This window comes from Chryseobacterium sp. Tr-659 (assembly GCF_011752975.1).
Taxonomy (GTDB): Bacteria; Bacteroidota; Bacteroidia; order Flavobacteriales; family Weeksellaceae; genus Chryseobacterium.
Window position 1 is genome coordinate 1 of sequence record NZ_VWWP01000011.1, and the last position, 115343, is coordinate 115343.

At 36.1% G+C, this 115343-nt stretch carries 106 protein-coding genes and 1 tRNA gene (1 of these 107 running past the window's edge); 41 read left to right on the plus strand and 66 right to left on the minus strand.

Annotated features, from left to right (window positions below):
• Positions 1-121: 121 nt before the first annotated feature.
• The 9 genes from F3J23_RS21850 to F3J23_RS19335 form a co-directional block, all read right to left on the minus strand.
• On the minus strand, positions 122-259 hold the full coding sequence (locus F3J23_RS21850; RefSeq protein WP_167032810.1) for a hypothetical protein: 138 nt from the start codon (positions 257-259) through the stop codon (positions 122-124).
• Between the two features lie 412 nt (positions 260-671).
• Positions 672-1082, minus strand: coding sequence for a VanZ family protein (locus tag F3J23_RS19300; protein WP_167032812.1), 411 nt, complete (start codon positions 1080-1082; stop codon positions 672-674).
• Entirely contained in the window at positions 1024-1401 is a 378-nt protein-coding gene (gcvH, locus tag F3J23_RS19305; protein WP_167032814.1) for a glycine cleavage system protein GcvH, read from the minus strand. The genes F3J23_RS19300 and gcvH overlap by 59 nt, the downstream gene beginning before the upstream one ends.
• A gap of 107 nt (positions 1402-1508) precedes the next feature.
• On the minus strand, positions 1509-8591 hold the full coding sequence (gene sprA, locus F3J23_RS19310) for a cell surface protein SprA (protein ID WP_185156485.1): 7083 nt from the start codon (positions 8589-8591) through the stop codon (positions 1509-1511).
• Positions 8592-8648: 57 nt separating this feature from the next.
• Positions 8649-9233, minus strand: a complete 585-nt coding sequence (gene ruvA / locus F3J23_RS19315) for a Holliday junction branch migration protein RuvA (protein ID WP_167032818.1) — start codon at positions 9231-9233, stop codon at positions 8649-8651.
• Positions 9234-9315: 82 nt separating this feature from the next.
• Positions 9316-10113: a GLPGLI family protein gene (locus F3J23_RS19320; protein ID WP_167032820.1), complete on the minus strand. Its 798-nt coding sequence runs from the start codon at positions 10111-10113 to the stop codon at positions 9316-9318.
• A gap of 208 nt (positions 10114-10321) precedes the next feature.
• Complete coding sequence (locus tag F3J23_RS19325) at positions 10322-12607, minus strand: NADP-dependent malic enzyme (RefSeq protein ID WP_167032822.1); 2286 nt, start codon at positions 12605-12607, stop codon at positions 10322-10324.
• Between the two features lie 17 nt (positions 12608-12624).
• Positions 12625-13476, minus strand: a complete 852-nt coding sequence (locus F3J23_RS19330; RefSeq protein WP_167032824.1) for an ATPase — start codon at positions 13474-13476, stop codon at positions 12625-12627.
• An 85-nt stretch (positions 13477-13561) separates the two neighbouring features.
• Positions 13562-13825 (minus strand): hypothetical protein, encoded by a 264-nt coding sequence (locus tag F3J23_RS19335; protein ID WP_167032826.1) that lies wholly within the window; start codon positions 13823-13825, stop codon positions 13562-13564.
• 363 nt (positions 13826-14188) lie between these two features.
• Here F3J23_RS19335 and F3J23_RS19340 point away from each other — a divergent pair, with 363 nt between their 5' ends.
• The 8 genes from F3J23_RS19340 (at position 14189) to F3J23_RS19375 (ending at position 24248) form a co-directional block, all read left to right on the plus strand.
• Positions 14189-14647, plus strand: a complete 459-nt coding sequence (locus F3J23_RS19340) for a GtrA family protein (RefSeq protein ID WP_167032828.1) — start codon at positions 14189-14191, stop codon at positions 14645-14647.
• Positions 14648-14650: 3 nt separating this feature from the next.
• On the plus strand, positions 14651-15379 hold the full coding sequence (locus F3J23_RS19345; protein WP_185156483.1) for a lysophospholipid acyltransferase family protein: 729 nt from the start codon (positions 14651-14653) through the stop codon (positions 15377-15379).
• Positions 15380-15418: 39 nt separating this feature from the next.
• A complete protein-coding gene (locus F3J23_RS19350; RefSeq protein WP_167032830.1) occupies positions 15419-16864 on the plus strand; it encodes an MFS transporter in 1446 nt (481 codons plus the stop codon).
• 64 nt (positions 16865-16928) lie between these two features.
• Complete coding sequence (locus F3J23_RS19355; protein WP_228455390.1) at positions 16929-17915, plus strand: DUF3810 domain-containing protein; 987 nt, start codon at positions 16929-16931, stop codon at positions 17913-17915.
• A gap of 733 nt (positions 17916-18648) precedes the next feature.
• Positions 18649-20160 (plus strand): thioredoxin domain-containing protein, encoded by a 1512-nt coding sequence (locus F3J23_RS19360; RefSeq protein WP_167032834.1) that lies wholly within the window; start codon positions 18649-18651, stop codon positions 20158-20160.
• A gap of 280 nt (positions 20161-20440) precedes the next feature.
• A complete protein-coding gene (locus F3J23_RS19365) occupies positions 20441-22636 on the plus strand; it encodes a peptidase domain-containing ABC transporter (protein WP_167032836.1) in 2196 nt (731 codons plus the stop codon).
• Between the two features lie 73 nt (positions 22637-22709).
• Positions 22710-22904, plus strand: a complete 195-nt coding sequence (locus F3J23_RS19370) for a hypothetical protein (protein ID WP_167032838.1) — start codon at positions 22710-22712, stop codon at positions 22902-22904.
• A 45-nt stretch (positions 22905-22949) separates the two neighbouring features.
• Positions 22950-24248, plus strand: a complete 1299-nt coding sequence (locus F3J23_RS19375) for an HlyD family secretion protein (RefSeq protein WP_167032840.1) — start codon at positions 22950-22952, stop codon at positions 24246-24248.
• Positions 24249-24641: 393 nt separating this feature from the next.
• Here the strand turns inward: F3J23_RS19375 and F3J23_RS19380 are convergent.
• From F3J23_RS19380 to greA, 7 genes are all read right to left on the minus strand, one after another.
• Positions 24642-24715 (minus strand) — tRNA-Met (locus F3J23_RS19380).
• Between the two features lie 44 nt (positions 24716-24759).
• Entirely contained in the window at positions 24760-26052 is a 1293-nt protein-coding gene (locus tag F3J23_RS19385; protein ID WP_167032842.1) for a TlpA family protein disulfide reductase, read from the minus strand.
• 61 nt (positions 26053-26113) lie between these two features.
• A complete protein-coding gene (locus F3J23_RS19390) occupies positions 26114-26326 on the minus strand; it encodes a signal peptidase (protein WP_167032844.1) in 213 nt (70 codons plus the stop codon).
• A gap of 5 nt (positions 26327-26331) precedes the next feature.
• Positions 26332-28284, minus strand: a complete 1953-nt coding sequence (locus F3J23_RS19395; RefSeq protein ID WP_167032846.1) for a T9SS type A sorting domain-containing protein — start codon at positions 28282-28284, stop codon at positions 26332-26334.
• 74 nt (positions 28285-28358) lie between these two features.
• Positions 28359-29546 carry an ATP-dependent Clp protease ATP-binding subunit ClpX gene (clpX, locus tag F3J23_RS19400; RefSeq protein WP_167032848.1) on the minus strand — a complete coding sequence of 396 codons (1188 nt, stop codon included), beginning with the start codon at positions 29544-29546 and terminating at the stop codon, positions 28359-28361.
• Positions 29547-29611: 65 nt separating this feature from the next.
• A complete protein-coding gene (locus F3J23_RS19405) occupies positions 29612-30001 on the minus strand; it encodes an HIT family protein (protein WP_089696445.1) in 390 nt (129 codons plus the stop codon).
• Positions 30002-30059: 58 nt separating this feature from the next.
• A complete protein-coding gene (gene greA / locus F3J23_RS19410; RefSeq protein WP_002981731.1) occupies positions 30060-30530 on the minus strand; it encodes a transcription elongation factor GreA in 471 nt (156 codons plus the stop codon).
• Positions 30531-30639: 109 nt separating this feature from the next.
• On the opposite strand from greA, the gene F3J23_RS19415 reads away from it, so the two are divergent.
• From F3J23_RS19415 to F3J23_RS19430, 4 genes are all read left to right on the plus strand, one after another.
• Positions 30640-31095, plus strand: coding sequence for a hypothetical protein (locus F3J23_RS19415; protein WP_167032850.1), 456 nt, complete (start codon positions 30640-30642; stop codon positions 31093-31095).
• Positions 31096-31103: 8 nt separating this feature from the next.
• Complete coding sequence (gene dtd / locus F3J23_RS19420) at positions 31104-31553, plus strand: D-aminoacyl-tRNA deacylase (protein ID WP_167032852.1); 450 nt, start codon at positions 31104-31106, stop codon at positions 31551-31553.
• A gap of 54 nt (positions 31554-31607) precedes the next feature.
• Positions 31608-32735: a serine hydrolase domain-containing protein gene (locus F3J23_RS19425; protein WP_167032854.1), complete on the plus strand. Its 1128-nt coding sequence runs from the start codon at positions 31608-31610 to the stop codon at positions 32733-32735.
• Between the two features lie 214 nt (positions 32736-32949).
• Complete coding sequence (locus F3J23_RS19430; RefSeq protein ID WP_167032855.1) at positions 32950-34605, plus strand: S8/S53 family peptidase; 1656 nt, start codon at positions 32950-32952, stop codon at positions 34603-34605.
• A gap of 68 nt (positions 34606-34673) precedes the next feature.
• On the opposite strand, the gene F3J23_RS19435 is transcribed toward F3J23_RS19430, so the two are convergent.
• The 11 genes from F3J23_RS19435 to F3J23_RS19485 form a co-directional block, all read right to left on the minus strand.
• Positions 34674-35186 carry a hypothetical protein gene (locus F3J23_RS19435; RefSeq protein ID WP_167032856.1) on the minus strand — a complete coding sequence of 171 codons (513 nt, stop codon included), beginning with the start codon at positions 35184-35186 and terminating at the stop codon, positions 34674-34676.
• Between the two features lie 58 nt (positions 35187-35244).
• Complete coding sequence (locus F3J23_RS19440; protein WP_167032857.1) at positions 35245-35784, minus strand: hypothetical protein; 540 nt, start codon at positions 35782-35784, stop codon at positions 35245-35247.
• A gap of 75 nt (positions 35785-35859) precedes the next feature.
• Entirely contained in the window at positions 35860-36546 is a 687-nt protein-coding gene (locus F3J23_RS19445; protein ID WP_167032858.1) for a DUF1361 domain-containing protein, read from the minus strand.
• Between the two features lie 7 nt (positions 36547-36553).
• Positions 36554-37924, minus strand: coding sequence for a DUF4153 domain-containing protein (locus F3J23_RS19450; RefSeq protein WP_167032859.1), 1371 nt, complete (start codon positions 37922-37924; stop codon positions 36554-36556).
• A 113-nt stretch (positions 37925-38037) separates the two neighbouring features.
• Positions 38038-38523, minus strand: a complete 486-nt coding sequence (locus tag F3J23_RS19455) for a Coq4 family protein (RefSeq protein WP_167032860.1) — start codon at positions 38521-38523, stop codon at positions 38038-38040.
• Positions 38524-38534: 11 nt separating this feature from the next.
• Complete coding sequence (locus F3J23_RS19460; RefSeq protein ID WP_167032861.1) at positions 38535-38831, minus strand: hypothetical protein; 297 nt, start codon at positions 38829-38831, stop codon at positions 38535-38537.
• A gap of 83 nt (positions 38832-38914) precedes the next feature.
• Positions 38915-39205, minus strand: a complete 291-nt coding sequence (locus F3J23_RS19465) for a winged helix-turn-helix domain-containing protein (RefSeq protein ID WP_167032862.1) — start codon at positions 39203-39205, stop codon at positions 38915-38917.
• 72 nt (positions 39206-39277) lie between these two features.
• Positions 39278-39895 carry a hypothetical protein gene (locus F3J23_RS19470; RefSeq protein ID WP_167032864.1) on the minus strand — a complete coding sequence of 206 codons (618 nt, stop codon included), beginning with the start codon at positions 39893-39895 and terminating at the stop codon, positions 39278-39280.
• Positions 39896-40056: 161 nt separating this feature from the next.
• On the minus strand, positions 40057-41562 hold the full coding sequence (locus F3J23_RS19475; RefSeq protein WP_167032866.1) for a RagB/SusD family nutrient uptake outer membrane protein: 1506 nt from the start codon (positions 41560-41562) through the stop codon (positions 40057-40059).
• A gap of 10 nt (positions 41563-41572) precedes the next feature.
• On the minus strand, positions 41573-44524 hold the full coding sequence (locus F3J23_RS19480) for a SusC/RagA family TonB-linked outer membrane protein (RefSeq protein WP_228455386.1): 2952 nt from the start codon (positions 44522-44524) through the stop codon (positions 41573-41575).
• A gap of 428 nt (positions 44525-44952) precedes the next feature.
• Positions 44953-45717: an enoyl-CoA hydratase/isomerase family protein gene (locus F3J23_RS19485; RefSeq protein ID WP_167032870.1), complete on the minus strand. Its 765-nt coding sequence runs from the start codon at positions 45715-45717 to the stop codon at positions 44953-44955.
• Positions 45718-45972: 255 nt separating this feature from the next.
• Between F3J23_RS19485 and F3J23_RS19490 the strand changes: the two genes are divergently transcribed.
• Both F3J23_RS19490 and F3J23_RS19495 read left to right on the plus strand, forming a co-directional pair.
• Positions 45973-46521: a phage tail protein gene (locus F3J23_RS19490; RefSeq protein ID WP_167032872.1), complete on the plus strand. Its 549-nt coding sequence runs from the start codon at positions 45973-45975 to the stop codon at positions 46519-46521.
• 38 nt (positions 46522-46559) lie between these two features.
• Complete coding sequence (locus F3J23_RS19495; protein ID WP_167032874.1) at positions 46560-47381, plus strand: T9SS type A sorting domain-containing protein; 822 nt, start codon at positions 46560-46562, stop codon at positions 47379-47381.
• An 87-nt stretch (positions 47382-47468) separates the two neighbouring features.
• On the opposite strand, the gene F3J23_RS19500 is transcribed toward F3J23_RS19495, so the two are convergent.
• From F3J23_RS19500 to F3J23_RS19510, 3 genes are read right to left on the minus strand one after another with little or no spacing between them, the layout of a single operon-like run.
• Positions 47469-48155, minus strand: coding sequence for an SMUG2 DNA glycosylase family protein (locus F3J23_RS19500; RefSeq protein ID WP_167032876.1), 687 nt, complete (start codon positions 48153-48155; stop codon positions 47469-47471).
• Between the two features lie 23 nt (positions 48156-48178).
• Positions 48179-48907, minus strand: coding sequence for a DUF4241 domain-containing protein (locus F3J23_RS19505; RefSeq protein WP_167032878.1), 729 nt, complete (start codon positions 48905-48907; stop codon positions 48179-48181).
• 41 nt (positions 48908-48948) lie between these two features.
• A complete protein-coding gene (locus F3J23_RS19510) occupies positions 48949-49485 on the minus strand; it encodes an SMI1/KNR4 family protein (RefSeq protein WP_167032880.1) in 537 nt (178 codons plus the stop codon).
• Between the two features lie 226 nt (positions 49486-49711).
• On the opposite strand from F3J23_RS19510, the gene F3J23_RS19515 reads away from it, so the two are divergent.
• Positions 49712-50395: a CPBP family intramembrane glutamic endopeptidase gene (locus tag F3J23_RS19515; protein ID WP_167032882.1), complete on the plus strand. Its 684-nt coding sequence runs from the start codon at positions 49712-49714 to the stop codon at positions 50393-50395.
• 59 nt (positions 50396-50454) lie between these two features.
• On the opposite strand, the gene F3J23_RS19520 is transcribed toward F3J23_RS19515, so the two are convergent.
• The 20 genes from F3J23_RS19520 to F3J23_RS19615 all read right to left on the minus strand — a co-directional run bounded on the left by F3J23_RS19520 (position 50455) and on the right by F3J23_RS19615 (position 69749).
• Positions 50455-51069 carry a transposase gene (locus F3J23_RS19520; RefSeq protein ID WP_167032884.1) on the minus strand — a complete coding sequence of 205 codons (615 nt, stop codon included), beginning with the start codon at positions 51067-51069 and terminating at the stop codon, positions 50455-50457.
• A 142-nt stretch (positions 51070-51211) separates the two neighbouring features.
• A complete protein-coding gene (gene paaZ, locus F3J23_RS19525; RefSeq protein WP_167032886.1) occupies positions 51212-53707 on the minus strand; it encodes a phenylacetic acid degradation bifunctional protein PaaZ in 2496 nt (831 codons plus the stop codon).
• Positions 53708-53803: 96 nt separating this feature from the next.
• Entirely contained in the window at positions 53804-54631 is an 828-nt protein-coding gene (locus F3J23_RS19530; protein ID WP_167032888.1) for an alpha/beta hydrolase, read from the minus strand.
• 18 nt (positions 54632-54649) lie between these two features.
• The gene (locus F3J23_RS19535) at positions 54650-55243 is read right to left on the minus strand and encodes a transferase hexapeptide repeat family protein (RefSeq protein WP_167032890.1); all 594 of its coding nucleotides are present in this window, start codon (positions 55241-55243) and stop codon (positions 54650-54652) included.
• A gap of 135 nt (positions 55244-55378) precedes the next feature.
• Complete coding sequence (gene pcaF, locus F3J23_RS19540) at positions 55379-56584, minus strand: 3-oxoadipyl-CoA thiolase (RefSeq protein WP_167032892.1); 1206 nt, start codon at positions 56582-56584, stop codon at positions 55379-55381.
• Positions 56585-56682: 98 nt separating this feature from the next.
• Positions 56683-57378 carry a DUF6624 domain-containing protein gene (locus F3J23_RS19545; protein ID WP_167032894.1) on the minus strand — a complete coding sequence of 232 codons (696 nt, stop codon included), beginning with the start codon at positions 57376-57378 and terminating at the stop codon, positions 56683-56685.
• A 25-nt stretch (positions 57379-57403) separates the two neighbouring features.
• Entirely contained in the window at positions 57404-57817 is a 414-nt protein-coding gene (locus F3J23_RS19550) for a PaaI family thioesterase (RefSeq protein ID WP_167032896.1), read from the minus strand.
• A 5-nt stretch (positions 57818-57822) separates the two neighbouring features.
• A complete protein-coding gene (locus F3J23_RS19555) occupies positions 57823-58131 on the minus strand; it encodes a hypothetical protein (protein ID WP_167032898.1) in 309 nt (102 codons plus the stop codon).
• Between the two features lie 88 nt (positions 58132-58219).
• On the minus strand, positions 58220-59350 hold the full coding sequence (locus tag F3J23_RS19560) for a 3-hydroxyacyl-CoA dehydrogenase NAD-binding domain-containing protein (protein ID WP_167032900.1): 1131 nt from the start codon (positions 59348-59350) through the stop codon (positions 58220-58222).
• Between the two features lie 40 nt (positions 59351-59390).
• A complete protein-coding gene (locus tag F3J23_RS19565) occupies positions 59391-59744 on the minus strand; it encodes a four helix bundle protein (protein WP_167032902.1) in 354 nt (117 codons plus the stop codon).
• A 36-nt stretch (positions 59745-59780) separates the two neighbouring features.
• Entirely contained in the window at positions 59781-60581 is an 801-nt protein-coding gene (locus F3J23_RS19570) for an enoyl-CoA hydratase/isomerase family protein (RefSeq protein ID WP_167032904.1), read from the minus strand.
• 205 nt (positions 60582-60786) lie between these two features.
• Positions 60787-62583 carry a hypothetical protein gene (locus tag F3J23_RS19575; RefSeq protein WP_167032906.1) on the minus strand — a complete coding sequence of 599 codons (1797 nt, stop codon included), beginning with the start codon at positions 62581-62583 and terminating at the stop codon, positions 60787-60789.
• A 145-nt stretch (positions 62584-62728) separates the two neighbouring features.
• Positions 62729-63166 (minus strand): 1,2-phenylacetyl-CoA epoxidase subunit PaaD, encoded by a 438-nt coding sequence (gene paaD / locus F3J23_RS19580; protein ID WP_167033003.1) that lies wholly within the window; start codon positions 63164-63166, stop codon positions 62729-62731.
• A 201-nt stretch (positions 63167-63367) separates the two neighbouring features.
• Entirely contained in the window at positions 63368-64117 is a 750-nt protein-coding gene (gene paaC, locus F3J23_RS19585) for a 1,2-phenylacetyl-CoA epoxidase subunit PaaC (protein WP_167032908.1), read from the minus strand.
• A gap of 90 nt (positions 64118-64207) precedes the next feature.
• Positions 64208-64489, minus strand: a complete 282-nt coding sequence (paaB, locus tag F3J23_RS19590) for a 1,2-phenylacetyl-CoA epoxidase subunit PaaB (RefSeq protein ID WP_167032910.1) — start codon at positions 64487-64489, stop codon at positions 64208-64210.
• A gap of 112 nt (positions 64490-64601) precedes the next feature.
• A complete protein-coding gene (gene paaA, locus F3J23_RS19595; RefSeq protein WP_167032911.1) occupies positions 64602-65540 on the minus strand; it encodes a 1,2-phenylacetyl-CoA epoxidase subunit PaaA in 939 nt (312 codons plus the stop codon).
• Between the two features lie 113 nt (positions 65541-65653).
• Positions 65654-66739, minus strand: a complete 1086-nt coding sequence (locus tag F3J23_RS19600) for a 2Fe-2S iron-sulfur cluster-binding protein (RefSeq protein WP_167032912.1) — start codon at positions 66737-66739, stop codon at positions 65654-65656.
• Entirely contained in the window at positions 66739-68055 is a 1317-nt protein-coding gene (locus tag F3J23_RS19605; RefSeq protein ID WP_167032913.1) for a phenylacetate--CoA ligase family protein, read from the minus strand. Before F3J23_RS19605 ends, F3J23_RS19600 begins: the two co-directional genes overlap by 1 nt.
• A gap of 487 nt (positions 68056-68542) precedes the next feature.
• On the minus strand, positions 68543-68989 hold the full coding sequence (locus F3J23_RS19610; protein ID WP_167032914.1) for a nuclear transport factor 2 family protein: 447 nt from the start codon (positions 68987-68989) through the stop codon (positions 68543-68545).
• Between the two features lie 184 nt (positions 68990-69173).
• A complete protein-coding gene (locus tag F3J23_RS19615) occupies positions 69174-69749 on the minus strand; it encodes a TetR/AcrR family transcriptional regulator (RefSeq protein WP_167032915.1) in 576 nt (191 codons plus the stop codon).
• 361 nt (positions 69750-70110) lie between these two features.
• Between F3J23_RS19615 and clpB the strand changes: the two genes are divergently transcribed.
• From clpB to F3J23_RS19660, 9 genes are all read left to right on the plus strand, one after another.
• Positions 70111-72705: an ATP-dependent chaperone ClpB gene (gene clpB, locus F3J23_RS19620; RefSeq protein ID WP_167032916.1), complete on the plus strand. Its 2595-nt coding sequence runs from the start codon at positions 70111-70113 to the stop codon at positions 72703-72705.
• A gap of 144 nt (positions 72706-72849) precedes the next feature.
• Positions 72850-73002 (plus strand): hypothetical protein, encoded by a 153-nt coding sequence (locus F3J23_RS19625; RefSeq protein WP_167032917.1) that lies wholly within the window; start codon positions 72850-72852, stop codon positions 73000-73002.
• Positions 73003-73196: 194 nt separating this feature from the next.
• Positions 73197-73766: a hypothetical protein gene (locus F3J23_RS19630; protein ID WP_167032918.1), complete on the plus strand. Its 570-nt coding sequence runs from the start codon at positions 73197-73199 to the stop codon at positions 73764-73766.
• 25 nt (positions 73767-73791) lie between these two features.
• Positions 73792-74436, plus strand: coding sequence for a hypothetical protein (locus F3J23_RS19635; RefSeq protein WP_167032920.1), 645 nt, complete (start codon positions 73792-73794; stop codon positions 74434-74436).
• Complete coding sequence (locus tag F3J23_RS19640) at positions 74415-75200, plus strand: sensor histidine kinase (protein ID WP_167032921.1); 786 nt, start codon at positions 74415-74417, stop codon at positions 75198-75200. Before F3J23_RS19635 ends, F3J23_RS19640 begins: the two co-directional genes overlap by 22 nt.
• Complete coding sequence (locus F3J23_RS19645) at positions 75197-75838, plus strand: response regulator transcription factor (RefSeq protein WP_167032923.1); 642 nt, start codon at positions 75197-75199, stop codon at positions 75836-75838. The genes F3J23_RS19640 and F3J23_RS19645 overlap by 4 nt, the downstream gene beginning before the upstream one ends.
• Positions 75839-76083: 245 nt before the next feature.
• Positions 76084-77103, plus strand: a complete 1020-nt coding sequence (locus F3J23_RS19650) for a zinc metalloprotease (RefSeq protein ID WP_167032925.1) — start codon at positions 76084-76086, stop codon at positions 77101-77103.
• A 485-nt stretch (positions 77104-77588) separates the two neighbouring features.
• Complete coding sequence (locus tag F3J23_RS19655) at positions 77589-78608, plus strand: zinc metalloprotease (RefSeq protein ID WP_167032926.1); 1020 nt, start codon at positions 77589-77591, stop codon at positions 78606-78608.
• Positions 78609-78716: 108 nt separating this feature from the next.
• Positions 78717-80105 carry a phosphatase PAP2 family protein gene (locus tag F3J23_RS19660; protein WP_167032928.1) on the plus strand — a complete coding sequence of 463 codons (1389 nt, stop codon included), beginning with the start codon at positions 78717-78719 and terminating at the stop codon, positions 80103-80105.
• Between the two features lie 35 nt (positions 80106-80140).
• Here the strand turns inward: F3J23_RS19660 and F3J23_RS19665 are convergent, their stop codons facing one another.
• Entirely contained in the window at positions 80141-82006 is a 1866-nt protein-coding gene (locus F3J23_RS19665; RefSeq protein ID WP_167032930.1) for a M1 family metallopeptidase, read from the minus strand.
• A 106-nt stretch (positions 82007-82112) separates the two neighbouring features.
• Positions 82113-84485: an outer membrane beta-barrel family protein gene (locus F3J23_RS19670; protein ID WP_228455387.1), complete on the minus strand. Its 2373-nt coding sequence runs from the start codon at positions 84483-84485 to the stop codon at positions 82113-82115.
• Positions 84486-84691: 206 nt separating this feature from the next.
• Between F3J23_RS19670 and F3J23_RS19675 the strand changes: the two genes are divergently transcribed.
• Both F3J23_RS19675 and F3J23_RS19680 read left to right on the plus strand, forming a co-directional pair.
• Complete coding sequence (locus F3J23_RS19675) at positions 84692-86014, plus strand: sensor histidine kinase (RefSeq protein ID WP_167032932.1); 1323 nt, start codon at positions 84692-84694, stop codon at positions 86012-86014.
• Positions 86004-86690 carry a response regulator transcription factor gene (locus tag F3J23_RS19680; RefSeq protein ID WP_167032934.1) on the plus strand — a complete coding sequence of 229 codons (687 nt, stop codon included), beginning with the start codon at positions 86004-86006 and terminating at the stop codon, positions 86688-86690. Before F3J23_RS19675 ends, F3J23_RS19680 begins: the two co-directional genes overlap by 11 nt.
• Positions 86691-86693: 3 nt before the next feature.
• Here F3J23_RS19680 and F3J23_RS19685 read toward each other — a convergent pair whose 3' ends face one another.
• From F3J23_RS19685 to F3J23_RS19720, 8 genes are all read right to left on the minus strand, one after another.
• Complete coding sequence (locus tag F3J23_RS19685; RefSeq protein ID WP_167032936.1) at positions 86694-87521, minus strand: endonuclease/exonuclease/phosphatase family protein; 828 nt, start codon at positions 87519-87521, stop codon at positions 86694-86696.
• Between the two features lie 66 nt (positions 87522-87587).
• The gene (locus F3J23_RS19690; RefSeq protein ID WP_167032938.1) at positions 87588-87791 is read right to left on the minus strand and encodes a hypothetical protein; all 204 of its coding nucleotides are present in this window, start codon (positions 87789-87791) and stop codon (positions 87588-87590) included.
• Positions 87788-89047 (minus strand): S8 family peptidase, encoded by a 1260-nt coding sequence (locus tag F3J23_RS19695; RefSeq protein WP_167032940.1) that lies wholly within the window; start codon positions 89045-89047, stop codon positions 87788-87790. Before F3J23_RS19695 ends, F3J23_RS19690 begins: the two co-directional genes overlap by 4 nt.
• An 11-nt stretch (positions 89048-89058) precedes the next feature.
• Positions 89059-89637, minus strand: coding sequence for a hypothetical protein (locus F3J23_RS19700; protein ID WP_167032942.1), 579 nt, complete (start codon positions 89635-89637; stop codon positions 89059-89061).
• Positions 89637-90335, minus strand: coding sequence for a hypothetical protein (locus F3J23_RS19705; protein ID WP_167032944.1), 699 nt, complete (start codon positions 90333-90335; stop codon positions 89637-89639). Before F3J23_RS19705 ends, F3J23_RS19700 begins: the two co-directional genes overlap by 1 nt.
• A gap of 12 nt (positions 90336-90347) precedes the next feature.
• Positions 90348-91235 (minus strand): DUF2589 domain-containing protein, encoded by an 888-nt coding sequence (locus tag F3J23_RS19710; RefSeq protein ID WP_228455388.1) that lies wholly within the window; start codon positions 91233-91235, stop codon positions 90348-90350.
• Positions 91236-91408: 173 nt separating this feature from the next.
• Entirely contained in the window at positions 91409-93343 is a 1935-nt protein-coding gene (locus F3J23_RS19715) for a M1 family metallopeptidase (RefSeq protein ID WP_167032946.1), read from the minus strand.
• An 83-nt stretch (positions 93344-93426) separates the two neighbouring features.
• Positions 93427-94308, minus strand: a complete 882-nt coding sequence (locus tag F3J23_RS19720) for an SDR family oxidoreductase (RefSeq protein WP_167032948.1) — start codon at positions 94306-94308, stop codon at positions 93427-93429.
• Between the two features lie 125 nt (positions 94309-94433).
• Here F3J23_RS19720 and F3J23_RS19725 point away from each other — a divergent pair, with 125 nt between their 5' ends.
• Complete coding sequence (locus tag F3J23_RS19725; RefSeq protein WP_167032950.1) at positions 94434-96731, plus strand: GH92 family glycosyl hydrolase; 2298 nt, start codon at positions 94434-94436, stop codon at positions 96729-96731.
• 251 nt (positions 96732-96982) lie between these two features.
• Here the strand turns inward: F3J23_RS19725 and F3J23_RS19730 are convergent, their stop codons facing one another.
• Positions 96983-98320 (minus strand): dihydroorotase, encoded by a 1338-nt coding sequence (locus tag F3J23_RS19730; protein WP_167032952.1) that lies wholly within the window; start codon positions 98318-98320, stop codon positions 96983-96985.
• A gap of 162 nt (positions 98321-98482) precedes the next feature.
• Here F3J23_RS19730 and F3J23_RS19735 point away from each other — a divergent pair, with 162 nt between their 5' ends.
• From F3J23_RS19735 to ribA, 8 genes are all read left to right on the plus strand, one after another.
• Entirely contained in the window at positions 98483-99910 is a 1428-nt protein-coding gene (locus F3J23_RS19735) for an oligosaccharide flippase family protein (RefSeq protein WP_167032954.1), read from the plus strand.
• A gap of 145 nt (positions 99911-100055) precedes the next feature.
• On the plus strand, positions 100056-101072 hold the full coding sequence (locus F3J23_RS19740) for a sugar phosphate nucleotidyltransferase (RefSeq protein WP_167032956.1): 1017 nt from the start codon (positions 100056-100058) through the stop codon (positions 101070-101072).
• Positions 101073-101182: 110 nt separating this feature from the next.
• Entirely contained in the window at positions 101183-102028 is an 846-nt protein-coding gene (locus tag F3J23_RS19745; RefSeq protein WP_167032958.1) for a DUF4292 domain-containing protein, read from the plus strand.
• Positions 102025-103587 (plus strand): M23 family metallopeptidase, encoded by a 1563-nt coding sequence (locus F3J23_RS19750; protein ID WP_167032960.1) that lies wholly within the window; start codon positions 102025-102027, stop codon positions 103585-103587. The genes F3J23_RS19745 and F3J23_RS19750 overlap by 4 nt, the downstream gene beginning before the upstream one ends.
• A gap of 31 nt (positions 103588-103618) precedes the next feature.
• Positions 103619-103831, plus strand: a complete 213-nt coding sequence (locus F3J23_RS19755; RefSeq protein WP_167032962.1) for a twin-arginine translocase TatA/TatE family subunit — start codon at positions 103619-103621, stop codon at positions 103829-103831.
• Positions 103832-103846: 15 nt separating this feature from the next.
• A complete protein-coding gene (locus F3J23_RS19760; protein ID WP_167032964.1) occupies positions 103847-104461 on the plus strand; it encodes a DUF4254 domain-containing protein in 615 nt (204 codons plus the stop codon).
• On the plus strand, positions 104458-104916 hold the full coding sequence (locus F3J23_RS19765) for a hypothetical protein (RefSeq protein ID WP_167032966.1): 459 nt from the start codon (positions 104458-104460) through the stop codon (positions 104914-104916). The genes F3J23_RS19760 and F3J23_RS19765 overlap by 4 nt, the downstream gene beginning before the upstream one ends.
• A gap of 18 nt (positions 104917-104934) precedes the next feature.
• Positions 104935-105531 carry a GTP cyclohydrolase II gene (ribA, locus tag F3J23_RS19770; RefSeq protein WP_167032968.1) on the plus strand — a complete coding sequence of 199 codons (597 nt, stop codon included), beginning with the start codon at positions 104935-104937 and terminating at the stop codon, positions 105529-105531.
• Positions 105532-105756: 225 nt separating this feature from the next.
• On the opposite strand, the gene F3J23_RS19775 is transcribed toward ribA, so the two are convergent.
• Entirely contained in the window at positions 105757-106302 is a 546-nt protein-coding gene (locus F3J23_RS19775) for a hypothetical protein (RefSeq protein WP_167032970.1), read from the minus strand.
• A 115-nt stretch (positions 106303-106417) separates the two neighbouring features.
• Here F3J23_RS19775 and F3J23_RS19780 point away from each other — a divergent pair, with 115 nt between their 5' ends.
• Genes F3J23_RS19780 through F3J23_RS19800 form a run of 5 tightly spaced genes read left to right on the plus strand, consistent with a single transcriptional unit; the run spans position 106418 to position 111321 of the window.
• Positions 106418-108118, plus strand: coding sequence for a glycoside hydrolase family 3 protein (locus F3J23_RS19780; RefSeq protein WP_167032972.1), 1701 nt, complete (start codon positions 106418-106420; stop codon positions 108116-108118).
• Positions 108119-108143: 25 nt separating this feature from the next.
• Complete coding sequence (gene bshA, locus F3J23_RS19785; RefSeq protein ID WP_167032974.1) at positions 108144-109292, plus strand: N-acetyl-alpha-D-glucosaminyl L-malate synthase BshA; 1149 nt, start codon at positions 108144-108146, stop codon at positions 109290-109292.
• Positions 109293-109319: 27 nt separating this feature from the next.
• Positions 109320-110582, plus strand: coding sequence for a DUF2851 family protein (locus F3J23_RS19790; RefSeq protein ID WP_167032976.1), 1263 nt, complete (start codon positions 109320-109322; stop codon positions 110580-110582).
• A 1-nt stretch (position 110583) separates the two neighbouring features.
• The gene (locus F3J23_RS19795) at positions 110584-110805 is read left to right on the plus strand and encodes a PspC family transcriptional regulator (protein ID WP_167032978.1); all 222 of its coding nucleotides are present in this window, start codon (positions 110584-110586) and stop codon (positions 110803-110805) included.
• Between the two features lie 3 nt (positions 110806-110808).
• Complete coding sequence (locus F3J23_RS19800) at positions 110809-111321, plus strand: GNAT family N-acetyltransferase (protein ID WP_167032980.1); 513 nt, start codon at positions 110809-110811, stop codon at positions 111319-111321.
• Positions 111322-111394: 73 nt separating this feature from the next.
• Here F3J23_RS19800 and F3J23_RS19805 read toward each other — a convergent pair whose 3' ends face one another.
• The 4 genes from F3J23_RS19805 to F3J23_RS19820 form a co-directional block, all read right to left on the minus strand.
• The gene (locus F3J23_RS19805) at positions 111395-112129 is read right to left on the minus strand and encodes an SIMPL domain-containing protein (RefSeq protein ID WP_167032982.1); all 735 of its coding nucleotides are present in this window, start codon (positions 112127-112129) and stop codon (positions 111395-111397) included.
• A gap of 83 nt (positions 112130-112212) precedes the next feature.
• Positions 112213-112965 (minus strand): carboxypeptidase regulatory-like domain-containing protein, encoded by a 753-nt coding sequence (locus tag F3J23_RS19810; RefSeq protein WP_194303877.1) that lies wholly within the window; start codon positions 112963-112965, stop codon positions 112213-112215.
• A gap of 71 nt (positions 112966-113036) precedes the next feature.
• Positions 113037-113855 (minus strand): hypothetical protein, encoded by an 819-nt coding sequence (locus F3J23_RS19815; RefSeq protein ID WP_167032984.1) that lies wholly within the window; start codon positions 113853-113855, stop codon positions 113037-113039.
• Positions 113856-114602, minus strand: a complete 747-nt coding sequence (locus F3J23_RS19820; protein ID WP_167032986.1) for a hypothetical protein — start codon at positions 114600-114602, stop codon at positions 113856-113858.
• A gap of 182 nt (positions 114603-114784) precedes the next feature.
• Between F3J23_RS19820 and F3J23_RS19825 the strand changes: the two genes are divergently transcribed.
• Positions 114785-115343: the 5' portion of a UvrD-helicase domain-containing protein gene (locus tag F3J23_RS19825; RefSeq protein ID WP_167032988.1), read on the plus strand. The gene runs 2582 nt beyond the window's last position; 559 of the gene's 3141 nt are visible here — the first part of the coding sequence; the start codon lies at positions 114785-114787; its stop codon lies off the right edge, out of view.

Below are 115343 nucleotides of genomic sequence, written 5' to 3' on the forward strand. Positions count from 1 at the left end.
AGTAGACTCATGTTTTTGCTTATTTAAAAGCCTCTTCTGCGCTTACTGATAATCTCTCGTTTTCAGTGGGGCAAAGATAATAACTTATTAACACGCAAAACAAGTTTTGTTAACTTAAATTTCATATGACATCACATTTTAAGCCTAATGCACTGAAATGCAGAAACAAAAATTTTAAACATTTGTTTGGAGGAAGGGCGAGAATGGGCTGGAGCGTGGATGGGGTGGGAAGAGAATAAGAAGAATGGTCGTTAATCATGTATGGCTTACGGCTTATTAACCTCCTCTACCCTAGCCCTGATAGAAATGGTTACCCCGCAGTACGCAAGGAATAGCTCTTGGTCTTGGTGCGGGAACAACGGCGCGAGGAGTAGAAATGGATAGCAGGAAATAGCTCCTGAATAAAGTAAATAGGAAAAGTGAAAAGGAGAATTACAGCAGGAAAGCATACTTATATAGTACAACCCAAATGGTATTATGTCTTTTTACGTTTAAGAAAATGAATGATACTACTGACATCCTTACTGGATCACAAAGATTGCGGATAGTAGAAGTTGGTTGTTCGCTTAATTTATGTAAAGGAGAAAAAGAATACTTGTCAGAATAACCTTCAAGGGTGTGAATAACGCAACTAAGACACCTGCAGTATAGCGAAGATTGTAAATCACTGATCAGAAAAAGCGTTTGATCAAAATTTTATATACATAGTAACCAATGAGACAGCCAATGGTATCGGCTACAACATCCAGGGTTTCCATAGATCTTCCCAATCCCATCTCTTCCTGAAGAATTTCAGTAAGGAATGCATATATAAGAATGATCTGGAAGAAATAGGAAAATTTTATTCTAGGGAATGCGGCCATAAAGAAGAATCCGAGTGCGGCAAATATACTTAGGTGTAAAGCTTTGTCGATACCGTTGAACATGAACCAATACTCACGATTTTCTTCGCCGGGTTTAAGAAGCATATAAGTAAGAAATGCCCAATAAATGGGCAGTATCTTACTAAATATTTTTGAAATCTTATCCAATGATAGCTTTGTACTCGTCTGCAGAAAGTAGTTCTGACTGATCTGCCCCATCAGCAATTTCTAATTTGATGATCCATCCGTCTCCATAAGGATCTGTGTTTAATAATTCAGGCTGATCTTCCAGATCTGTATTGAACTCAATAACCTTTCCTGAAATAGGCAAGAATAGATCTGAAACTGTTTTTACGGCTTCTACACTTCCGAAAACATCTCCTCCATTAAGAGCATCATCTACTGTATCAACATCTACGTATACGATGTCTCCAAGTTCCCCCTGAGCAAAGTCTGTAATACCGATTGTAGCAACATTACCTTCGATCTTGATCCATTCGTGATCTTTCGTGTACTTTAATTCTGATGGTGTGTTCATTTTTTAATTTTTATTTTGTACAAATGTATTCAAAAATATAGTAGCTTCAAATATCGGATATAAAAAAAGTCCTTCAAAACTGAAGGACTTTTATGTTTGTATCGTTTTTAGAATCCACCTCCGGAATCTCCGAATGTAAATGTAGCTGAAATACCAGCTCTGATCGTAGACAGCGGGAATGCTGTGGAGATCTTATACTTCGAGGTCATCTGTTCGTAGAACACTCTCAGGTTCAGATTCTCGGAAACATTATAGTCAGCAGAAAGCTTGATATTCATCAGTCTCTGTCCTCCTGTTACCTGGGAATCATTCAGCAGAATATTCATGATGGAAGTTCTGCTATCTCTCAAGGAAATATCTCCTCTGATATTAAGATCACTTCCCTTTCCTCTTGTTCCTCTTCCTCTGATATTGGCTGTTCCCAATCTGAAGTTTCGGATAATATATCCAAGTCTTACCACATATTCTGAGTTGGCATCTTCGGTAAGGGTTTGATTAACTAATCCCAGGATCAACATTCTTGTTCTGTTATACTGTAATCCGAACTGCATATTATTCCTCATCGTAACATCTACTCCGATAAGTGGTGAGAAAGATTCCACATATCCTACCTGAGCGAATGTATAAGGATTAATTTTATCCCCATCATTTTTAGTTATATTCCCGGCATCATCTACTGTCTGGTAATATCCGTTCGGGTTACTATGATAATCTATATTACTTTGAATTCCTGTTGCCGTATAGGTTGCGGTGTAGCCATGTAAGATATCAAACTTCGTAAACTGTCCGCTGATTATCGGGATATTCTTTAATCCTGAATAGGTAATCCTCCAGTTTGGTAACGGGAATCCTGATTTTTTAGGATTCGTCATCGGCGATACAGATTTCCCTTCCATTGCGGCTCTGAATGCAGGAATCAGTACATATGCATTTCCTATGCTGTAATGCTTGGCAAATCCGTTGTTATCCAATGCACCCGTACCACCTAACTGTTGTGAAAGCGCTCTTGCGTTTTCTCTGATAGCCTGATATACGGCCTGCCCATCTTTAAATGACGAACTAAGCAGCATCGTTGTGTTGGAATAGGTTATCATATCATTAGCAAATGTAAAGTCCGGATTCGGAACGCCTCCATTTGTATAATTAAATCCTGTATGTGAAAAATTACTGTTATAGGTATGCAATACATTAAGGTCTACTCTTAAATCATTGATTGGCATAACCTGTAAGTCTGCCCTTAATTCTTTTGTAGACATTCTCACATATGGATCCGTCATATAGTTGGAGCCACTTACCCATCCGTTTTCCATTACAGTTCTTCTGATATCTGCCTGCGATCCGAGAAGGAATCCAAGTGTAGGGCCTCCTAATGTTTGTCCATAACCATACCAGTTTGGAGCGGATAGCAATCCAGGAAGTACCGTACCGTTATTTTCTGTATAACTTACATTCAACTGTTTGAAAGAAGTCAGGAAGTATGCAGCTCCCTGAAGAACAGAAAGTTTATTCTTGAACTTATGTTTTTTGTATCTGTATCTGTTTTTCTCCCATTGCTTTGTATAAACATTGTTCAGAGAGTCCATCTCCTGTCTTCTTTTCTGAAGTTTAGCATTAATCTTTTTAAAATAATTAAACTGTCCGAAGAACTTAGGAAGGTCTGCTGAAGCTGTTGCCTGAATAACATTGGTATTCTGCCCTATAGATCCTAAACTTGTTACTTTATTAGTATCAGGATCCACAAAACCAAGCAATGAAGTAGATCTTGCATTCCAGTTATAGGTAAATCCATATCCTAATTCTGCATCAATGAAATCCAGATAAGGCAGATACTGGAATGGCAGTTTATAGTTCAATTGTGCTCTGTGATTATACAATACCGGTCTTCCCGATCTGAATACATTTCCGAAAATCGACTTACTATCCATCGTATTTACATCTATGTTATCGTTAAGCGTTCTGGTTGCAGAATTGATTTCAAGCTTTAATGCTTTTGTGAAATTGAATCCTAATCCATACTGCCATCCGAAATAGAAGTTTCTGTTTCTGATTGCATCAAAATCGTTTCCAATATTTCCACTCATAATAGCTTCCACATTTCTAAACTCAAGCTCATTATAATTTCTGTCGATTTCAGTTCTGAAAGAGATTCTTGTAGGAATAGGATTAATATTAAACTCTTTCACCCATCTCAGGTATTTGGCAGATTTTGCCGTATCGCTGATCATTTTATTGAAAGGCTTAATTACCCAAGGTTTGAAAGTGTAGTTATAATCAATGTATCCTCTCAGGTATTGTCTGTAATTTCTCTTCGTATAGATATCTCTGAAGTAATCATCGTTATAAACAGCTGTTACCGAAACGTTCTCAATATCATAAAACTTAGGCTTCTTATTTGGGTTTACCCTTTCTTTATGCATATTAACAACTCCAATACTTCTTTGCTGAGTATATGTTCTTGCTACTTTCTTCAACTGTTCTTTATTCGGAGCCTTGTTAAATTCTACGTCCGTATCCAATGGATTGTATTTCGGATCTTCAATTGTCTGTGAATAAGAATAGTTTAAAGGAATTTTCACACCTGTCTTTTCAGGAAGGAACTTGTCTACATTAATCGCGGTATTGATACTGAATGCCGATTGTGTAGATTGTGTTCTTTCTGCAGGTTTTGAATCTATATTTCCGAAACCTACTGATGTATAAGAAGCGTTCGTATTAACGGTTGCCAGGTCTCCAAGGTTAAAGTTTAAACTTGCATTTCCAGCATAACCTCCGTCATTTTCAATTTCGGAAAGACGGATTTCATTTACCCAAAGAATTCTGTCTATAGAACCTCCTGTTCCTCCGGCTACTTCTCCATTTCTTACCCCAATAACCATTGTAGTAATATTTCCTAAACTTGGACGCCCTTTGATGTAAATCTTTTTATCATTCTCTCCACCTCCAAAAGCATTATCTAGTATTCTTACATTAATTTTAGTTGAATTATTTTTATCCCTTCTAATTTTTGCATCTACAAAATTTTGAATATCAAGATCCACATCATTCTCCATTGGCCAGATTTCCATTGGGGCAGTGGCAGTAGTAGGGGTTAGCTTCAAAGACGCTTCATATTCATAATAGTTGTCCGTAGCATCAGTCCCAAAACGGATAAAAAATTTAGTCTTTTGATCCATCCCGATTACTCTGTTAATCGGATCATGAGCGTGAACAAAAAGTTTAAGCTTCTTATATCTTCTCATATCTAATGATGTATTTTTAAATACACCTTTTGACTCACCGTTTGGAAGCTTATTAATTTTCATATACAACGAAGCTTCATTTTGTCTTTGTGCTCCGGCATTTCCACTTAATACTTGTCTGTCGATACCAGGAGGCAATACATACGGAGGCTGATTGAGAGCATTCTCTTCAATATTTACACTTCCTACATCAAGATCGCTTGTACTCACTTCCGTACTTCCCTCATTTAATGCAGGGTCTACAATTGGAGCACCAGTCACAGGATCTTTTATTTGGTAAAGAGCAATATTTTTAGGATATTTTCTCCAATCTGATCTTACAAGGTCCATTGTTCCGAATCTTAAAGTAGAAGTCTGATCGAATCCTGCCAGCATTAATCTTGCAAATCTTACGTTATTCAGTACTCCGGCCTCATGTGTACCTTCCTGCAAATCATATTTGGAAACAGGAATTCTGAACAGGTACCATTTCACATCTGCAGTTTGTCCGTTCTGAAAAGATGCTTTTACGGTTTTAACATCTACAATATTATTATCTGCACTTAGTGATAAGCTCTGCTGATCAAGTTTTATAACATACTGATTATAGTTTTCAGTCTGATCCAGATTATAATCTTTATTGATATCTTCAACATCCGGAGTTTGTGAAGATACGTTCAGAGAGTTTGCCTCTGAGTTTCCTTCCGGATTTCTGAAATATTTGTATCGTTCTACAATTGAAGCGGCCTGGCTTCCTGTAAATTTATCCGACATGTAAAATACGAAGTCATCCACTGCAGGGTCAGCAATATTGGTCACCGGGTTTACAAATGTATTTCCAAATCTCATTGCTTCCTGATCCGAAGTAAGACCATCATATCCCGCATCCTGTACTCTTCTTTCATCTCCTTCTGTAGAGAAAGCATATAGGATTGGCGGTTGTTTTGGCTGTACTCCCCAGTTTGAGTTTGTTGTGGAAGATGGTGTGCCCGGAGTTGGAAGTCCGTTTTCATATTGCATTTTTCCATCTTTCAGAACATCTTCGGAAACGTTTCCTAAATGCAGTAAAAGTTTTGGATTAGTCCCCAGTGTTTTCCCGTCAGCATAAGGATCCATCATCCAGAATTCAACGTATTCGATGTTTGAAGTCACAAAGTTCGGAACACTGATTGATCTCATAATTCCGGCCCATCTGCTTTGCGCCTGTTCTGTTGCAGGGTTTACGTTGTATGGTCCTTTTTCTTTTGGAAAGTAAGAAATATCGAAAGTATTCGTAAAGGTTTGTTCACCTGCTACGAAATCTCTGTTATTATAAATCTCGGAATATTGTACTCTTCTGGAGGCATGGTTGGATACAGACTGTGGTGTAATTCCTGCAGGAGCTTTTCCTCCTACTCCCCAGAATCTCGGATCGATATTATACCATGTTAATAACCCTCTTCCATATCCACTTGTCAGGTCATTATCTCCTGGTGGAGTATTGAATGGCGGCAATGTATTTTTTTCAGGTTTTGAGGCCAGACTCCATGCTGCAGGTTCTTTTAATGATATTTTTGAAGTGGTCTGTTCAAAATCATCAATATAAGATTGATTGTTAGTTCCTTTATTTAATCCAGGCATCAAATATGCTGCTTCCATTTTGAAGTTTAAGTTGGAAGGCGCTTCCGTTTTTACCATAGGAAGTTTATTGGTCAGCCTTGTCAGGTAAGGAGCCTGATTATTGTACATTAGGTTGATCCCCGCCATGGTATTGTTCACTGCTTCCTGTCCGAAGTTTACCTTCTGGGTAAGCGGAGATTCGGAATAATTAATTACAGTTCCTCCCAAAATAAAATTCTCGCTGAACCTTCTTTCTAAATTCAATCCTAAGAATCGTTTTCTCTGGGTATTGAATGTTAATTGGTTTTCCAGTGAGATATTGATAGCCTGTCCGGATTGTTTTACATTTTCATTAATGATGGTAACGGTTCCAAGCATGTAGTCTACCGTATAGTCTACTCCTTCGGTAAGCTGCACACCATTTGCAGCAACTTTTACAGATCCCTGGGGAACGTTTACAGCTCCCAAAGAAATCCCTTGTCCCTGAACACCTTTATAACGCCCTTCTATGGTATACCATTGAGGTAATGGCGACTGAGGAAGCTTCTGCTTATCATATAAATCATGAAGCACATATTTAGGGTCATTTCCTACCAAACTTTCCATGTATTTACCGAAGGGTTCTACTTTGGTAAATATAATCCTGCCGGTTTCCGGTCTTATGGTGAGCCCGTTCACAAAGTCAAAGATCCCATCTCCCTTACTTCCGTCTTTATTGTTCTGAATATCGCCGTTCATATTAAGACGATCCCAGTTCATTAATTTCAGAAGGTTGATATCTTTTATGGCTGCAGGAGCTTCGGGAAGATAATTTACCTTACCTCCCGTTTTCTGGTCTCTGTAATAAATGTTAAGAATGAAACCATCGGGTGCTACCTGTCCCGCATCCAAAGAATAAATATTCTTCATCATCAGCGGCCACATCGGAGACTGTGTATTTATTCTGTTATTTACCCTAAGAACTTTAGTGATTAGTACAGGGCTTTCTTCAGAGAATTCTCCTACTTTATATACTTTATTGCTTCCGTTAACGGTGTATGAATAGGAAACCGCTAAAAGCTGCTGGTCATTAAGTTTCTGGTTCAATGAAATATATCCAAGCTGTGGCTGAAAGATAAATTCGTTAGCATTCAGCTTTCTTGCTTTTGTAGCAACAATATATTCTTCTCCGTTATCATAAGGAGTTGCGGTTCCCGAGAAAGTCTTTCCCTGAAAAGCAGTAGTATAATTTTTGCCAGCGTCTCTTACTCCTGCAGCGGCTGATATTTCATCATATAAGCCGTTCAGAGAGTTATCCGGTAAAGGGGCCGTTCCCGCCGGACCTTCTCCCAGGTCCCTGATCCCAATAATACTTTTCTGATAGGCCAGATTACTGTTTCCCTGATCCAATACCCAGACTTCCAATCTGGTAATATTGATTGTGGAATTAATCTGTGGATAATTAGCTAAAGCACCATCATATTTATCAAGGAAATAATGTCCTAAAAAGAAGTGCTGATTTTCTTCGTAGTCAATGGCGTTGACCTTAAAATTGTTCATCACACCACCACCCTGTACTACAATATTTCTGGCTTCTCCCTGTTGCTGGGAAAGAACAACGGTTCCAAAGGTTTTTCCTAACTGAAACTCTGTTTTAACCCCGAATAATGATTGTGAACCCCGGATTAAGCTTGTTGAAAGCGGCATATTTACGTTACCGAATTCAACTCTTTTAATAATTTTATCTTCTCCTCCCTCATTAGGTTTATCTACATTACCAAGTCCTTTGCTCTGAAGGTCTTTCCAGCTTCCTTTTGCCTGCCAAACGAGGTTCATTCTGTTTTCGAACGCAAAACCACTCTGGGTGTCATAGTTGGCCTTCAGTTGGAGGTTTTCTCCTACTTTCCCCAATAATCCCAGCTGAATTCTCTGATCGATATCAAAGGTAAAGCTCGTCCTGTTCTGCGGCAGGATCATTGGATTGTCTATTTTCTGGTAAAGTCCGGCAAAGTCGAGGGATGCGTAACCGGAAGGAATGATTTCAATTTTGTTGCCGCCAAAAATGGTTTCGAACAGCTTATTATTAATTTGAAGTGAAGGAATAAGCCCCTTCTTTCTTGCATCTGTTTTATCTCTTCTGAAAAGAAGACTGTATTTATCGGATTTCTCTTTATAATATGCCTGAGTTTGGGTAGCGAGCATATATTCTTTATACTCTTCCGGAGACATCGCCTTAGGAGGTCCTATTATTGTATTTCCGATTTTGGGATATACGTAGTACATCCCGGTTTTTATATCGTAATAGGCTTCATACCTTGTAGGGTCAGCCACTTCATATTGTTTTTTTATGATCGCTGTGTCCTTTTTTACCTGTGCAAAAGCACCGATAGACATGCACAGGAACGAAAGAAACAAAAATATGTTAAAATGCTTATTATTCGCCACCAAATGTTAAATGTTTTTTAAAATTTGTTTAACCAATTCTTCTACCGAGATGTTTGGATTTTGTTTTATAATTCTATCTGCAATTTTCTCGCTCGCTCGTTTAGGAATCCCTAAAACTTCTAATGCAGATAACGATTCTTCCTTAATTTTATTATCTGTGATTACAGAAATATTCGCGGCAGGATCACTGAATTTCTGGACTTTATCTTTAAGGTCTACAATGATTCTTTCGGCTGTTTTTGCACCGATTCCTTTAGCTTTCTGAATCAATGCACTATTACCGGAGAGAATTGCCGATGCAATCTCATCAAGGCTTAAAGTAGAAAGCAGAATAAGTGCTGAAACTGCCCCTACTCCGTTAACGCTTATTAACAGATTAAACATTTCTTTTTCTGAACGAGTGTTAAAGCCAAACAGAAGATGAGCATCTTCACGGATGATCTGCTGAATAAATAAAACAGTTTGCTGATTTAAAGTAAGTGTCTGTGAGGTCATTAAGCTGATCCCCACATAGTAGCCAACGCCTTGTACGTTGATCACGGCATAGGTAGGTGTAAGTTCTTGAACAGTACCTTGTAAAGAAAATATCATTATTAATTTTTGAAACTCCCCAAATATAAAAATTTAACCCCCAAATACAGCATTAAAGGTTAAAATAAATTGTTTTTAACGACTATGGATATTTAATCGCTTCTGACAATTCTATAGGATTGTTGCTTTTTTTGAGGTAAGATTGTACATTTTTTGTCATTTCCCTAAAATTGATTTCTAAATCATTTCCCTTTTCATCCTTAAGCTTTGCTTTCACATTTCCAGAGCTCATCTCACGAAACGGATCATTATAATAATCCAGCATTACCTTTTTAAAATTATTCCTTGAGATTTCCATTGGCTTAGAACTAACCCCCTCAATATTCATTTTATAAAAGCTTTTTTTCAACCCTGAAAAGGAGAATTTATAGGAGCGACTTTTATCTTCCATCTCCACAATCAGACCTGGTAATCCTTTGAAGACATAGGGACCTTCCTGTAAGGGAATATCCTGTGTAAACCAAGCTTCCCAATCCCTTCCCTTATAGCTTAATGTTGCTTTCTGACAGTTATAACCATATTTTTTAGCAACCTCTTTCTCTATTTTCCAGTTCAGCAGTATAGGATCTGTCAGTTTATATACATCGGATAATATATAGTAATATCTTGAACTTCTATTCTGCTTATCCTTCACTGCATCAAAAACATTATCTGGTACGATAAAACCTTTAAAACCAGTACTTCTCAGAGAGTCTACCTCATATTGTTTTTCTGTACAAAATCTGGATTCTCCATCCTGGACGAGGAGCACCATTTTTTTTGATATTGTCTCAGAACTTAATGTATCTTCTTTATAGACAAGATTATAGTCTATTCTCATATCCTGAGAATAAAAATTTTGAGCGAATGAGAAAAGCAGAATTACTATGAATGTTTTCAATGGCATATATCAGGTTATTAGTTTTGTTGTTATGTTCTTTGAATAGGATGATATTAAATAGTAAAAATACATCACTATATATTGTTGCTAAAGATAATAAAAACCTCACTAAGAGAACTGATTGTTCTAAAAGTTAATAAATTTCCGGGTATATAAACAAAAAAAGCACCTTTTATCAAGGTGCTTTTGTATAATAAGGTCAATCAAATTACTTTTTCTCTCTTCTCTGTGCATCAAGAACAGCAATCGTTGCAAGGTTTACGATCTCATCTACGCTTGAACGCATCTGAAGAACGTGTACCGGCTGCTTTAATCCCATAAGAATTGGCCCTATTACCTGCGCCACTTTCATTCCTCTTAAAATTTTATATGAAAGGTTTGCGCTTTCTAAATTCGGGAAGATAAATGTATTTGCCGGTGTTGTTCCTAGTTTTGAGAAAGGATAATCACTCAGGTGGTCTGCATTCATTGCAAAATCCGGCTGAATTTCACCATCTACTATCATTTTAGGATATTTCTCATGAAGGATGCTCACTGCTTTTGCTACTTTTTTGGACGTTTCAGAGATGGCCGCAAAGTTTTCAAATCCAAGCATTGCAATTCTCGGTTCTATAGCGAAAGATTTCACTGTAAATTCTGCCATTTTAGCAATATTTACAAGATCTTCTGCCGTAGGATTCTGATTGATGGAAGTATCTGCGAAGAAAATAGGTTTCTTTTCAGACAAGATCATCATCATAGCTGCAATTTTGTCTACTCCTTTATCTTTTTCAATAACTTCCAGAACAGGGCGTAATACGGAAGTATAGTTTTTAGAGAATCCTACAATAAGTCCGTCTGTGTCTCCGTGTCTCAGCATCAAAGGTCCGAAATAATCTCTCTGGCGAACATATCTCTTAGCTTTGTACTCGTTCATTCCTTTTCTCTGGCGAAGTTTCCAAAGGGTTTCTCTGTATTTCTTTCTGTTTTCTTTCTGATCGTCATCGCTTGGATCAATAATTGGGACATCCAGATTGATTCCGTAACGTTCCATTTGCTCCTTGATGTATTTTTTATCTCCTAAAAGACTTGGGTAGGCAATTCCTTCTTCATAAAGAATCTGTGCTGCTTTCAATACGTTATATTCTTCAGCATTTCCAAGGGTAATTCTTTTCGGATTGGATTTCGCACGGCTCTGCATCATTCTTACGAGTCTCTCGTCTCTTCCCATCCTGTCTAAAAGCTGGTGCTCATACTCTTCGAAATCTGTAATGGTTTTTCTCGCCACACCACTTTCCATAGCTGCTTTCGCAACAGCACTTGACACTCTTGTAATCAATCTGTTATCAAATGGTTTCGGAATGAAATATTCTCTTCCGAATTGCAGATTCTGAACGTTATATGCTAAGATTACAGCTTCTGGTACCGGTTCTTTAGCCAGATCAGCAATAGCGTGTACGGCCGCCAATTTCATCTCTTCGTTAATTCCTGTAGCCTGTACATCCAATGCTCCACGGAAGATATAAGGGAATCCTAATACGTTGTTTACCTGGTTAGGATAATCACTTCTCCCTGTTGCCATGATCACATCTTTACGGGTTTCAAGTGCAAGATCATAAGCGATTTCCGGATCCGGGTTCGCCAAAGCAAACACGATTGGATTTTCGTTCATACTCAATAACATCTCAGGAGTCATTACATTTCCTTTAGACAGCCCAACGAAAACATCAGATCCTTTTACGGCATCTTCCAGGGTTTCAATATCTGTCTGAGCAATGAAATCCAGTTTTTCCGGAGTAAGGTTTTCTCTCTTATGATTAATTACTCCTTTACTGTCACACATCAGGACGTTTTCTTTTTTCAATCCTAATGAAATATAAAGCTTGGTACATGCAATAGCCGCTGCCCCTGCTCCGTTCACTACCATTTTCACCTCATCGATGTTCTTGTTGGCAATCTGCAGAGAGTTAATCAATGCAGCTGCAGAAATAATAGCTGTTCCGTGCTGGTCATCGTGCATTAAAGGAATATTCAATTCCTCTTTTAATCTTTGCTCTATATAAAATGCTTCAGGAGCTTTAATATCTTCAAGGTTAATTCCTCCGAAAGTAGGAGCAATACCCTTTACAATTTCAATAAATTTATCCGGATCTTTCTCATCAATCTCAATATCAAAAACATTGATATCTGCAAAGATCTTGAAAAGAAGACCTTTCCCTTCCATTACCGGTTTTGAAGCTTCGGCTCCAATATCACCAAGTCCAAGTACGGCAGTACCATTAGAAATTACGGCTACCAGGTTTCCTTTTCCTGTGTAATCGTATACAGTTTCCGGCTTGTCATGAATTTCCATACAAGGAACTGCTACTCCGGGAGAGTAAGCCAGTGACAGGTCTCTCTGAGAAGAGTGTGGCTTTGATGGAATTACTTCAATTTTTCCTTTGGGTTCTGCTTTATGATAATCCAGCGCGGCCTGGCTAAAGTTTTTTTCGTCACGATTGTTGTTACTTGACATAAAATTTCGTTTTTTGTTTAAAGGATATATTTAATGTGGTAATCTACTAAGCTTTCAATTGGTTTCTGCACAACATGTCCCACATTTAAATTAAATTCTGCGGCTACAGAACGTAATATATTTTCATAATAATAAGCGATAGAACCAATGAAATTGATCTCGGCATCATTGGCTTCCTGATAAGGGAGAACCTGGTATTCAAAGAAGCTTTTCATTTCTTCAAAAACCATATCCATGAAATAAGGATGATCTTTTCTTTCGATCACAAATTTGGTAAAATTAGCCAAATAGGCATTGGGTCTTGGCGTGTGATACATGTTTTTCAATGCATCTTCTACGGTAAGATTATAATCTGCTTCAAATTCATGGTGAAGATCTGAAGGCAATTTTTTCATGAAGTATCTGCGCACCAGTTGTTTTCCTATTGCACTGCCGCTTCCCTCGTCTCCGATCAGGAAACCGAGTGAAGGTAATTCGATCTTCAGGCTTTCACCATCAAAAAAGCATGAGTTTGATCCTGTGCCCAGAATGCACACGATAGCAGGTTTTCCACTGTATGCCGCATAAGCAGCTGCAGTGAGGTCTTCCTTTACAATGATTTCAGCTTTTCCAAATACTTTCTTAAGTTCTTCTTCTATGATTTCGCAGTTCTTTTTCACACCGCATCCGGAGCCATAAAAAAAGACCTTGGTAATGGAATTCTTTACCGATATCAGATTGCTATTTTTTTGTATTTCAGGAGCGATAAGTTCTCTGTTGATAAAGTTCGGATTGAAGCCTATGGTTTCTGTTTTCAGAAAGACTTTTTTAAAGTCATCCAGTATTACCCAATCCGTTTTAGTAGAACCACTATCTACAATAGCAACCATATTTTAGATTTTAATTTAAGGGTGCTAAATTATGAATTTATCTTCAATTAGCATTTAAAAACAATCTGGAAGCTGTCTAAAATCATTAATGTTTAATCTTTGTTTTTTTTTCATTGAACTGAATAAGCCAATCTTCAATTTCATCTTCAAGATAAGAAGCCTGCAATACCATTGCATTGATAAAATCATCCGGAACGGGTTCTCCGCTCGAGTTCTCAAGATTCCACAATTCATTAGACATATTTTCATACTCTGTGTACACTCTTTTGAAGCGGGAATTTTCTTTCTCAAGAGCCTCAATATTTTTTTGTTGAAGCTGGAATTTTCTGTATTTGTTTTGACGTTTCATACAAATATTGTTATAAATTGGGTCATAAAATGTTGGAGTATATGCTCTTTACAAGGCATTACAAGATAGAAAAAACCATCAACACAAAGAGTTGAAAATGAATTTATTATCAGGTCTTAATTACATCATTCTGAATAATAAATTTAGAAATAATTTTTATTTAAAAAAATATTTTAACAACTTTTTTCAGTGTTTAACATATAGTTATAAATTTGCATATTCATATTGTAAAGTTCTATAATTATTGACAGTTTAAAATCGTTATCAATATATAGAATAGGATAAAGATCTCGTCTGATGAGATATAAATCATTCCTGTACTACATATAATATGGAAAATATTTTAGTTTTTATATTAATTGAATGAAAGAAATACTCTTACGCCAGAAACAGGTTTTGTTCTTCATTATTGCAGGAGGACTGAGTGCTATTGTAGAAATTGGCAGTTTTAAGGTCTTCAGTACCTACCTTCCTCATCTTTTTGCAAGGGAAACCAATTTTTATGGTGTGCATTATCCTTTAAGCAACATTTTTTCTACCAGCTGTGGGATTATCACTAATTATTTTCTGAGCATATGGTTTGTTTTTGAAAGAGGAAAACATTCTAAAAGAAAAGAGTTCGCCTACTTCATGGTAGTTTCTTTCTTTTCTACTTTAGTGAGTTTAGGTTTTTTCCAGGTATTTTACAGTTTTATATTTAAAGATAATATCAATTTAATTTTTTATACCTTGAGCCCGGAAATGATTAGTAAAATTGCAGCTATCTTACTGGTTTCAATTCTGAATTATTCGGTAAAAAAGAAAGTAATTTTTAACGGTTAAGCGGTGACAAAAATTTTAAATTATCTGTGGAGATTTTGGCTGTTGCTATTGGCATTTGTTCTGACAGTCACTATCGGGATTCCTGTTTATATTTTATCTTTTAACAAAAAACATTATAAGTACGCTTATAAACTTATAAGAATCTGGTGTTTCGGGATGTTTTACGGTATGGGCTTCAGATATGATCTCATCCATCTTTCAGAACAGAAAAAAGATAAGAACAAGCCTTATGTGTTCATTTCCAACCACACCTCCATTATGGATATTATGCTTACCTGCATTCTGTTTCCGGATCATCCGGTCTGCTTTGTGGGAAAGAAAGAACTGGTGAAGATTCCTATATTCGGAACTATTTATAAAAGAATATGTGTAATGGTAGACAGAGCCAGTGCAAGAAGCCGTGCCGATGTATACCGACGATGTGCTGAAAAAATGGAAGAAGGCAACAGTATTGCCATTTTCCCTGAAGGCGGTGTGCCGGATGATACATCTATTATTCTTGACGAATTTAAGGACGGGGCATTTATCCTGTCTTCAAAACACCACTCTCCTATTGCTATGTATACTTTTATAGGGCTTAAGGAAATGTTCCCGTTTGAAAGCTCAAAGGGCTATCCGGGACGGGTAAAGGTCTATTTCAACGGAATCCTGGAACCTGCTGATTCTCCAAAAGACTTAAAAGCAGAGGCCTACCAGGAAATAAAAAAAACCTTATTAAAGTATTCCGTTTAAAGGAAATAGTTATATTTGTTTGTGAAATCTATAATAAATATGTCAAATTATTCTAAACAAACCAATTGGGCACAATTCATTCCGTTGGTTACTGTATTCTTCTTTTGGGGATTCGTAGCAGCCAGTAATGATATTCTTATCCCAGTTTTTCAAAAAGCCTTCAATTTATCCCAAACAGAAAGTATGCTGGTTCAGATATGCTTTTATGTGGCTTACACAGTAGGTTCTTTAATTTATATGATCGTATCAAAAGGCCTGAAACAGGATTTGATCAATAAAATCGGGTATAAGAACGGGCTTATTCTGGGGCTCCTTATTTCCGCACTGGGAACGCTGTTATTTTATCCGGCAGCCAATATGCATTCATTTCCTTTAATGATCTCAGGATTATTTATTGTAGGTTTAGGGTTCTCCCTTCAGCAGATTGTTGCCAACCCGCTTGCTATTGAAGTAGGTCCTACAGAAACAGGATCTCAGAGATTAACAATGGCGGGAGGTATTAATAATCTGGGGACTACCATAGGACCGCTTATTGTAGCGTTTGCTATTTTCGGTTCTGCTTCTGCAGCTAATACGGAAGCAAGTATTGAAAGTGTAAAAATACCTTATCTGATATTGGGAGCAGCTTTCGCTCTTGTTGCCTTAATGCTAAAGTTTTCTTCACTTCCAGCTGTAACACCAACCAATACTGCCGATACGGACGATAGCACTCCGGGAGAGCACAGAAGTTCAGCATTCCAGTATCCACAATTAGTAATGGGAATGATCGCTATTTTTGTGTATGTAGGAGTAGAAGTTTCTACAGCCAGTAACCTTCCGGCTTATATGGAAAAAAATCTTGGATTTGAAACAAAAGAAGTGGCTCCTTATATTTCTTTATACTGGGCTTCATTGATGATTGGCCGTTGGACAGGTGCTGTAGAAGCATTTGATGTAAGTGCAGGATTCAAAAAAATATTAAGATTCCTTGCTCCTTATCTTGCATTCGGTGTTTTCTTACTGGTGAATGCAATTGCTAAACACGATCTTACTCATTTCTATGTATATGGGTTTATTATCATTGCAATGATTATCTGCGATATCCTGAGTAAAGGAAATCCGGCAAGAATGCTTCTCATCTTTTCCTTAGCGGGAATCACAGCACTTTTGATCGGAATGTTCACTGCGGGAATGGTTTCTGTATATGCATTTACAAGTGTGGGACTTTTCTGTTCTACATTATGGCCTTGTATATTTGCACTGGCGATTAACGGACTTGGAAAACATACCAATCAGGGTTCAGGATATCTGATCATGATGATTATGGGTGGTGGTATTGTAAGCTTTATACAAGGTTATATTGCCGACATTACAAACATTCACTTCAGTTATATCGTAGGAGTTATCTGTTTTGCTTATCTTGCGTTTTATGCGGTCCGTGTAAGCGGAATCTTAAAGGCTCAGGGTATTGATCTTGATAAAGTATCGAAAGGTAATGGTCATTAATATATCAAAAACAATATATAAGAAGAAGAGATTTTGGGCAGGTTTATTACTTGCCCAATTTCTTTTGTTCTACTGTTTCTCCAAACTGAAGATAACAGTCTCTTTTTTTGAACGTTTTTTCGAACTTCAGAAGAAAGCTCATCAGATGCTTTTCAGCTGGATGCCCTTTTCAATGGGGGATGTTATATATGTTGTACTGGGAGTTTTTATTTTGTATTACCTGATTGGATTATGTAAGAAAAGCAGGAGGAATAATTCAATGATAAAACTCCTTATCATTATTAACATTTTCTATTGTATTTACCAGATGTTCTGGGGGATGCTGTATTTTCAGACGCCTATTATTAAAAAGCTTTCCAGCCAAAAAGAGCCGGACATTGATAAAGCTAAAAAGCTGGCTCTCGTTTATCTTGATAAGTGCAAAACTACCCGGCAGGCCGTCCGTGAAAATGAAAAAGGGATATTCATCATCACTGACCTAAAATCTGTTCAGAAAGAGATCCTCTACCAACAGACGAAAATTCCTTCTTATATTTCGGATAAAAATGTACCGGGAGTTCTTGCCATTAAACCGAGTTTATTTAAGAACATCATGAGCTTTACAGGAATTTTAGGGTATTATAATCCTTTTACTGCGGAAGCCCAGTATAATTCTGAACTGCCTCCTACTTTTATTCCTTTCACTACGGCTCATGAAAGTTCTCATCAGCTTGGTTTTGCGAGAGAACAGGAGGCCAACTTCGTGGGATATCTGATTGGGATCAACTCCACGAATCAGGATTTGAAATACAGCACAGAATATTTTACATTAAAGAGCCTTTTAAGATTCATTGTGGAAGAGGATCCTCAGTTTGTAAAAAAAGCTCTTAACAATTATTCTCCGGGCATGAAAAGAGATCGCGCCTATGAAAAAAGCTTTGTCTTCAGTCACCAGGGATGGCTGGATGATTTCTTCGGATTTACCAACAATCTGTTCCTGAAGACTAACCAACAGGAAGGTTCTGTTACTTATTCTTACTTCATAGACCTCCTTTTAAATTATGAAAAGTAGATAAAAAAAAGAATCGTATCAGGCGATACGATTCTAAAAACACAAATGATGAAAAAAAATTTATTACCTTGACTTGTTCCCTCATTCAAGGCGTTGTAAAAGTACGACATATTTTATAAATACAAAAACATTTCCATTCTTTTTTAAAACTTTATGAAAACTTTATGATTTTTTATGTTTTTTTGAGTTTGTTTGCCCATGAGACCAATCATAGTCAATTCTCCCATATAACTACAAAAAACCAGATAAATTATACTTAATTTGATAATAACACAATAAATCAAACATTTGTTTGAATAAAAATTATTCCAGTTATTATTCATTTCTCACCAGAAGAAAATTGGAGTTATTACCTATAAAATTCAAAATATATCCAAAAAATGTGAATCGCTTTTAATGCATCAATTTAAAGATATATTTACTCTAAAGTTACAATCCTCTTTATATGGAATGTCCATTTGTTTTTCCTTATCATACTTTATTCTATCGAAAAGGATTTTATTTACTTTCTTTTTTATTTTCCGGCTTACATTTTTTTCACGATTGAAGAGTATGGAGGTAAAGTTGTCTTCAGAAATAGGTATCATTCTGAAAAGTATTTCAAAAGGCGACTCCGAAAATAAAATATTGAAACTCAAACCAAATCTACTAACAACCGATTTTATCTCACTAATAAAAGAAAAATATTTTTGTATATTTAAAACATCTGTGTATTTTAGATAAAAATATTAATATGATTTTTGACAAACTAATTAACTATCTAAAACTTGATAAACAGGAATTCACATTCCAGTTCAATTCTCATCCAAATTACCCGTCCGCATTGGCTTTTAGTGATACCCTTAACTTTATGGGAGTAAAAAATGATGCTTATGAACTTGACAAAGAATATTGGGATGAACTTCCGGAAGAATTTATTGCAATTGTTGAAAATTCTTTCTCTTTGGTAAAAAAATCAGGAAACGGTTATGCGGTTTATTCAGAAAAGGCTAAAAATTTTGATAAAGAAGAGCTTTATAATAAATCTACAGACTTTGTACTGCTGTTTGAAAAAACGGAAAGTGCAGAAAGTAAACTGGCCTTTAATTTCAAACCGGTACTCTATGGAATTTTTGCCGTTATTCTAGCTTATTCTTTTATAAGCCAGACTATATATGAAGCGGTCTTCAATCTTCTTTCGCTGGCAGGAGTATATATTTCCCTTGAAATTTTCAATCAGAAATTCGGGAATACCTCTACTGTAATCGGAAGTATATGTGGAGGCGGTGCCGCAGCTACCCAAACTACCAATTCATGTGATAAGATCATCAAACAGGATAAAACCAGTATCTTAGGATTAAAATTTTCAGATTTTTCACTGATCTATTTTGCAGGACTTGCCGTATTGGGACTTTTCTTACCGGCAACGGCTTATATCGTAAAAGGATTTACGTTTGTTTCCGTATTGGCAATTGGATATTCTTTATATATTCAGGCTTTTGTAGAGAAAACGTTTTGTAGAGTATGTCTTTTGATCATCTCCATTCTTGCAGGTCAATTGGTGATCAGTATTCTCTTCTTCCAGGATCTTTCTTTTACAGTGGGGGCACTTTTACTGACTGTTATTCTATGGGCCTTAATCTTTTCTTCTATTATTTATTTCAATACACTTCTTGAGCAAAAAGAAGACCTTCAGAAATCTAATGCAAAGAATCTTAGATTTAAAAGAAATTATGAGCTTTTCAAAAGCCAGATGCAGACCAACGAAAAAATAGAATTTCAGGATAATCAAACTTTTTCAGTGGGAAATAAAGAGGCAAAACTTCGTATTGCCATCGTTTCCAATCCTTATTGCGGTTTTTGTAAGGATGCCCACAAACTGGCAGAAAGTCTTCTGGAAAAATATCCAAATGATATTTCTCTACAGATGAGATTCAACTATACGCCTGAAAGAACACACGATAAATACACACAGCTTATATCAGACCTTACTCATATTTATCATAACAAACCTGAAAAGGAATTCTTACACGCTGTGGAAAAATGGTTTGAAACAAAAGACGAAAGTCAAATCAATGAGCTTTCCGGAGGAACTGTAACCTCAGAAAATCTGAATCCTCTGGTTGAAATGTCCAGAGAAAACAGCAATGCAGGATTAAGCTTTACTCCGATCTTTATTATTAACGGATACCAGTTCCCGGACAAGTATGATCGTGAAGATATTGTGTTCTTTATTGATGAGTTAATTGAAGATGATGAACTTTAGTAAATAAATCTCATCCATTCAAAAATTTCACTATCTTAGGAAAAACAAAAACGACCTCCGGAAAACAGAAAATTATAAAATTATTACCGGAAATAGTTGGGAAATATAAGTTGAGAAACCCCTCTGATACTAAACTTAACTGAGTGTTCTCTTCCTAAAATAACCATAAGACGCATGCAACAAATGGAGCTGTTTTCAGTAGACCATTTTATTGAATTATAATTGAATTAAAGTAAAAATGTCGTCATCCATTGACGGCATTTTATAATGAGTAGTAGTTTTGAAAAAAAAATTTCCTTTTTATAAGCAACCGGACACTAAAGACTGTGGCCCGACCTGCCTTAGGATCGTAAGTAAATATTACGGTAAAAGTATATCCTTGCAGCAAATTCGTAACCTTTCTGAAACTACCCGCGAAGGAAGCAGCCTTCTTGGATTGAGTGATGCCTCAGAAAACCTGGGATTCCGTTCAATGGGTGTACAAATTGACTTTAATACCCTCACAGAAGAAGTTCCTTTTCCTTGTATTGCACACTGGAATAAAAATCATTTTGTAGTTGTTTATAAAATTGATAAAAATAACAAAGTATATATTTCAGATCCCAGCTACGGACTGATTACTTATACACGTGAAGAGTTCATCAAATCATGGATTGGGGAAAATGCCAATGAAAATACAGAAGAAGGTATTGTCCTGATTCTGGAAACAACCCCGGCATTTTTCCAGACTGAATTTGATGCTGAGGAAAGTAAGGCCAGTTTTACCTTTTTATCCAAATATCTTCTTAAGTATAAATCACTTGTTATCCAACTTGCAGTAGGACTTTTGGGCGGAAGTTTACTTTCCCTGATATTTCCCTTCCTTACCCAGAGTATCGTAGATGTCGGGATACAGAATCAGGACATTAATTTTATTTATATGGTTCTGCTTGCACAGATCATGTTATTCCTTGGGAGAATGGGTATTGAAACAATCCGGAGCTGGATTCTTCTTCACCTTTCCGCAAGGATTAATATTTCGATCATTTCAGACTTCTTTATCAAGCTAATGAGGCTGCCTATAAGCTTTTTTGATACAAGAATGACGGGAGATATCATGCAGAGAATTAATGACCATCACAGGATTGAACAACTTCTTACCAGCTCTTCACTGAATACATTATTCTCTTTGGTCAATCTGATTATTTTCAGTATTGTCTTACTTTTTTATGATTACAGGCTTTTTCTTGTATATCTTGTAGGAGCTGTATTATATATCGGATGGATCAGCTTCTTTCTAAAAAAGAGAAAGGAATTGGATTATAAAAGATTTTCCCAGGTTTCCCAGGAACAGAGTAAAGTAATCGAACTGATCAACGGTATGCAGGAGATCAAAATGCATAACGCCGAAAAGCAGAAACGATGGGATTGGGAATTCCTTCAGGTAAAATTATTTAAAATAAGAATAAAATCCCTTTCATTAGAACAATGGCAATCTGTGGGAGGAAATTTCATCAATCAGATGAAAGATATTCTGGTGAGTTTCCTTTCTGCTAAATTAGTTTTAAGCGGTAATCTTACTTTAGGGATGATGCTTTCTGTACAATATATCATCGGACAATTGAACAGTCCTCTCCTACAGCTGATTGACTTTATCAAACAGACTCAGGATGCCAAAATCTCTTTGGAAAGATTGGGCGAAATCCACGATAAAGATGATGAAGAAGATAAGAATGAGCAGTACGCCATGGAAGTTCCGAAAAAAGATATTGTGATTAAAGACATGTCATTCAGATATATTGGTTCTGATGTTCCGGTTTTTGAAAACTTAAATCTTACTATTCCTTACCAGCAAACAACTGCTATCGTAGGGGCAAGCGGAAGTGGAAAAACAACCCTTCTGAAATTGCTGATGAAGTTTTATGACCCTGATCAGGGAGAAATTAAAATCGGAAATACCAATATGAAGAATGTTTCTCCAAGATTCTGGAGGGATCATTGTGGAGTGGTAATGCAGGAAGGTTATGTATTTAACGATACTATCGCCAATAACATTGCTGTGGGTGAAGATCATATTGATAAGCAAAAATTAAGACGTGCCGTAGAAATTGCCAATATCAAAGAATTTATTGAAAGTCTTCCATTAAGCTATAATACAAAGATCGGAAATGAAGGAGTTGGAGTAAGTGGCGGGCAGAAACAGAGGCTTTTCATTGCAAGAGCTGTTTACAAATCTCCGGAATATATTTTATTTGACGAAGCTACATCAGCACTGGATGCCAATAATGAAAAAGTAATTATGGAAAATCTTGAACAGTTCTTCAAAGGAAAAACAGCTGTTGTTATTGCCCACAGACTTTCCACTGTAAGACATGCTGATAAAATCATTGTTCTTGATAAGGGAAAAGTAGTGGAAGAAGGCAGCCACGCGGAACTTGTAGACCTGAGAGGAGAATATTACAGACTGGTAAGAAACCAGCTTGAATTAGGCAGTTAACCATCATGAGAATCAACATAAAGCGGAATCCGAAAAGCTTATAGAGTAGGAAAGATAAAAACAATAATTAATCATGAAAAATCTAAAAAAACTTTCGAGAAAAGATTTGGCTTTTGTAAGTGGAGGAGAAGTCCTTCCTGGTAAAAATTGCTGTGGATCTTGGTGTCTTGGCAGCTGGGTTTCATGCCGTATGCATCATTTTGAATGCCCTCCTGGTGCAGATACTTCACCACCAGAGTGGTATGACGGGACCTGCCCATTTATTTAAAATTATATTCCCTCTGAAACATGGGGGAAATTTTACCTCAGAACAATGAAAGAAGACGTTTTAGACAATATTGAACTTCGCTCAGAAAGCGTACAGGATATTCTTACCCAGCCTCCCCATTGGATGATACGCTGGGGAAACACCATTATATTTATCATACTATTGCTCATTCTGGTTATGAGCTATATTATAAAATATCCGGAATTTGTTCCGGCCCCTATTATTGTAACCTCACAAAACCCTCCGGAGAAGATAGAGGCAAGAACAAATTCTAAGATTGAAAAAATATTCATCAAAGATCATCAGGAAGTTAAAAAGAACGATGTACTGATGGTAATGCAGTCTGCCGCCAGTTATAAGGATATTTTAGAACTCAAAAAATTAGTAGATTCCATTACTCCGGATAGACTATATAGTTTTCCTCTTTCTAAGACTTCAAGGTTTAAGCTTGGAGAACTGCAGGGGGAATATAACAGTTTCGCGAAAGCCTTTCAGGATGAAGAATTGTTTACAAGACTCCAGCCTTATGCTCCTGAAAATCTTGCTGCCAACCAGAGCATTTCTGAATACAGAGTAAGAATTGCGACCATGAAACAACAGAAAAGCCTTGAAAGTGTAAAGTATGACCTTACAAGAAAGAATTTCAACAGATCTCAAGATTTGTTTAACCAGGGAGTTATTTCCGCTATGGAGCTTGAAAATGAAAAGATTAAATATTTACAGGCTCAACAAAATCTGGAAAACCTTAATATTTCCATTTCGCAGATGGAGGAAGGGATATCCAATCTTAATAAAACCAAAAGCGGAACTGCCATTAACACAGAAAAAGACAGAATTACCTATTCTTCACAAACGTTACAGCTTCTTGAGCAGCTGAGAAAATCTTTAAAACAATGGGAACAGAACTATCTTGTTATATCATCTACTGATGGTGTTGCCAGTTTCCAGCAGTTTTTTGGTGAAAATCAGTTTGTAAAAGCGGGAGAACCTATCCTGTCTATCCTTCCCAAAAATAAAGAGAAATTAGTGGGTCGTATGTCCGTTCCTACAGTTAATTCAGGAAAAATCGTTCCGGGTGAAAAGGTACTCATCAAATTGGACAACTACCGTTTTCAGGAATATGGTATTATCGAGGGAAAAGTACAAAACATTTCTCTAATTCCGGATGAAAAAGGGAATTATTACGTGGATGTGATTTTACCGAAAGGATTAAAAACAAGCTATAACCAAAATCTTACTTTTGATAAAGAGCTCAGAGGTAGTGCTGAGATCGTAACTCAGGATCTCAGACTTATTGAAAGATTCTTCTATCAGATCAGAAAGCTGCTTGGATATCAGGCCTGATAAAAGGCCATACAAAACAAGAGCCGTTTTACAAATCGTGAAACGGCTCTTGTTTTATTATATTATAAAAATTCAATACTGTGATTTCCCTTCGGAAAAAAAGGACTATCCTATCAGTCCTTATCTCAATAGGCATACAAAATTGCCGCAAAATTCTAAAAAAACAATAAAAGACGGATATGTGAGGAATACAATCTTAATCTAATGTAGAAAAACAAATATCTCAATAAACGGATTTTATTATGATAGAAATCTAAAACCGATCTCCATTATTCTGATCCGAAAGACAGGAAATTGTAAAAGTGAAAATCTTTTGAAGAAATTGGAAAGTAAAATTATGGCCTTTCTACAATTAAAAACCGCAATCATTAAATCAATGATTGCGGTTTATCGTAGCGAAGACGGGAATTGAACCCGTGACCTCAGGGTTATGAATCCTGCGCTCTAACCAACTGAGCTACCTCGCCGTTTTGGTGGTGCAAATATAGAAAATATTTCTTTACTACCAAAATTATTTTAACTTAAAATATTCCAAAACATCCCCAACATGATCTGGTTTGCTGATTATCTTATTGTTAGCATCTAAAATAAAATACGTCGGAGTTGCATGAATATTATACGTATCTGTGTAACTACTGTTCCATCCTCTCAATTCTGAATCATTCACCCATGGAAATGCAGCAATCTTTTTAGTGTAAGAATTCTTATCTACATCTAAAGACAGACCAACAATCTGAATATTTTTTGCTTTTAAATCATTATATTTTTCCAATAGCTTCGGAAGTTCACTCTCACAATGTGAACATGTGGAAGACCAGAAAACAACTATTTTTTTATCTGCCTTTACATCATATAATGACTTCGCAGTAGTATTAGTCGCTGACTGGAACTTATAATTAGGGAAAGCAGCCCCCATTTCGATGTTGGCATTCGATTTTAATGTAGAAGCAAGCCTGTCGTTAATGGTACACTTTAAATTCTTTGCAAGAGAAAGGTATTTGCTTTTAAACTCATCCATCTGATACACATCAAAAATATCGATAAGCTCTGATAAAACGGTTTGTCCTCTTGGTGTTTCAACCTTTAAGCGGTCTAATAACTTATCAACAGACCCTGCAACATTTGTATTTCCTGCTGAATTCAGATAGGCTACCAATACAGGTCTTAATAAAGATGAGCTTTCCAGCATATCTCCGGATTTGTCCAGAAAGTTAATTATTTCCTCCTGATTTACTTTTTTGGACGAATCGGGTGAATTAGACAAGAACTTGCTGTAATTCGTATTATAATAGACTATAAAAGGATGCTGCGCTGCATCAATAGAACTGGAAGTCCCGGAAAGCCTCCCAATTTCTGCCTTCAGAGCTTTTCCGAATTCCGTATTATCTTTGTAATATTCTTTGATCTGTGCTAAAGCCGGCAGGATAAGCTCTTTTTTCTGAGATCCTTCCTGTTGTTTACTCATCAGGTCATTTGCTTCATCTAAATAGGCAACATCTTTAATTTTATTATTCTGAATATCTAATTTGAAGTTGACATTTTTATTTTCAGAAATAAAGCTTACCGTATTATTAGAGTTTGGGAAATAGACTTTCATCATTCCCATATAATTGTTTGGGTATTTAAACGTCCAGGTATTATTCTTACTTTGTTCTTTAGTAACAATAATATCTTTTGAGCCGTTTAATGTATATAGAATAGCGTCCTGATCTTTAAAGTCTGCTGGTGTCTGAACTGTAACAGTGAACTGAGCCTGTGCAGCAAATGCAGCTAAAACCGCAGATAGCGTATAAATCTTTTTCATAGAGTAAAAATAAAAAAACTCCCTGATTAATCAGAGAGTTTAATATTATTTTAATAAAATTTTATGCTTTTACGTTTTTATACTTTTTAGTAAAGTAAACAATAAAACCGATCGCTACGATTGCCAGTACATATACATAAAGATCAATCGGAGAAGCTTGAGCTCCTGTACCGTTTCCTCCGTTTCCACCACCACCCGGAATAGGGGGGGCTGCGTTTGCTAAAAATACAGCAAAAAAGAAAAGAGCTGATGTTAATTTATTAATAGTTTTCATATTGATTATTTTAAGATTTTAGTGTTAACAGTTTCTCCTTTATCAGAAACAATTTTTACGATGTAAGAATTTCTAACTGAGCCATTAAGCTCGATTACAAAATCTCTGGACGCATCAACTGCTTTTTTAGAGATTACCAGTTTACCACTCATATCATAAACCTCAATATCTGCTTTTTTCCACTTAGGATCAAATCTAACAATATAGTTTGTAATTGAAGGATCATAAACCACCAATGTTTTTGAAGCTGTAGCCTTGTCATCTTTTGTTGTCAATGTTGCATTGCTAGGCTCTCCATAGTAAAGATCAGAATCTGTAGTCGTAGAAGCTACAACATCTCCCTGCTTAGCCTCCATTAATGTACCGTTTTCTGCTTTATAGTAGAAACCAATACCTGAAGACAGCTGATGTGCACCTGCAGGAATTAACTCTGCATTTTCTCTGATCTCAAATTTATAAGACTTAACCTGATCAAGCTTATAGTTTACCAACTTAACATTCTTACCTTTGAAGTTATCTTCATTAGCCTCGTTAATATATAACCAATAATTAGTATAGTTATTATCGTAACCACCATTCAGTGATTCTTCAAAAGTACCGATGATATTTTTACCGGCTGAAGCCTGAACTGTAGTTGCTGTAGAAATCTGATGTCCAGTAGTTGAATTTGGAGAAACTACATAATATGTTCTCGAAAGTTCATTTCCGTTAGCATCAAGACCAATTACTCCTAACTGTTTTACAGTTCCGCTGGTGTTACTAACCCCTTTAGCAGCAGTTACGTCATAAGGAGTTGCAGCTGCTCTTGCAGTTTGCTTGAATCTTCTTAGCGTATTAAAGTTCAAAGTCTGAGCTGTATTATCTCTTAATTTGATCTTGAACGACTGCATTGGTTTCATAACTGCCAAATCTACATCTCCTACAGCTGGAGCTACTCCATCACCAGTAGGTAAGAAAGTAACCACCTTAGAACCTGTAGCGTATGTAGAACCATTTGAAAGTGTAACAATTGTACCTGGATTGTATTCAATACCCCAGATATTTTTTACAGCATTTCCGTCTGATCCTGTAACACTTTCAGTGTATCCGATGTTAGATAAATCAAGATTAGTAAGGAACGGGTTTCCGAATTGATAAAAATTCTTTCCAAATGTTCCGGACCATGGGGTCAATGTAAATTCAAAGGAATCATCAAGGTAAGTATTGTACTGCTCGTTATAAGCATTGACACCATACCCGTTATTTCCAAAACTTACATTCGCTGCTGCATTTTGTAAAGATACATTCGCTGCAAACGGAGCATATGGTTTTCCGTTAATTGTGAAAACGGTTCCTGATGCAGGAGCACTAGGATTCCAGTCATTGTTGGAAACTTTTAGCATATAATACCCTGAACCATCAGTGGTAGTAGTTGCTAAATTTGTAAAGTGGGCGGAAACAGCATTCGTATTATCCCATTTCAGAATAGGGTTGCTATATCTTCCGGTATTAAAGGTTTTACCAAGTTCAGTAGATAATGTACTCAACGTTTTACCAAAGAAAGGTAAAGCAATCTGTTGGAAATAATTACCATTAGTACCCTGGCTTGTTGTTCTGTATTCTTTACTTACAACACCGGTAACATTGGATTGGGATAATCCATCGATGTACAACTGGCCATACGTGGAAGTAGCAAAAGTAGCAGGGGTATTCAATCTTAAAATAATATTCCCACCGTCTGTTTTATCAGCTCCGGTAGCATCAATTGTTTTAAAACTATCTGTACCTGATCCTACAACCATGATATTTCCATGTACGTCCAAAAGGCCATTACCTCTTGTTTGTACACCTCCACCACTATAAACTAGGGTGCCTTCGCTCACATACATATTAGCATTAGTGTCAACATGACAAAGTATCTGCGCCTGAACAGAGTAACTAATTGCTAAAAGACCTATAGCAAATAAACTTTTTCTCATTGTATAAATTATTTGTGTGTTAATACAATCTTCACCCGCAAAGGTATTATTTTTTTCTTAAAAAAAAAATTATTTTATCTATTAATCAAAATATTATCTTCCGTTAAGACAATCTCTTTCTCTTCGCCGATTGAAAACATATAGTCTTCCAAAACTTTTTCTGTGGTACCTCTCAACCCTCTCGCACCTAATCCTTTTTCGATAGTTTCTTCTACTATCCTTTCAATCGCACCGTCTGTTATTACTAAATCTGTGCCATCCATTTTAAATAACTCCACAAATTGATTCACGATCGAATTTTTTGGTTCCTTCATGATTCTTACCAACGTTTCTTTTGTGAGTTTATCGAGGTAAGTAATGATCGGAAATCTTCCTAAAAGTTCGGGAATTAATCCGAAAGAACGAAGGTCAATGGCATTAATATTTGTTAATACATATTCATCTTCGTCTGTTTTATTGATTTTTTCAGAGCTAAAACCGATAGCCTGCTTATTCATCCTTCTTTCGATAATCTCTTTAATTCCATCAAAAGCTCCTCCGGCAATAAACAATATATTCTGAGTATTCACCTGGATATATTTTTGATCCGGGTGCTTTCTTCCCCCCTGAGGCGGAACATTCACGATACTTCCTTCAAGAAGCTTCAATAAACCCTGCTGCACCCCTTCTCCGGAAACGTCTCTCGTAATACTCGGGTTATCTGATTTTCTGGCAATCTTATCAATCTCGTCAATGAAAACAATTCCTTTTTCTGCTTTTTCCACATCATAATCTGCTACCATCAGCAGTCTCGACAGGATACTTTCAACATCTTCTCCTACATAACCGGCTTCTGTTAAAATAGTAGCATCCACAATACAGAAAGGAACATTAAGTTCTCTGGCAATAGTTTTTGCCAACAGGGTTTTTCCGGTTCCGGTTTCCCCTATCATAATGATGTTTGATTTTTCAAGCTCCACTTCTCTGTTTTCGTCCTGAGCGTGGAGTAATCTTTTATAATGATTATAAACCGCAATTGACAACTGTTTTTTTGCCTGATCCTGCCCTATTACATATTGATCAAGAAATTCCTTGATCTCCTTGGGCTTTTTAAGCTCATCCATACTGTCTGCAGGTGAATATCCCTGTTTGGAAGCGCCGTCTTTTACAATAGCGTGCGCCTGCTCAATACAATTTTCACAAATAAAACCATTCTGCCCAGAGATCAGCATCTGTACTTCACTTCTTTTTCTGCCGCAGAAAGAACATTGGTTTGAGTTCATACTATATAATAATGTATATGTTAAAGAAAATCGTAAAAAATTACTTTTTTACGATTTTCTGGTTTTTAAGAATTAATAATGGAGTGTTGAATCTCTGTATATTCTTCGTTCGTTAATTTTAATCTTTCATTTCTGAAATTCATGTCTTCCATCTTATTTAAGGGAATCAGATGGATATGGGCATGAGGAACTTCAAGTCCTACCACGGCTACTCCTACTCTTACACATGGAATTGCAGTTTTGATCTTCTTGGCTACCTCTTGGGCAAATCCCCAAAGGTTTTTGTATTCTTCACTTTCAAGATCAAAAATCAAATCCACTTCTTTTTTTGGAACTACTAAGGTATGTCCCTTCACCAAAGGCATTGCGTCTAAGAATGCGATAAAATTTTCATCTTCCGCAATTTTATACGAGGGAATTTCGCCATTGATGATTTTTGTGAATATAGTGCTCATTTTTTTAGAAGTTAAGGTTAGATAATTAGAAGTCGGAAATAGAAAGTTGGTATCAGACTTATAAAGAAATGTCTAATACTTCAAAAGATAGTTTGTTTCCGTTTGGTAAAGTAATTTCAGCTGTTTCTCCTATCGCTTTTCCTAAAAGACCTTTAGCGATCGGTGTATTCACAGAAATTTTCCCTGTTTTAAGGTCACTTTCGTTATCCGGTACCAATGTAAATACCTGCTCTTGCTTAGTTGCATTATTTTTAAGTTTCACCGTTGTTAAGATGGAAACTTTTGAAGTATCTAATTGGCTTTCGTCTATAATTTTAGAAGTAGAAATAACATCTTTCAGCTTAGAAATTCTCATTTCAAGCATCCCCTGAGCCTCTTTAGCCGCATCGTATTCTGCATTTTCAGACAAATCTCCTTTATCTCTTGCTTCTGCGATCTGCTGAGTAATTTTTGGTCTCTCTACAGTTTCCAACTGTTCCAGCTCAGCTTTCATTTTCTCTAGGCCCTCCTTTGTAACATAGCTTGCCATAATTTTCAAAATTTAGTTTTAGTATAAAAAAATAATCCGACATTTGCCGGACAATGTTTTCTTGTTGTAATCGTTTAATTTCTACAAATATATAAAAATTTAAATTGAAATGAAAAAAACTTTTTCAATCTTAACCATTTTCATTTTATTGATTTTCAGTAATTTAACTATAAACTCTTGCGGAAGCAGAGAAGATACGGTGAACTGTTTCCCGAATAATCCGATCAATGTTACTTTAAATTTAAACCTTCCAGCCTATAATGCTTTGAATTATGATAACGGCTGGGTTTATGTAAATGAACAGCAGTCCGGAACGAGAGGATTGATTGTGGTTCGTACCGGAAATGCATTCAAGGTATACGACCGGAACGCACCGCATATTTGCCCTGATAATAACACAACACTCGAAGTAAAAGATAATATTGCCATTTTATGCCCGCAGGACAACACAAGATGGATTTTAAGAACGGGGCAGCCGGAATCGGGAGCAAAGACCTCTCTTCCCCCTAAAACATACCCATACAACTATGATACAGCAAGTAAAACTTTAAACATTTATTATTAGAATAAACAATGAAGATCGTTATACAAAGAGTTTCCGAAGCCCGTGTAAAAGTAGACGGTAAAACTGCCGGTGAAATCGGAAAAGGCCTGATGCTTTTGGTGGGTGTGGATGAAAATGATGAAAAAACAGATGCCGACTGGCTAGTACAAAAGGTTTTAAATCTAAGAATCTTCGGAGATGAAGATGACAAACTGAACCTTTCGGTAAAGGATATTTCCGGGGAAATTCTTTGTATCAGCCAATTTACATTAATCGCTGATTATAAGAAAGGCAACCGCCCATCTTTTATTAAAGCAGCAAAACCTGATAAAGCAGTTCCTCTTTTTGATTACTTTAAAGAAGAAATGGCAAAATCCGGGCTGAAAACGGAAAGCGGAATCTTTGGTGCAGATATGAAAGTTTCTCTGATCAATGACGGGCCTGTGACTATTGTTATGGATTCTATCACAAAAAGCTGACCACAGAAACAGGAAAAAAACAAAACCGTCTCCTCAACGAATAAAATGATTCATATGCTCAAGAATCTTCAGTTAAAATCCCTGGCTCTCGTCTTATTCAGTACAGGACTTTTCTGTTCTGGCCAAAGTCGGGAAGAATTTTTAAAAATAAAACTGGACTCAGCATTTTCAACAGTTTTCCAGCCCAATAGCCCAGGAGGCAGTATTCTGATCCAGCAGGGAAACAAAACTCTGTATGAAAATTCATTTGGGTTAGCTGACCTTAAGACAAAAGAAAAATTTACCAATAAAACGGTTTCAAATTTAGGTTCCATTTCCAAGACATTTGTTTCTTACGGAATTTTAATACTTCAGAATAGAAAAAAACTTTCTGCGGATGACAATCTTCTTACTTTTTTTCCGGATTTTAAAAACAAGAAAATAGCTTCTGACATTAAGCTTCGCCATCTTCTCACCCACACTTCCGGGCTTCCTGATCTCAGGCACGTTGAAAAAGACAGTATTTTTTATCTTACAGCAAAAGATGAAGAAAATTTTAAGCCTTTGCAACTGACCGACTCATTACACTTTGAGCCGGGGACCCAATATGAATATTCCAATCCCGCCTATAATGGACTGGCATTGATTATTGAAAAGGCAAGTCATATGAAATGGCAGCGCTTTATTTCAGAAAATATATTCAAACCCTCAGGAATGAAAAACAGTACCATAACTGATGGAAGTTTTCCGGACAAAAATGTAGCTCATGGTTACATACTGAAAGACAAAATGTATCAGGAATATGACTACGGTGAATACCCGACATTTACCGCTGCAGGTAATGGAGGGGTGTGGAGCTCTATTGATGATCTTAAAAAATATATCTCCGCCATTCAAACCTGTAAGCTTACAGACTGTGTAAGCATTAAAGAATCCCAAACAGTTCGTAAACCGGTAAACTGGAAGAGTGATAAACCTGCAGACCATACGGGTACCTGGTTTGTTCATCCCGGGTTCTATTCTGGTATAGAAACAGAAGAAAATGTACAGGTGATAGAGCATGCAGGAGACCAGGGAGGTTTTAAATCCCATTTAATAATGATCCCCAAAAAAGAAATTTCTATTATTTGGCTCACCAATAACAATGCATTTATTACCGGACACATCAGAAGAATATTGCTTCAGCTGAAATATATTGACTAAATAAAAGCGTCTTTCAAAAGTATTGAAAAACGCTTTTGGTATAAAATGTACGATAATCAGTCGGACATTCCCATTGCAAAAGCTCTGAGAATGTATTGACAACTTTCGCACTCTATTATTTTAAAATAAATTCACAAAAACGTGATTTGTTTTTATTTTATTATTATTTTTGGGAAACATCAAAACTGATTCACAACCATTTAACAAAAATAATATGAAAACAACATCTAGACTTTTTACGCTTTGTGTATTTTGCAGTACTCTGTATTTCGGGCAAAATTCCTCAGGTAAGGACAATGATTCAAGCAAGAACATCTATGTCTGCTTTTCTAAAGGCATTACTTCAGAAAAGGCTGCGTATGTTAAAAATTCTGATCTGGAAAAGTTTGCCAGAGAAAACGGAATTTCATTTACTTATGATCTGGCATTCACAGATGAAAAACTTGATGAAATGGCCAGAAGCAGCCGGGAAATTGGAAATTCGGGAGAATCTGTTGAAAAACTGAAAAGAATATTTAAAGCCAGCCTGTCTTTTCAAAACGAAGAAACCTCTCAAAAAATAATCCAGACTCTGGAAAGATTTCCTGAGATTGAATATGTGTCTGTAATGAGCAGTACTCCTATTGAACCTCCATTAGTAAATATGTTTGTAGTTACTCCGGATCTGGAAAGCCTGCAGACATATCTTAATGATAATCCTGGTATTAATGCAAAATATGCCTGGTCCAGAGGAATTACCGGACAAAATATCCGTGTTCGTGATGTAGAATATGGTTTTTATAAAACACATGAAATGCTGGCCAATCAGAACTCTATTCAGCTGGAACCGGGTTACTCTCCTAACTCAGGATTATCGGCAAACAATTACAGGGATCACGGTACAGCCGTAGTAAGTATTTTAGGTTCGGTAAAAGATAATATCGGGCTTACCGGTGCTGCGTACAGCGCTTCTGATATAAAAGGTTACATGGAATGGACAACCGTAGGATACAACAGAGCATCTGCGGTAAGCAGATCTATAAATGCATCTCAGGCCGGAGATATTATTTTATATGAAATGCAAACAGGGGGTAAAGACGGACAGTATTGCCCTGCAGAATATGATAAAGTGATCTGGGATATGACCAAAGCAGCAACTGATTCAGGAATTATCATTATTGCTGCTGCAGGAAACGGAAATCAGAATCTGGATGATCCTTTCTACGCATCCTATATGTCCAGAGGAAATAGCGGCGCCATCATTGTAGGAGCCGGATCTCCCAATACGACACATTCAAAATTAAGTTTCAGTACTTACGGAAACAGAGTGGATGTTCAGGGCTGGGGAAGCAATGTTCTTGCTGCCGGTTATGGTTCTTATGCCAAGTATGATAATGATAACAACAGAACATACAATTATTTCAACGGAACAAGCTCCGCTACTCCTACAGTGGCATCAGCAGCTATATTGATTCAGTCTTTCTACCGTCAGACTACAGGACAGAATTTAACTCCGGCTGCCATGAAGAATCTTTTAATTTCTACAGGAATTCCTCAGGGAGGAACAGTTGCCAATCAAAAGATCGGACCACTTCCGAATGTGAAAAATGCGATATTACAATTGGAAGGCAAGCTTGTAAAACCAGTAAAAACGTTATCACCGTTAGAGGTTAAAATTTATCCAAATCCGTCTAAAAATTATATTGCCATTCAAAATACTGAAAATAAAAAGATGGATATAGAGATCTTTAATATGCAGGGACGCTCAGTGATAAAAAATTCGGTTTCAGCAGATGAAAAGATTGATATATCGCGTCTTCCGGAAGGACAGTACATCATTAATATCAATGAAGGACAGAGAAGAGTTGTTGAAAAATTCACTAAATTATAGTTTCAAATTTTATACAAGAAACGCCTTCCGGATATCCGGAAGGCGTTTCTATTTATTTGTTTTAAGCATTATTTCGCAGGAACACTGCTGAAATTAAGTGCCACTTTAATATTCATGTCTGAAGAAGTCTGATTTTTCAATTCATAAACGGTTCTTACTGTCAATCCAGAACTTTTTACAATATTATCCAGAAATCCTGTATCATTCAGATCCAGATTCAGACTGGAAGAATTAGTAGACATACCTGAACGTGATGCGACTAATCTTTCTCCTGTTCCGTTGGATGAAATGTATATCTTAACGGATTTGAATGCACTTAAGTTTCCTCCTGAAGGAGATGCCACTGAAATTTTTGCATCAGAAATTCTTACGTCTTTAATTTGTGCATTATTATTTCCTCCAAACCATGTTTGTACATTGGTAGCCGTTGCAGTGGAAGAAACTTCTTTATCAGCAGGAACGCCTGTTGAAACTAAAACATTTGTTGTGTATGGAAATGTATTCTGAACCAGCGACTGTACGGTTCCGCAACTTACCAGTACAGCTGAAGCGGCCATTGCTGTTAGAACTATATTTTTCATAATTTTAAATTTTAAACTCATGGGTTAGTTTGCAGAAATTGTACCAAATTGATTGATATTATTCTACACTTACCGTAAAATGGCCTTTTGTATTGCCTGAAGCCATATTGCTCTTTCCGATAATCAGCCATACCTCTCCTTTTCCGGGAGTATCATAAGTAATCTCTCTTCCGAAAGGCCCGTCATAATCTCCGTTTGGAAGTTTGATTTGATTAAAACGAATATTGAAATCTTTCTCTTTTGTTGAAATTTTAGCTTTGATATTGGGCTGATCATAATGAGTCAGTTTTAAAACCAGCTCCTGATCATCTTTTGCAAATTCTTCACCTAAGGTAAAAGGAAGCTGGGAAGCATCTGCTGTTCTTATAATCTGTCCTTCTTTTTCACTTCTCATTACACCTTTACGCAAAACTTCTTTTGTGGCCGGAGCATTGTTAATAATTGAATCTTTCTTTCTCAATGCTGCGGAATCAGCTTTTACGACAGAATCCGGCATTTCTGTTACCACTGTAGAATCTTTATCTGTAGAAGTTGTTACAGCAGGTTCTTTTTTACACGAAATGATAATCAAAGGTATTAACAACAGACTTTTTTTCATAATAATTAATTTTAAGAATGCAACAGTTTACATTTTGTTGGATATTGTTAAATGCGAAAATTGTTCCAACTCTTTTTAAGGATTTAGCTTTTTCTTTTGTAAGATATTATTATTACTGACTTCTGCCCATTTGAATGTAAAGTACATAAAGTTCAGCATAATTCCCATTAAAACGGTTACTCCCCAGGTCTTGGTATATTCCATAGGATAGATAAAACGGACTACAATATCTGTAAATAGACCAAAAGGGTTATTAAGTATATCCCAGCTGTTCCATCTTAAAAATCTGCCCAAGTATACTCCAAAGCTGCTTATAAAAAGGAATATGACAATTATTCCGTTGATCATATTTCTTTTACCATATCCGGAAAGACTTTTCTCGATATCATTAAGACTTATAAAGCCACACAACAGACCTGTCCATGCATAGGAAAGGATCACAATCAAATCGTACCATATGGGTACTGCATTTCTTGTTTTTAAATGGAAAAGATCTGTCAGAATATAGGGAGAATTGGGAAAAAACAGGATCCATACAACAATAATCAGGGCCAGAGAAATTTTACTTTTAATTTTAAAAACTAGTATCAAAGAGCTCAATAATAAGGGAATCCATGCCAGAAATAAATTCCAGTTGAGGAATAAAAACACTTTGGTATCACTGATGTAATATCTGAAAACAGACAGACTGAAACAAAATAAGGTCATCAATACCAACAGCGCATTGATTTTAAACCTTGGTGATTCAACTAATTTTTTCATTATAGAATTATTTAACTGTTTGATAGTAGATAACTTTTGAAAGGAATATTTTGGTTTTCTCTTGCTTTATTTTATGTTCAATATTACTTTTAAGCTTCTGATCATCTTTTTCTTCGGCATATTCCATGAGTTTTTTTTCACTGAAATTAATTGAATTAAAATGGTATCTTACTACAAAATCCTTTCGCTTCATATTTTGTGACGTGATAAAGCCACCCCAATTGATGTAACTGCATAGTAAAATTGTCCCATAGAGATACCACGTCATAGTATTGAACAGATAAGCATTTCTTTTTCTCTTCCGAATTTTAATAAACGTCAATGTAAGCCCAACCAGAGATAATAGTAAAAAGGCGAAAACACCTAATCTTTTATAAGTAAAGCCATAATTTACGATATACTCGTAGTTTTTTACCGCTGCTGAAAGTACAAGGGCAGCATTCAGGAAAATCCATATTCTGGCTAAAGTTTTTAACAATCCGGCTTTAGGATCAAAATTAAAACCTGATTTAAAGTAAAACATAATCACCAGAATAGCCATAATAATGGACATGATCACGGCATTTACTCTTTCATGAGTCTCTTCTGAAAGCTGGACAGGTGTTTTGGATACTTCATAAAACTGTTCGTAATTGTATGTAAAGATGAAAAATACAAGCAGAATATTCAGGGAAATGAAAGAGATTACCCCACTCATTCTTTCGGCATCTAAATCAAGGAAAGAATAGGTAGCCTTAGGAATCCGGGAATCATTTTGAAAATCATTATCCAGTACATGGTTGGTTTTGTAGATCAATTTTTCCACTGCGTAATTCCAGTAATTAAAAGCAATGAAAAATCCTAAAGCTGAAAGACAGAATACCTGCCAAAGATTAAGATCCAATTCATAGTCTGTGAACAATGCTGCAAAATGGGTGCTTCCTGCGGAATAAATTCCAAAGAAAACAGACAGAAGTAAAAGAGGAATCAGAATAAAAGCCAGAATTTTCTGCCATAGACCTGGAATATTTCTCTTAGGCAGCCATTCATCGAAACTGAAAAATCTACAGAAAGAGGTAATGCAGTTCACTATAAAAACAGGAATCAGAAAGAGTACTTTCATTCTTCTGTTTCTGGATTTGAAGGCTAACAAAAGAAGTGAGCTAACTACGGCCAGAAAGGATGGAAAATCTCCGTACCATGCAAAAGCTATACTGGAAAGAATACTTGTTGTAAAGAGAATGTATACTGTTCTGGTCTTGTTCTTTCCCGTTGTTTTCAACAATGTCAATACGGCGTAAATAATTCCCAGAATTCCAAGATTCAGCCCGATGTCCTGATCATAAAATACAATAACAAACAAAAGGGCTGTAAGAAATATATAGTGATGTGTTTTCATGATATTTAAAGATTTAAAAAATTAAAAGATTGAAGGATTCAAATTTTGAGAACGTCATTGATCCGACAAAACTTTATTATTATATGAAGGTAAAAGAAATCAGATAGCTATTCTTAATGAAGAGTGACTGTTTCTTTCTGTTGAATAAAGTCTTTCACGTGTTCAAAATTCTGCCAAAGCAATTCTTCAAAGTCCCAATGATGAAAAGTTCTCATACTCTGTCCTTTTCTGTAAGCTTTGATATAAATTTTCACATATTCAGGTAGAATAATTGTTCCTAACACGATAGCTGCTAAAAGATGGGCATTGAGTTTTCCATTTCCCAGAAGAAGGTATTGCATGGCGATTTCATCTTCGAAATGGGTTCCACAGCCGGTAATCAGATGGTGAACATCGTGGTTTTCCATTTTGGGAATCATTGAAAATCCATGTTTTTTATAAAATTCTCCAAGTGTTCTTCCGAGAGAATCTTCCTCGAACTCCAACAACTGTTTTTCGTTGAACTGCCATTGTCTTTTTTTCTTTTTAAAGTATTTTCTATACAATTTTTGAGTTTTATCGTACACAAAAAGCAGAAACTGAACACGTATTTTTTTCATAATGTATTGTTTTAAAAAATTAAATTATATCCTATTATAGTGTAGAGTATAGCAATTGGGATATTTATGCAAAGGATGCCAATTGCTTTTAAACAAACAATGAATTTAGACCGATGAATAATACCATACACCAGGAATCCTAGCGCGAACAATAAGTTTAACGGCGCTGCTAAAACCAATAACAGATATCCTCCCACTACGAAATCATCCTGCCGTGTCATTAACCCTCCCAGAAGGAAGATAGTTCCCATTGAAAAGCATACCCAGAAAATAGATCTACTTAAGTTTAAAATGTTTTGATCTTCCATTATTTATAATTTTATTTCAATAATATCTTTTTACACAACAAAGAACTTTGAATTACAAAGTAAATTTTTAAAAAAATATAAGACTATCGTCCCAGCAGTTTTTCCAGAGCATCCAAATGCTCGTTAAATGCTTGTCTTCCACTCTGTGTTACACGATAAGAAGTTTTGGGTTTCTTACCTACAAATTCTTTCTTTACTTCTATATATCCAGCCTTTTCAAGCGCGTTACTATGGCTGGCCAGATTCCCGTCTGTAATCTCAAGCAATGCTTTCATTTCAGAAAAATCAACCCAGTCGTTCACCATAAGAACGGACATAATGCCCAATCTTACACGGCTTTCAAATTCTTTATTGAGTTGATTTATTTTGATCATAATATTTGAGATGTAACAGAGATCAGCAGACAGATTCAGAGCGCTGCTGCTAAAAGTTTGCAAAGTTAGGTTTTATTTATATTTTTTGTGCATAATTAATCCATAGACCACATGCAAAATTCCAAATCCGATTGCCCAGAACAACAGTCCCCAGCCTAAAATAAATAAAGAGATAAGTCCTAAAATAATTTCAAGATACCCCAGATACTTCACATCGGTTAATGTATATCGTTCAGCAGCCACTAAGGCTAAGCCATAAAAAATCAATGTAGCAGGAGCTATGAAAACGAAAAGATGGTGATAAAGAAGCGCAAGGCAAAAAAAACCTCCGGCTACTAAAGGCACGGCAAAAGTAATTAAAAGACGCTTCGTTGTGCCATCCCAGATTTTCAAGCCTTTCTTTTTGCTTTTGCTGGCAGTAAAAATATATCCGCTAAGCACTGCAACCACCAAAATGACAATTCCAATCCCAACAAGTTCTTTCACCAAAGCCGGATTAAAAATATTTCTGTTACCATCAAAATAATTGATTCCTTCCCTTTGAAAAACAAAATACACATATATTGCTCCGATAATTGCTGTTAAACCGGCAACTACTCCAGACAGACCACTTAAAGAAATAAATCTGGAAGATCGCTCCATCATGGAACGGATATGAGATAAGTCTTCGTGATAGTTTTTTGAATCCATAAAAAAGAACTTTGAATTACAAAGTTATAATTAATTTTTAATCTTCCAATTATTTATTTCAAATTTTGAAAATAATATTTATTACTAATTTCAATATACATACAAAAAAGAGGACCCTGCTAAAAGCAGAGTCCTCCGTGAAATATTAAAATTTGTACGTGTTACAATGGATTTTGGACAATCAATGGATTGGCGTTGATTTCAGTTCTTGGAATCAGGAATTCCCAACGCAAGTCTGTATTGGCAACTGTCATTACGTTATTAGTAACCACAGAAGAATGATTAGCTCCCGTTCTGTCTAAACCTTGGTTAAGTCTTTTCAGATCCAGGAATCTGAAACCTTCTCCCCAAAATTCCAGCCTTCTGCTGTTAAGAATTTCAGTAATATATGCAGCTCCGGTAGTGGCAGCACCTGCATAAGAAGGGTTTCTATTTTTCGCAAACACATTAAAAACAGCTTTAGAACCGGGTTCATCTCCTGATCTCGCCAAAGCCTCTGCTTCTATAAGATACATTTCTGCAGATCTCATATAAGGTACATCAACTCTGCTGTCCGCCTGGCTTGCAGCAAGAAACTTCTGACTTGTATATGGAAATTTAGAATATGTTAAAGGTAAAGCAAGAGCTGTGTGTGCTCCTGTAGGATCAAAATTCTTTGTTCTTATATCGGTAGAAGGAAATGATAAGAATAATTTATTGTTAATTGCTTTTGGAGCCTGGCGAATATTAGTTGAATTGAAGTTTCTCGACATATAGGCACCAAAGTTCGAAAATGTATCTCCCTGATCTGCTATAATTGTAGCACCCCACATCCACTCACCGTTTCCTGCAAGGTTATTAAAGCCAGCTGTGTAAGCTGTATTATCCATCAAAGCAAATCCTGCACGAGCTGATTGAGCCGCTGTAACTGCCGCTGCATAATTACCTTTCGTTAATGCAATCCTGGCTCTCAATCCTAAAATTACTTTGTCATTGAAATGAGATTTTGTAGCTCTGCTAACCCCCGCCAGCCTGGTGGCTGCTTCATCAAGATCTTTACCTATCTGCGTATACACTTCTTCTACGGTATTTCTTGCCAAAGGAATTTCATTGGCTACCAATCTGATTGGAACTCCAAGTTGTGTATTATTTGCACCCGGCACATATCTTTTACCATAAATCTGAACCAGCATATAGTAACAGAAAGCTCTGAATGCATATGCTTCGCCAATGGCTGCTTTAACAGTGGCTATATCCGCTGCGTTGGAGGTAGGAACTGAAGGGCCATTAGCTATCACCAGATTGGCGTTTCTGATCAAAGCATAATAAAACTGATAGGGATAAAAATCATTAGCTCCACTTTCATTTACCTGATCCTGCCATCTCACTGTTGAAATATACCAGCCATTTCCCGTAGATGGAAACACCAGATCTTCTCCCAGGGCATCCATCATAATCATAACTCCACCCTGACCGTTCTGCCCCTGATTGTCATTTTGCCTGTAATACATATCTCTATGCATACCGTTAATAATTGCCATCAGATTGGATGCACTTGAATATGCCGCTTCTTCGGAAGCCGCAGTGGTAGGGTCCGTTTCAAGATAATCACTCTGACACGAAACCATTCCTGTGAATACTGAAAGGACCAGAGCCCATTTTATATATTGTTTTTTGATATTTTTCATAATTTTTTATTTAAAAAGACACATTAAATCCTATTGTTACCACTCTCGCCGGAGTATATCTGTTTGATGCGGTACCATTGAATGCTTGAGCCGGCTCCAATCCTTTTCTTGCTGTTTTGCTCCACAAGTTTTCACCGGAAACAATGATTCTTAACCCTGATACACCAAGCTGGGATAAAGTTTCAGGATTTAAACTATAGCTTAGCGTTGCCTGTCTAAAAGTAATAAAATCTGAACTTACTAACCATCTTGATGAAGCGGCATTTGAACTTGTATACGTTGTAGAGTTGAGTGCCGGTACATCTGTGATTTGCCCCGGAGTTGTCCATCTGTCCAGAATATCTGTACTTAAAGCTCCTCCTTGAGAATAACTGGACATTAATGCTGCATAATTGGAATCATATGTTTTCCCTCCTAACTGATAGGTAAACATTGCTGATAATGACCATTGCTTATATGTAATTGATGTTCCGAAACTTCCAAATAGATCAGGAATAGCTGTCCCTGAATAATCATATTTCGCTTTATTAAAGTTGGTGGTCACCTGGGTACCATTTACCGTTCTTATATCTGTAGCTGTTGTATTGGCATATGCATCAGCAACAAGAAATAAAGGAGAACCATCGGCAGGATCCACTCCATACCATTGTCTTAACCAATAATCATATATTGAATGCCCTACAGAAATTTTCTTAGTCCCATTAATAATTTCCGTTATACCATCGGAAAGTTGTGTTATTTGATTTTTAAGTGTTGATGCATTCGCATTGATACTCCAGGTGAAGTTTTGAGTTTTAACAACATCTGCATTCACGCTGAATTCAAATCCGCGGTTATACATAGTCCCTACATTTCTGCTGATTGTATTATCCGGAACTCCTGAAGAAACAGGAAGTGGAACCGGGAAGATCAGATCTTCAGTAACTCTGTTATAGTATTCTACGGAACCTGTAATTCTATTATTCAAAAAGCCGAAATCAACCCCTACATCGGTTTGTTTGTTAGCCTCCCAGGTAATCTTAGGATCTGCCAGAAAGCCAAATAAGATTCCCGGTTCCTGGGCATTATTATATCCCAGGGTATAGGTACTCTTGTACATATAATAACTATTGGTTCCATCGTTTCCAACTTCACCATAAGAACCTCTCAATTTTAATTCACTGATCAGATTAGAGTTACTTAAAAACTCCTCCCCTTTCAATCTCCATCCTAAACCAAGAGACCAGAATGAATCCCATCTTACATCTTTAGCGAATCTGGATGAGCCATCCCAACGGATAGACCCTGAAAGCAAGTATTTTGATTTATAGTCATAATTCAATCGTGAAAACACTCCTTCTTTTCTATAGTTATCCGTACGTGAAGTAAGAGATGCAGGAGTCACAAAGTTTACCAGTTCATCATTATCATCTACGATCTGGCCTTTTTTATATCCATACAGATATTCGTAAGTATATTTATAGTTTTCATGTCCTAAAAGGAATTCAAAATTATGATCTCCAAATTTTCTTTTATAGTTCAGGAGCTGGTTCCAGGTAAAGGTCTGCTCTGTAAAGCTATATTTCTCTGCAGAACCTCCTGGAGCTGCATCTCCAATAATTTTATTTCCATAGGTACTTCTTCTGTTATTTCTGATATCATATCCTGCATTGGTGGATAAAGTAAGATAAGGATCTACTTTAATTTCAGCATAAGCTCTGGATATAATATAATAATTTTTAGAAAGATCTTTATTTAAAAGTGTTTCCTGAATTACATTCCTTCCTGCAGCAGCATCAGCACCTCTGTTACTTCCTGCATCATACACTATATTTCCTTCATTATCATAAAGAGTAGCAAATGTATTAGGATCATGAGCATACGGGCTATAAATTGGGCCCATTGTTCTTGTCCATCTGTATGGGTTAATATATGCGGAATTGTTATCAGCTCCATCTACAGAATTATTTCCATTAGAAGATACCCCACTGATACTTGTTCCTAACTTCAACCAGCTTTTAACTTGTGAATCTACTTTTAACCTGGCTGTAAATCTTTCAAAATCTGACTTAATAAGATATCCGGTCTCGTTGGTATATCCTACTGAAGAAAAATAAGTTGTTGTATTGCTTCCTCCGCTGTAATTCAATTCATAATTCTGTCTGAAACCTGTACTCATTAAGGGTTTTTGCCAATCTAAATCTGTATACTTCAGTTTGGCATCCGGATTCAAAATTCCATTTACCACTAATTGATCATTGGGAACGTTAAAAACGTTGGTTTTCAAAACTCCTGAAATCAATTGTGCGGTTGCATAAGCATTGGCATCTGCTACTGATGTACCGGGCACTGAAGTTATTCTACCATTTCTGATAGCTTCCCATATTAGAGGGTAATACTGATAGACATTCACTCTGTCGTACTCAGGAATTGATCTTCCCACCGCACCGGTGCTCATGCTAAAGTTAAAGGCATCTTTTCCTCCTTTTTTCCCGGATTTAGTGGTGATTAAAACAACACCATTAGCTGCCGCAGAGCCATACAAAGATGTTGAAGCAGCGTCTTTCAGGATATTGAATGATGCAATATCATTGGGATTAATAGCAGCAAGAGATCCGGTATATATGGTTCCATCTACAACATATAAGGGAGATGTTGAAATTCCATAGGAACCTATTCCACGAATTTGAATACTGGGAGAACTTCCAGGCTGGCCAGTTCCTGTACTCACCTTCACACCGGCACTGGCTCCATCCAATGCTTGTCCGATACTTGTTATGGGACGATCAGCAAATTGTTTTGATTTAACTTCGGTATTGGAACCTACCATGGTTTCCCTTTTTTGACTTCCATAAGCTACTACTACGATTTCATCAATCTTAGTATCCTGAGGGATTGTGTCACGTTTTGTCTTTTGAGCTTCCACCAGATGTCCTCCTACAAAGAACAGCACAGCAGTACTCAATATTAATTTCATTTTCATATTTAACATATTTTAACAGTAGTGAAGCAAATATATGTAATAAAAATTGTTAATAATACAACAAAAATGAACATTTAATTAATTTAATTAAATTGATTAATATTTTTAACTAAAAATAATTAATTAATTAAAAATATAAGTTAAAATTGAGTTAAATTAGTTTTTAAAATATTAAACAAACATTTAAAATACGTTAAATCATTATATATAAAATGTTAAAAACAATAATTAATTAACAAATTAACACTTGTTAGGTAAAATAAAACGCAAATAATCAAAAAATAATAAGATAAAAAAAAGGGCTTAATTTAAAATATATTGAGAATCATTTAAATTCAATTTAAAAAAAATAAAAAGGCATAAAAAAGCCGGGGAAACAAAATGTTTTCCCGGCTTATATACAGATTAAAATCAGTTGTTGCTTAAACTTATTTTACTCTCAATCTTTCTTTAATAGCTTCTATATTCTTCTTGGCAGAATCTTCAAGAATAAGACTTGCACTCATATGAATTCTTGCGGGCATCAAATCATTGAAATGATCCGTACCTTCCCATGAAACCTTTTTAATTAAAGCCAATGCATCACTACTTCTGGATGCCAGTGTTTGTAAAAATTTTTCAAGCTGGTTATCCATTTCCTGAATATTTTCTGAAACGGAATGATAAATATTATGCTGTTCCGCCCATTCGGCAGATCTGAAATCTGCATCAATAGCCATTGCGGAAAACTGTGATTTTCCAATTTTTCTTTCTACATAAGGACCGATTACAAAAGGGCCAATCCCTAAGTTAATTTCTGTAAGAGCTAATGCAGAATCTTTTGTAGCAAAACAGTAATCAGCACCACAGGCAATTCCTACACCTCCACCGGTAGTTTTTCCCTGAACTCTCACCACTACAATTTTTCCACAGTTTCTCATGGCATTCAGTACTTTTGCAAAACCACCGAAGAACTGAGTGGATGCCTCCAGTTCTTCAATTGCTAAAAGTTCGTCAAAACTAGCTCCTGCACAAAATGCTTTTTCTCCTTCACTTTTTATTAAGATCGCTTTCACTTCATCTTTTGCTCCTTCTTCAAGGATTGCTACAGCAAGTTTTTCTAAGATTGCTCCGGGTAAAGAGTTGCTTTTTGGAGTTCCGAAAGTAATTTCGGCAATATTATTTTTAATTTCTGATGCTACAAATTCGCTCATTTTTAGTTTTATTGAATTCTTACAAAAATACGAAATACCACTCTTTTAGAGAAACTTAAAGAGGATAATTTCTATTTAAAATATTCTCTATTACAGCAGTTGTTACGTAGAAATACGGAGTACTCAATTTAGTATTTTCTACTCTAGTTCTCATTTTTTATAAATCGTTCCTTTGACCTAAACAAATAACAACAAAGGCGGAATCTGAAAAGCCATAGAAAAGAGTAAGAACATTTAAACCTAAAAATTATTACCATGGAAGAATACATTGGAATCGTTAAATTATTTGCAGGAAATTTTGCACCAAGAGGCTGGATGTTTTGTGACGGAAGCTTATTAAGCATTTCTAGAAATTCTGCTTTATTCTCTATTTTAGGAACCACGTACGGCGGGGACGGGATCACAACATTCGCTTTACCTAACTTAAAAGGACGTATCGCATTAGGATCCGGAACTGTAAGCACTAACGAAAATTACCCTTTAGGAATATCTGCCGGTACTACTCAAAATACAATTCTGGCATCAAACCTTCCAAGCATAGGAGCAGGGTTTCAGTTTAAAGTTAAAAACCAAAATGCTAACGTTGCAGCACCTACTGCGGCATCTTCTATTGCGATTTCAGGGATTCCTAACGGAAGAAATTTTGATCCTGTGCCAAGCTTTTCAGATACGGATCCGGATACGGCTATTAACTCTAAATCTATTGCATTTGTAGGACAGAATATTCCGATGAACAATATGCCACCATTTCTTGGCTTAAACTATATTATCTGTATAGAAGGTATATATCCTTCACGAGGATAATATCATCACATAATAACCTAATATTTAAAACATCAATTATGAAAAGCACTACTTTTTTAACCATTTGTAGTCTGCTCATTTCAATTTTTTCATTTGGGCAGACCAGTACAGAAACTTTTGAAACTGAATCCGCAGGAAGTACCAATTTTACAGATAACGGAGTAACGTTCAATATCAATTCGCAGGTATCTACTTTTACAATCGTAAACTTTCCAGGAACAGGCTGGAATGGTACTGCTAATGACAACAGATATATTGACAACACATCTAATGTATCTCCTGCAAGTGCATCTTTCAGTATTAAAACAACCTCTAACCTGTTTAAAGTAAACCGTTTCTGGGTATTTGCTGCTGACAAGTTCACAAACCTAAATGCAACCGGGACTCTTACAATAACGGGAAAATTGAGCGGAGTTACTAAATTCTCTCAGACAAAAACCACTGGTTTTGCCACAACACTTGGAAGCACAAACGGATATACTCTGATTGATCTTACCAACCTGAATGGTCAGAATTATACCAACATCGTTATTGATGAGCTACAGCTTACTTTAGGAGGAAACTATTATTATCTTGCAGTTGATGCCTTCACTTGGGTAAAAGACAGCAACTTGGTATTAGGAACCGCAGAAACAAAAAATATCAAAAATAACCTGAGCGTTTATCCTAATCCAACGAACGGACTTCTTTCCATCAAAACAGATAAGGCTTCAGAGGCTCAAATCTATAGTTCCGAAGGTAAAATGCTGAAAACAGTTCAAACTCAGAAAGGTAATAATGAAATTAATATTTCTGAATTCCCGAAAGGAGTTTACTACATCAAAACAGCTACTGAGTCAACCAAAGTTATTAAAAACTAATCCCAGGAAATTTACATATGTATTTGTTCCCCCTTAAAGATTCTAATTCATAAATGACAAATTCCCTGATCATACGATCAGGGAATTTTATTTTTTCAAGGCCAGAAGATATTTTTCAATATAAAGCTGCTTCTCTTTTAATTTGTATTGCTGAATATATCTTGGATGTTCCAGAATAGTCATTTTATCAAACAGTTTTGCATCTTTATTCAGTTTTAAAATAAAATCTGCGTTCTTTTTACCGAGAATAAAAACCTCTGATGTATCCAGATTAAGACTAATATGCTTTCTCAAAGATTCAATCATAAAGTCTTTGACTGAATTGAACAGTTCTTTATCATCATAATAGTTTGCATTCAACCATCCGTTTCTTGTTTTTCTTACGATAGCCAGCGGAAATGGAGAGTTGATATAGATATCTTTATAGAAAAGATCTGCTCCGCCATACTCTTCAATCATGTCATATACAAAAACAGAAGAAACTTCATGGGTACGGGCAGATTCCATTTTTATTCCACAAACGCTTTCCAGTCTTTTGGTATCGGTAAACGGGACTCCTGTAACACCGGCTCCATGGCGGCTTGGATTGATTCCGATAATAAATTTTCTTTTATCAGAATCCTCATAGTATTTATGATAAAATTTTTGCATAACCGTTAATGTTTCCGGATTATCCAGATACGGATTCAGGACTTCAAAGCCTTCAGGAAGATTTCCTGCATAGCTAAGGTTTTTATTGAATTCAATAACAAGGTCTGCGAAAGTTTTATTCATGAAATCATTTTTATTTTAGGGTGTTAAAGATCTTCATCCTCCTCTTCGGACAGCATCAGTTCGATATCAATAAAGTGAATATAAAGACCACATATTTTTTCTTGTGCATCATAAGCGAAGTAAACCGGATAGAGGCCATCCCCGAATCCACTCGCAAACATTGGAATCTTATAGTCTGTACCAGGCACCGTCCAATTGATCCAATCTCCCAAATCTCGTTGATTCTGTGGATTTTCGTTATAGCTTTTTGCAAATAATTCTGCAAAATAATCATCATAAATATTATCAACATTTAATTCTGAAATAAACTTATCCACATAAGGAACCACTTCCTGATCTGTAACACATCCTAATCCTGTATCTACTCCAAATCCGAAATACTCTCCTTCTTTAACTCCTTCAAGGTTTTCAATTCCAATCAATGCTTCACGGTAAAGCACAGGCCTTTCTTTTGTAAACTCGACTTTTACGGCAGCATACCGATCACCCCATTCTTCTGTTTTTACTACAGCAATTGAAACGGGAAAGTTTCCTTTCGGAACTTCTACAAAATAAGGTTTCTCTTCTGCGTTTAAATACGCCAACGGATCTCTCACAATTACTTTTCCGGAAGGCAGAGAAACATTTCCAATTTCCATCACTTCCATTTTCTGATCCATAATTTTATCTGAAATAAAATAAGCCTCAATATCTACAGGAGATATAAGAATATCCTTTATTTCTTCCCATTTTTTCATCCAGTTATTGTCCATTATTTTTTATTTTATGATTGAAATTTCAAGATAGGATTCATTTATTCATCTTCAAAATCTTCCTCTGCCTTTAAACCTTTGATAAAAGTTTCAAAATCCTTGGCTAGGAAAGTTTTTTTATAATCATATTCCTGATCTACATGCACCACTTCTGGTTCCCCATCTTTTCCACAGCTTGAATAATCCAAAAGAATCATATCATGCCCGGCGGAAGGACAATCTCCAACGTAAACACCATCATTGGGATATCCCCATTCTTCAATCATAAACTGGCTTCCTAATTCTCCACAAACCGAATAGGTCTTTTCTCTACCAATACCCATAATTCCGGTTATTGCAATATGATCATTTGACCATGAGGTACTTTCTGTTGTCGGGAAGCAATCTTTATCTACCAACCCGCCATTTTGAATTCTCATGAGTTCAATATAAGATTCAGGAAGCTTATATCCGAGCTCTTCTTCAACTGAAGCAATCATTTCATCATCCGGAAACTTTTCAATATAATCTCTTTGTGAATAACTGCTTTCATTCCAGAAATCTGTAAAGTCAAAGTCTTTGAAAAATTTTAATTCCATAGTATTTTATTTAATTAAAAAGAGAGATCTGGTTCCAATACCCTTATCAGGATTTAAAACCCTGACAAGGTATTAAGAGTTTTAAAGATAGCTTTTTTAGAAGAGAAAAAGGAACCGATTCATAATATTTACAGTTTTAAATTTTCGTTTTCTAATTCGCATTTGTTTTTTTATTAAATTCGTTTTCAATGAAATACAACTTTCACTCAACTAAAACTCTTAGCCCATGATTGGAATTATAATTGAGCTTATTATTTCATGGCTCCTTCTTAAGTTCAGTGTAAAAAAGGATCTTTCTGTTTTGGGATTGAAGCCCAGCCCAACAAGGCTGACTCAATGGAGTATTGGTTTTCTTTTAGCAGCAGCGGTCTGCAGTCTTTATCATTTCATGACAACAGCATTTATCAACAACAATTGGATCCTGAATAACCTGAATAATCAATTAAAATTTTACGCATCTTTAATGGCCTTATGGTGGGTTGTAAAATCTGTATTATTTGAGGAATTACTTTTCAGAGGTGCTTTACTTTATCTTGCTATTGAACAATGGGGAAACACTAAAGCCTGTCTGCTTTCTGCTGCCTGTTTCGGAATCTACCATTGGTTTTCTTATAATGCGTTCGCAAATCCATTCCAAATGGGAATTATTTTTGTAATGACCGCCATCTTTGGATGGATACTGGCATTATCTTTTGCCAAAACAAAATCGATGTATCTCCCTATAGGTCTTCATCTGGGCTGGAATTTATTCAATATTATTGTATTTTCGAACGGCCCATTAGGTAAGCTGGTCTTTATAAAAGCTAACGAAAGCCACCTCGAAGGGATTCCTTCACTGCTTGTCTTTGTGTTTCAGATATTAGCTCTGCCGCTCTTGGTGTATGGGTATTTTAAGGTTAAAAGGTGGTAATCTACTTACCTTTTATCCTTGTCAAGGTTTAAAACCTTGACAAGGATAAATGAGGATCATTAAAATTCATCAAAATCAATCACCTTTTGATGTGACAATACAAAATTTTCTCTGTCATCAAATAACTCAATTACCTCATCCCTTCTCAATAATGTTTTCGACTTACTCAGAATAGATTGGTAGGAGGAAAAATTATATTTTGTAAACTCAATAACAGAATGGTTTTTAGGATTTTGATGAATATAAATGATCCTATTAATTAAATATTCATCCGACGCAATCAATTTTCTCTTAAATGGAGATTCAATAAGAGCACCATGTCTTTTATTCTCTTTATTAAAAGCCTGGGAATAAGAATTGAAAATTCGGGAAAATTGTTTTGAGAAAACATTTTGAGGAGAGTGAAGACCTGTTTTTGTAGCCTTGCCAAGGTTTCCAACCTTGACAAGGCTGTTCAATTCAAGATCAGACTTTATCTTTACTAAAAGATGAAAATGATTAGACATGAGGCAATAGGCATATACATCGCAAACAGGAATAAGAAATTCCGAGACTTTATTGAGAAAGAACTCATAATTCCGCTCTGATCTAAAAATTGTTTCTCCGTTAATACCGCGATTATAAATATGATAAAAACAATCTGCTTCAATGGGAGTAGTTCTAATATCTGCCATTTAATTTTGTCTTTTTTAAGCTTTGAAAATATAATGAATTATACTTACCCTTGTCAAGGTTTAAAACCTTGACAAGGATAATCGTCCATTAAAAAATCCCTTTCATTGAATGAAAGGGATTTTAAATTTATATTTTCCTGAATTAAATCAATCCAAATTGCTGGAAGTGGTGGGTAAAATGCTTTCTATGCATCAGCTCCCACATTTCTTTATTCAGTTTTCCGAAAACATAGTTCATGTGCTCTGCTTGTGGATTTTCTTTGTAATAGATTACAAATTTCTTCAGATTATCCATGAATGACTGTTTTGCTGCTTCCAAATTTTTGTGTGTTGGTTCAGGAAGCGAGCCGTCCTGCGGAAGGAATGGAGCTGTAAATTCTTTTGGCATTGCTCTGTGGTTGTAAAGAGAATCCTGCCATTTTTCAAGATTTTCTTCCGGAGTGAAACATTTTTCTGCTTCCGGCTCTCCAAAACTCACTAAAACTGCCTGCTCAAGATGTTCTATCATCTGTTGTGGAGACATTTTCCCCCAAAGCGCAGGAGTACTTTCCGTTAATCCGTTCAATAATTTCTGAACATTTTTCACATTCAGGTCTATAAAAGGAGATTGTTTAGCAACCAATGTCAATATCGTTGCTACGCAAACTACCTCATCTCTTTGGTTTACTACTTCCACCAGCCATTTTACAACACCGGAAGGAATATTTCTTCCTTTTACACCTCTGTTGATTTTTTCTTTAGCAGTTAAATAAACAGTGATTGTATCTCCGGCATATACAGGTTTGAAGAAACTACATTCCTCTAATCCATAATTAGCAATAACAGGTCCTTTTTTACCTGAAACGAATAATCCTGCTGCTGCAGAAAGGATAAAATATCCATGAGCTACAGTTTTATCAAAGATTGTTCCTGACAAACTTGTTGCATCCGTATGTGCATAGAAGTGATCCCATGAAACATTTGAGAAGTTGACAATATCAGCATCAGTAACGGTTCTTCCAGCTGTTTCCAGAGAATCTCCCACTTCCACTTCCTCAAAATATTTTTGGAAAGGATGTTTGTCTGAAAATTTTTTCTCTGCTCCCTGCTGGTAAATTTTGGTAATTGCTTTCAACACATCCGGTGATCCCTGGATTGCTGTTTTCTGCAGAAAGAAATGAAGACCGCTTAGTCCGCCCATTTCCTCACCACCACCTGCTCTACCAGGACCGCCGTGCATTAATGTCGGAAGAGGTGAGCCGTGCCCTGTACTTTCCTTAGCATTATCTCTGTTCAGTACAAAGATTCTTCCATGCTGGGAAGCCATCTTCCAGGAAGTTTCTGCGATAAAGTTCTCATCATGGGAAATGATAGATCCCACAAGACTTCCTTTTCCTCTTTTTGCCAGCGCAGCTGCTTCTTCGGCATCTTTGTATGGCATCAATGTAGATACGGGGCCAAAGGCTTCTACATCATGAGAGATATTTTTTTCGAACGGCTTGTCATTCAGGAATAGTTTCGGACTCATAAATGCTCCGCTTTCATAGTTGGCATCTACCAATTCGTGTTTTCCATCATAGACAAGTTCTGTTTCTGATTTTAAAATGTTTATTTTTCTCAGGACTTCTTCATACTGCTGTCTTCCCACCAAAGATCCCATTCTGGTTTCTCTGCTCAACGGATTTCCGATTTTCGTCTGATCTAAAGCTTTAGACAAAGCATTCTGAACGTCACCGATTAGATGTTCAGGAACGATAATTCTTCTGATTGCCGTACATTTCTGTCCTGCTTTCGTGGTCATTTCGTTACGAACTTCTTTGATGAATAAGTCAAATTCAGGCGTTCCCGGTTTTGCTTCAAGCCCTAAGATAGAACAGTTCAATGAATCAGCTTCCATATTGAAACGAACAGCATTACCTGCAACAGAAGGAAGAGATTTTAATTTTCTACCTGTATGAGCAGAACCTGTAAATAAAACAGAGTCCCCGTCTTGTACATAATCTAAAATATTTCCTGGTTCTCCACATACTAACTGAACGGCACCTTCAGGCAATACTCCACTTTCAATCATATCCTGGAATACTGCATTGGTAAGATAAGACCCGAAAGGAGATGGTTTTACTATAGATGGTACTCCTGCCAATAATGATGTGGATAACTTTTCCAACATTCCCCAAACCGGAAAATTGTAAGCATTGATTTGTACAGAAACACCTTCACTTGGAGTAAGAATATGCGTTCCCAAATGAGTCCCGTTTGCAGAGATTTTCTGAGTATCTCCATCTACCCAAAACGGAGTGTTGGGCAGCATTCTTTTTGCCAATCCTGAATAGGTAAAGAAAGTTCCGAAACCTCCTTCAATATCCACCCATGAATCAACGTGTGTAGCTCCCGTTTTATATGATAATTCGTAATATTTTTTCTTTCTTTCCAACAGATAGAGTGCCACCTTTTTCAGCATCTCACCACGATCGTAGAAAGTCATTGAAGAAAGGTTCTTGTATCCTACTGTTCGTCCGTAATCAAGAGCCTGTTCAAAATTAAGCCCTTCTGTATCAGAAATTGCTACCTGCTCACCAGTAACGGCATTGTACAAAGGAACTCCACTTCCGGTACCTTCTACCCACTGTCCGTAGATGTAGTTTTTTAACTTTTCCATAAAATTTTAATTTATCAATGCAGCTGTGTAACAGTTTACCAATTATTATGGATTTATTGTTACATTTTCACATTGGCATATTGTTACATTTATCTTTTATTTCGGTTCCTGATATGGAAACATTTTCACTAATCCCTCATATAAACTTCTGTGAAGAATGGTTGCATGATTGTCTGTTTCCATCATTTTATATTCTAATGTCCAGTTTTTCTTACCTGCTTTTTTCAAAACATCGTAGAATGCTTCAGCATCTTTTATCATTACCGGATGCTCTCCTTTTCCTACAGAAACATAAACAAACTTTTTAGTATCCGGAGATTTTGAAAGCAGTGCTCCTGCCTGGTTGAGAAGACTTTCATCATCCCACCATAAACTTGGACTGATGATAAAATAGTTGTTGAACATTTCCGGTTTCTTCAAAAGTATTTCTGCTGCCAGAAGCCCTCCAAGAGATTGACCGAAAAGATATTTATCTGTGGTTTTAAACTGGCTTTCAACATAAGGCTTTAATTCTTTTTCAAGGAATGCAATAAATTTATCTGAATGTCCTGTTGTAGGATAGTCTTTCTGCAGGTCTTTTAAATCCGTATGAAAAGTAAAATCTCTTTTTCTGTCTACATTAGCAACTCCTACTACAATGGTCTCCGGCATGGAATACATCTGATTAAAGAATTGTACTAATCCCGTCACGTGAATAAAATCTTCATTCATACTTCCATCCAATAAATAGATCACCGGGTATGATTTTGTTTTATCATATCCTTGTGGAAGATAAATATTCAACGTTCTGTCTTCATTTAATGTTTTGGACTTGATGGTCCTCACTTCTCCGATGGTAAGCGGTTTTGTGGTAACGGTCTGTGCTGACACCACACTATTCATCGCCAACATCATGCTGCATACAAGTGCAATTTTTTTTATCATATTTAATTTTAATGGTCATTATTTGATATCATCCCAGATACTATAATCTACAATTTTGGTTGGGATCTGTTGAACATAGTCTGTAAAAGGTTCACAAGGCAGAATAGCTTCTTTTCCTTCTCTTGCCAGTTCCTGATATAGTTTGGTTCCTTCTGTTTTCCAATGAATCATTTCATCAGATACATCCCGGATAATTTTTGCAGGACTTCCTACCACCAGTTTTCTGGGCTCACATCTGAAATTAGCAGGAACAAAAGCCAACGCTCCGACAATACTTTCATCGCCGATATAAGCCTTGTCCATTACAACGGAATTCATCCCGATCAGACAATTTTTTCCGATGTGTCCTGAATGAATGATCGCACCATGCCCGATGTGTGCAGATTCTTCCAGTATGGTTTCTATATTCGGGAAAACATGAAGAGTACAGTTTTCCTGTACATTCGCTCCATCTTTAATAATAATTTTACCCCAATCACCGCGGATTACCGCATTGGGGCCAATATACACTTCTTCACCTATTTCTACATTCCCGATAATAACTGCCTGCGGATGAATGTAGGCAGATGGTTTTATAATGGGACGAATCCCGTGATATGAATAGATGTTCATAAAATTTTCGTTAAAAATTTAATATAATAATGCATCAATTTAACAGTTTACCAATGAGATTCTTCACTTCATTATATTTCGCTCAAAAACAAAATTATTACACTGATACACTGTTATATTATTACATTGAAAAAGTTATACTTTTTCGATTACCATTGCATATCCCTGCCCAACGCCGATACAAAGAGTGCACAATGCATATTTTTTATCCTGTTTTTGAAGTTCCATAGCTGCAGAACCTACAATTCGTGCTCCGGAAACTCCAAGCGGGTGGCCAATGGCAATAGCACCTCCGTTCGGATTTATTCTTGTGTCATCATCTTTTAATCCTAAACTTCTTGTCACCGCAAGTGCCTGTGCCGCGAATGCTTCGTTAAGTTCAATGATGTCCATATCTTCCAGAGAAAGGTTTAATCTTTTTAATAGTTTCTGAGTTGCTTCTACCGGTCCGATTCCCATAATTCTTGGTTCTACACCTGCTACAGATGATCCAAGTATTTTTGCTTTTGGCTTTAAACCATATTTTTTAACGGCTTCTTCACTTGCTAAAATCAAGGCAGCAGCTCCGTCATTCATTCCTGAAGCGTTACCAGCTGTAACCGTTCCTTCTTTTCTGAAGGCAGGACGAAGTTTTGCCAACCCTTCCATAGATGAAGCTGGCTTAATAAATTCATCTTTTTCAAAAACAACAGGTTCTCCTTTTCTCTGCGGAATTTCAACTTTTACAATTTCTTCCGCCAGCCTTCCGCTTTCCTGTGCTTTTGTAGCTTTCTGCTGAGACCAAAGGGCAAATTTATCCTGATCTTCTCTGCTGATCTCGTGGATATCTGCTAGGTTTTCTGCTGTTTCTCCCATTCCGTCAACTCCATATAATTCTTTCATTTTAGGGTTAATGAAACGCCATCCGAAAGTAGTATCAAACATCTGGCTGTCTCTTCCGAAAGCTGCACTTGGCTTTGACATCACGTAAGGAGAGCGTGTCATGTGTTCTACTCCTCCAGCAATATAAATTTCTCCTTCTCCTGCAGCAATGGAACGGAATGCATTGGCTACGGCAGACATTCCCGAAGCACACAGCCTGTTAACGGTCTCTCCACCGATTTTATAAGGAAGGCCAGCTAATAAAAGTCCCATTCTTGCAACGTTTCTGTTATCTTCTCCCGCCTGATTAGCACATCCGAAAATAACATCTTCAATTTCCTCAACGGGAACTTCAGGATTTCTTGCTACCACTTCTTTGATAACAATAGCAGCCAGATCATCGGCTCTTACTTCTGATAATCCTCCCTGCAGTTTTGAGATGGGAGTTCTGACATAGTCTATGATGTATACGTTGTTCATCTTTTTCAATTTAACAATGCAGCAATCTAGCAGTATAACAATGAAAATCTTCGGTTAGAATTCGTTCACTGTTATATTTTTAAATACGACATTCTATATTATTTGTTTTTATTTCTTAGTTCTAAAGCCTGCTTTAAGGTGTAAGGTTCGTATTTGAAGTCTTTTCCAAACATTCTTTTGGCATTTTCTTCAATGGTAGAATCAAACCCTGCTTCTTTTCTTAGTTTGTTAACATTCTCAGGATCTTTAACAGGCCATACAAAAGTGACAAAGATCTGTTTTCCGTCTTTATCTTTTGTCATTTCACCTTTTCCCTGCGTTCCATAGATCTGCTCTTTGTCTTCATACATCAGATAGCGGTCTTCCATCATGGCAACCCACGTAAACGGAATTTCTTTCTTTTTTCCAGCTTCTTTAATCAAGGGCAGATATTTTCCAATATTTTTTGAATGCTGAATCACATACCACGCTGCTTGATTCGTTGGTTCTCCTACAAGGGTTTTACCCGGATAGCCATATTGAGAAATAATACGTTCAATCTTCTGCATATTCAGACTGTCATGTTCAGCAACTAATTTCCAGTTTTTTGTTTTGAACTCTTCTTTATCAATATTCAGCTCTTTCAATAACTGATCTTTTTTTTCCTGAGTCGTTTCAGTGTCAAAAAGCATTCTGTACCCCTGATCCACCTTCATGATCTCATCAAGTTCTTTTTTCAAAGCTTCATTCACTTTCTGTTGAGCATTCATCAGAAAAGCTGAAATCCCAAAAAGCAGTAACAATATTTTTCTCATGTTGTTTAATCTATGGTTAGTGTTCTTATAATTCGGTTACTTTTTTCCCGATTTTATATACTGTTCCGACAAATTTCGCAATCAGTTCATTATTTTGATTGGTAATCTGAATATCATAAACAGCGGTTTTTCTTGTATCATTCACCAAAACACTTTCAGCCCTGAAAATATCACCTTCTTTTCCTGCTCTGGTAAAATTGATAATACAGTTCAATGCCACAGCAGCATCTCCGGTATTGTTAGATGAAAATGCCAGTGCCGAATCTGCAAAAGCGAATGTGATTCCGCCATGAACCGTTTTAAGCCCGTTGAGCATATCCTTCTTGATAGGCATTTCTAATAAACAGTAATTTTCTTTTACTTCAATCATTTTAATATTCATCCATTGGGAAAAATAATCCTGATTGAACATATAATCTGCTACTTGTCTTGGATTCATTTCTATTATATGTTTGTTATTTCTTCATACAGCTCATCAGATAACCGGTCGTAAACGTTCATCGTCTTACCCAGAATGATCTGTTCATATGAAAGACTTTCTGAGTCTGATGAATTTTCAGAGGGATAGAACGCGTTTAAATCAATTCCATTTTCAATGGCTAATCTTTTGATAAGCTCTTTATATTTTTCATTAAACTTCCCTAAAAGCTCAAGTCTTTCCTCTTCATTTACAGAGGAAGCTTCCTGAGTTAGATATTGTTTCTCAATGAAAAGCCTGGTCTCTAACTCTGCTCTGAATTCTTCTATATTCATTTTTTAATGTAACAATTTAACAATCTAGCAGTTTACCAATTAAGTTCAGCATTGGTATATTGGTAAACTGATATATTGGTACATTTTATTATAGTTTACGAAGTAAAGGACTTTGCCTGTATCTTTCTTCCTGATATTCTTCGTAAAGGTTATGAAGGATTTCGGAGACTTTTGTATATCCGATTTCTTTCCCCCAGCTCAATAATCCCTTCGGATAGTTTACTCCTTTCTGCATTGCCAGTTCAATGTCTTCATCATTGGCAACACCTAATCTTTTAGCTTCAACAGCTTCGTTGATCAGCATAGAAATGATTCTTAAAAATATCTGCTGATATAAAGCATCGTCTTTCTGAGCAACAGGTTTTTCTGCTCCTTCACTATAATCATAGAAACCTTTTCCTGTTTTTCTTCCGTGAAGTTTTGCTTCAGACATTCTTTGCTGAAGTAATGACGGTTTATATTTCGGGTCATAGAAATAGTCTTTGTAAACCGTTGTTGTTACAGCAAAGTTTACATCAACCCCGATGAGATCCATTAATTCGAAAGGTCCCATTTTGAAGTTCCCGAGTGTTTTCATGGCATCATCTACTTGTTCAGGTGTTGCAATATTTTCTTCAACAATTCTCAGTGCTTCTCCATAATATGGTCTGGCAATTCTGTTAACGATAAACCCGGGAATATCTTTAGCAATAACAGGAGCTTTTCCCCAATCTTTCATGAGGTTGTATATCTTTTCTGCTAATGTTTTTTCTGTTAATAAGGATGGGATTACTTCTACTAAAGGCATCAGCGGAGCCGGATTAAAAAAGTGAATTCCGATGAAACGCTCCGGTTTCTTTAGTTCTGCACCCAGTGAGGTGATAGAAATAGATGAAGTATTGGAACCTATAATACAGCTTTCTGAAACATGGGTTTCAAGTTCTGTAAAAACTTTGGTTTTGATCTCTTTGTTTTCGATAATTGCTTCAATGATCAGTTCACAATCTTTGAGGTCCTTCAATTCTGTAGCAATGGAAATGTTAGATAGAATTTCAACCATTTTTTCTGTTGAAATTTTCTGTTTATCAACCAATCTGGTTAATGTTTTTTCCAGACCTACGGTGGCCGTTTCTACTTGTTTTGGATTGGCATCATACACCCAAACCTTACATCCGTTCGTTGCGGCTACTTGTGCAATGCCGATTCCCATTGTTCCGGCACCGATAATTCCTACATTCATAGTTTTAATTTGAAAATTTGAAAATGAGTTAATTTGAAAATTATTTAAATTTTGACGTTGAAATAATTTTAGAAAGAATTAATATGATTTCTTTTAAATCTTTAAATAATTTTTCATCCGGAGAACTCAAAAATTGTGACTGCAAACACAATAAAAGCCAATATTCAGTCTCATCTGCTTCTTTAGCAGCAATTTTTATTTTGTGGATAAAATCTGCCTTACTTTCTCCATTTTGTGCTTCTCTTACATTCGCTCCAATTGACGTTCCGGATTTAAAAATCTGATTAGCGAGGGAAAATCTGTTTGCTTTATACAGTTCCTCTGAGAATTCAATAATATTTAATGCAAATCCGAAAGTTTTATTTACAATTATATTTTCCTTATCGTTTCTCATTTTCAAATTTTCAAATTAACCCATTTTCAAATTGATTTATTTTCCTTTATAATTAGGTTTTCTTTTTTGTAAAAAGGCATTTACTCCTTCAAGGAAGTCTTCTGTTTCTGCAGCTTCCTGTTGCAAATCGCCTTCCAGTTCAAGCTGTTCTTTTAATGTATTGGTATACGAATTGGCAAAAGCTTTTTTTGTAAGCTTAAGTGCAGCTGTTGGCATGTTGGCCATTCTTTCAAGAATTTCCATAGATTTTGGAATAAACTCTTCTTCTGTAAAAACTTCAGCTACTAAACCATAGGCTTTAGATTCTTCAGCAGATAATTTTTTGCCTGTAAAAGCTAAATAATTGGCCAACTGTCTACCTAAAAGTTTCGGTAAGAAGTAAGTTCCTCCTGTATCAGGAATTAAACCGATATTGGAGAATGCCTGAGCAAAATAGGCTTTTTCATTCGCCAAAACGAAATCAGAGATTAAAGCTAACATCGCTCCAGCTCCTACTGCAGGACCGTTTACTAAAGCAATAACCGGTTTTTTGCAACGGGTAACTTCCATTACTAAAGGGTTATAGTAATCTACCACAATTTTTCTGATAATATCATGGTCATGGTGTTCTTTACCTACCACAAAAGCTTCATCCAGATTCTGACCTGAGCAAAATGCTCTTCCTCTTCCGGAAATAGCAACACATCTTACAGTTTCATCTTCGCTACATTCTTTAACAAAGTCTCTAAGATCTGATAAAGCCGGCTTTGTAAGGGCGTTCATTGTTTCCGGTTGATTAAGATATGCGATTTTGAGCTTCCCGTCAAAATGCGTTTCAATATCGAGTTGTGTATACATAAAAAATCAATTTTAAATCAGATAAATATAATCATTTAACAGGATATCTAAGTAACAATTCATCAATGAAAGCCTGAATATTTCAATGCTATACATTATTGATCGCTTGTTATGTTTTCAAATTACTAAATAATGATATTCACCAGTGATATAAGCATTTTATAAGCTGTTATATTTAAAAATATTAATATCTGTTTTACTTTTCTTATATAGGGGTATTATTATAATAATTATCAAACTTAATGTGATCTGTAATACCATCATCATTGATAGCAGTAGTATTACAGTTAAATAGAATATTATCTTTTGCAATAATTTTTTTACATCTTAAGTAAAGACCTGTACTAAGGTTACTTACTTCGTTGCCCGACACTGTCACCTTACCATCTAAAGAAACACCTACATTTATAATAACTCCATAGCCCAAACTGTTTCCATATATTAAATTATCGGAAACAACAAAACGATGAGTAAGATCATTAACTCTCTTATAGTCAGCTTCATATTCTGGTGTAAATCCATTTATAACAATTCCAACAAACTTATCTCCTATATTACTCGATTTGAAATTATTATTGCTAATTAATACATTCCCAAGTGGAGCAACAATTCTTTTAACTTCTGTTACAGCATCTTCTGAGTAAGCAAAATATTCTATCACCGGGCCAGAAATATCTGAAGCATTATTGTTTGAGATATTAACCCCCATTATATTTCCACCTATAACGACTGCTGTTCTTACACGATGAAATGTATTATTCATTATATTAATATTTTCTGCAATGGCAGTATCAATCTGAGACTGCAAGCCTATTCCGTAAGATATCCCATTTACTTCTTCAATAATATTATTACAAATTGAAATATTTTTGAAAGAATCTTCATACTCTCTATTTGTAACCTTTGCAGAGGCATTGATAATTCCACTATCATTAGCAATGAGCTGGTGAATGTAATTATCTGTGATAACCGCATTCTTTTTAGTTCCATCAAATCGGATTGCACCCCATGTTGTATTTCTGAAAATATTATTAGAAATAATGAAATTATTTACATTATCATAAAAATCTATTGCAAATAGCCTATGCTTTCCATCATTATTTCTTCCACAATACTCAAAAAGATTATTATTTACAATTACAGATCCTCTGTAACCACACTCAAAGCCGCTCAGTCCAGATGGCATTTTTGCAGGATTAGGAGGCAAAGGATTATTGTTTGCATCCTTTGGAACCTCGTTTTTAAATATATTATTTTCTATAACAAAATTAAGATCGTGAGACTGGCTTATCACAAGATGCTCCATTCTATACTTCTGATCCTGAGCCCCACTCTCAAAATAATTATTTCTAACTTTTATTGTATCACCTTCCAGTCTACAATCATAAATATTTACTGCTCTTGTATAAAGATCATAAAAACTACAATTACAGATTTCAATATTACTTGAAAGTATTATAAATATCCCTCCATTATAATCATTTGGATAATCGCTTTCAGAGTAGATCGTCAAATCTCTTTTTTTCTGATCAAAACGAATTCCGTCAATTATAAAGTTATTACATTCATTAAAGTTGAAAGAATATCCTAAAAAACGCTCCTTGCTGTTGGAAGTAATTACTGTATGTTGTTTATCACCTAAAAGTTTAAAGCAATTATAACCATGAAATAAAAGCTCTTTGTTTACAATATACTCTCTTGCATCAAATCTCACTGTTGCTCCTAAATAATCTGCCATCTTCACCGCTGCTAAAATAATTTCCTCATCATTAGCATATCTTTTATTACATCTATACCATTCTATATTAATAGTATTTTCATGTAAAAGAGCTTTATAATATTCTCCGTTTTTTTGAATAAGCACCACGCCATCTTCTGGCAGGCCAGTTCCGGGGACCTTCTGATAATAAACCTGTTCTCCGGTATTTAAAAAAAATTCAGTGTGCCCATGATCACCAATATTACATGTTGAAGGAAATCTTTGACTGTTACAATTTGTCATAATAAATGTCTTTGTGTTAATTATTTTAAATAAGATCATTAAAAAATGATACTGACACAAAACTAATTGCTGCTAACGACAAAACCTGTCGTATCATTTTATCATTGACATCATAAAAACACATTTAAATAACGCTTTGCTATTTTTAATGACATTTAAAATAATCAAAAGGCTCCAGACAATCTAAGCACTGATAAGATGCCTTACACAAAGTTGACCCGAATCTGCTGATCTGTTTGGTATGTTCAGAACCGCATCTTGGACATTTTTTCGGTTTCCCGATATGATGTTCGTCTGCTCCTTTTTCAGGCGGTGTAATTCCGTAAACACGGAGCTTTTCTCTCGCTTCATCCGTTATCCAGTCTGTTGTCCAGATGGGAAACATTTTCGTCACTACCTTGGCTTCCCATCCGTTTTCTTTCATGATTTTCATGATATCTTCTTCGATGGTAAACATTGCCGGGCATGCGGAATAGGTAGGAGTAATTGTCACTTCACAGGTACTTTCTCCCGTGATTTGTGCCCCTCTTACAATTCCAAGCTCCACAATATTGATTACCGGAATTTCTGGATCGGGAACCATTTCTAATATTTCTAAAGGATTTTTCAATCTTTCTTTATCTGTTTTTTAAAACGCTAAATGCGCTGAGATTTTTTTGAACGCTAAATGTTTTTTAAGTTCACTAAGGTGTATTACTTAACAACATCAAACAAAAACAATGTATCAATGAAGGTTTTTAAAATAGCTACACTGATTCATTAAGACATTGTTACATTCAAAAACTTACCATGTACATCCGGGATACGCTCTCTGCATATACTGAAGTTCACAAAGGATAAATCCGAAATACTCTGTATGATACCCTGTTCTTGATTTGGGCTGCATGAAAGGATTTACAGGATATTCTAATCCGAAATCTGCAAAATCTTTTTTTGTGACAGCAAGAAATTCTTCATAAAGAGCATCTGCATTGGGAGCTATATTCAAAGCTACCAAATCATCTTCACCTTCTGTTTTTGCGAATAAACCTTTTGTGTATTCCCAGATATTTTCGATGGCCTTTACCAAACGTTCACGGCTCTCTTCTGTTCCCTGAGCAAAGATTTTCATCCAGGAAGAAGCATGGGTATAGTGATATCTTACTTCTTTTAATGACTTTTGAGCAATTGCGGAAAGCTCTTCATTAGCTGAGTTTGATAATGCTTCATACATCAGTTTCTGATATACGGACAGTACATATACTTTAAGAATAGTCTGAGCATAGTCTTCATTGGGAAGTTCCGTCCAGTGTGCATTTACATATTCATGTTCATACCTTAAGAATGCGATATCATCTTCAGTTTTACCGTTATCTATAACTCTTGAAGCATACACATAAAAGTTATTTGCCTGACCCAGCTCGTCCAACGCAATGTTCGTCAATGCAATATCCTCTTCCAAATAAGGACCTTCACCACACCAAGCAGACAAACGCTGCCCCATAATGAAACTGTCGTCTGCTAGTTTTAATAAATAATTATATAATGGGTTCATTGTTTAGTAGATTTCAGATTTCAGACACTAGATTTCAGATTGACAAAAAGTTTTTTATCTGAGATCTTATATCTTGAAGTCTTTTATTATTTACATATTTTTTACGTCGTTAGGAATCTCGTAGAAAGTTGGGTGACGGTATAATTTGTCATCAGCGGGATCAAAGAAAGCTTCTTTATCCACTCCTTCCGAAGTCACAATATATTTACTTGGAACCACCCAAACAGAAGTTCCTTCTTTTCTTCTGGTATAAACGTCCCTTGCATTCTGCAGAGCCATTTCTGCTGTTGGTGCCTGTACAACTCCAACGTGTTTATGGGATAATCCCGGTTTAGTCTGAATAAACACTTCCCACATATCTAAATTTGTCATAGTCAAATTAATTTAACAATGTATCAATGTACCAGTTTAACAATAAGATGCTTCAGCAAGCTTAGCACGACAATTGATTGCTACATTTTTACATTGGTATATTGTTACATTATTATATTACTTCTTTTTGTTGTTTCTCTGCAAAAGCTGCCGCAGCTTCTTTTACCCATGAGTTTTCTCTTTGTGCTTTTCTCTTCGTTTCGATACGTTTCTTGTTGCAAGGTCCGTTTCCTTTTAAGATTTCCATGAATTCATCCCACGGAAGTTCCCCAAAATCATAATGTTGTCTTTCTTCATTCCATTTCAGATCTTTATCAGGAATAGTTAACCCTAAGAATTCGGCCTGAGCAACTGTAACATCGATAAATCTCTGACGAAGATTATCATTACTTTCTCTTTTTACTCTGTAATTCATAGAGATTTTAGAGTTTGGAGAGCTGTCATCATTAGGTCCAAACATCATCAGAGCCGGCCACCAGAAACGGTTTAATGAAGCCTGAGCCATTTCTTTCTGTTGTTTCGTTCCACGGCAAAGTGCCATTAAAATTTCATATCCCTGTCTTTGATGAAAAGATTCCTCTTTACAGATTTTCACCATCGCTCTGGAATAAGGGCCATATGAATTTCCCATCAGCATTACCTGATTCATAATTGCAGCACCATCTACCAGCCAGCCGATTGCTCCGATATCCGCCCAGCTTAATGTAGGATAGTTGAAAATACTTGAATATTTTGCTTTTCCTTCAAGCATATCATCATAAGTAGCATCTCTGTCTGCCCTGATACTTCCGTCTCCTAAAGTTTCAGTTGCAGAATAAAGATATAAACCATGCCCTGCTTCATCCTGAACTTTAGCTAAAAGTGCCATTTTTCTTCTCAATGAAGGAGCTCTGGAAATCCAGTTGGCTTCCGGCAGCATTCCTACAATTTCAGAGTGTGCATGCTGTGAAATCTGACGAACCAATAACTTCCTGTAATCGTCAGGCATTACATCTTTTGGTTCTACTTTATTTTCTTCGTGAACGTATTGAACAAATTTTTCTAAGTCCATAATCTTTTAATTTGAGAATTTGAGAATTAGTTAATTTGAAAATTATTTAGAGAAACTGAGAATAAGCTATTACCCATTTTCAAATTTCCAAATTAGCACATTTTCAAATTGAATTAAACATCATAATTAAGCATCACCACATTGGTTGTCGGGTGACATTGGCAGGTAAGAACGTAACCTCTGGCTACTTCGTCTTCGGTAAGCGCATAGTTTTTCTCCATGAAAACTTCTCCTTCTAAAACCTGAGCTTTACACGTACAGCAAACCCCTCCTTTACATGCAAAAGGAACCGGAAGCTGGTCTTTCAATGCTTTATCTAAGATACTTTCTTTTTTGGAATTAAGATGGAACGAATATTCATCATCATCAATAATTACCGTTACCATACTTTCAATATTGGCAATTGCCTTGAATTCTTCACTCATTTCCTCCGTATTCTCTTCATCAGGAGCAGTGAAGTATTCAAATAAAACCTGGATAGCAGGTACTTTTTTATCTTTTTTCAGATAATCTGCAATCCCTTTGATCATTTCCGAAGGGCCACAAATGAAATATGTAGATTCTTTGACATCGATCTCCGGATACTTTTCAAATAGCTGTTCTAGCTTCTCCGCAGAAATTCTTCCTTCAAAAACAGGATCTTCGTGCTTCTCACGGCTTACCAGGTAAATCACCTTAAGTCTTCCATTGAAATGCTCAACCAATTTATCAATTTCAGCTTTTCTTAAAACATGATTCATACTTCTATTACTGTAAAACAGATAAGCATTACTGTGAGGTTCCTGATATAGGCTTTCTTTGATATTAGACAATACCGGAGTAATTCCGCTTCCCGCAGCTAATCCAACATATGTTTTTACATTGGTAGGGTGATAAGAAGTATTGAAGCTTCCCATCGGTGGCATCACCTCCAGGAGCTCATCCATATGAAGGTGCTCGTTGAAATATCCTGAGACTCTTCCTCCTTCCAGCAATTTTACCAATACTTCCAGCGTATTGCTTTTTTCACTGGGGGCATTACAGATAGAGTAAGAACGTCTTTCTTCATTTCCGTTGATGATCATTCGGAAATTCAGATACTGCCCTTGTTTGAACCTGAACTTATCTTTCAGTTCTTCAGGAATTTCCACCGCTACATTTACTGCTTCGGATGTGTCTTTCTGAACCTTAACCGTTTTAAGTTTATAAAATGAATTCATTATTTTTTTAGTATTCTATTAATTTTTCCACCTTCGCACTTCGGCAAGCTGTCCTGGGCATGAACTTTTACTTTTGTAGTGATTCCTACCCGTTTTTTTATTTCGTTTTCTATATTTTTTCCGAAGTTCCCGACAAAATTAAAATAATCATCGGTATCTGCTTCTATTTTTTGTGTCTTTAGCAATTCATCATCAATTTCTACATCAATATCCAAAGCAATACACATATGTTCCTTTTCAATGGGTGTTAAATAATAATTGGGAACCACTCCTTTTACATGTGAGAAAGCATCTTCAATCTGGCTCGGATAGACATTTACTCCTCTTACGATAAGCATATCATCTGCTCGTCCCACAATAGGCTTCATTTTCACCATTGTTCTTTTTGAATTTTCATCATAGTAAAGGCTTGTGATATCATTTGTCCAATAACGTAAAAGCGGCATTGCCTTTTTAGTTAAGGTAGTAATCACCAATACCCCTTCCTCTCCGAAAGGAACCGGCTGCTTGGTCACCGGATCTAAAATTTCGGGATAAAAATGATCTTCCCAGATATAAGAGCCCCCTTTTTCTTCGAAATCCTCCATTGAAACTCCCGGCCCTATAATTTCACTCAATCCATAAATATTAGTCGCATGTACTCCCAGCCTTTCTTCAATGTGACCTCTGATAATTTCTGTCCAGGGTTCTGAGCCTAACACAGCATATTTAAGACTGATCTCCTCCGCGGAAATTCCTCTGTTGGCAAACTCATCTGCAATCGTTAAAGCATATGAAGGAGAACAGCAGATTACTTCAGGTTTAAAATCCACAATAAGATCCACTTGTCTTGCCGTCATTCCTCCGGAAATCGGAAGAACACTCATTCCCAGTTTTTCTGCTCCGTAGTGAAGTCCTAATCCTCCAGTGAAAATCCCATAACCATATGCATTATGTAATTGCATTCCCGGTCTGGCTCCCGCAGCGTTTAATGATCTTGCTACTACTTCACTGAAAAGCTCCACATCCTCTTTCGTATAGCCCACCACTGTTGGTTTGCCCGTAGTTCCGCTGGAACAATGAATTCTCTGAAGTTCACTTTTTGGAACTGTAAATAATCCGAACGGGTAATGGTCTCTTAAATCCTGCTTGTAAGTAATCGGAAGTTTCGTAATATCTTCAATAGACCTTATATCCTGTGGAGATATCTGTAATTCATCAAATTTCTTTTTATAAAATTCCGACTTCTCCCCCAAATAGCAGATCAAACTGATCAACCGGTCGGATTGAAGCTGTCTCAACTGATCCAGCTTCAGATATTCAACTGAAAAATCCATAAAACTAACTAACATTTGTTAGGTGTAAATTTAAAAAGATTTTGGCATCTGACAAAATTTTTATGACTTTTATCATATTTTGAATGATTCTAAATAAGAAACTGCCAGTTGATTAATCTTTAATTTCTATAACACACAATAGTTGTCATTCAGAGCGGAACGAATAGGAATGTGGAATCTATATGATTTTATTTGAAAGTAGTAATTGAGACTCCTACGGAGTGACAAAATTCCTCATAACTTATTAAAGAGTATGATAAACCATAGAAACACAGAATAAAATTATAAGTGATTTAGAGAAAACGGGTTCAACTTTACCTGTTAGAGAAATGGGAAACTTTCTTACAAAAAAACAGAAAATACGGGCGGACATGAAACTGATCGTAATATGTTAAAAGTACCTATTGATAATTATACAACACACGATCAAATTAATTCAGATAATAATTATTTATTATCGCTGAAAATGTAGAGCACTATGATGAACTTACTTTACCCACATAGCAACCAATTGTCCTAAAACACCTGCTTTTTTTGCAATACCAAGTGTGTTTGGAAAATCTTTATAATGCACAATGCCTGCTTCGTTAAATTCAATAATAGCAATAGAGGATTGGATTTCAAAAAGCTCATTCGTTTGAATAGATTTTCCCTTTGTAAAATACTCAACCGTTGCCTTGTTACCATCCATGCCATGATAAATTTTGGTGTATACCTCATCAATATCAATAAGCTTGGTAAGTGGATTTTGTTTAACGCCTTCAAAATGCTCTTTGATTTTAGTTAAGCCTTCAAGCACAGTTCCTCCATTAACGGTAAATGGAATTTCAAAAACCGCGTCTTCATTGAAATATTCTACAAAACTGTCGTAGTCTCGGCTTTGCAATGCTTTTGAAAGAGCGAAAATTATATTGCTTATTTTTTCAGTTGTCATTTGAAATAGTTTTGAGAATTTATTTGTTCACACATTATTACGAACATGGCTCAATTATAATGATAATGAAATTTACAAATAAATTTTGAACAATTAGAGGAATCACCTCAAAAATGTAAATAGCACAACGTTAGCCCAATAATCATTACCAGCTATTCTAAAAAATATGTTTTTAAATTTATTACTATTTCTGGTTTCCTAATAAGCCAAAAAGAATCTTATCTCTTATTTCATCAGTAATTTCATCGGTAGAATCACTATTCTTTTTGAACCAGAAATAAGAGTTATTTAATGTATGAAGGATAAATCTTGTTGTAAATGATGGTGATTTTAGTTCCCAGTTTTCGGCAAGGTAGATTCCGGAAATAAGCTCTTCAACTTCCTGCTGGTAATTCTTTCTTAACTCTATAAACTCAGGAAGACGTTCTTCCAGATGCCGCCATTCAATAGAATAGATATGAGTAACATTACGGTTTTTAAGTACCACAGATAAATGTTTATCAAGAAACAGATTCAGTTTTTCTTTAGGAGCAATATCTGTACTTTTTACCTCCTGAAGCTCATCAAAAAACTCTTGGGCAATACCAAAACAGATCCATTCCAGAATCTCTTCTTTTGAACGGATATGTGCATATAATGATGCGGCTTTTATATTGAGTTTTGTAGCAAGATCCCTTACTGAGCTGCCCATATAGCCTTTCTCTTTGAAAAGCTCTACTGCTACATCTAATATTTTTTTCTGTTTTTCTTTAAGTTCCATCTGGTAAAATGCAAAAATAGGTATTCTGAAATAAATTAAGTACTGTAAATAAACAAATTCCTTGATTTTCAATTTCCCTTTTATTCCTTTATCCTAAAAGAATGACTATTTGTTCATGCCTTTTAAAGAAAAATTAAAGAATCGGAAATTTTGTCAAGTTAAATTTCCGTTAAAAATACAAAATCCGGAAATTTTGTCCATATTTTTTGTAAATTTAATAATTGAACAGTTTTTGCGATACAGTCATCGATTAAATGATTAAATAATTGATTGGCATTAAGAAACTGAGCCTGAAAATTTAGTTTCTTGATGTTTTTTACAACTAGACTTTAAACGAATCATTACCAAAAATATATAAAATATGAACTTAAACCAATATACTGTAAAATCACAAGAAGCCATCCAGGCAGCACAACAGGTTGCTATGGAATTCGGCAATCAAAGTATCGAACCTCAACATCTTCTTGAAGGAATTTTTCAGGTAGATGAAAATATATCGCCTTTCTTATTAAAAAAATCTGAAGCAGATGCTAATCTTGTAAGAGAGCGAAACCGGGAAAATTTAGAAAAACTTCCTAAAGTACAGGGAGGAAACATTTACCTTTCACAATCGGCAAATAAAGTATTGCTGGATGCACCCAACATCGCCAAAAAAATGGGTGATGAATATGTAACAATCGAGCATTTATGGTTATCACTTTTAGAAACAAATTCTGAAGTATCTAAAATGCTTAAGGATATGGGCGTTACCAAAAACCTACTGGAAGGTGCAATCAAGGAATTAAGAAAAGGAACTAAAGCTACTTCTGCAAGTTCGGAAGAAACTTATCAATCCTTAAATAAATATGCTAAAAATTTCAATGAATTAGCAGCCGAAGGCAAACTGGACCCTGTAATTGGGCGCGATGAAGAGATCAGAAGGGTTTTACAGATCCTTTCCAGAAGAACAAAGAACAACCCTATCCTTATTGGTGAGCCGGGTGTAGGTAAAACCGCAATTGCCGAGGGAATTGCTCACAGAATCATCAGCGGAGACGTTCCTGAAAACCTGATGGACAAAACATTGTATTCACTGGATATGGGAGCTTTGATCGCCGGAGCAAAATACAAAGGTGAATTTGAAGAACGTCTGAAATCTGTAGTAAACGAAGTGATTAAGTCTGACGGGCAGATCATTCTTTTCATCGATGAAATCCATACACTGGTAGGTGCCGGAGGCGGTGAAGGTGCTATGGATGCGGCGAATATCTTAAAGCCTGCTTTGGCAAGAGGAGAGTTAAGAGCTATTGGTGCGACTACTCTGAATGAATATCAAAAGTATTTTGAGAAGGATAAAGCGCTGGAAAGACGTTTTCAGAAAGTGATGGTGGAGGAACCGGATACCGAATCTGCAATTTCTATTCTTCGTGGAATTAAAGATAAATATGAAGCTCATCACAAGGTAAGGATTAAAGACGAAGCAATTATTGCTGCTGTGGAAATGTCTCAAAGATATATTTCGGATCGTTTCTTACCGGATAAAGCCATTGACCTTATTGATGAAGCTTCTGCCAAATTAAGAATGGAGATCAATTCCAAACCTGAAGAACTTGATGTTTTAGATAGAAAATTGATGCAGCTGGAAATTGAGCTGGCAGCGATTTCAAGAGAAGGCAACCAAACTAAAATCGATCATTTGAAAGAAGATATTGCTAAAATTTCTGAACAAAGAAATGAAATCAATGCCAAATGGTTGAAAGAAAAACAGAAAAGTGAAGATCTCACCCAGATCAAAAAAGATATTGAATCTCTGAAACATGAAGCGGAAAGAGCTTCCAGAGCCGGAGATTATGCGAAAGTAGCTGAAATTCAGTACGGAAAACTGCGTGAAAAGGAAGATGAACTTGCAAAAGTTGAACTTGAAATGCAGAACCATCAGAATGAACTGATTAAAGAAGAGGTTACGGCAGAAAATATTTCTGAAGTAATTGCGAAATGGACAGGTATCCCGGTAACTAAATTGTTACAGTCCGAAAGAGAAAAACTACTGAATCTTGAATCTGAATTACACCACAGGGTTGTAGGACAGGATGAGGCTATCCAGGCAGTAGCGGATGCAATCAGAAGAAACAGAGCCGGATTAAGTGATGATAAAAAACCAATCGGATCTTTCCTATTCCTGGGAACAACCGGGGTTGGTAAGACTGAGCTTGCAAAAGCCCTGGCTGAATTCTTATTTGATGATGAAAATAACATGACCCGAATTGATATGAGCGAATACCAGGAACGCCACAGTGTTTCGAGATTGGTAGGAGCCCCTCCGGGATATGTAGGATATGATGAAGGCGGCCAATTAACGGAAGCGGTAAGAAGAAGACCTTATTCGGTAGTGCTTCTTGACGAAATTGAAAAAGCACACCCTGATGTTTTCAACACTCTGCTGCAGGTTCTGGATGACGGCCGTCTAACTGATAATAAAGGACGTGTTGTGAACTTTAAAAATTCGATTATCATTATGACCTCGAATTTAGGATCTCACCTTATTCAGGAGAATTTTGAGAATCTTACCGAAGAGAATCAGGATGAGATTGTGGATAAAACGAAAGAAGAAGTTTTCGATTTACTGAAACAAACGCTTCGTCCGGAATTCCTGAACAGGATTGATGAAATAGTTCTGTTCCAGCCTTTAAGAAAAAAAGAAATCGGAAAAATCGTTCAGTATCAATTGAGAGGTTTTAATGATATGCTGGCTAAACGAAATATCATCATGACATTTACTCAGGATGCAGTAGATTATCTGATGGATAAAGGCTATGATCCTGCTTTCGGGGCAAGACCTCTAAAAAGAGTAATCCAGCAGGAAGTATTAAACAAACTATCCAAAGAGATACTCGCTGGCCATGTAAACGATGGTGACAGAATTACACTGGATTATTTTGTAGAAACCGGCTTGGTTTTTAGGCCGACTGAAAAATAAAATAGTTTTTTTTCATATACATTAATTTTTGTAAGTAAGTGCTGTAGAAAAATCTGCAGCACTTATTTTTTTATTTTATCTACATATAGTGAAATATTAGTACATTTATAACTTCAACAAATTAATAACTAAAACAAAATCAGTATGAAAAAGTTAAAAAGAAACGAGTTAAAGAAAATTGAAGGTGGAGTATTTCAATCATCAATAGCATGTGATGAATACTGGGGCTGCCCTATTGGCCTTTGCTGTACGGCAGGGCTGGTCTGCAGAGATCCAAGACATTACGGATGCATTTAATATAAACGGAGATTTTCTCCGTTTTTTTTATGATTACTTTGCCCATTTTCACTTCATAGTACTCTCATAAATATGCAATCCGTAAAAACACGGTAAAAATAATCGTATAATTCCCCATTCCTACCTATATTTTCTACCATATTTTTTACGAAATTTGCATGTTAACTGAGATGTATATTATAAACAATTAAGCTATGAATGCAGAATCAAACAATCCGCTACAGCCTGGCGTAATGTCAAACAGTCTTATCAAGCATTTAATTGACAATTACCGTCAAAATCACCTGAACGCTATCAATAATACCTTAGGTATTGAAGACGCACATTCCATTTGGTTTGATCTTCCTAAGTTAAAAAAATTCATTGCCACGATAGAAGAGGAAGCAACGAAAGCTAACCCTGCAAGTACCGAACAGGACTTAGGAATAAGGTTTTATTATGCTACCTATCCTAAGGAAGAAAACTGGTCTATCATGAATTCACACCCTGTTCCTGTTGAATATGCCGGAAAACATACATTAGTTATGATCCCAACATTGAAAAAGGCAGATGAAACGGGAGAACTTCTTGATTTTGATTTTAATCCTTTTCAGGGAACTGATGAAAGATTGGCATTAAATGCCCGTAATACCTCAATTGATATGGGTAATGGTGGTGATGGCGACGGCAACGGCAATGGAGGGCCACTTGGTGACGATCCGGGTCTTGGAGAAAATAATGGAATGCTTATTCCACCATCGAAATCTTTGGGTGAATCTTTTTAACAACTATTTTTATCCTTAACACAATATGACAGAGTTCCAGGAATTTGCACAAAACAGTTTGCTTTGGTTTGAAGGACTTACTGCAATCATAGCAATTTTCCATTATAATCGTTTAAAAGAACAACATTGGAAATTTTTTGTGTTCTATCTGGTATTCATTTTCCTTGGGGAAGCATATGGTAAATGGGGAAGCTTTACTCATTTTACAAAAGCACAGTACTATAATTATCTTTTAATGCCTATCCAGTTTATATTTTTTTACTGGTTATACGCGTCAAAGTCTTTAGGAAGACCTAAGCTATTTTGGATATTGTCCATTCTATATCTGCTTTCATTCATTCCTAATGAATTATATTTTTCAAAGAGCAAAATAGTATTTGCTTTCAATTACACATTTGGGTGCCTTATTTTAATGCTTTTGGTAATAATGGAGTACTATAAACAAATTACCTCACAGGATATTCTCAATTTTAATAAGAATAAAATGTTTTATATTAATCTGGGAATTACACTATCATATATAGGAACTCTTCCCTTTATGGCATTTTTTTCACTTTTGGTAAAGTATAATGGAATCTGGAATATTTACTTTAGTTATTTTCTGATTTCAGGTGTGGTAATGTATATTTTATTTGCAAGTTCATTTATATGGGGGAAACGGAGCTCTTAATCGTTGTTATTCTGTTTAATGTACTTTTTGTAATGTTTGTCACTGCGGTATTAATCTATATTAGAAGTTACAGACAACGCAAAAAGGAACATCTGAATGAAATTGAGAGAAAAAATGAAATTCATCAAAGAGAGCTTCTGTCTACCCAATTGGAGATTCAGCAGGCCACCATGCAGCAGATCGGACGTGAGCTGCACGACAATATTGGCCAAAAGCTCACCTTGGTAAGTCTCTATGTTCAGCAAATGCTTTATGAAAATAAAGTACCCGAAGCAAGTGAAAGAATTGATCAGGTTTCACAAATCATCAATCAGTCTCTGCAGGATCTCCGAAGCCTTTCCAAAACACTGACGGATGATAATATCAACCAAAAAGAAATTGTAACTTTAATACAGGAGGAGGTAGACAACACCAACTCCTTTAAGAAGTGCAATCTAAGTTTTGAACATAATTTTAAGCAGCTGGATTTAGGCTTTGTTCATAAGAATGTATTGCTTAGAATTACTCAGGAGTTTATTCAAAACAGTATAAAGCATTCGAACTGTAAAAATATTTTCATTACACTCAATACTTCCGAAAATATCCTTTGGGAACTTAAAATTCATGATGACGGAATCGGGTTTGATACTTTGCAGATCAAATCTAACGGCATTGGGCTTACCAATATGAAAAACAGGGCTGAAATAATAGGAGCAAGCTTTACTCTCGAAAGTCAGAAAAATATAGGAACCCAACTCAAAATCACTTTAAAAAAACAAGCATGAAAAAATCAATCGTAATTGTTGACGACCATATACTTATTGCAAAAGCCCTTGAAGGGATCATTGATAATTTCAATGAATTCGAAGTTATCTATGTATGTGAAAACGGAAAGGATCTGATCCAGAAATTTGAAGAAGGCCAGAAAATTCCGGATATTATTCTTTTAGATATCAGTATGCCTATCATGGATGGATTTGAGACGGCTGCCTGGCTTACAAAAAATCATCCGAATATTAAAGTGATGGCCTTAAGTATGCAGGGAGATGACAATAGTGTCATCAAAATGATCAAAAGCGGCGCAAAGGGTTATCTTTTAAAAAACACCCATCCTAAAGATCTGGAAACAGCTCTTACAAGACTCAATACGGATGGTTTCTTTTATCCTGACTGGGCTTCAAAAATTATATTCTCTAATCTTAATAAAGAAACAGAAGCTGAAATTGCTATAAAAATCTCGGACAGAGAAAAAGAGTTTTTAAAATATACTGTAACAGAGCTTAGCTACAAGGAAATTGCAGACAGAATGTGCTGCAGCCCAAGAACCGTTGAAAGCTACCGAGACCAGCTTTGTGAAAAACTGGATTTAAAGACAAGAGTCGGGTTAGCTGTTTTTGCGATTAAAAATGGTTTCGCTAACTAGATTTAATATAAAAAATTCTATAAAATCTAAAAATAAACTAATAATTTACACAAAATAAACACACTATTAAGTGAAATAAAAAGCAATATTATTAAATTAACTAAAATTCAACTAAATTCAATTTTACTTGAAATAAAACCAATAAAAACATCTTTTAAATAGTAAATTATCAAATAAATGACAAAATAATTTGCACATTAATTCTAAATAATATATTTTCACATCCTCAACCAAAATATTACGATATGAAAAAATTATTATTTGGAGCTCTTATCCTGGGCCTGATGACAGCGTGTAACAATGACAATGTCTCAAATTCAAATGAAGAGTCGGCAGATCCGGCAGCTTCACAAAACGAAACAGCTTCAAGAAGATTTTGCCCTTCTGAAGAAATGAGACAGGAAGAATTACAAAAAGATCCCGCACTCAGACAAAAAGTAGCAGAATTTGAAGCTAATGCCCAAAAATTCGCTCAGGATTTAAAAATCGGGAAAGTTCTGGCTGATGGAACAGTAGAAATTCCGGTAGTTGTTAATGTTTTGTATAAAACAACAGCACAAAACGTTTCAGATGCAAGGATTGCAGAGCAAATCGCTATTTTAAATGCTGACTATGCTGGTACAAACAGTGATGCATCATTAATACCTACAGAATTTCAAGGGGTAAAAGCAGGAGATGTGAAAATAAAATTCAAACTGGTAAATACGATAAGAAAAACTACCACCAAAACATCATGGAGCAAGACTGACAGAACAAATAATACTATGAAAAAAGCATCTACCGGCGGTATTGATGCAACTAATCCTACTAATTATTTTAACATCTGGGTTGTAGGAAGCATGCCAGATACGCAAGGAAGCATCCTTGGCTATGCTACTTTCCCTGAAAGTGCGGGTACTTGGAAAGATGGTGTGGTTATAGCCGCTCCTTATTTTGGAAAAACAGGCGCTTCGTCTCCATTTAACCTTGGAAGAACTGCCACTCACGAAGTTGGTCACTATCTAGGTCTCAGACATATTTGGGGAGATGCCAATTGTGGTGATGATTTGATTGCAGATACTCCTACTCAAACAACAGCTAACACAGGAAAACCAACTTATCCTCTTTACAATACTTGCTATGGAGTAAAAAGGTCTGTTATGTTTATGAATTACATGGACTATTCTGATGATAATTCATTATACATGTTTACAGCAGGGCAAAAGACAAAAATGCAGTCTGTAACTGCTTCTTCCGGAGCAAGATCCGGGCTGAGAGTATATTAAAACATATTTTATCACTTATATTTTAAAATCTATCCCACAAAACGGGGTAGATTTTTTTATACCATTGTTCTACATTAAAATAAAGGAAGGCTATTTCATGAATTCAAATTAAAAAGAACAGAACAACCTTATATTGTTTTGTTTAAAAACATGTGATTCAATAGAAAAACTCAAAATTGAATAATGAAAAAAATAGATGCCTTTAATTATGTTTTTAAAATATTTCAACAGACAAACTATTAACGAATAATATCATAAAAATAACATATAAAACAAAATTATTTACATTAAAAAATACACTTAAACGTGAAATATAAAACAAATTAATAAAATTGATTAAAACTCAATATATTTCAAATTAATTTGCGATAAAAACAAATAAAACATGCAATAAATAAATATATTTTAAATATTTTCAAAATAATTTGCATATTAATTTAAAATAATATAATTTCACACCCTCAACCAAATTACATTATAACGATATGAAAAAATTCTTATTTGGAGCCCTTATCCTGGGCTTCATGTCGGCTTGTAACAGTGACAACATTTCACCCCAAGATGAAGGAAGCCAAAATCCAAATGATCTTTCCGGAACCCCTACTGCCTTAAGAAGAGCATGTCCGTCCGATTTGATCAGACAAGAAAGTTTAAAAAAGAATCCACAATTAAAAGCCAGATTTGACGCTCTTGAGCAACAGACTGAAAATTACTCTAATGCCCTTAAAATGGGGAAAGTACTTGCAGACGGAACTGTTGAAATCCCAGTTGTTTTCAATGTTATTTATAACACTTCTGCTCAAAATGTTTCCGATGCAAGGATTGCAGAACAGATTGCCGTACTTAATGCCGATTATGGCGCTACGAATTCCGACGTCTCTAAAATCCCTTCCGCATTCCAACCCGCTGCTGCAGGCGATGTGAAAATTCGTTTCAAACTGGTAGCTACCAACCGTAAGCAAAACTCAAAAACCGGTTGGAGATCAGATCTTGAACAAATGAAAAAAGCAAGCACAGGAGGCATTGACGCTACTGATGTGAATAAAAACATGAATATATGGGTTGTTAATTCAATCCTTGATCAAAATAATCAGCCTGGAACTTTAGGTTATGCTTATTATCCGGAAAACGCAGGACAATGGTATGACGGGCTTGTAATAGGTTATCAGTATATTGGGAAAACCGGTGCTTCTGCTCCCTTCAACCTAGGAAGAACAGTAACGCACGAAGTAGGACATTATCTAAACCTTCCTCACCTTTGGGGTTCTTCAGATGCAGGTTGCCAGACCGATTATTCTAACGACACCCCAGTTTCTCCAGGCCCTAATTACGGAACACCAACATATCCATTAAACAGAGTTTGTGGAGGTGTAAGCCGTTCTCAGATGTTCATGAACTACATGGATTATGTGGATGATAAAGCAATGTTTATGTTCTCTGCCAATCAAAAAACGAGAATGCAGGCAGTAGTAGCTGCATCCGGGCCAAGAGCAGGACTAAGATAATCAACACTTTAGTTGTATTATTATAAAAATATTAAAAAAATCTATCCTTCTTTGTGGGATGGATTTTTTTAATATTTTTACGCGATTTAAAATTTCAGCACCACTAAGATGAAAAAAATAGCATTAGCATCAGGAATACTATTGCATTTGCATTGTTACAAAGCACAGGATACCATCCAATCCAGGAATCTTCAGGAAGATATTGCATATCTAAATTCATCCAACAATGTACTTCAAAATAAAACTCCCTTTTTCAAGAAAGAATGGGTAAAAAAATCTGTAGCACCAACGCTTCTTTTTGCAGCTGCTGCAGCTACCTGGGGAGAAAAAGAGAATATCCGTGAGGTAAGAAACCGATACCTTCCCAACTTTAAAGTCAAATATGATGATTACCTTCAGTATGCTCCTGCAGCAACTGTTTACGGATTAAAATTGGCAGGTGTAAAGGGTCGCAACAACATTGGAAGAGCAACCTTGTCTTATGGCACCAGCTTAGTTATCATGGCTATTTTAGTCAATTCAATTAAATATACAGCAAAAGTTGAACGCCCGGACGGATCCAAAAACAATTCTTTTCCATCAGGTCATACCGCTATGGCTTTTACGAATGCCAGCTTTCTGCATAAGGAATATGGTATGGTAAACCCAGCCTATAGTATTGCGGGTTATGGTTCTGCTACCATTACAGGACTTGGACGAAATTTAAATAACAGACATTGGGTTCCGGATATCCTTGCCGGTGCTGGTATCGGAATTATATCAACAGAACTTGGATACTTCTTTATTGATAAAATTTATAAGAACAAAGGAGATAATTTAAGCATCTTATCCAGAATACAGGGAAATGATTATCCATCTTTTCTTTCTTTAAAGATGGGTGCAGCTTTGGGTACAACCAACTTTCTGAAGGAATCGGAGCTGGATGACAAAAAACAAATCGGTTTTGAGGGCGGACTGGAAGGCGCTTATTTCTTTTCAAAAAAATGGGGAGTGGGTGCCGATATAACTTTCAGCAGCTTCCCTATTAAATCTCAAAGAATAGATTTTGATGATGGACAGGGTTTTGGCGACCATGAAATTAAGACACAATCCATGGGTTTCCTGGCGGCAGGCATTGGACCTTATTTTTCCCATGAATTCTCAGACAAGTGGCAGCTTACTTTAAAGGTAACGGGAGGATATGCCGGTACTGCAAGTGGAAAGGTATCTGTAAAAGGAGATAATATAGATGCGCCTAACCATGAAATCCAGATAGCCAGATACAAGCCAAAACCGGCTTTTCGTTGGAATACGGGGGCTTCTATGACTTACAAGTTCAATCCGGGGTTAGGTCTTACTTTCTATACAGATTATAATCAAATTAATTCCACCATCCATTACCATTTCAGCGATGAAATCAAAGAAAGTGTCGAGCTGGATGAAGAACTCAACAATATGATTGCTAAAGAAAAAATCAGTTATATTACATTAGGTTTAAGATTAACTGCCTATTTTTAAAATAAAAAAGCCTTCAGATTTTGAAGGCTTTTACTTTATAAATTCTTTCGGTTATCTTCCGGTGTATAGTCCATAAAAAGGTCTCCATCCAGCTGCACCGATTTTATTTTTTTCTTGATAGGAATGACAAGGTCTGTCATTTTCTGATCTTTCTCCCAAACGGAAGGAGAAAAATGTAATTTTTCCGTTGTTCCGTCTTCATAAGCCAGTATAGCATCGAAAGGAATCGCAAATCCTCCAACATTTGCAACATTTACGGTAAGCATATCATTCTTTTGTGAAGCTCCTGCCACCTTTATATCTATATAGTTGTTCGTATAAAACCAATTATTGAAAAACCAATTCAAGTTTTTTCCCGAACCTGTATTCATTGAATTGAAATAATCCCATGGAATCGGATGTTTACCATTCCAATTATCCATATAATGATGTAATGCTTTTTTGAATAATTCATCACCGAGATAATCTTTCAGCGCCAGATAAGACAAAGAAGCCTTTACATATGAATTGTTCCCATATCCTGCTCCACTTACCTGTGTACTCATTGTTATCACCGGTTGATCCTGTTCTGTAGACGGATCGTTGATCCATCTTTTAACACGGAAGTTTTTATAGAATTCTTTAGCTGCAGCTTCTCCATTCTCATCAATTCCGATAAGATATTCCAAGGTCGTAGCCCATCCTTCATCCATAAAAGCATACCTTGTCTCATTGATTCCCATATAAAAAGGGAAATAAGTATGGGCAATTTCGTGATCGGCTGTCAGCCTTGCATCCTGAAGATTATCAGGAATACTGGTATCATTGATCATCATTGGATATTCCATATCTGCATATCCCTGAATAGCAGTCATTACATTGTAAGGGTATTCTACTCCAGGCCAGTTTTTGGAGAACCAATCCAGGTTATAGCGCATCCAGTCTACATAATGTTCAAAATCTTTTGCTCCGGCTTTATATCCTGCCTGCACACTGGCTCTCTTTGTTTTTAACTGTACACTGGCGGCATCCCACACATAATGATTACTTAATGCAAAACAAAAATCTGTAATATGGTTTGCTTTGAATTTCCAGACATTCCATTTATTCGGTTTTGTTACTTTCCCGGACTTCATCTCTTGTTCTGTGGCAACATTCATTACCTTATCACTTTTCAATGAAGCTTTATATCTTTTTAAATATTCCGGCTGAAGTACAGCTTCAGGATTTAAAAAATCCCCGGTTGCCCAAACTACATAATTTTTTGGGGCGGAAATAGCAAAAGTGTAATCATTAAAATCATTATAAAACTCCTGTCTGTCGGAATGCTGAAGCATATCCCAACCGTTATAATCGTCATAAACAGAAATCCTAGGGAAAGAATAAGCTACATAGAACGTTTCAGGATCTATCTGCCCTTCCCTACCGCTTTGTACGGAAAGTGGATATTCCCATTCTATTTTAACCTCCGCTTTAGACTTTGATTTTAAACCTGATTTTAATTTTACCTTTTCAACGGTGCTCCAGTCATCACTGTCGATATCATATTTTTCACCATTTACTATGAAAGATTTAATCTTAAGCCCTGAAGACAGAAAATCTTTAGATACAAATCCCGATCTTGAAGATTGTGGTTTATGAAGGTTATTGACAAATCTTATCGCCAATTCATTAAGCTGATCCGGGCTGTTATTGGTATAGACAATCGTTTCTTTTCCGGAAACCGTCTTCGTATTGGCATCCACTTTAACTTCTACATTATATACTCCTTTATTTTGCCAATAGTTTTTACCCGGCGCTCCTGATGCATCACGTGTTCCTCTTTCATAAGCTTTCTTAATATTCCTCGGCATATACAGTTCCTGGGCAGACAACTGCAGCAATGAAACAACCACCAGCATTCCGGAAAAAATTTTCTTCATAACGCTCTTTTTTAAAGATAAGTATCAAAAATAGCGAAAATGTAACACCAATAGCAGTTTCTTTTTAATAATGTTTTATAGTAATCAATTTTTCATTTAAATTATATTACAATCTATCCTGTTCAACTGTCTTTTTTATCGTTTTTGCGTTTTTTACAGCCTGATTTCCAAAATTGAATTTCAATGAAAATGTGAATCCCTGCGCATCAGTGTAATCCAGGAAATAATTATCCTGATTGGCATATTTGGTACTTACTTTCTGGCCTGTTGTTCTGAAAATATCACTAAAAATAAGACTGGCTTCAAGTTTTTTATTAAAGAACTTTCTGTTCATTACAAAATAGGCAGACCATTGGCTGGAAATTCTGAAAGTTCCCTGTACTCCCGGAGAGTAGTAACGATGCCCCATCTCCATCTTCCAGTCATTATTTTTATCAAGAGTAAAACTTGTTGAGATATTGGAAACCCAGTTCCAGACCTTATTTACGTATAGCATTCCATCGGTTCCTTTGAAATAATTCTCATTATGCTCAAGGTTTTCAGAAAGGATAATATTCCACCATGGTTTCACCTGAAAATTCTTATATAAGCTTGCCCCGAAGGCTTCTCCTTTTTCGATATTGGTAAAATAATAGATCAGGCTGTTGGTACTTGGTTCCTGAAATGAAATCTCCATAGACGGATAAATCTCTTTACGGTAATACAAATCAAGATTCCAGTCTTTCCAGGAATAAGTAAGATTAAGATTATGAGTGATTGTGGCTTTGAGTTTAGGATCTCCCTGATAGTATGAGAACAGATTATAATAAGATTTTGCAGGATTCAGCCATGAATAAGATGGTCTGCTAATCCTCTTCCCGTAAGAAAACCCGAATTCCTGTTTATTTTCTGTTGTATACTGTGCATAAAAGGTAGGAAAAAACTTCCAGTATTTATTTTTATTGAGCTCATAAGGTTCGGAAACAATTCCTTCAAGATCTGTCATTTCTGCCCGAAGCCCTCCTTTGAAGTTCCATTTTCCGATATTGTAAGCCAATGACGAGTACAAAGCAAAATTATGTTCCTTATAATCAAAAATACTGCTTTTGTCCGGCCTATATTGCAAAATCCCGTTCTCATTGTCAGAGAAATCAAGTTTACTGCTGGTTTTTACAAAACTGTATTTTGCTCCTGATTCTAATTCGAACTTTTCCCCTTTCCATTGATAATCCAATTGGGTGGAATATAGCTGTACATCCGCTTTATTCTTTGTCAGAAAATCATCCTCTCTTGGCGGCTGGCCCATGAAATTAAGATGAGTGATCACATTTTGGTATTTATCGGAATTATTCCCCGTAAAATAGTTAACCCACGACAAACTGCTTTTTTTATTGAGTTTTCTATCTGCCTGAAAGCTTAGGGAATTGTTGATGGAACGTGAACTGTGATCATTAATCGTTGTATAATCAGATTCAACAATATTCTGTGCATTATAAATTAATGTAGGAACGTTGTAGGTTCCGAAAGATTTCGGAGCAAAAAAACCAGAATAGTTCAGGCTTAGACTGGTAAGACTGTCCAGCTCATATTCTGCATTAAAATTAAGGGTATTCTGACTATTGTTTTTATCCTTTCTGTTCATTGTGCTTACCCATCTGGTCTGGCTTTCTGCATAGTTTACATAGTCTGTTCCTTCTCTGTAGTAAGTTCCCATCCCCTTGTAATAACTTCCCATCAGGGAAAGTTTATCTTTTTTATAGTACTGGGAAACGCCAAAAACACCTTTTGCATATTGTGTTTGTACATATTTGGATGATAAGATTCCACGATACCCTTCAATTTTATTCTTTTTCAGAATGATATTCAGTACTGCACTTCCTGATGCATCATATTTTGCCGGCGGATTGGTAATCACTTCTACCGATTTCACCTCATCTCCCTGTGTATTTTCCAGAAGATTTTTAAGCTCATCACCTGTCAGCATTACTTTTTTATCATTGATAGTGACTAAAATCCCGGTGCTTCCTTTTATACTTAATACATTATTATTAATGGTAACACTTGGTGTATTTTTAAGGATCTCCCAGGCGTTAAGCGAAGAAATATTACTATTTTCAACATTAAACTCCAGACGGTCAACTTTTCTTTTCACCAGCGGTTTCTTTTTGGTCATAACAACTCCTTCTATTTCCTGGGATTCTTTTTTGAGGGTAATATGAAGTGGTTCGGGATTTTCAGGATCGAGTTTTTTTTCAAATAAAGCATAGCCCTGATTTTTAATTATCAGTTTTATATTCTGGCCGGAGATTTCATCCAAAGTAAAATTCCCATCATTATCCGTTTTCAGTTCTCTGATCAGTTCATTTTGGGAATTATAAAGTTCTATTTTTATTGCTGAAAGTTTTTCATTCTCAGCATTTACAACGGTTCCTGCAAGCTTTTCTTTTTGAGCCAGCATAAGAATCGGAAAACACAGGAAAAGAAGAATTTTATACATCATAATTTTTTTACACTACAGATTGTATTTCTGTTTTATTTTATGGTACAAAATTCTTCATTACCTCATAAAAACATGGTTAATAGAAGGTTAATGATGAGTTAATGTCCTTTTTTAAAGAATAAAAAAAATGATACATAGAGGTTAATGAACGGTTAATAACAAAATAATGGCTCACGGAAAATGATGAATGTTTTATCTTTGTTTCAATGATATCCAAGAGTAAAAATCTTCTCGCTGTTTTTGCTGCTTTATTCCTTATTTTGCTGGGAATACAGGTTTATTTTATGTATAAAACCTATCAGGTTAAAGAAAGGGATATCTACAGATCTGTTAACGATGGTATTGCCAACTATACGGATAAACTTGAAGATCTTCATGATGCTAAAGAGATTAAGGATGATACACTTCAGAGAATCATGATCAGGTATTACAGTAAGGAGATAGGTAAAAAAGAGTTTCTAAAATATTTTCTGGAAAACAGAAAGATTGCCAGTGAGAAAATGGAACGTTATATAGACAGCCGGTTAAAAAAGGATGGCTATAAGATTTCAGCAAGAATCCGTTATATGTCTATCATCCACCTTCCGGACAGCACTAAAGTAATTGATCATCCAATTACTATTTTTGAAACAAAAGATAAAGTCATAAAACCTAAAATTGCCAGCAACGGCAGTTGGGAAACCTCATCCACCAGAAGAAAAGATAATGGTAACCGGGAAATTGAAAAAAGAGACACCTTCCTTGTTAAAAGCCAGACGGATTATGAAGTAAAAAACATAAAAAGTTTAGTTTTCAAAGAGCTTGCTCTGTTGATCATTTGTTGTATTGCCCTTCTGTCCGGAGTTCTTTTATTATATATTTTTACGATTAAAAACTTAGAGAAGCAACAGAAGCAGGTAGAAGTTCTCCACACGATTGTGGATAACATTTCACATGAGTTTAAAACTCCCATCGCCACTTTAAAAATTGCGTCCAAAGCATTAAAGAAAGACTGGAACCCGGAAACGCTTCCTTTAATTGACAGACAGATCTCCCGTCTTGAAAGCCTGATGTTCCAGCTCCATAAGGATGAAATACCTGATGAGATTGTTGAAATAACCCCTGATGACTGGAATTTCTTTATTCACGATCTGGCCGTAACTTATCCGGAAACGGAATTTAAATTTGAAAACAAAATATCCGGGAAGTTACCTTTTGATAAAAATTTAATGGAAACCGTTATTAAAAACCTTTGTGAAAACAGTGTAAAATACGGAGCTTCTGTTGTCAGCATTAAGCTTAACGTTTCTCAACAACATCTGGAAATAGAAGTATCCGACAATGGCCAGGGTATGGAGAACAAAGAATTAAACCCTATTTTTGAGAAATTTTACAGAATACAAACCCATAATATTCATAACAGTAAAGGGCTTGGTCTTGGACTCTATTTCGTAAAGAAGATCATTACCAATTATCATGGAAAAATAGATGTATCCAGCCAGCCTAAGGCAGGAAGTACCTTTAAAATATCAGTTCCTTATGAAAACTAAAATCCTTCTGGCAGAAGACGATCCGGATTTCGGAATGATTCTCAAACAGTATCTTGAACTGGAAGATTTTGAAGTCTGCTGGTTTCAGAATCCCGAGGAAGTTGTACATCTTCTTCATTCAGATTTCCCTTTCCATGTGGGAATTCTGGATGTTATGATGCCTAATATTGACGGTTTTTCCCTGGCAAAAATGATATTAAAGGAAAAAAATAATTTTCCATTATTATTTTTAACGGCTAAAAATCAAAAGATAGACCGGCTGACGGGCCTGAAAATAGGTGCTGATGATTATATTGCGAAACCCTGTGATCCGGAAGAACTCGTATTAAGGATTAAAAATATTCTTAAAAGAGTAAATCCTGCTCCAACAGAAACAATCATAAAGCTTGGGCAATATTCGCTGGATACCACTAAACTTCTGCTGGCTCATCCTAATGGAAATATCCGACTGACCGTAAGGGAGCAGGAACTTATTTTATATCTTCTGAAGCATAACCATTCTACCATAACAAGGGACAATATTCTCGATAATCTCTGGGAAACCAATGATTATTTTACTGGAAGAAGCCTGGATGTATTTATCAGCAGGCTCCGCAAGTATTTTAACAATGATCCTGAAATAAAAATCCAATCCCTTAGAGGAATTGGATTTGAAATTGATTTTCCAATCAACTAATTTTTATAAGGAAAGATTCACAATCACCGGAAAATGGTCTGATGGGTACAAAAGATTTTCTCTTCTGTCATTAATATGTCTGTGAGATTTTATCTTAAAGCCATTCGTGAAAATATAATCAATTCTATCTTTCGGAACCTCATTTACATTGAAACCTGTGAATGTTCCTACCGGGCCATAGTGCTTGGTTTCGGAATGATAAAAGGTATCTTTCATATTCTGGGAAAGGATTTTAATCGGTTCAGAGTCATCTGTAAGGTTAAAATCTCCGCTTAATGCTACCGGCAAATTCTTTGGATTCAATTCCTTGATTTTTTTCAGAATCAGTTCGGAAGACTTTACTCTTGCAACATTTCCTACATGATCAAAATGAAGATTCATCGCAAGGAATTCCTTTTTCGATTTCTTATCTTTAAATACGGCATACGTACAGATCCTGTTCAATGCAGCATCCCACCCTTTTGAAGGTTTTTCGGGAGTTTCAGAAAGCCAGAATGTTCCTGATTTTACTACTTCAAGCCTATTTGTATCATAAAAAATAGCGGAAAATTCTCCTTTTTCTTTACCATCGTCTCTTCCTACTCCTATATAATCGTAATTTTTTAATCCGTTCTTAATGTCCTTCATCTGCTCCGGAAGAGCTTCCTGTACTCCGAAATAGTCAGGGTGATAATAAGTAAGCAGATCCGCAACATCCTGCTTTCTCTTTGGCCAGGCATTGTCTTTATCTGAATCAACATTCAGCCTGATATTAAAACTCATTACGGTAAGGTCCTGTGAAAATCCTAATGCAAAAAGCATCAGAAATACCATTGAAAATCTGAAATTCATACGTTATTTTATCAATAAGAGACAAAAATAAAACTTCTCTGTGACAGAAAAGCTTCATTTGTATGATTATATTGTTAAATTATCTTTTTCTTCTTCTACAGATATAAAATATTCCTGAAATTCAGTTTCGGAAACAGCCCTATTGCTTTCAAGCTTCACAACACCTATTGTTTTATAGTGAGCAACCAGCCTTATTCCCTTGCTATTCAAAAGAACCTCAAGCTTTTTTAAATTTATATCTTTCTTTAAAACTGCCAGATAAGTGATCATATTACTTGTATTAAACCGTTTCCAATATCTCTGTATTTTATGCCTTCAATGGGCCTTGCCTTGTTTTCAATCAGCTCCCAGATCTCTTTTGCAGATTTATTGGGAAATTGTTCCATATACAATGCTGCGAGCCCGGTAACATGGGGTGCTGCCATGCTGGTTCCGCTCATGCTGTAATAAAAGTTATTTTTGTTCTTTGAGTTTTTAGGATAGGTACTTATAATATCCACTCCTGGAGCACAGACATTGATATTTCCTCCCGTGGATGGATTGATCCCGGCATTTGAAAATCTGGCGATCTTCATTTGCCCGTCAATTGCAGCAATAGCCATAATAGATTTTGAATTGGCCGGCATTGAAACAGGTTGCGGGATCTGCGGTCTGTTGCTGTCATTTCCTGCCGCTGCAATAATAAGGCAGTTATTTTCCAATGCTCTTTCTCCTATTGTTTCAAAAAGTACCGAAGGCTGATCATCAAGTTTCACCGGGCATGCCAGGGAAAGAGAAAGTATTCTGAACTTTTTCGTGATCGCCCAATCTATTGCGTCAATCACGCTGCTGGTAGTGCCTCTCCCGTTATCGGCGAGCACTTTTGCGATCTTCAGATTACAGTCTTTTGCTATTCCGTACCGTTTTCCAGTATCACTTCTTACACTCCCTGATGCCACTCCTGCGCAGTGTGTACCATGTCCATTAGGATCTCTGTTCCAATCTTCTCCATCTATAAAAGATTTCCCTTCAATTTCTTCAGAGGAAAAATCGGGATGAGAAGTTTCAAGACCTGTATCCAGAATGCAGACATCAATTCCTTTTCCTGTAAAATGGGCATTTTCCAGCCCGATGGCTTTCAGTCCCCATTCCATTTCAATAAATGAAGTTTGCGGTAAAGGTTTGCTGCTGATATATTTTTCAAGCTCCGAAATCTTTTCTGAAAGTCCGGCGGATTGTTTTTTAAGCTCATTAATCAGCTGTAATTCATCCGCAGGGAAAAATTCTCTTTCTTTTTCGTAATAAACAATCGCATTCGATTCATTTTTCACAGCACTTTTCAATTGATCTTCATCCATATTTTCTACTACAAGAGCCCCCAGATTTTTATAAAGTACCCCGTTATCCTTATCAATAATTTCATAAGAACGGTTTTCTTTGGAGAGGAGTTCTGAAGAAGTAATGTTCACTTCCAGCTCTTTTTCTACTTTTTTGAGCGCGGTTTTCTGCTGATCTTTCAACAGAACAATATATCTTCCGGTTTCCATAATGATCTTTTTTAAATTAATTTCAGAAATATTTTTTCCAGAATGAGGAAAATGTCTTCAGGAATAATGGACAATCTCAACTTTTTATTTATTCCGGATATCGCTGTATTTTGTCCAACCAGTGAAGTCCAGAAGCTTTCAATTTTAGATACGGAATTCAATTCTTTGAGCTTTTCATCATCCAGGATTCCATTCTGATATAATGAAACGATGATCCCGGAAATAAGCTCTTCCGCGTCATCAAGTTTTTTGTTTTCTTTAGCATAGATTTCCATCAGAATATCATAAATACCTTCCATCCCATTGAAAGAAAACCCTCCCAGAAGCTCTCGTCTTCCGGTCACTATTTTTTCCATTTTTATAGGATTAAAACCTCTCTTAACGGTTGATATCATATTCATGATTTTTAATACTTCGGATTCATGGCTGGTGTTTCCTTTGGTACGGAAATATTCCAGAACCTCATTCAGGAATACTTCAAAGCGGGCATCAAAGTCAAATGATTTTGACAGATACAAGGTCTGAACTTCATTGAAATGCTCCAGAAGTTCTTTTATTTTTTGTACCGTGTAGTGAATAAGTTCCTGCATTACTCAAAAGTTATCTGTTCTATTTCATTACCGTCTTTATCCTTGTATGACACAATCCTGATTCCTTCCTCCTCCATTTCCACATGAAGATTGATAAACAGCTTATCTTTATCTTCCGCCGCGCTTGTATTGGGGTCTATGTAAATGTTGTTCAGTTTTGCGTTGACCAGTGTATATTTATTCAATAAAACCTTTGAAAAAATCTCTTTCAGTTCATCGGTTTCTTCTGCAGTGGTGCCGTCTTGGGGTCGAAATATTCCTGAATTAAGAAGCTGGACTTTGGTTCTGAGATCAAGTTTAAGCACCTCGTTGGCCGGGAGCTTACCAAATTTCTGATCATTCTTTTCCAGTTTACTGAACAGAGACTTAAACTCTTCTGTCTGAATCTGTTTTTTTGTAATCTCAGGAATATTCAGCCTTTTCTCTTTATTCACCACACGGATTCTTTCATTCATTTCTAAAACGAACTGATCCTGATTCAGTTTAAAATTGTATTTAGAATCTGAATCTATGTCTGTTATTTTGATCGGGATATCCATCTTTACGCTGGGCAGCGCATATCTTGGAACCTTAAAATATTTAAGGTACTCATGACGGGCATATTCTTTTGCAATAAGAACCGCATTCTCGTCTGCTTTTTTACGAGCCTGAATTATCTCATTGTTGAGATAATCCAGGTAATCTGATAATTTTATCATTTTTCGTAAAATTTATTGAGAAAGAAGTCCAAGAACTTTTTCAAGCCCTGCAGGCATTTCATCATTAGTTGCGCGTACTTTTACTCCCAGGGAATATTCTTTTTCCACTTTAATTCCCGTACTGGAAGTTCTTTTATAAGATACATCCACTTTAAATTTTACAGGGCCCCATCCACCGGATACTCCTGCATTGATTCCGAATTCGTCGCTTACATCTTTAGTATAGGTCGAATTTAATTTAACATTAAAATCTACTTCACAGGTTTCAATCCTAAAACTTGGAACATTCAACAATGCTATAAAAGGCACTGAGATTTCCACATCATCAGGAATTGTTTTCGGGTTGGTTGAGCTTACCGGCTCATCTGGTTTAAAATCAGGATTTGGAATATTTTTTTTGTATTTGAATTCTGCCATTCTCAATTTTTTGGGACTGGCTGTATTTGCAGGATCTGTAAGTTCAAAACCAACTTCATTGATGAAATTAACAGTGGCAATAGAAGCATTGGACTGCGCTTTTACACAGGCATCCAAAGGCCCGCCAATAATGGTCGCAAAGTCAATACTTCCTAATTCTGCAGCAAAATCTGCACCGGCAGCATCAGAAGTTCTGAAAATTTCATCATCAGCTGCCATTTTACCGGCCATAAGCTTCATGATCTCTGAAGATGCCCCGGAAAAAGATTTTTCCCACTTTTCATCATAGCTTTTTTTGAAATCATCTACGATTCCCAACAGTTCTTTATTCGTTAATGAACTCAGCTCTGAGGTCTCAATTCCTGATACTTTTTCATAAACTGCAGGAGTTAAAACTTTTTCTACTCCCGATAAAAGATCAATTAACTCATTTTTTGTTTTTTTGGCGTGGCTTGCTTCAAGCACAGATTTTAATGTTTCCATGTTTTTTTGTTTTTAAATTAATATTGTAGAGCAAAACTACATTACTGATACCCAAAACATTGTAGGAAAACCCCTCTACCTCACCCGGAAAAACACCCTAAAAAAGAAAAGCCTAAACTTACGGTTGCAAGTTTAGGCTTTTATAACATCTATTAAGCAGCAGAACTATTCTATTATGGTCTTCTGCTATTATTTTCCATATTGATATCTGGAACCACAGAATCCGGATCAAGTCTTACTTCATTTATTTCTTTATTGGCATCTACCTTAAAGGTCCATTCCGTATTTCTTTTCCAGACCTCAACAGGTATTTTTACCGTTTTTGCCGTTCCATCTTTAAATTTAATCTGCACAGTGGTTGGCATCGGCATCTGGCCCAGATTTTCAACTGTTACCTGTGCTCCGTTTTTAAAATCTCCGTTGATATATTTTACGGCTTTAACTGATTGATCAATTTTCCATTTATTGAAGAACCACCCTCTCCAGAACCAGTTCAGCTCTTCACCTGAAACATTTTCCATGGTGTGGAAGAAATCCCATGGTGTAGGATGCTTAAAGGCCCAACGATCAATATAAGTTCTGAATGCTTTGTCAAATTTTTCAGGTCCAAGAATAGCTTCTCTCAAAACAGACAGTCCCATCCCCGGTTTATAGTAAGCCAAAACTCCGATATTTCTTTCTCTCATATTATCCGGTCCCACCATAACAGGTTCCAGATTATCTGCCATCAAAAAGCTTCCTGAACGTGCAAGATCTTGCTTAGTATAATATTCTCCTTTATTGAAAGCCTGTGTTGAAATTCCATTGATAAAAGTATTAAATCCTTCATCCATCCAGGCAAATAATCTTTCGTTAGATCCTACGATCATCGGGAACCAATTATGCCCGAACTCATGATCCGTAACGCCCCACAAATCTTCTCCTTTAGAATCCATATGGCAGAATACAATTCCAGGATACTCCATTCCCCCTTCATTTCCTGCAACATTGGTTGCTGCCGGATACGTGTATTCATACCATTTTCCTGAATAATGCTCTATAGCAGCTTTGGTATATTCTGTAGATCTGCCCCAGGCCTTTTCTCCAGCACTTTCAACAGGATAGGCTGAAATAGCAAGTGATTTTTTGCCACTCGGAAGATTAATTCTTGCGGCATCCAGAATAAACCCGGCTGATGAAGCCCATGCAAAATCTCTGGTCTGGTTAATTTTAAATTTCCATGTTTTTGTACCTGAAGATTTATTTTTACCAATTTCAGATTCAGGACGAATCATTACGGTTTTATCACTGTTTCTAGCCTGGTTCCATCTATTGATTTCTTCTTTACTGTAAACTTCTTTTTCATTCAGAAGCTCTCCGGACGCCACTACATAATGATTGGCCGGCACCGTAATATTAGCTGTAATATTTCCGTATTCCAGATAGAATTCGGAAGCACCAATATAAGGCAGCGTATTCCAACCCATTACATCATCATATACACACATTCTTGGATACCACTGTGCTATGGTAAAAATTTTACCGTTCTTTGTGTCCTGAACCCCCATTCTGTCTGAACCGTATTCCGGAGAAATAAAGGAATATTCTATAGCAATTTTAGCAACGCCTCCTTTTGCTTTAAGCTCCTTAGGAAGATCAATCTGCATTCTGGTATCTGTAATGGTATATTTTACATCTCTGCCATCAAGTTTTACCGATTTAATATTGTACCCTCCGTCCAATTCTTCACCATGTGCCCCATTTCTGCTTCCTGAAAGCGGGACAACTCCGTTACCACGGGAGTCTTTAGCAAACAGATTCTGATCCAGCTGCAGCCAAAGGAAACCTAATTTATCCGGACTATTATTAGTGTATGTGATTTCAGCAATTCCTGAAATTTCTTTTTTCTCTTCATTCAGGCTGACATTTAAATGATAATCTGCTGAGTTCTGCCAATAGGCATGCCCCGGCTGTCCGCTTGCAGAACGAGTTTCTGTACCGGTCTGTGGGTAGAAAAAAGGTTTAAATGCTTCTACATAATCATATTTCGGGGTTTCCTGTGCATATGCATATCCTGAGAGCATTAAAGCAGCAACTGCCGAAACCAGGGTTGGAAATTTAAAATTCATTTTTAAAAATTATTACTTACTATATTGGTAAAAAAACTCCCGGATTTGTTACACATCCGGGAGCTTTTTATCAATAAGTTATATTAGTTTGATTTTTTTGCCTTGATCATTGCTTCCAGCGCATCCCACATTTCACGTGGTATTGCTTCCAGCATATTGAATTCTCCAGCTCCCTGAAGCCACTCTCCTCCATCAATTGTTACCACTTCTCCATTCATATATGCTGAATAATCTGAAACCAGATAAGCGGCAAGATTAGCCAGCTCCTGATGTTCTCCGACTCTTCTCAAAGGCACTTTCTTTCTCATATCGAATTTCTCCTGAAGGTCTCCTGGTAATAATCTGTCCCATGCTCCTTTTGTTGGGAAAGGTCCCGGTGCAATAGCATTGAAGCGGATTCCGTATTTCGCCCATTCTACTGCCAGAGATCTTGTCATTGCCAGAACGCCCGCCTTAGCACAGGCCGATGGTACTACAAAAGCAGAACCTGTCCATGCATAAGTGGTTACAATATTCAGAACTGTTCCCGGTGTTTTGGAATCTATCCAATGTTTTCCTACTGAAAGAGTACAGTTTTTGGTTCCTTTTAAAACAATATCTAAAATAGAATCAAAAGCGGAGTGAGTAAGTTTTTCGGTTGGTGAAATGAAGTTTCCTGCAGCATTATTCAACAGAATATCAATTTTGCCGAATTCTTTTAGGGCGGCTTCCTTCATTGCTTCCACCTCATCCCAGTTTCTGACATCACAAGCTACACACAAAACTTTTCCCCCTGTTTCATCTTCCAGTTCCTTAGCTGTAGCCTGCAGTTTTTCCAAATTTCTGGAAGTAATAACGACATGTGCCCCCAGTTCAAGGAAATATTTTGTCATCGCTTTTCCAAGGCCGCTTCCACCTCCTGTTACAATCGCTACTTTATCTTTTAGTGCACCTTCGCGCAGCATGGGTTGTGTATATAGATTCATAAAATATTTTTTCTTAAAAATAATAAATATTAAACGGATTGTCTTCAATTTAAATTTATAAATAATGCCATAAATAATATTCGTTGTTTTTTACCTATTTTTATCTTACGATAATTAATCTGTTTATGAAAAATCCGGGAACTTCTGTTTTTCTCTTATTGCTGTTCTTCAGCTTACATCTTAAAGCTCAAAAATTTGAAAAACTCTATCAATATGTTAATCCTCTGATTGGAACCGAAAAGATGGGACACACTTATCCCGGTGCTACCGTTCCTTTTGGGGCCGTACAATTAAGCCCGGAAACAGATACAATATCTTATGAACTGAACGGTAAATACAATGGTGAAGTTTACAAATATTGTGCAGGCTATCGCTATGAAGACAAAACGATCGTAGGTTTCAGCTCTACTCATTTCAGTGGTACGGGGCATTCCGACCTGGGAGATTTTCTAGTGATGCCTACTATCGGTAAACTTCAGCTGAATCCCGGAACCGCCTCCCATCCGGAAAATGGCTACAGAAGTCGTTTTTCTCATCAGAATGAAACTGCTGAGGCCGGATATTATAAAGTAAAGCTTGAGGACCACAATATTCTTGCTGAATTAACTGCAACCTCCAGAGTTGGAGTTCACCGATATACTTTTCCAAAATCCGATCAGGCTCATATCATCTTAGATCTGATGGCCGGAATCTATAATTATGACGGAAAAAACATCTGGACCTATGTTCGTGTAGAAAACGGAAATACCATTACCGGTTACCGACAAACAAACGGCTGGGCAAGAACAAGAACTGTTTATTTTGCAATGAAGTTTTCAAAACCTTTTAAAAGCTACGGACAGCAAAATTATGATGAAAAACAAGTATACAAAGGTTTTTGGAGGAAATTCGACCAAACTAAAAACTTCCCTGAAATTGCAGGAAAAAACCTGAAAATGTATTTTGATTTTGATACCAATGAAAATGAAGCTATCGAAGTTAAGCTTGCCATTTCTCCTGTGAGCCAGACTAATGCTCTGGAAAATATGGAACGAGAAGCAGGAAATCTATCTTTCGAACAGGTGAAATCCAAAGCTCAGGAAAATTGGAATAATGAACTAAACAAGATTATCATCAAAGGTTCTGATACGGAAAAGACTAATTTCTATACAGCCATGTATCATACATTCATCAATCCAACTACTTACATGGATGTGAATGGAGAATACAAAGGATTGGATCAGAATATTCATAAAGCTGAAGGATTTACCAATTATACGACATTTTCTCTTTGGGATACCTATCGTGCCCTTCATCCGTTCTTTAATATTATCCAGCCCAAAAGGAACGGTGATATGGTAAAGTCCATGATGGCTCATTACGATCAGTTTTCTATGAAAATGCTTCCGATCTGGTCTCATTATGCCAATGATAACTGGTGTATGAGCGGCTATCACAGTGTAAGTGTTGTGGCTGATGCTATTATTAAAGGAAATTATCAGGGAGATCCTAAAGAGGCCTTAAAAGCCTGTGTAGAAACCGCTAATAAAAGAAACTATGAAGGTATCGGGCAATATATTGATCTTGGATATATTCCGGCGGAAAAAAATGGCACTTCAGTTTCCAATACTCTGGAATATGCCTATGACGACTGGGCTATCGCTCAGCTGGCCAAGCATCTCGGTGAAACGGAAATCTATAATCAATTCATGAAACGTTCTGAAAACTGGAAAAATAACTTTGATCCTGCCATAGGATTTATGCGTCCCCGATTAGCTGATGGAAGTTTTAAAAAAGGGTTTGATGTACTAAGCACCCACGGGCAAGGCTTTATTGAAGGGAATTCATGGAACTACAGTTTCTTTGTTCCACAAAATCCAGGAGAACTGATCACCATGATGGGTGGAAAGAAAAAATTTGCAGCCAAGCTGGATGAACTTTTCACCATGCATTTACCTGACGAATTCTTTGCAGATACCGAGGATATTACCAGAGAAGGGATCATTGGAGGATATGTTCACGGCAATGAGCCTGCACATCATGTGGCTTATCTTTATAATTGGGCCGGACAACCATGGAAAACTCAGGCACAGATCCGCCGCATCCTTGAAATGCAGTATAAGGCTACTCCTGACGGGTTGGGAGGAAATGACGATGCCGGACAAATGAGTGCATGGTATATTTTAAGTTCGTTAGGATTTTATCCTGTAGCTCCGGGATCGGAAGATTATTCTATCGGAAGCCCGGCTATTGATCACGCTATTCTAAACCTTGAAAACGGAAAAAGCTTTGAAATTGAAGCAATCAATCAAAGTCCGAAAAATGTATATGTACAAAAAGTTCTTCTGAATGGAAAGGAGATAAAGAATTTTACATTGAAACATTCTGAAATTATGAATGGAGGGAAATTGACATTTTATATGGGGAATAAGGCCAAGAAGTAAAAGGTAAAATTGCAAAATCACGAAAAGGTACATAGATATATTTTACTGAAAGAAAATATTCTCGAGGATTATCGGGATTAGGCAAATGAATGGATTTTAAAATTCCCGTGGCCTGTATAATCTAAGAGAAATAAAAATAAGTTTTGGCCAATGCCAATGGAAGATTCCAAATAAAGAGAGCGGGCTAAAGCCCGCTCCTATTGAATTATTACATCAGATATATCCGAAGTATTTATTATTTGTCTTCCCTATTAATCTCTCAATTCAAAAAGCAAACGCTCTCCGAATTTTTCCTCTGCAATTCTACCGTTATCATAAACCAGATTTCCATTTACAAACGTTTGAGTAACTTTAGAATGGAAATTCATTCCTTCCAGCGGGCTCCAGCCGCATTTGTATAGTAAATTATCTTTGGAAACCGTCCAGTTTTCATTTAAATCTACTAAAACAAGATCGGCTTTGTATCCTTCTTTTATGAAACCTCTTTTCTCCACTCTGAAAAGAATTGCAGGATTGTGAGACATCTTTTCAACAATTTTTTCAAGGGAAATTTTTCCGTTCTTATAATTCTCCAGCATCACTACCAATGAATGTTGTACCAGAGGTGCTCCTGAAGGACATTTTGTATACACATTATCTTTTTCTTCTGCCGTATGTGGAGCATGATCTGTCGCAATGACATCAATTCTGTCATCCAGCAACGCTTCCCAAAGTGCATCTTTGTCTTTTTGAGTCTTTACAGCTGGATTCCATTTAATAAGAGCTCCTTTTGTTTCATAATCATCATTTGTAAAAGTCAGATGATGAACACATACCTCAGCTGTTATTTTTTTATCCTTTAAAGGAATATCATTTCGGAAAAGCTCCATTTCCTTTGCTGTGGACAGATGGAAAACATGAAGTCTTGCTCCTGTTTTCTGTGCCAGCTCTATTGCTTTGGATGAAGATTTATAACAAGCTTCCTCACTTCTGATCAAATGGTGGAATTTCACAGGTATATCTTCTCCATATTCATCCATATACTTCTGGGTATTGGCCCTAATGGTTGCTTCATCTTCACAGTGAACGGCAATAAGCATTTTGGTATTGCTGAAGATATTTTCCAAAGTTTCCGGGTTATCCACCAGCATATTTCCTGTAGAGGAACCTAAGAATAATTTAATCCCTGGAACATTTCTCGGATTGGTTTTCAAAACTTCTTCAAGATTGTCATTAGTTCCTCCCATCATAAAACCATAATTGGCATATGCTTTTTGGGAAGCAATCTCGTATTTGTCCGCTAATAATTCCTGGGTAACAGCATTCGGAACTGTATTAGGCTGATCGATAAAACTGGTAACTCCTCCCGCAATGGCTGCTCTTGATTCGCTTTCAATATCGCCTTTGTGAGTAAGACCTGGATCACGAAAATGCACCTGGTCATCTATTACTCCGGGAAGAAGATACTTTCCGGAACCATCGATCACCTGATCTGCATCCTCAGAAATACCAACGGCAATTTTGGAAATTAAATCATTTTCTATTAAAATATCACTTTCAAGGATCTGTCCCTCATTGACTATTTTTACATTTTTGATTAAGGTCTTCATTTTTACTTTTTAGAGATTAGATTTGAGAGATAAGAAGTTATATGGAAAATACCGTTTCTTATTTTTTCAAGTATAACAGCAAAATTAAGATTTTATGTTTTAATTAACCTCAAAATCGTAAAGCGAATACTTAAAGTTTTACATTTGTAAAAAATTTCGACTTTGTATAAGAAACTATTAGGACAGACAATCATCTACGGAGTTGGGGCTATAGCACCAAGAATTATTTTATTTATCCTTAACCCGCTTCTGATCTATAAAATACCTAATGAAGGTTTTGCAATTTTCACACAGCTTTATGCACTAATCTCGTTTGTGAATATTATACTTTCTTTTGGTTTTGAAACCGCCTATTTCCGTTTTTCTGCCGAAGAAGGAAATGAGAAAAGGACCTTCAACACTTCGTTCTGGTTCTTATTTTCAACTTCTAGTATTTTTCTCGCATTATGCTATTTATTCAACCAGCCTGTTGCAGATTATTTAGGATATCATGATAACCCGGAATATATCAGATGGTTTGCTTTAATTGCCTTTTTTGATAATTTGTTGGTAATTCCTTTTGCGTGGCTGCGTTTTCATAATAAACCGATAAAATATTCTGCTGTAAGGGTTTTCCAGTCTATATTTCAGGCTGTTTTTACAGCTGCATTATTCTTTTGGATTCCGGAAAATGTGTCAAAAAGCTTCGGGCTGGATCAGAATGTAGATTATCCGTTCTTCAGTAACCTTGCAGGAAGTGCTCTGGGATTTTTATTATTATTTCCCATTATATTAAAAGTACGATTCCAGTTTGTAACTTCTTTGTTCGGGCGAATGATTAAATATTCCTTTCCTCTTATGCTGGCAGGTCTTGCTTTTATGGTGAATGAAAACTTTGATAAATCTATTCAGAGAAATCACATTTCAGATGAAGAAGCCGGCGCTTATGGGGGCTGTTATAAATTAGCTGTATTAATGACTTTATTTGTCACTGCTTACCGAATGGGTATTGAACCTTTTTTCTTCAAGCAGATGGATAAAGGTGATGCTAAAAAAACATACGCTAAAGTGGCCGAATATTTTGCTTTTTTTGCTTGTGTAGTAGCCTTAGGTATCATCGCTAATATTTCGTGGCTAAAAAGTGTTTTCATTCCTAATAAATCTTACTGGATCGCAATAGATATTATCCCGATTATTGTTATTGCTAACCTTTGCTTTGGAATTTATTACAACTTTTCAACCTGGTATAAAGTAACGGACAAAACCAGTGTAGGTACTATTATCTCCTGGATTGGGGCAGGTATTAACATTGCTTTAAATTATTTGGCATTAAGTTATTATCATAGTATGATCGGTTCTGCATGGGCTACTTTCGGGGCATATCTTATTATGATGATCGTATCTTATCTATTAGGCCAGAAATATTATCCTATCCCATACAGAATGAAGAAAATGTCTTTCTTTCTGATACTACTCGCAATCTTCAGTTTTATTATCGTAAAATACTTCAATTATAACATTTTGACAAGTAACCTGCTATTTTTAATCTTCGCAGGAGTTTTGGTTTATTCCGAAAAAGATCTGTTCCTCTCAAGAATAAGAAAAAATTAATATTGGTATCTATTTTGATAATCTTTAGCTTGAAAATATTAAACACTCTTACTAAACATGATAAGTATTACATGATGAAAACGTATTAATTATTATATTTAGCAAAAAATAAACAATTTTAAACAAAAACATCTTTATATCATCTATGAAAATTATTGTTCCTATGGCAGGACGTGGTTCCAGATTACGTCCACATACACTGACAGTTCCAAAACCGCTTATTCCTATTGCCGGAAAACCTATCGTACAGAGGTTGGTGGAAGATATTGCTAAAGTTGCAGGAGAAAACATTGAAGAGGTAGCTTTTATCATCGGGGATTTTGGTCCTGAGATCGAAAGATCACTTATTCAGATTGCTGAAAAGCTGGGAGCAAAAGGAAGCATATATTACCAGAACGATCCTCTGGGAACTGCTCATGCTATTAAGTGCGCAGAACAGTCTATGCAGGGAGATGTAGTAATTGCTTTTGCCGATACTCTTTTCCGCGCAGATTTCCAGCTGGATAAAAATTCAGATGGTGTGATCTGGGTGAAGAGTGTAGAAGATCCATCTGCTTTCGGTGTAGTAAAATTAGACAACTATGGTTTCATTACAGATTTCGTTGAAAAACCAAAAACTTTCGTTTCAGATCTTGCCATAATTGGTATCTATTATTTTAATAGTGCTGAGAAACTAATGCAGGAAATTAATTATATCATGGATAATGATATTAAAAACGGAGGTGAATACCAATTGACTACAGCTTTGGAAAACCTCAGAGCAAAAGGAGCAAAATTCACTCTTGGAAAAGTAAACGACTGGATGGATTGTGGAAACAAAAATGCTACGGTAGAAACCAACAGTAAAATCCTTGAATATGAAAAAGAGGAAATGTCCCATTATCCAGCATCTGCTGTTATTGAAAACTCTTTGATTATCCCGCCTTGCTTTATTGGTGAAAACGTAAAAATTTCCAACTCTAAAGTAGGACCTGGTGTTTCGTTAGGGAATAATACCACAGTGGTAAATTCCAATATAGAAAACTCTCTGATCCAGGAAAACACAAGGATTAATCACGGAAATCTGTCCAACTCAATGATTGGTAATTCTGCACAATATTTCGGAGTTGCCAGAGAAATTTCTTTAGGAGACTATTCTGTTTTAGATTTTCTATCCAAATAAATAAGATTAGGAATTATTTAACTTAAACAAGATATAATCAAACCACACAAAATGTTTTGTGTGGTTTGGCGTTAATATTGCAACGTATTTTTAATTGAAAAGATAAATACATGAAAAATTGGATCCCACTTCTTTTATTGCTTCTTGCCCTATCATCGTGTAAAACCCGTACCACTGTTCAAAGTGAAACAGATAATAAGCGGGATAGCATTACTACCGGAAAGGATAACAGAAATCCAAAAGACGTAAATGAACCAGTGAGAGACAAACTCACTTTTTACGAGCATGTATTGATCCCGCCAAAATTTGAACAAATTAAAATTGACAGCAAAGTAAAAGTAGAAACAGGAAGCTTTGTACCTACCCTGGATGCCACAATCTATATTGAAAATGATAAAAAGGTCTGGATGAATCTCAGAGCCCTTTTTGTAAATGCCGCCAGAGGAATTGCAACTCCTGAAGGAATAAAAGGACAGGATAAAATAAACAAGACTTATATAGATTCTGATTTTGATTACCTTAACAATCTATTAAACGTTAATTTCATTGATTATAAATCATTGGAAAAAATATTACTGGGCCGTACATTTGTAAAGATCAACGATAGACAGTTTGATTTAACCCAAAATGCACAGGGCTTCAAAATGGTTTCCAATATCAATCAAAAAATTGTGACGGACGAGAAAAACAGAGAATATAAAATCGCCTTGCAGTACGATACCAACTACGATTTATTGAATGTCAATTTAAAGGATATCCTGTCTTCAGACGAACTGGATGTTTCCTACAGCGACTGGAATGAATACGAAGGAATCCGCCTTCCGAAAAATGTTAAAATAATTATAAAAGGTTCAAAATCTAGTCAGATTTTAATGGAAAATACGAAATTTGACTTTTCGAGGATGGAAACACCGTATTTTGTACCATCCAGTTATAAGAAAATTGAGATTAAATGATTAAAAAATTTAGCTTTTTAATAGGTGTTCTTATGTTCGGATTGCACCAGGGACAGGAGAAAAAAGAACAGCTGCAGAAGCAGAATGCCGAACTTAAAAAACAAATTGCACAAATAAATACAGATTTAGCTAAAACAAGAAGCGAATCTAAACTTTCTATAGCCTATCTTACCAGCGTTAATCAGAAGTTGGTTCTAAGAGAGAAAGTCTACAATAATACTCAGAAAGAAAAGAGATTTATTGAAGATGATATTTATTTACGCCAGCTTGAGATCAATCGCCAGAACAGAGAATTGGCCGTTCTTAGAAAGAATTATGCTGAGGTTCTGGTTAACGCTTATAAAAACAAAGGGGTACAGAACAAAGTAACCTTTATTCTTTCTGCTAAAAACTTGGGCGAAGCAATACGCAGAGTACAATATTTGAAGCAATATTCAGATTATCAGGACAAAAAAGCAGCTGAAATTACCGATGCGGCTAACCTGATCAAGAAAACAATTGCACAAAGACAAAATTCCGTAAAAGAGAAAGAAAATCTGTTGGTAAACCAGCAAAAAGATCTTGCTACCATTAATGTAGAAAGAGCACAAAAAGAACAGCTAGTAGCAGATTTCAAAAAGAACGAGACAAAACTTACCGCTGAGCTGAAGCAGAAGCAAACACAATCTAAAGCATTGGAAGGGCAGATTAGAGCCATTATTGCGGAAGAGATCAGAATAGCCAAAGCTGAAGAAGAAGCAAGAAAAAAAGCGGAGGCAGAAAAAATACGTCTAGCAAAATTAGCAGCTGAAAGAGAAAAGGCCAGAATTGAAGCAGAAGCTAAAGCCAGAGCAGAAGCCCTTGAAAGAGAAAGAAAAATAGCAGAAGCAGAAGCTAAAAAAGCAGCAGATCTTGCCGCAAAAAGAGCTGAAGAAGAAAGAAAACGTAATGAAGAAGCTGCCAGAGCAGAAGCTAGTGCCAGGGATGAATCCAGAAAAATCGCTGCCAAAAAGGCGTCAGATGAAGCCAATGCAAGAGCAAAAGAGGCCGCAGATAAACTAGCTGCAGCCAGAGCCGCAGAAGCAGCCCTTGCAAAGAGAAAAGAAGATGATAAAAAAGCGGCTGAAACTAAAGCAATGACCAGTTATGGTGTTTCTACAGCTTCCGGAAGCAGTTTTGCTGATAACAGAGGAAGACTTGGTTACCCCGCAGACAGAGCCGGACAGATTACTCACCGTTTCGGAAGACAACCACACCCTGTTTTCAAAAATATTACTGAAGAAAATAACGGAATTAAAATTTCCGTACCTTCGGGAACCCGTGCCAAATCAGTATTCCCGGGGTCTGTGTCTTCGGTACTGGCTAACAATGATGGAACAAAAACCGTTATCATAAAACACGGAAGTTATTTTACCATTTATTCCAATTTAGGAAATGTAAGTGTTTCTAAGGGGCAGCAGGTTTCTTCAGGAACCCCTGTAGGTACAGTAGCACAGGATTTCGACGGTGCTTATACCCTTGATTTCCAAGTATGGAACGGAAGCACACCAGTTGATCCATTAGGTTGGATTTCATATTAAAAAAAGTGTAACTTTGCAAAAATTTTAAGAGATGAATACACTAACGATACTTGCCTTATCTTGGCAGCACATCCTTATCGTAGCAATCATTTTAGTATTGCTTTTTGGAGGAAAGAAAATTCCGGAACTTATGAGAGGTGTAGGTTCAGGAATCAAAGAATTTAAAGATGCAGTAAAAGAAGAAGACAAACCAGGTTCTGAAAATAAATCGTCTTCCACAAACAATAATTCTTCAAGCAACTAAAATTCCTTAGAATTAATGAAATTTACTGAGACTGCATGGAAAGTCTTCAATCAATCTATTGAAGACTATCACGTGTCTGATGACGTTAACACTCTAATTAATAACCCGTTCGAAAAAGATAGTTTGGAACGGATTTTGTATGCAAAGAACTGGATTGATACCGTTCAATGGCATCTGGAAGATATAATTAGAGATGAAAATATTGATCCGGTTGAAGCTCTTCAACTGAAGAGAACAATAGATGCCTCCAATCAGAAAAGAACTGATCTGGTAGAGTTTATTGACAGCTGGTTCCTTAATAAGTTTGAAAATATAACTCCTAAATCTGAAGCAAAAATAAATACGGAAACTCCCGCTTGGGCAGTGGACAGATTATCAATTCTTGCATTAAAGGTTTATCATATGTCATTAGAAGCCAATAGAGAATCCGCTTCTGAGGAGCACAGAAACAATTGCCAGGCTAAACTGGATGTACTGCTTACTCAGAAGGAAGACCTATCAACTTCTATAAATCAGTTGCTTGCTGATATTGAAAACGGTAACGTTAAGATGAAAGTATACAAACAAATGAAAATGTATAACGATGAAAGTCTTAACCCAATCCTTTATCAAAAAGGGCAACAGAAATGAAAAGACTATTTTTTTTTGGAGTACTTATCATATTAACATCTTCCTGCGCAACGGAAAAGCTTAACCTTTCTCCGCTGTCCAATAATTTTTATAGTGATACAAAAGGCTCTGATTCTGACAGAGGTTCAAAGAAGAATTTCAACATCAATATCAAGGAGAATGTAAATGCTTCTGAGATTTCAAACATGATATCTACTTTTCCGAAGTTTAAAAACAACGGATTAAATGACGAGATAGCCAGTTTGAAATACAGTCTTCAGAATTATCTTTATGCTATTGATGCCAGCAATTCTACAGGAAAGAGCAGAGCACTTAAAAGCTTCGAAAAATCATACAAAAAAATTCAAAAGCTAAGGCAAAATCTTGACAAAGATGATGATGAGGTTCTTAACAGATATCTCGTTCGTTTAAAAACCAATATTTCTGTCATTGAAGATGCTTTACCAGGAAGTTAAAAACTAATCGAATAATCAATGATTAAAATTCAGGCGGAAGCCAATGTTCCCACAGAGCACGGTACTTTCCGAATGATTGCCTTCTCTGAAAATGAAAACGACTGGATGCCTCACATGGCTATCGTTGCAGAAAATACAGATTTTTCCCAACCTGTCAATGTTCGGTTCCATTCAGAATGTATTACCGGAGAAGTTTTCCATTCAAAAAAATGTGAATGCGGCCAGCAACTGGATGCTGCAATGAAATACATCCACGAAAATGGTGGAATTATTATTTATCTTCGTCAGGAAGGAAGGAATATCGGGATTATCAATAAACTAAAGGCATATTCATTACAGGAAAAAGGACTGGACACTGTTCAGGCTAATCTTGAATTAGGACTTCCTGCAGATGACAGGAATTTTGGAGTAGCTATTGAGATCCTTAATCTATTGGATGTAAAAGATATTAATCTTCTTACCAATAACCCTGAAAAGGTAAAATATGTGGTAGACAGTAATATTCACCTTAACTCAAGAGTACCCTTACAGATTCCGGCTAATGAAATAAGCAAAGGCTATCTGCAGACAAAAAAAGATTTCTTTGGACATCTACTGGATGACAATGATAACTAAATACAACAAAAAGCTTCAGAAATTCTGAAGCTTTTTTATTTGGAGAAATTAAGGGTGAAAAATCAATTACAAACAATATATTTAAATCCATATTTATATTTTAAACGGGTTAATACTTTTTGCTATAGATATGATCATATTACTTAGTAAATGTAAATCAAAAGCCCCGGGAGAATTTCTCCCGAGGCTTTTTTAATTATAAAAAACTGAAAAGATATTTCTAAATTATTTAGTCTTGATTTTAGACTCGTCAATATTGTAATATTTAATTACACTATTGTAGTCAGAATAATCAACAACTCCTGCAGATGCAGTAGCACTTTTATTAGATGTACCTGTTTTGGCAGGAACAATTACTACTCTGAATTTCTTATTTGTATAATAGCTTGGGTTATTATCTAAATTAACACCATTGGTAGATCTTACATCAATTCCGATATCAACCTTGCTGAAGTCATATGAATATTCAACTTTATCAGCTCCGTTATTAGGATATTCTGTATAGGTAAGCAGTTTCCAAATTGGGGCACCATTAGTTGTAAGTCCTGTCTGCAAATAAATAAGGACTACATCAGATTCAAGTAACGGACTTTTGAACGCATCGTCAAAATGATATGTAAAGCTATCCTGCTTATTAAATTTCGGGATAATATCGTATGCTGTTGAATAAGTGTCCTGACCTTGTTGTACTACAACATCATCACTTCTGTCACAACTGTATGCTAAGAAACCTATACCGGCAAGTAATATAAATGGAAGAATTTTTTTCATTTCTGTAAAAGTTTAGTTATTATTTATATTGCGTATTCAAATCATATACCAAAAATTTCAAAAACTTTGTTTTCATCATTTTTTTAATTGTATTTTTGTTCTTATTCAAAAAGTCATGAGGAAATTATTATATACTTCACTCTTTATTACTGCATTCATAAGCCCTAAGGTAAATGCCCAGTATCAGCCAAAAAATGCATCTAAAGAAGATGTAAAAAAGGCTCAGCAATGGGTTGATAAAACATATAAAAACCTTTCTCAGGATGAAAAACTAGGGCAGCTTTTTATTGTTGCACTTTACACGAATAAAGGTGAAGACTATATCAGCCAGATAAGAAATATTGTTTCCAATGATAAAATCGGTGGTTTGATCTTAATGCAGGATGATGCAGCCAGAGAAATCAACCTGGTGAATGAGTTTCAGCAGAAGTCTAAAGTTCCATTGATGATCGGTATGGATGCGGAATGGGGATTGTATCAGAGAATAGCCACAGCTCATAAATTTCCCTGGGCAATGACATTGGGAGCTATCCAGGATAAAAATCTTGTGTATCAAATGGCTGCTAAAATTGCAGAAGACTGCCACAGAATGGGAATTAACTGGGATTTTGCACCTGTAGTAGATGTGAATACCAATCCTAATAATCCAATTATAGGAAACAGAAGCTTTGGTTCTGAAGTCAGTAATGTGATCAGTTCTGCCCTATCTTACTCTAATGGTCTTCAGGATAATAATATATTAGCGGCCATCAAACATTTCCCAGGGCATGGTGACACCAGTACGGATTCACATCTTGATCTTCCGGTGGTTTCCCACAATATGGACAGACTTAATACAATTGAACTAGCACCATTCAAAGCGTTGATGAATAAGGGAATCGGCGGAGTAATGGTTGCTCATTTATATGTGCCGAGTTTAGAATCAGGAAAAGGAATTCCTGCCTCTGTCTCTAAAAACATTATTACTGGCCTATTGAAAGATAAGCTGGGATATAAAGGTTTGATTATTACCGATGCATTAAATATGGGTGCCGTTGCCAACAAATACAAACCGGGAGAACTGGATGCAATGGCCTTTAAAGCAGGAAATGATATTATGCTTTTCTCACAAGGAGTTTCTGAAGGGAAAAAACTGATCCAGAAAGCTATTGACAAAGGAGAAATTCCCCAGTCCAGAGTGGAAGAAAGTGTAAAGAAGATTTTATTGACAAAATATTTCCTCGGTCTTACCCAATATACTCCTAAAAATCCAGAGAATATTACTACTGATCTGAATAATGAAACTCATGCAGCATTGGTTCAAAATCTTTATGCCAATGCTCTGACTTTACTGAAAGACGAAAAAAAGCTGCTTCCACTTTCCGGAAAACCGGTTTATTATATTCCTTTGGAAGAAGCCCCTTATCAGACTTTTGCCAACAGATTGGGAGCAAATGTAACAGTCAAAAAAGCAAATGAAATCAATACAATCCCGGTAGGATCTACAGTTATAGTAGGTTTTCATAAGGATAACTCAACGGCTTATAAGCCTTATAAGATATCAACAGAATCCAAGAAAGTTCTTGCTGATCTTACTAAAAATCAAAATGTAATTCTTAATGTATTCGGAAGTGCTTATTCATTAAAGGATATTGATATTTCAAAAGTTTCAACGGTTCTTGTTTCTTATGAAAACAATGATGATTCAATGAACGCAACGGCAGATGCTTTAAACGGAAAAACAAAAATATGGGGTAAGCTTCCGGTATTGGTTAATGATCAGCTGAAAGCAGGAATGGGAATTGATCTTAATCCAACCTCATCAACTATCAAATAAACAACATCAAAACAACAATAATCTAATGAAAATAGGCATACTTTGCTATCCAACATACGGTGGAAGCGGAATTGTAGCAACAGAATTAGGAATGTCTCTTGCCAATAAGGGATATGAAGTACATTTCATCAGTTCTGCCCTTCCTGCAAGATTAGACATCACCAACCCGAACATCTTCTTTCATAGGGTAAATGTTCAGACCTATCCGCTTTTCCAGTATCAGCCTTATGATATTGCATTAAGCTCGATGATATACAGGGTTGTTAATCTTTATAAACTGGATTTACTTCATGCGCATTATGCCATTCCATATGCATATGCTGCTTTTACAGCAAAACAGATGCTTCGGGAAGACAATAATGATATTCCTCTTGTTACAACATTACATGGTACAGATATTACTCTTGTAGGCCAGCATCCGAGTTATAAACATGCAGTAGAATTTTCAATCAATCAATCAGATGCGATTACGTCTGTTTCTGAAAGTCTGAAAAAAGATACACTACAGTTTTTCAATATCAAAAAAGAAATTCAGGTTATTACCAATTTTATAGACAATTCTGAATTTGATGACTGCTCGGAATGCCAGAGAACTCAATTTGCGAATCCGGATGAAAAGATTCTGATCCATGTATCTAACCTTCGTCCTGTAAAGCGTGTGGATGAAGTTCTTCAGATCTTTAAAAATGTTGAAAAGAAAGTAAAATCCAAACTGATCATCATTGGTGAAGGGCCGGATATGGAAAAAGTCAATCAATTCCTTGAAGAAAATCCGGATCTTATTTCCAAAATCCGTCTTTTAGGAAAAGTGAATGATCTTTATAAAATCTTACAGCTTTCGGATGTATTTCTTCTTCCTTCGGAACAGGAAAGTTTCGGTCTGGCAGCATTGGAGGCAATGGCAGCTTATACTCCAGTTATTAGTTCCAACGCGGGTGGAATTCCGGAAGTAAATATTCAGGGAGAAACAGGATATCTGGCAGAGATTGGAAATGTAGAAGCAATGAGTAATTACACAATCAAATTACTAAGCAATGAAGATCTTTTAACTCAAATGAAGAAAAATGCGAAAGATCAGGCTATAAAGTTCGATTTGAAAAATATTCTTCCTATCTATGAGAAAATGTATAGAACAACCATAGAAAATTTTAAAAAGGAGCTGACGAAAGTATAATATTTCTATTATATTTATCGTCACACTATGACGGAAAAATTACTTCAATATCTTTGGAACTATAAAGTTTTCAAACATTTTAACTTCAAGGATATTGGAGGAAACTCCGTCGAAATTATACACTTCGGGAAATGGAATAAAGATGCCGGTCCTGATTTTCTGGATGCCCAAATCCAATACAATGGTTTGCTCCTGGCCGGAAATATAGAACTTCATGTTCGTTCTTCAGACTGGATCTTTCACAATCACTCTAACAATCCCAATTATCATAATGTCATTCTCCATGTCGTTTTTCAACATGATGTAGAAATCTGTGAACTCACCAAAAAAAATGTTCCGACACTAGAACTAAAAGATTACATTGACGAAAATATTATTTGGAAGTACGAAAAGTTTATTAATGGAAATGAGTTTATCGCCTGTGAGACTATTTTTAACAAAGAAAAAGTTCCTGTCAACTTCCATGAAGGAAATATTTTGAAAAAACTGGAAGAAAAATCTTCTGAGCTGGAACATAGCTTAGCCCGGTCCAAAAATAATTTCGAAGCAGTTTTATTTCACAGCCTGGCTTATTCTTTTGGTTTGAAAGTTAATGCACATTTATTCAGACAGATTGCAGAAAGTATTGATTATTCTGTGATTAATAAAATTCGCCAGAATCCTTTTCAGCTTGAAGCTTTATTATTCGGAATTTCAGGCTGGCTCAATCATCCGGAAGATGGGCAAATGAAAATATGGAAAAGAGAATTTGAATTTCTTAAAGCAAAGTTTTCCATTTCCGACTTACAATTCCATCCTAAATTTTTAAGATTAAGACCCTCCAACTTCCCTACAATCCGGCTTTCTCAGCTGGCCGATCTCTATCACCGTCATCAGAATTTATTTTCAAAGATCATGAATGCTGAAAATGCAGATCAGCTTTGCGAAATTTTCACCCCCATAAAAGCATCTGAATATTGGGATTGTCATTTTAATTTCGGAACGATTTCAAAAGTACAGCCTAAAACTTTAAGTAAAGAATTCATAGATCTTATTATTTTAAATACAATCCTTCCTTTAAAATATACTTATCATAGATATCATAACGAAGAAATTGCCGATGAAATTATAGAATTCTACAAAAAAATTCCACCTGAAAAAAATACCATTACGGCTGGTTGGAAAAAACTTGGACTTGAAATTACCAATGCGCTGGAAAGCCAGAGCATGATTTACCACCATAAAAATTCATGTGACGAAAAAAATTGCTTAACTTGCAGTATTGGATTTAAATTGTTAAAAGAATCTTGAAATGCTGAGTAATATCCGTCATAAAATGGAAAGAGAATGGTTTGGTGTACTGACAAGAACGGGTGCCAAGCTGGGAATTCCTGTTTCTAAACTAAGAATTTTCTTTATCTATTCTACTTTTGCCACTGCCGGTTTCTTTTTTTTAATTTATTTGGGATTAGCATTTACAATTTGGATCAAAGATATTTTCATTACAAGAAGACCTAGTGTCTTTGACTTATAAATTATGGAATTTTTACCGATTATTTCTCCTGAGGACCTTAGAGCCCAGGAAATCTATGCTTCTTACACCACCACTTTTCCTGTAGACGAACAAAGGGATAAAGAACAGTTTGTGAGCTTGTTTTCAAACCCGCAGGTAAAATTCATGTCTGTAATTCATGAATCGGAAACCATTGGATACCTCATCTTGTGGGAACTGAGCTCTTTTGTTTTTGTGGAACATTTTGAAGTATTTGAAGCCTTCAGAAGCAAGAAGCTGGGGTCACATATTATCCGTCATTTGTCAGAAAATTACCCTCATGTTATTTTAGAAATTGAACCTGCTGATCTGAGTGATGATGCTGCCAGACGTTATTCTTTTTACCAGAGAAATAATTTCAGCCTGATTGATACCACCTATATCCAGCCAAGCTATGGTGAAGGGAAAAAATCACTTAATTTATGGTTACTGGCCAATTATACTCCTGAAAATGTAGAGGAAATAAAAAAAGAAATTTGTGATATTATTTATCCTTAAAAATATAAGCGCCGGAATAGTTCTCCGGCGCTTTTCATTTTTATTTGACAGAATATTTTCGAGATAAATATCCTTAGTTTACTTCATACTCCAGTTTTATGGTAATGCTGGCTTCTTTTTCTTTGGAAGATGTATTGAAAGTTCCTCCATAAGAATAATCTTCATTAGAATTAGGTGCTGTGATCTGGATGACTCCCATCGTGGCCTTTTTAAGATTTCCCAGACTGCTTCCTGAGTTTTCTGCAATTTTTTCGGCACGTTCTTTCGCATCTTTTGTAGCACTTGCAATCATTTCCTGTTTTACAGTAGCCAATTTTGTATAAAAGTAAGCTGGTGAGGAAGATGTGAATTCAATTCCTCGATTAATAATTTCTGTGATATTTCTGGAAAGATTCTCAATTTTAGCCACTTCTTTGCTTTCAATGGAAACCTTTTGGGTCAGATTGTACCCTGAGAATTCTCCCTGTACATAATTTCCGTTGGAATCATTATAACTTCTGAACTGTTTCTGAATATCTACCGAAGAGAATACAATTTCACTTTGCTTGATTCCTTTTGAAAGCAGATAATCATTAATCACTTTTCTGTCTGTCGCCAGTGCGTCATACGCTGATTTCAGATCGATGTTATTTTTGGAAAAGCTTCCAGACCAGGTAATCAGATCTGATGTAAATTGTTTAATTCCAAGACCCGTTACTGAAATCGTATTTTCAGATTTGTTTCTGTTCTTGATTGCGTTTCCCAGAAACCCGAGTCCAAGTACAAAACCTAAAGCTCCTACAGCAACTGCAATAATATTTTTATTCATAAAAAATTTGTGGATTTGATTGTTTACCATACAAATGCATCAATTTCCATTCCAATATTTTATGATTTTTTTAACATATCAAATTATTTCTGATCCTGTTTTAATCTTTCTAAAAATAAAGGTACCGTCTCTTCAAGCCTCAACATGACTCCAGGTAAATTTCTGGCTTTCACAAAAGTGCGCACGTGAGGTTTTGCTAAAAAGGAAAACTGAATAAATTCTGAAATTCTATCTGCCGGGATTCCTGCTTTAACAAAGTATTCATCATCCACCCGATCCCGGATCCAGGCAATATGTTCCTGAAGATCATCATATTTGTATTGTCTCTTCTGCCGTTTTGCTTTACCACTGATAAGGTCATAAAGCCCCTGAACATCAAGACTCCCTAAAAGGATTGGCAAAAGAACACTTTTCACCTCTGCCGGCTTTTCTCTCATCTTTCCTACTGGCTGCGGGAGCCCTACGGCATCTCTTACCTGTTCTCCTTTATCTACTTTAGCAACGATACGGGAATCCTGCTCAAGATCTCCTGTGAGCTTTTTAACGATCTTTACTTCCCCCACATCTTTCGGGATCTGGTAAAGAGTAACAAATAAGGGAGAATTAACGCCATTAGTAAGAACTCTTCTGGATGTTCTATTGAAATCTTCTTTCACGAATCTTAGTTCATCATTAGGATTAGCCTCAATAGAAAATATTCCTTCAGCATCAGAATATACTTTTTTGTCAGTAGACATGTTGATAACAATTACTTTACTTAAATTCTCACCCCCTTCATCCACTACTCGTCCCATCACCGTCTGCTGGGAGAAAATAAAAGTACAGCAAAGAAGCATAAGAAAAAGAAAGATTTTTCTCTGCCTGGATACTCCAATATTTTTAGTGAAATAATTCAACTTTATAAAAATTATTCTTTAGTTCCTTCCAGTTTATTCGTTTTACTATATTCTCCGAATGCTATTTTAAGCTCATATTCTACAATATCTATTTGAAAATCCTTCCGATATCTTTTCGCCAGCGAGCGGGTTTTATCAGCGTACAGAAGAAATGCATCAATCTGTTCTTCTCCCATACCATATTTTTTCAGAAAATTCAGACTGATTTCATTTTTAATCCTCTTAAGGAAATCTTGTGTCTCATTGTAATTAGCTTTGGTAATTTTAGGCTTTGTCGCTTTCTTTACTAAACCAGATACAGCATTAAATACACCAAACAGATCTACCTGCCCTGCATTAAAATCATGCCCTGTAAATGTTTTTGATATGGTATTATTTGGCAAAGCCTCATTAAGGGGACTTTTCATATAATTCTCCAGATCAGATCTTAATGACTGAAGCTTCCTGGATTCATTCAAATGCTGATTATCTTTTGCAAGATTCCCTGTTGGGTTATACTTTATTTTAACCTCAGGAATCTGAATTTCCATTCTTTTCAAAATTATATTTAAAGGAGAATTCAAATCTTCTCCGGTAATTTTTTTATCAACACGATAATATCCTTCTTTAACAAATCTGATCTCATCATTTTCTTTTGCTTCAATCTCAAACTTCCCGGCCATATCACTTAGCATACTTTTATTACTCGATATGTTAACAACAAGCACGGGAGTTACATCCATTTCGTTACCTGTAATAATCCTTCCTGATAATTTTTGCTGAGCCCATAATGCTGAAGCAATGCAAAAAAGTACAAGAAACAGACTTTTCTCAATATATCCTGTCTCCATTTATCTTTGAGTTTGTGGAGCACGATAGGATGAAATTCTCGTCAGCACAAATCGTTGGAATCTGTTAAGATCAGCATCACTGCAAAATCCGTATTTCAAAATCTTTTTCCTTTCGAAACCTCCTGCAAAAACATAATAAATAAAATGGTCTATCAGTGGTTTTTCTATTTTAAGATTAGTAAAATAATCATCACCAAGGCTTGCTCTGATATATTTCATCAAATCAACGTCATCCCATTTGTCTTTAACTTTCCCGATAGAAAATCCCTGACCTTTTGGCTGCACAAATTCACCCGGTCTAGCCGCCAGTATTCTCGGATCAGATTTCTGAGCGATATACTGATCAATTTCTTTGGTCAGCTTTTCAACTTTTTTAGGTTTATTGTAAAGCTTTGAATCTATCTTTAAATTCCCGGTAAGCCCTTGTTTCACTTCCACTTCAGGAATCTGAATGGTTTGTCTTGCAAGGATAACATTCATCGGAGACTGAGTATTTTCCTGGGAAACTTTCTTCGTCACACGTTCATAACCCGGTTTTACAAAACGCAGTTCATCTCCTGCTTTCCCTGAAATCATGAAGTGCCCGTCTCTATTAGAAATAACCATTTCGTCGGTACGTATATTGATCACGTTGACATCTTGCATTTCAGTACCATCTTCTGTTGTAATCTTACCAAAAATATAACTTTGAGCATGAGCATGGATAAAAAAAATAAAGGATAGAAAAAAGAATAGTTTAAGTTTCACAGGCTATTTTTTATAAAGCAAATCTAAAATTATTTTTAAATTATACCATAAGTTTAACCACACTTAACGCCTTTTAATATTTCTTTTTAGTTTTTGCCATATAAACTGTTAAATAGCCGGATCAAATTGTTAAAGTTTCTTTTAAATTTTAGCTAACTTGCAGTCTCAATTCTCTTTTTACAATGCAAAATTCTTACACAGTCATCAATGCATCTGCTGGATCCGGGAAAACATATGCCCTGGTTCAGAGACTTCTGATGATCTGTCTCCGGTATCCTAATCAGCAGCAGTCTATCCGAAATATTCTCGCATTGACATTCACCAATAAGGCCGCTAACGAGATGAAGGAAAGAATTCTATCCTGGCTGGGCAATTTTTCCACAAGTAATTTTGCTGAGAATACCGATCTTAAAAATATCCAGAAAGCATTTGAAGAGCAAGGTTTGAAGATTACGATCGATGAGCTGCATCATCGTTCTAAAAAACTACTGGATTATATTCTCCACAATTATTCCACACTGAATATAGGAACCATTGACCGTTTTAATTCCAGGCTGGTAAGAAGCTTTTCTTATGAGCTGGGACTTGCAAAAAACTTTAATCTTGAGATTGAAGCGGAACCTTTCCTGATAGAGGCTGTTGACAAAATGCTGGATCAGATCGGTGAGAATGAAACAATCTCCAATTCTTTCATGGATTATGTGGATTACAGCCTTGAAAATAATGAAAGAATCAATCTTA

Excerpts from the sequence above, each read along its gene's own strand:
- greA (WP_002981731.1), bottom strand. The coding sequence starts at position 30,530 with ATGGCAAGCTATGTTACAAAGGAGGGCCTAGAGAAAATGAAAGCTGAG.
- F3J23_RS19800 (WP_167032980.1), top strand. The coding sequence starts at position 110,809 with ATGGAATTTTTACCGATTATTTCTCCTGAGGACCTTAGAGCCCAGGAA.
- F3J23_RS19375 (WP_167032840.1), top strand. The coding sequence starts at position 22,950 with ATGAAAGAAGACGTTTTAGACAATATTGAACTTCGCTCAGAAAGCGTA.
- F3J23_RS19670 (WP_228455387.1), bottom strand. The coding sequence starts at position 84,485 with ATGATGTATAAAATTCTTCTTTTCCTGTGTTTTCCGATTCTTATGCTG.
- F3J23_RS19565 (WP_167032902.1), bottom strand. The coding sequence starts at position 59,744 with ATGAGAAACGATAAGGAAAATATAATTGTAAATAAAACTTTCGGATTT.
- F3J23_RS19600 (WP_167032912.1), bottom strand. The coding sequence starts at position 66,739 with ATGAATTCATTTTATAAACTTAAAACGGTTAAGGTTCAGAAAGACACA.
- F3J23_RS19520 (WP_167032884.1), bottom strand. The coding sequence starts at position 51,069 with ATGGCAGATATTAGAACTACTCCCATTGAAGCAGATTGTTTTTATCAT.
- F3J23_RS19810 (WP_194303877.1), bottom strand. The coding sequence starts at position 112,965 with ATGCTTCTTTGCTGTACTTTTATTTTCTCCCAGCAGACGGTGATGGGA.
- F3J23_RS19465 (WP_167032862.1), bottom strand. The coding sequence starts at position 39,205 with ATGATCAAAATAAATCAACTCAATAAAGAATTTGAAAGCCGTGTAAGA.
- paaA (WP_167032911.1), bottom strand. The coding sequence starts at position 65,540 with ATGGACTTAGAAAAATTTGTTCAATACGTTCACGAAGAAAATAAAGTA.
- F3J23_RS19655 (WP_167032926.1), top strand. The coding sequence starts at position 77,589 with ATGAAAAAATTCTTATTTGGAGCCCTTATCCTGGGCTTCATGTCGGCT.
- F3J23_RS19745 (WP_167032958.1), top strand. The coding sequence starts at position 101,183 with ATGAAAAATTGGATCCCACTTCTTTTATTGCTTCTTGCCCTATCATCG.
- ruvA (WP_167032818.1), bottom strand. The coding sequence starts at position 9,233 with ATGATATTTTCTTTACAAGGTACTGTTCAAGAACTTACACCTACCTAT.
- F3J23_RS19415 (WP_167032850.1), top strand. The coding sequence starts at position 30,640 with ATGAAAAAAACTTTTTCAATCTTAACCATTTTCATTTTATTGATTTTC.
- F3J23_RS19510 (WP_167032880.1), bottom strand. The coding sequence starts at position 49,485 with ATGGAATTAAAATTTTTCAAAGACTTTGACTTTACAGATTTCTGGAAT.
- F3J23_RS19605 (WP_167032913.1), bottom strand. The coding sequence starts at position 68,055 with ATGGATTTTTCAGTTGAATATCTGAAGCTGGATCAGTTGAGACAGCTT.
- F3J23_RS19645 (WP_167032923.1), top strand. The coding sequence starts at position 75,197 with ATGAAAAAATCAATCGTAATTGTTGACGACCATATACTTATTGCAAAA.
- F3J23_RS19550 (WP_167032896.1), bottom strand. The coding sequence starts at position 57,817 with ATGAATCCAAGACAAGTAGCAGATTATATGTTCAATCAGGATTATTTT.
- F3J23_RS19350 (WP_167032830.1), top strand. The coding sequence starts at position 15,419 with ATGTCAAATTATTCTAAACAAACCAATTGGGCACAATTCATTCCGTTG.
- clpX (WP_167032848.1), bottom strand. The coding sequence starts at position 29,546 with ATGAACTCAAACCAATGTTCTTTCTGCGGCAGAAAAAGAAGTGAAGTA.
- ribA (WP_167032968.1), top strand. The coding sequence starts at position 104,935 with ATGATTAAAATTCAGGCGGAAGCCAATGTTCCCACAGAGCACGGTACT.
- clpB (WP_167032916.1), top strand. The coding sequence starts at position 70,111 with ATGAACTTAAACCAATATACTGTAAAATCACAAGAAGCCATCCAGGCA.
- F3J23_RS19660 (WP_167032928.1), top strand. The coding sequence starts at position 78,717 with ATGAAAAAAATAGCATTAGCATCAGGAATACTATTGCATTTGCATTGT.
- F3J23_RS19690 (WP_167032938.1), bottom strand. The coding sequence starts at position 87,791 with ATGATCACTTATCTGGCAGTTTTAAAGAAAGATATAAATTTAAAAAAG.
- F3J23_RS19790 (WP_167032976.1), top strand. The coding sequence starts at position 109,320 with ATGACGGAAAAATTACTTCAATATCTTTGGAACTATAAAGTTTTCAAA.
- F3J23_RS19665 (WP_167032930.1), bottom strand. The coding sequence starts at position 82,006 with ATGAAGAAAATTTTTTCCGGAATGCTGGTGGTTGTTTCATTGCTGCAG.
- F3J23_RS19445 (WP_167032858.1), bottom strand. The coding sequence starts at position 36,546 with ATGAAAAAATTAGTTGAATCACCAAGGTTTAAAATCAATGCGCTGTTG.
- F3J23_RS19730 (WP_167032952.1), bottom strand. The coding sequence starts at position 98,320 with ATGAAGACCTTAATCAAAAATGTAAAAATAGTCAATGAGGGACAGATC.
- F3J23_RS19720 (WP_167032948.1), bottom strand. The coding sequence starts at position 94,308 with ATGAATCTATATACACAACCCATGCTGCGCGAAGGTGCACTAAAAGAT.
- F3J23_RS19680 (WP_167032934.1), top strand. The coding sequence starts at position 86,004 with ATGAAAACTAAAATCCTTCTGGCAGAAGACGATCCGGATTTCGGAATG.
- F3J23_RS19555 (WP_167032898.1), bottom strand. The coding sequence starts at position 58,131 with ATGAATATAGAAGAATTCAGAGCAGAGTTAGAGACCAGGCTTTTCATT.
- F3J23_RS19700 (WP_167032942.1), bottom strand. The coding sequence starts at position 89,637 with ATGCAGGAACTTATTCACTACACGGTACAAAAAATAAAAGAACTTCTG.
- F3J23_RS19560 (WP_167032900.1), bottom strand. The coding sequence starts at position 59,350 with ATGAATGTAGGAATTATCGGTGCCGGAACAATGGGAATCGGCATTGCA.
- F3J23_RS19650 (WP_167032925.1), top strand. The coding sequence starts at position 76,084 with ATGAAAAAATTATTATTTGGAGCTCTTATCCTGGGCCTGATGACAGCG.
- F3J23_RS19775 (WP_167032970.1), bottom strand. The coding sequence starts at position 106,302 with ATGAAAAAAATTCTTCCATTTATATTACTTGCCGGTATAGGTTTCTTA.
- F3J23_RS19710 (WP_228455388.1), bottom strand. The coding sequence starts at position 91,235 with ATGGAAACATTAAAATCTGTGCTTGAAGCAAGCCACGCCAAAAAAACA.
- F3J23_RS19360 (WP_167032834.1), top strand. The coding sequence starts at position 18,649 with ATGATTTTTGACAAACTAATTAACTATCTAAAACTTGATAAACAGGAA.
- paaC (WP_167032908.1), bottom strand. The coding sequence starts at position 64,117 with ATGAACCCATTATATAATTATTTATTAAAACTAGCAGACGACAGTTTC.
- F3J23_RS19780 (WP_167032972.1), top strand. The coding sequence starts at position 106,418 with ATGAGGAAATTATTATATACTTCACTCTTTATTACTGCATTCATAAGC.
- F3J23_RS19370 (WP_167032838.1), top strand. The coding sequence starts at position 22,710 with ATGAAAAATCTAAAAAAACTTTCGAGAAAAGATTTGGCTTTTGTAAGT.
- F3J23_RS19385 (WP_167032842.1), bottom strand. The coding sequence starts at position 26,052 with ATGAAAAAGATTTATACGCTATCTGCGGTTTTAGCTGCATTTGCTGCA.
- F3J23_RS19515 (WP_167032882.1), top strand. The coding sequence starts at position 49,712 with ATGATTGGAATTATAATTGAGCTTATTATTTCATGGCTCCTTCTTAAG.
- F3J23_RS19750 (WP_167032960.1), top strand. The coding sequence starts at position 102,025 with ATGATTAAAAAATTTAGCTTTTTAATAGGTGTTCTTATGTTCGGATTG.
- F3J23_RS19300 (WP_167032812.1), bottom strand. The coding sequence starts at position 1,082 with ATGGGGCAGATCAGTCAGAACTACTTTCTGCAGACGAGTACAAAGCTA.
- F3J23_RS19630 (WP_167032918.1), top strand. The coding sequence starts at position 73,197 with ATGAATGCAGAATCAAACAATCCGCTACAGCCTGGCGTAATGTCAAAC.
- F3J23_RS19495 (WP_167032874.1), top strand. The coding sequence starts at position 46,560 with ATGAAAAGCACTACTTTTTTAACCATTTGTAGTCTGCTCATTTCAATT.
- paaD (WP_167033003.1), bottom strand. The coding sequence starts at position 63,166 with ATGGTTCCCGATCCAGAAATTCCGGTAATCAATATTGTGGAGCTTGGA.
- pcaF (WP_167032892.1), bottom strand. The coding sequence starts at position 56,584 with ATGAACAACGTATACATCATAGACTATGTCAGAACTCCCATCTCAAAA.
- F3J23_RS19435 (WP_167032856.1), bottom strand. The coding sequence starts at position 35,186 with ATGAAAAATATAGTTCTAACAGCAATGGCCGCTTCAGCTGTACTGGTA.
- sprA (WP_185156485.1), bottom strand. The coding sequence starts at position 8,591 with ATGTCTATCGGTGCTTTTGCACAGGTAAAAAAGGACACAGCGATCATA.
- F3J23_RS19795 (WP_167032978.1), top strand. The coding sequence starts at position 110,584 with ATGCTGAGTAATATCCGTCATAAAATGGAAAGAGAATGGTTTGGTGTA.
- F3J23_RS19815 (WP_167032984.1), bottom strand. The coding sequence starts at position 113,855 with ATGGAGACAGGATATATTGAGAAAAGTCTGTTTCTTGTACTTTTTTGC.
- F3J23_RS19485 (WP_167032870.1), bottom strand. The coding sequence starts at position 45,717 with ATGAGCGAATTTGTAGCATCAGAAATTAAAAATAATATTGCCGAAATT.
- paaB (WP_167032910.1), bottom strand. The coding sequence starts at position 64,489 with ATGACAAATTTAGATATGTGGGAAGTGTTTATTCAGACTAAACCGGGA.
- F3J23_RS19685 (WP_167032936.1), bottom strand. The coding sequence starts at position 87,521 with ATGAATTTCAGATTTTCAATGGTATTTCTGATGCTTTTTGCATTAGGA.
- F3J23_RS19575 (WP_167032906.1), bottom strand. The coding sequence starts at position 62,583 with ATGACAAATTGTAACAGTCAAAGATTTCCTTCAACATGTAATATTGGT.
- F3J23_RS19615 (WP_167032915.1), bottom strand. The coding sequence starts at position 69,749 with ATGGAACTTAAAGAAAAACAGAAAAAAATATTAGATGTAGCAGTAGAG.
- F3J23_RS19765 (WP_167032966.1), top strand. The coding sequence starts at position 104,458 with ATGAAAAGACTATTTTTTTTTGGAGTACTTATCATATTAACATCTTCC.
- F3J23_RS19760 (WP_167032964.1), top strand. The coding sequence starts at position 103,847 with ATGAAATTTACTGAGACTGCATGGAAAGTCTTCAATCAATCTATTGAA.
- F3J23_RS19755 (WP_167032962.1), top strand. The coding sequence starts at position 103,619 with ATGAATACACTAACGATACTTGCCTTATCTTGGCAGCACATCCTTATC.
- F3J23_RS19455 (WP_167032860.1), bottom strand. The coding sequence starts at position 38,523 with ATGAAAAAAATACGTGTTCAGTTTCTGCTTTTTGTGTACGATAAAACT.
- F3J23_RS19725 (WP_167032950.1), top strand. The coding sequence starts at position 94,434 with ATGAAAAATCCGGGAACTTCTGTTTTTCTCTTATTGCTGTTCTTCAGC.
- F3J23_RS19715 (WP_167032946.1), bottom strand. The coding sequence starts at position 93,343 with ATGAATTTTAAATTTCCAACCCTGGTTTCGGCAGTTGCTGCTTTAATG.
- dtd (WP_167032852.1), top strand. The coding sequence starts at position 31,104 with ATGAAGATCGTTATACAAAGAGTTTCCGAAGCCCGTGTAAAAGTAGAC.
- F3J23_RS19640 (WP_167032921.1), top strand. The coding sequence starts at position 74,415 with ATGGGGGAAACGGAGCTCTTAATCGTTGTTATTCTGTTTAATGTACTT.
- F3J23_RS19505 (WP_167032878.1), bottom strand. The coding sequence starts at position 48,907 with ATGGACAATAACTGGATGAAAAAATGGGAAGAAATAAAGGATATTCTT.
- F3J23_RS19480 (WP_228455386.1), bottom strand. The coding sequence starts at position 44,524 with ATGAAAATGAAATTAATATTGAGTACTGCTGTGCTGTTCTTTGTAGGA.
- F3J23_RS19425 (WP_167032854.1), top strand. The coding sequence starts at position 31,608 with ATGCTCAAGAATCTTCAGTTAAAATCCCTGGCTCTCGTCTTATTCAGT.
- F3J23_RS19535 (WP_167032890.1), bottom strand. The coding sequence starts at position 55,243 with ATGAACATCTATTCATATCACGGGATTCGTCCCATTATAAAACCATCT.
- bshA (WP_167032974.1), top strand. The coding sequence starts at position 108,144 with ATGAAAATAGGCATACTTTGCTATCCAACATACGGTGGAAGCGGAATT.
- F3J23_RS19695 (WP_167032940.1), bottom strand. The coding sequence starts at position 89,047 with ATGGAAACCGGAAGATATATTGTTCTGTTGAAAGATCAGCAGAAAACC.
- F3J23_RS19500 (WP_167032876.1), bottom strand. The coding sequence starts at position 48,155 with ATGAATAAAACTTTCGCAGACCTTGTTATTGAATTCAATAAAAACCTT.
- F3J23_RS19490 (WP_167032872.1), top strand. The coding sequence starts at position 45,973 with ATGGAAGAATACATTGGAATCGTTAAATTATTTGCAGGAAATTTTGCA.
- F3J23_RS19470 (WP_167032864.1), bottom strand. The coding sequence starts at position 39,895 with ATGGATTCAAAAAACTATCACGAAGACTTATCTCATATCCGTTCCATG.
- F3J23_RS19705 (WP_167032944.1), bottom strand. The coding sequence starts at position 90,335 with ATGATAAAATTATCAGATTACCTGGATTATCTCAACAATGAGATAATT.
- paaZ (WP_167032886.1), bottom strand. The coding sequence starts at position 53,707 with ATGGAAAAGTTAAAAAACTACATCTACGGACAGTGGGTAGAAGGTACC.
- F3J23_RS19625 (WP_167032917.1), top strand. The coding sequence starts at position 72,850 with ATGAAAAAGTTAAAAAGAAACGAGTTAAAGAAAATTGAAGGTGGAGTA.
- F3J23_RS21850 (WP_167032810.1), bottom strand. The coding sequence starts at position 259 with ATGATTAACGACCATTCTTCTTATTCTCTTCCCACCCCATCCACGCTC.
- F3J23_RS19610 (WP_167032914.1), bottom strand. The coding sequence starts at position 68,989 with ATGACAACTGAAAAAATAAGCAATATAATTTTCGCTCTTTCAAAAGCA.
- F3J23_RS19570 (WP_167032904.1), bottom strand. The coding sequence starts at position 60,581 with ATGTATACACAACTCGATATTGAAACGCATTTTGACGGGAAGCTCAAA.
- F3J23_RS19325 (WP_167032822.1), bottom strand. The coding sequence starts at position 12,607 with ATGTCAAGTAACAACAATCGTGACGAAAAAAACTTTAGCCAGGCCGCG.
- F3J23_RS19450 (WP_167032859.1), bottom strand. The coding sequence starts at position 37,924 with ATGAAAACACATCACTATATATTTCTTACAGCCCTTTTGTTTGTTATT.
- F3J23_RS19475 (WP_167032866.1), bottom strand. The coding sequence starts at position 41,562 with ATGAAAAATATCAAAAAACAATATATAAAATGGGCTCTGGTCCTTTCA.
- F3J23_RS19805 (WP_167032982.1), bottom strand. The coding sequence starts at position 112,129 with ATGAATAAAAATATTATTGCAGTTGCTGTAGGAGCTTTAGGTTTTGTA.
- F3J23_RS19335 (WP_167032826.1), bottom strand. The coding sequence starts at position 13,825 with ATGAAACGTCAAAACAAATACAGAAAATTCCAGCTTCAACAAAAAAAT.
- F3J23_RS19530 (WP_167032888.1), bottom strand. The coding sequence starts at position 54,631 with ATGATAAAAAAAATTGCACTTGTATGCAGCATGATGTTGGCGATGAAT.
- F3J23_RS19740 (WP_167032956.1), top strand. The coding sequence starts at position 100,056 with ATGAAAATTATTGTTCCTATGGCAGGACGTGGTTCCAGATTACGTCCA.
- gcvH (WP_167032814.1), bottom strand. The coding sequence starts at position 1,401 with ATGAACACACCATCAGAATTAAAGTACACGAAAGATCACGAATGGATC.
- F3J23_RS19390 (WP_167032844.1), bottom strand. The coding sequence starts at position 26,326 with ATGAAAACTATTAATAAATTAACATCAGCTCTTTTCTTTTTTGCTGTA.
- F3J23_RS19405 (WP_089696445.1), bottom strand. The coding sequence starts at position 30,001 with ATGAGCACTATATTCACAAAAATCATCAATGGCGAAATTCCCTCGTAT.
- F3J23_RS19460 (WP_167032861.1), bottom strand. The coding sequence starts at position 38,831 with ATGGAAGATCAAAACATTTTAAACTTAAGTAGATCTATTTTCTGGGTA.
- F3J23_RS19440 (WP_167032857.1), bottom strand. The coding sequence starts at position 35,784 with ATGAAAAAAAGTCTGTTGTTAATACCTTTGATTATCATTTCGTGTAAA.
- F3J23_RS19395 (WP_167032846.1), bottom strand. The coding sequence starts at position 28,284 with ATGAGAAAAAGTTTATTTGCTATAGGTCTTTTAGCAATTAGTTACTCT.
- F3J23_RS19430 (WP_167032855.1), top strand. The coding sequence starts at position 32,950 with ATGAAAACAACATCTAGACTTTTTACGCTTTGTGTATTTTGCAGTACT.
- F3J23_RS19635 (WP_167032920.1), top strand. The coding sequence starts at position 73,792 with ATGACAGAGTTCCAGGAATTTGCACAAAACAGTTTGCTTTGGTTTGAA.
- F3J23_RS19340 (WP_167032828.1), top strand. The coding sequence starts at position 14,189 with ATGAAAGAAATACTCTTACGCCAGAAACAGGTTTTGTTCTTCATTATT.
- F3J23_RS19330 (WP_167032824.1), bottom strand. The coding sequence starts at position 13,476 with ATGGTTGCTATTGTAGATAGTGGTTCTACTAAAACGGATTGGGTAATA.
- F3J23_RS19675 (WP_167032932.1), top strand. The coding sequence starts at position 84,692 with ATGATATCCAAGAGTAAAAATCTTCTCGCTGTTTTTGCTGCTTTATTC.
- F3J23_RS19545 (WP_167032894.1), bottom strand. The coding sequence starts at position 57,378 with ATGAGAAAAATATTGTTACTGCTTTTTGGGATTTCAGCTTTTCTGATG.